At 49.5% G+C, this 115,343-nt stretch carries 84 protein-coding genes; 47 read left to right on the forward strand and 37 right to left on the reverse strand.

What is annotated here, in order from left to right:
• Window positions 1-498 precede the first annotated feature (498 nt).
• From GWG06_RS10890 to GWG06_RS10900, 3 genes are all read right to left on the reverse strand, one after another.
• The gene (locus GWG06_RS10890) at window positions 499-1,323 is read right to left on the reverse strand and encodes a hypothetical protein (protein ID WP_160713249.1); all 825 of its coding nucleotides are present in this window, start codon (window positions 1,321-1,323) and stop codon (window positions 499-501) included.
• Between the two features lie 53 nt (window positions 1,324-1,376).
• Window positions 1,377-2,402 (reverse strand): LacI family DNA-binding transcriptional regulator, encoded by a 1,026-nt coding sequence (locus GWG06_RS10895; RefSeq protein ID WP_127038744.1) that lies wholly within the window; start codon window positions 2,400-2,402, stop codon window positions 1,377-1,379.
• Window positions 2,403-2,545: 143 nt separating this feature from the next.
• Complete coding sequence (locus tag GWG06_RS10900) at window positions 2,546-5,095, reverse strand: zinc-dependent metalloprotease (protein WP_160713251.1); 2,550 nt, start codon at window positions 5,093-5,095, stop codon at window positions 2,546-2,548.
• Between the two features lie 755 nt (window positions 5,096-5,850).
• On the opposite strand from GWG06_RS10900, the gene GWG06_RS10905 reads away from it, so the two are divergent.
• The 5 genes from GWG06_RS10905 to mnmE all read left to right on the forward strand — a co-directional run bounded on the left by GWG06_RS10905 (window position 5,851) and on the right by mnmE (window position 10,465).
• Window positions 5,851-6,705, forward strand: a complete 855-nt coding sequence (locus tag GWG06_RS10905; protein WP_127038750.1) for a MotA/TolQ/ExbB proton channel family protein — start codon at window positions 5,851-5,853, stop codon at window positions 6,703-6,705.
• 58 nt (window positions 6,706-6,763) lie between these two features.
• Entirely contained in the window at window positions 6,764-7,426 is a 663-nt protein-coding gene (locus GWG06_RS10910; RefSeq protein ID WP_127038753.1) for an ExbD/TolR family protein, read from the forward strand.
• A 74-nt stretch (window positions 7,427-7,500) separates the two neighbouring features.
• A complete protein-coding gene (locus tag GWG06_RS10915) occupies window positions 7,501-8,088 on the forward strand; it encodes an ExbD/TolR family protein (protein WP_127038756.1) in 588 nt (195 codons plus the stop codon).
• Between the two features lie 47 nt (window positions 8,089-8,135).
• Window positions 8,136-8,972 carry an energy transducer TonB gene (locus tag GWG06_RS10920; protein WP_127038759.1) on the forward strand — a complete coding sequence of 279 codons (837 nt, stop codon included), beginning with the start codon at window positions 8,136-8,138 and terminating at the stop codon, window positions 8,970-8,972.
• A 110-nt stretch (window positions 8,973-9,082) separates the two neighbouring features.
• Complete coding sequence (mnmE, locus tag GWG06_RS10925) at window positions 9,083-10,465, forward strand: tRNA uridine-5-carboxymethylaminomethyl(34) synthesis GTPase MnmE (protein ID WP_160713253.1); 1,383 nt, start codon at window positions 9,083-9,085, stop codon at window positions 10,463-10,465.
• A 24-nt stretch (window positions 10,466-10,489) separates the two neighbouring features.
• Here mnmE and GWG06_RS10930 read toward each other — a convergent pair whose 3' ends face one another.
• The 4 genes from GWG06_RS10930 to GWG06_RS10945 all read right to left on the reverse strand — a co-directional run bounded on the left by GWG06_RS10930 (window position 10,490) and on the right by GWG06_RS10945 (window position 14,278).
• Window positions 10,490-11,068 (reverse strand): glycine-rich domain-containing protein, encoded by a 579-nt coding sequence (locus tag GWG06_RS10930; protein ID WP_160713255.1) that lies wholly within the window; start codon window positions 11,066-11,068, stop codon window positions 10,490-10,492.
• A 9-nt stretch (window positions 11,069-11,077) separates the two neighbouring features.
• Window positions 11,078-11,458: a hypothetical protein gene (locus GWG06_RS10935; RefSeq protein WP_160713257.1), complete on the reverse strand. Its 381-nt coding sequence runs from the start codon at window positions 11,456-11,458 to the stop codon at window positions 11,078-11,080.
• A gap of 333 nt (window positions 11,459-11,791) precedes the next feature.
• On the reverse strand, window positions 11,792-13,021 hold the full coding sequence (locus tag GWG06_RS10940; protein WP_160713259.1) for a thioredoxin family protein: 1,230 nt from the start codon (window positions 13,019-13,021) through the stop codon (window positions 11,792-11,794).
• 546 nt (window positions 13,022-13,567) lie between these two features.
• On the reverse strand, window positions 13,568-14,278 hold the full coding sequence (locus tag GWG06_RS10945) for a DUF4262 domain-containing protein (RefSeq protein ID WP_160713261.1): 711 nt from the start codon (window positions 14,276-14,278) through the stop codon (window positions 13,568-13,570).
• A gap of 166 nt (window positions 14,279-14,444) precedes the next feature.
• On the opposite strand from GWG06_RS10945, the gene GWG06_RS10950 reads away from it, so the two are divergent.
• A complete protein-coding gene (locus GWG06_RS10950) occupies window positions 14,445-15,899 on the forward strand; it encodes a serine hydrolase (RefSeq protein WP_160713263.1) in 1,455 nt (484 codons plus the stop codon).
• A gap of 162 nt (window positions 15,900-16,061) precedes the next feature.
• Window positions 16,062-17,207 (forward strand): TlpA disulfide reductase family protein, encoded by a 1,146-nt coding sequence (locus GWG06_RS10955; protein ID WP_160713265.1) that lies wholly within the window; start codon window positions 16,062-16,064, stop codon window positions 17,205-17,207.
• 52 nt (window positions 17,208-17,259) lie between these two features.
• Here GWG06_RS10955 and GWG06_RS10960 read toward each other — a convergent pair whose 3' ends face one another.
• The 5 genes from GWG06_RS10960 to GWG06_RS10980 all read right to left on the reverse strand — a co-directional run bounded on the left by GWG06_RS10960 (window position 17,260) and on the right by GWG06_RS10980 (window position 24,647).
• The gene (locus GWG06_RS10960; RefSeq protein WP_160713267.1) at window positions 17,260-17,880 is read right to left on the reverse strand and encodes a Pr6Pr family membrane protein; all 621 of its coding nucleotides are present in this window, start codon (window positions 17,878-17,880) and stop codon (window positions 17,260-17,262) included.
• Between the two features lie 127 nt (window positions 17,881-18,007).
• Window positions 18,008-18,634 (reverse strand): DUF5710 domain-containing protein, encoded by a 627-nt coding sequence (locus tag GWG06_RS10965; RefSeq protein WP_160713269.1) that lies wholly within the window; start codon window positions 18,632-18,634, stop codon window positions 18,008-18,010.
• Between the two features lie 59 nt (window positions 18,635-18,693).
• The gene (locus GWG06_RS10970) at window positions 18,694-21,369 is read right to left on the reverse strand and encodes a CHAT domain-containing protein (protein WP_160713271.1); all 2,676 of its coding nucleotides are present in this window, start codon (window positions 21,367-21,369) and stop codon (window positions 18,694-18,696) included.
• A gap of 22 nt (window positions 21,370-21,391) precedes the next feature.
• The gene (locus tag GWG06_RS10975) at window positions 21,392-23,371 is read right to left on the reverse strand and encodes a PKD domain-containing protein (RefSeq protein ID WP_160713273.1); all 1,980 of its coding nucleotides are present in this window, start codon (window positions 23,369-23,371) and stop codon (window positions 21,392-21,394) included.
• Between the two features lie 190 nt (window positions 23,372-23,561).
• Window positions 23,562-24,647, reverse strand: coding sequence for a hypothetical protein (locus GWG06_RS10980; protein ID WP_160713275.1), 1,086 nt, complete (start codon window positions 24,645-24,647; stop codon window positions 23,562-23,564).
• A 143-nt stretch (window positions 24,648-24,790) separates the two neighbouring features.
• On the opposite strand from GWG06_RS10980, the gene GWG06_RS10985 reads away from it, so the two are divergent.
• Both GWG06_RS10985 and GWG06_RS10990 read left to right on the forward strand, forming a co-directional pair.
• Window positions 24,791-25,348, forward strand: coding sequence for an RNA polymerase sigma factor (locus GWG06_RS10985; RefSeq protein WP_127041217.1), 558 nt, complete (start codon window positions 24,791-24,793; stop codon window positions 25,346-25,348).
• A gap of 3 nt (window positions 25,349-25,351) precedes the next feature.
• A complete protein-coding gene (locus tag GWG06_RS10990) occupies window positions 25,352-26,080 on the forward strand; it encodes an anti-sigma factor family protein (protein WP_160713277.1) in 729 nt (242 codons plus the stop codon).
• A 16-nt stretch (window positions 26,081-26,096) separates the two neighbouring features.
• On the opposite strand, the gene GWG06_RS10995 is transcribed toward GWG06_RS10990, so the two are convergent.
• The 3 genes from GWG06_RS10995 to GWG06_RS11005 form a co-directional block, all read right to left on the reverse strand.
• On the reverse strand, window positions 26,097-26,549 hold the full coding sequence (locus GWG06_RS10995) for a VOC family protein (RefSeq protein WP_160713279.1): 453 nt from the start codon (window positions 26,547-26,549) through the stop codon (window positions 26,097-26,099).
• Window positions 26,550-26,654: 105 nt separating this feature from the next.
• Entirely contained in the window at window positions 26,655-27,755 is a 1,101-nt protein-coding gene (locus GWG06_RS11000) for a hypothetical protein (RefSeq protein WP_160713281.1), read from the reverse strand.
• A gap of 89 nt (window positions 27,756-27,844) precedes the next feature.
• A complete protein-coding gene (locus GWG06_RS11005) occupies window positions 27,845-28,771 on the reverse strand; it encodes a phosphotransferase family protein (protein WP_160713283.1) in 927 nt (308 codons plus the stop codon).
• A gap of 101 nt (window positions 28,772-28,872) precedes the next feature.
• Between GWG06_RS11005 and GWG06_RS11010 the strand changes: the two genes are divergently transcribed.
• Window positions 28,873-30,549 (forward strand): TPM domain-containing protein, encoded by a 1,677-nt coding sequence (locus tag GWG06_RS11010; protein ID WP_160713285.1) that lies wholly within the window; start codon window positions 28,873-28,875, stop codon window positions 30,547-30,549.
• Between the two features lie 38 nt (window positions 30,550-30,587).
• On the opposite strand, the gene GWG06_RS11015 is transcribed toward GWG06_RS11010, so the two are convergent.
• From GWG06_RS11015 to GWG06_RS11025, 3 genes are all read right to left on the reverse strand, one after another.
• The gene (locus GWG06_RS11015; protein WP_160713287.1) at window positions 30,588-31,565 is read right to left on the reverse strand and encodes a phosphatidylinositol-specific phospholipase C; all 978 of its coding nucleotides are present in this window, start codon (window positions 31,563-31,565) and stop codon (window positions 30,588-30,590) included.
• A 90-nt stretch (window positions 31,566-31,655) separates the two neighbouring features.
• Window positions 31,656-32,396: a DUF6515 family protein gene (locus tag GWG06_RS11020; protein WP_160713289.1), complete on the reverse strand. Its 741-nt coding sequence runs from the start codon at window positions 32,394-32,396 to the stop codon at window positions 31,656-31,658.
• Window positions 32,397-32,480: 84 nt separating this feature from the next.
• Window positions 32,481-33,431 (reverse strand): ADP-ribosylglycohydrolase family protein, encoded by a 951-nt coding sequence (locus GWG06_RS11025; RefSeq protein WP_160713291.1) that lies wholly within the window; start codon window positions 33,429-33,431, stop codon window positions 32,481-32,483.
• A 1,321-nt stretch (window positions 33,432-34,752) separates the two neighbouring features.
• Between GWG06_RS11025 and GWG06_RS11030 the strand changes: the two genes are divergently transcribed.
• Entirely contained in the window at window positions 34,753-35,649 is an 897-nt protein-coding gene (locus GWG06_RS11030) for an aldo/keto reductase (RefSeq protein WP_160713293.1), read from the forward strand.
• A 50-nt stretch (window positions 35,650-35,699) separates the two neighbouring features.
• Window positions 35,700-36,404: a DJ-1/PfpI family protein gene (locus GWG06_RS11035; RefSeq protein ID WP_127041192.1), complete on the forward strand. Its 705-nt coding sequence runs from the start codon at window positions 35,700-35,702 to the stop codon at window positions 36,402-36,404.
• On the opposite strand, the gene GWG06_RS11040 is transcribed toward GWG06_RS11035, so the two are convergent.
• Complete coding sequence (locus GWG06_RS11040; protein ID WP_160713295.1) at window positions 36,352-37,383, reverse strand: fatty acid desaturase family protein; 1,032 nt, start codon at window positions 37,381-37,383, stop codon at window positions 36,352-36,354. The two genes, GWG06_RS11035 and GWG06_RS11040, sit on opposite strands and share 53 nt — an antisense overlap.
• A 44-nt stretch (window positions 37,384-37,427) precedes the next feature.
• Entirely contained in the window at window positions 37,428-38,309 is an 882-nt protein-coding gene (locus tag GWG06_RS11045; protein ID WP_160713297.1) for a lysophospholipid acyltransferase family protein, read from the reverse strand.
• Between the two features lie 143 nt (window positions 38,310-38,452).
• Here GWG06_RS11045 and GWG06_RS11050 point away from each other — a divergent pair, with 143 nt between their 5' ends.
• From GWG06_RS11050 to GWG06_RS11070, 5 genes are all read left to right on the forward strand, one after another.
• Window positions 38,453-39,286: an N-acetylmuramoyl-L-alanine amidase gene (locus GWG06_RS11050; RefSeq protein ID WP_235938283.1), complete on the forward strand. Its 834-nt coding sequence runs from the start codon at window positions 38,453-38,455 to the stop codon at window positions 39,284-39,286.
• A gap of 181 nt (window positions 39,287-39,467) precedes the next feature.
• Window positions 39,468-39,863, forward strand: coding sequence for a hypothetical protein (locus GWG06_RS11055; protein WP_160713299.1), 396 nt, complete (start codon window positions 39,468-39,470; stop codon window positions 39,861-39,863).
• Window positions 39,864-40,156: 293 nt separating this feature from the next.
• Window positions 40,157-43,339, forward strand: a complete 3,183-nt coding sequence (locus tag GWG06_RS11060) for a SusC/RagA family TonB-linked outer membrane protein (RefSeq protein WP_160713301.1) — start codon at window positions 40,157-40,159, stop codon at window positions 43,337-43,339.
• A gap of 13 nt (window positions 43,340-43,352) precedes the next feature.
• On the forward strand, window positions 43,353-44,774 hold the full coding sequence (locus GWG06_RS11065; protein WP_160713303.1) for a SusD/RagB family nutrient-binding outer membrane lipoprotein: 1,422 nt from the start codon (window positions 43,353-43,355) through the stop codon (window positions 44,772-44,774).
• 238 nt (window positions 44,775-45,012) lie between these two features.
• Window positions 45,013-45,621 carry a hypothetical protein gene (locus tag GWG06_RS11070; protein ID WP_235938285.1) on the forward strand — a complete coding sequence of 203 codons (609 nt, stop codon included), beginning with the start codon at window positions 45,013-45,015 and terminating at the stop codon, window positions 45,619-45,621.
• Here the strand turns inward: GWG06_RS11070 and GWG06_RS11075 are convergent.
• On the reverse strand, window positions 45,618-46,208 hold the full coding sequence (locus GWG06_RS11075; protein WP_160713307.1) for a LutC/YkgG family protein: 591 nt from the start codon (window positions 46,206-46,208) through the stop codon (window positions 45,618-45,620). The genes GWG06_RS11070 and GWG06_RS11075 overlap by 4 nt on opposite strands.
• Window positions 46,209-46,462: 254 nt before the next feature.
• On the opposite strand from GWG06_RS11075, the gene GWG06_RS11080 reads away from it, so the two are divergent.
• From GWG06_RS11080 to GWG06_RS11095, 4 genes are all read left to right on the forward strand, one after another.
• Entirely contained in the window at window positions 46,463-47,086 is a 624-nt protein-coding gene (locus GWG06_RS11080; protein ID WP_160713309.1) for an RNA polymerase sigma factor, read from the forward strand.
• Window positions 47,087-47,153: 67 nt separating this feature from the next.
• Window positions 47,154-48,194, forward strand: a complete 1,041-nt coding sequence (locus GWG06_RS11085; protein ID WP_160713311.1) for a FecR family protein — start codon at window positions 47,154-47,156, stop codon at window positions 48,192-48,194.
• A gap of 129 nt (window positions 48,195-48,323) precedes the next feature.
• The gene (locus GWG06_RS11090; protein WP_160713313.1) at window positions 48,324-51,902 is read left to right on the forward strand and encodes a SusC/RagA family TonB-linked outer membrane protein; all 3,579 of its coding nucleotides are present in this window, start codon (window positions 48,324-48,326) and stop codon (window positions 51,900-51,902) included.
• Window positions 51,903-51,918: 16 nt separating this feature from the next.
• The gene (locus GWG06_RS11095) at window positions 51,919-53,364 is read left to right on the forward strand and encodes a RagB/SusD family nutrient uptake outer membrane protein (RefSeq protein WP_160713315.1); all 1,446 of its coding nucleotides are present in this window, start codon (window positions 51,919-51,921) and stop codon (window positions 53,362-53,364) included.
• A 140-nt stretch (window positions 53,365-53,504) separates the two neighbouring features.
• Here GWG06_RS11095 and GWG06_RS11100 read toward each other — a convergent pair whose 3' ends face one another.
• Both GWG06_RS11100 and GWG06_RS11105 read right to left on the reverse strand, forming a co-directional pair.
• Window positions 53,505-54,290: an SDR family oxidoreductase gene (locus GWG06_RS11100; protein ID WP_160713317.1), complete on the reverse strand. Its 786-nt coding sequence runs from the start codon at window positions 54,288-54,290 to the stop codon at window positions 53,505-53,507.
• A 158-nt stretch (window positions 54,291-54,448) separates the two neighbouring features.
• Window positions 54,449-55,570: an acyltransferase family protein gene (locus GWG06_RS11105; protein WP_160713319.1), complete on the reverse strand. Its 1,122-nt coding sequence runs from the start codon at window positions 55,568-55,570 to the stop codon at window positions 54,449-54,451.
• Window positions 55,571-55,721: 151 nt separating this feature from the next.
• Here GWG06_RS11105 and GWG06_RS11110 point away from each other — a divergent pair, with 151 nt between their 5' ends.
• Window positions 55,722-56,789: a cellulase family glycosylhydrolase gene (locus GWG06_RS11110; protein WP_160713321.1), complete on the forward strand. Its 1,068-nt coding sequence runs from the start codon at window positions 55,722-55,724 to the stop codon at window positions 56,787-56,789.
• On the opposite strand, the gene GWG06_RS11115 is transcribed toward GWG06_RS11110, so the two are convergent.
• On the reverse strand, window positions 56,790-57,620 hold the full coding sequence (locus GWG06_RS11115; RefSeq protein WP_127043548.1) for a YitT family protein: 831 nt from the start codon (window positions 57,618-57,620) through the stop codon (window positions 56,790-56,792).
• 555 nt (window positions 57,621-58,175) lie between these two features.
• On the opposite strand from GWG06_RS11115, the gene GWG06_RS11120 reads away from it, so the two are divergent.
• The 7 genes from GWG06_RS11120 (at window position 58,176) to GWG06_RS11150 (ending at window position 68,142) form a co-directional block, all read left to right on the forward strand.
• On the forward strand, window positions 58,176-59,048 hold the full coding sequence (locus GWG06_RS11120) for a hypothetical protein (protein WP_160713323.1): 873 nt from the start codon (window positions 58,176-58,178) through the stop codon (window positions 59,046-59,048).
• A gap of 472 nt (window positions 59,049-59,520) precedes the next feature.
• Window positions 59,521-60,366: an energy transducer TonB gene (locus GWG06_RS11125; protein ID WP_160713325.1), complete on the forward strand. Its 846-nt coding sequence runs from the start codon at window positions 59,521-59,523 to the stop codon at window positions 60,364-60,366.
• Between the two features lie 258 nt (window positions 60,367-60,624).
• Window positions 60,625-63,204: a phosphoenolpyruvate carboxylase gene (locus GWG06_RS11130; protein WP_160713327.1), complete on the forward strand. Its 2,580-nt coding sequence runs from the start codon at window positions 60,625-60,627 to the stop codon at window positions 63,202-63,204.
• A gap of 163 nt (window positions 63,205-63,367) precedes the next feature.
• Window positions 63,368-64,786: an NADP-dependent phosphogluconate dehydrogenase gene (gene gndA, locus GWG06_RS11135; protein WP_127043544.1), complete on the forward strand. Its 1,419-nt coding sequence runs from the start codon at window positions 63,368-63,370 to the stop codon at window positions 64,784-64,786.
• A gap of 27 nt (window positions 64,787-64,813) precedes the next feature.
• The gene (gene zwf / locus GWG06_RS11140) at window positions 64,814-66,319 is read left to right on the forward strand and encodes a glucose-6-phosphate dehydrogenase (RefSeq protein ID WP_160713329.1); all 1,506 of its coding nucleotides are present in this window, start codon (window positions 64,814-64,816) and stop codon (window positions 66,317-66,319) included.
• A 150-nt stretch (window positions 66,320-66,469) separates the two neighbouring features.
• The gene (gene pgl, locus GWG06_RS11145) at window positions 66,470-67,195 is read left to right on the forward strand and encodes a 6-phosphogluconolactonase (RefSeq protein WP_160713331.1); all 726 of its coding nucleotides are present in this window, start codon (window positions 66,470-66,472) and stop codon (window positions 67,193-67,195) included.
• A gap of 185 nt (window positions 67,196-67,380) precedes the next feature.
• On the forward strand, window positions 67,381-68,142 hold the full coding sequence (locus GWG06_RS11150; RefSeq protein ID WP_160713333.1) for an amidohydrolase family protein: 762 nt from the start codon (window positions 67,381-67,383) through the stop codon (window positions 68,140-68,142).
• A gap of 153 nt (window positions 68,143-68,295) precedes the next feature.
• Here the strand turns inward: GWG06_RS11150 and GWG06_RS11155 are convergent, their stop codons facing one another.
• Window positions 68,296-69,855, reverse strand: coding sequence for an FMN-binding glutamate synthase family protein (locus tag GWG06_RS11155; protein ID WP_127044059.1), 1,560 nt, complete (start codon window positions 69,853-69,855; stop codon window positions 68,296-68,298).
• 282 nt (window positions 69,856-70,137) lie between these two features.
• Between GWG06_RS11155 and GWG06_RS11160 the strand changes: the two genes are divergently transcribed.
• The 5 genes from GWG06_RS11160 to GWG06_RS11180 all read left to right on the forward strand — a co-directional run bounded on the left by GWG06_RS11160 (window position 70,138) and on the right by GWG06_RS11180 (window position 78,462).
• Window positions 70,138-72,747 (forward strand): family 20 glycosylhydrolase, encoded by a 2,610-nt coding sequence (locus tag GWG06_RS11160; RefSeq protein WP_235938287.1) that lies wholly within the window; start codon window positions 70,138-70,140, stop codon window positions 72,745-72,747.
• A gap of 205 nt (window positions 72,748-72,952) precedes the next feature.
• Window positions 72,953-75,139: a carbohydrate binding family 9 domain-containing protein gene (locus GWG06_RS11165; protein ID WP_235938289.1), complete on the forward strand. Its 2,187-nt coding sequence runs from the start codon at window positions 72,953-72,955 to the stop codon at window positions 75,137-75,139.
• A 280-nt stretch (window positions 75,140-75,419) separates the two neighbouring features.
• The gene (locus GWG06_RS11170; protein ID WP_160713335.1) at window positions 75,420-76,775 is read left to right on the forward strand and encodes a TlpA family protein disulfide reductase; all 1,356 of its coding nucleotides are present in this window, start codon (window positions 75,420-75,422) and stop codon (window positions 76,773-76,775) included.
• Between the two features lie 226 nt (window positions 76,776-77,001).
• On the forward strand, window positions 77,002-77,283 hold the full coding sequence (locus tag GWG06_RS11175) for an HTH domain-containing protein (protein ID WP_127043747.1): 282 nt from the start codon (window positions 77,002-77,004) through the stop codon (window positions 77,281-77,283).
• Window positions 77,284-77,748: 465 nt separating this feature from the next.
• Window positions 77,749-78,462, forward strand: a complete 714-nt coding sequence (locus tag GWG06_RS11180) for a LytR/AlgR family response regulator transcription factor (protein ID WP_127043748.1) — start codon at window positions 77,749-77,751, stop codon at window positions 78,460-78,462.
• A gap of 150 nt (window positions 78,463-78,612) precedes the next feature.
• On the opposite strand, the gene GWG06_RS11185 is transcribed toward GWG06_RS11180, so the two are convergent.
• The 7 genes from GWG06_RS11185 to GWG06_RS11215 all read right to left on the reverse strand — a co-directional run bounded on the left by GWG06_RS11185 (window position 78,613) and on the right by GWG06_RS11215 (window position 87,654).
• Entirely contained in the window at window positions 78,613-79,305 is a 693-nt protein-coding gene (locus GWG06_RS11185; protein WP_160713337.1) for an AcvB/VirJ family lysyl-phosphatidylglycerol hydrolase, read from the reverse strand.
• Between the two features lie 147 nt (window positions 79,306-79,452).
• The gene (locus GWG06_RS11190) at window positions 79,453-82,038 is read right to left on the reverse strand and encodes a phosphatidylglycerol lysyltransferase domain-containing protein (RefSeq protein ID WP_160713339.1); all 2,586 of its coding nucleotides are present in this window, start codon (window positions 82,036-82,038) and stop codon (window positions 79,453-79,455) included.
• A 99-nt stretch (window positions 82,039-82,137) separates the two neighbouring features.
• Window positions 82,138-83,790: a T9SS type A sorting domain-containing protein gene (locus GWG06_RS11195; RefSeq protein ID WP_160713341.1), complete on the reverse strand. Its 1,653-nt coding sequence runs from the start codon at window positions 83,788-83,790 to the stop codon at window positions 82,138-82,140.
• Window positions 83,768-84,679, reverse strand: a complete 912-nt coding sequence (locus GWG06_RS11200; RefSeq protein WP_160713343.1) for a hypothetical protein — start codon at window positions 84,677-84,679, stop codon at window positions 83,768-83,770. Before GWG06_RS11200 ends, GWG06_RS11195 begins: the two co-directional genes overlap by 23 nt.
• Window positions 84,680-84,712: 33 nt before the next feature.
• Window positions 84,713-86,380 carry a hypothetical protein gene (locus GWG06_RS11205; RefSeq protein ID WP_160713345.1) on the reverse strand — a complete coding sequence of 556 codons (1,668 nt, stop codon included), beginning with the start codon at window positions 86,378-86,380 and terminating at the stop codon, window positions 84,713-84,715.
• 224 nt (window positions 86,381-86,604) lie between these two features.
• Entirely contained in the window at window positions 86,605-87,042 is a 438-nt protein-coding gene (locus GWG06_RS11210) for a universal stress protein (RefSeq protein WP_160713347.1), read from the reverse strand.
• 39 nt (window positions 87,043-87,081) lie between these two features.
• On the reverse strand, window positions 87,082-87,654 hold the full coding sequence (locus GWG06_RS11215; protein WP_160713349.1) for a TetR/AcrR family transcriptional regulator: 573 nt from the start codon (window positions 87,652-87,654) through the stop codon (window positions 87,082-87,084).
• An 828-nt stretch (window positions 87,655-88,482) separates the two neighbouring features.
• Here GWG06_RS11215 and GWG06_RS11220 point away from each other — a divergent pair.
• The 12 genes from GWG06_RS11220 to GWG06_RS11275 all read left to right on the forward strand — a co-directional run bounded on the left by GWG06_RS11220 (window position 88,483) and on the right by GWG06_RS11275 (window position 108,411).
• Window positions 88,483-90,273 (forward strand): alpha-L-fucosidase, encoded by a 1,791-nt coding sequence (locus GWG06_RS11220; RefSeq protein ID WP_160713351.1) that lies wholly within the window; start codon window positions 88,483-88,485, stop codon window positions 90,271-90,273.
• 14 nt (window positions 90,274-90,287) lie between these two features.
• Window positions 90,288-92,438, forward strand: a complete 2,151-nt coding sequence (locus GWG06_RS11225; protein WP_160713353.1) for an alpha-galactosidase — start codon at window positions 90,288-90,290, stop codon at window positions 92,436-92,438.
• 28 nt (window positions 92,439-92,466) lie between these two features.
• On the forward strand, window positions 92,467-93,810 hold the full coding sequence (locus GWG06_RS11230; protein ID WP_160713355.1) for an alpha-L-fucosidase: 1,344 nt from the start codon (window positions 92,467-92,469) through the stop codon (window positions 93,808-93,810).
• 181 nt (window positions 93,811-93,991) lie between these two features.
• Complete coding sequence (locus GWG06_RS11235; protein WP_160713357.1) at window positions 93,992-95,449, forward strand: sulfatase family protein; 1,458 nt, start codon at window positions 93,992-93,994, stop codon at window positions 95,447-95,449.
• Between the two features lie 470 nt (window positions 95,450-95,919).
• Window positions 95,920-96,399, forward strand: a complete 480-nt coding sequence (locus GWG06_RS11240) for a response regulator transcription factor (protein WP_158631538.1) — start codon at window positions 95,920-95,922, stop codon at window positions 96,397-96,399.
• A gap of 504 nt (window positions 96,400-96,903) precedes the next feature.
• Window positions 96,904-98,013, forward strand: coding sequence for a glycoside hydrolase family 88/105 protein (locus GWG06_RS11245; protein WP_160713359.1), 1,110 nt, complete (start codon window positions 96,904-96,906; stop codon window positions 98,011-98,013).
• 8 nt (window positions 98,014-98,021) lie between these two features.
• Window positions 98,022-100,502 carry a glycoside hydrolase family 2 protein gene (locus GWG06_RS11250; protein WP_160713361.1) on the forward strand — a complete coding sequence of 827 codons (2,481 nt, stop codon included), beginning with the start codon at window positions 98,022-98,024 and terminating at the stop codon, window positions 100,500-100,502.
• 15 nt (window positions 100,503-100,517) lie between these two features.
• A complete protein-coding gene (locus GWG06_RS11255) occupies window positions 100,518-103,046 on the forward strand; it encodes a glycoside hydrolase family 95 protein (RefSeq protein WP_160713363.1) in 2,529 nt (842 codons plus the stop codon).
• Window positions 103,047-103,048: 2 nt separating this feature from the next.
• Window positions 103,049-104,908 carry an alpha-L-fucosidase gene (locus tag GWG06_RS11260; RefSeq protein WP_160713365.1) on the forward strand — a complete coding sequence of 620 codons (1,860 nt, stop codon included), beginning with the start codon at window positions 103,049-103,051 and terminating at the stop codon, window positions 104,906-104,908.
• 5 nt (window positions 104,909-104,913) lie between these two features.
• A complete protein-coding gene (locus GWG06_RS11265) occupies window positions 104,914-106,704 on the forward strand; it encodes a glycoside hydrolase family 36 protein (RefSeq protein WP_160713367.1) in 1,791 nt (596 codons plus the stop codon).
• A 183-nt stretch (window positions 106,705-106,887) separates the two neighbouring features.
• Window positions 106,888-108,042: an alginate lyase family protein gene (locus GWG06_RS11270; RefSeq protein ID WP_160713369.1), complete on the forward strand. Its 1,155-nt coding sequence runs from the start codon at window positions 106,888-106,890 to the stop codon at window positions 108,040-108,042.
• Between the two features lie 132 nt (window positions 108,043-108,174).
• Entirely contained in the window at window positions 108,175-108,411 is a 237-nt protein-coding gene (locus tag GWG06_RS11275) for a hypothetical protein (protein WP_127040998.1), read from the forward strand.
• On the opposite strand, the gene GWG06_RS11280 is transcribed toward GWG06_RS11275, so the two are convergent.
• Window positions 108,408-109,706 carry a tetratricopeptide repeat protein gene (locus GWG06_RS11280; RefSeq protein WP_127040995.1) on the reverse strand — a complete coding sequence of 433 codons (1,299 nt, stop codon included), beginning with the start codon at window positions 109,704-109,706 and terminating at the stop codon, window positions 108,408-108,410. The genes GWG06_RS11275 and GWG06_RS11280 overlap by 4 nt on opposite strands.
• Before the next feature lie 120 nt (window positions 109,707-109,826).
• On the opposite strand from GWG06_RS11280, the gene GWG06_RS11285 reads away from it, so the two are divergent.
• On the forward strand, window positions 109,827-110,774 hold the full coding sequence (locus GWG06_RS11285; RefSeq protein ID WP_160713371.1) for a FecR family protein: 948 nt from the start codon (window positions 109,827-109,829) through the stop codon (window positions 110,772-110,774).
• Window positions 110,775-110,889: 115 nt separating this feature from the next.
• Here GWG06_RS11285 and GWG06_RS11290 read toward each other — a convergent pair whose 3' ends face one another.
• The 4 genes from GWG06_RS11290 to GWG06_RS11305 all read right to left on the reverse strand — a co-directional run bounded on the left by GWG06_RS11290 (window position 110,890) and on the right by GWG06_RS11305 (window position 115,181).
• Window positions 110,890-111,360 (reverse strand): MarR family winged helix-turn-helix transcriptional regulator, encoded by a 471-nt coding sequence (locus GWG06_RS11290; RefSeq protein WP_127040989.1) that lies wholly within the window; start codon window positions 111,358-111,360, stop codon window positions 110,890-110,892.
• A 48-nt stretch (window positions 111,361-111,408) separates the two neighbouring features.
• The gene (locus tag GWG06_RS11295; protein WP_127040986.1) at window positions 111,409-112,320 is read right to left on the reverse strand and encodes a tail fiber protein; all 912 of its coding nucleotides are present in this window, start codon (window positions 112,318-112,320) and stop codon (window positions 111,409-111,411) included.
• A 286-nt stretch (window positions 112,321-112,606) separates the two neighbouring features.
• On the reverse strand, window positions 112,607-113,782 hold the full coding sequence (uxuA, locus tag GWG06_RS11300) for a mannonate dehydratase (protein ID WP_127040982.1): 1,176 nt from the start codon (window positions 113,780-113,782) through the stop codon (window positions 112,607-112,609).
• Window positions 113,783-113,873: 91 nt separating this feature from the next.
• Complete coding sequence (locus GWG06_RS11305; RefSeq protein ID WP_160713373.1) at window positions 113,874-115,181, reverse strand: glycerate kinase type-2 family protein; 1,308 nt, start codon at window positions 115,179-115,181, stop codon at window positions 113,874-113,876.
• Between the last annotated feature and the right edge of the window lie 162 nt (window positions 115,182-115,343).

Genomic DNA, 115,343 nt, shown 5'->3' on the forward strand with positions numbered 1-115,343 from the left:
AGGCTTTTTTATTTAGTCAATCTTACAGAAAATCATCCTGATAATAATTGTAACTCCTGATATTATTTATCCATAGCTGGAATCACAGCAGATAACAGCAAAGGCAAGATCTTATGGTGGTTATGCCGGTCTTCCCATTCCGGACAGAGAAGTTAAGCCTCTCATGGCCGATGGTACTGCACTATCATGCGTAGCTGCCATATTTATTTAAAAGAGCCTTAGTGTAAAAGCACTAAGGCTTTTTTATTTAATGAATCTTGCAGAAAAATCATCCGGGTGAAAAGTTATAATTCCCGGTATTGATTTATGGGCTGGCTGCATAACACTAGCTGCTGATATTACTTACCAGATACTGAATCCAAGTAAAGGAAGGGTAGTAAGGTTTTCCGTGGGCTATGGAAAGGAATGCTTTATCAGATGATCTTCATCTCCGTGAAATTGCTGAATATATCCACTGATGTTATAAAAAAAATCCGGGTGTTACCCCGGACTTTTTATTTATCGTTTCTTTCTGAAGTTATCATACCAGCGTGCAATATTTACCGAAGCGCCCATTGTAAGGGAAAAGGGCTGCAGGTAATCATTGAATTGATAATCGCCGAAATCATAATTGTTATTGAGTGGTACAGAGCACATCAACTGCATCTGAAACTTTACATACTTATATCCTACGCGGAAAGTAAATGCGGGATCATAGGTAAAGATGGGATTACCGGAAGTTTTGAGAAAATCGGCTTTCGCGCTTTCATTGTTTTCAAAAGCCTTAGGGCCCATATAGGGATTGTAGAAATTCAGCAGCGTGAAACGGCTGCTGAAAGCTGCTTCCACAACGGGATGCGCGAAACCTATGCTGGGCTGAATGAAAAATTTCGAAAACTGATTTTTTAATCTGTAGTTCTCCAGCGGAACAGTACCGTCCCTGTCTGATTTACGGGTAAAGGTTCTGAAGCTGCCTGCACCACCACCGGCATAGACATCAAATACCATTCTTTTCTTCGGGTCCAGGGGTTTGAAGAAACCAACGGCGCCCTCTATTATGCCTCCACGGGTATTATCATCTACAAATATATTATTCCTCGTGCTGGTACGCTCGTCCTCAACCCATCTGACGAGAGGATAAACATACTGTCCGTTAGCCATGATAGCGATATTGTCCGTCAGGGCAAAGGCTGTTTGCAGATTGGTCGGCGATATACTGGCCTTAAACTCATTTCTTTCTTTCAGCAAGGGAACATTCACTGTATTCGGCACATAAATATGGCTGCTACAGGAAGATATGCCGGCTGCCAGTATCAGCAGACTTGCATAGAAACGGTACTTCATAAAGTTGCAGGTTATTGATAAACGTATGTACGATGGCGATTATTACCAGGATTTTATTTCCCGGAAGATTCGCGCTGGATAAGCTCTACCGGGAACACAAAATTTTTGGTCACCTTCACGCCTTCCTCCTGGTTGATAAGTTGAACAATAGTTTCCACCGCTTTCTGACCCATATTATAACCCGATTGTTCAATCGTAGTAAGCGATGGAGAGATAATACGGGAAGACAGGTCATTGGAATAGCCTACCACCTTTATCTGTTCCGGGATGGCTATGTTGCGTTTACGTGCTTCCTGGATGAAGGCTACCGCAGAGCTGTCGTTGGCAGTAAACAGCCCATCCGGCAGATTCCCTTTATCAAACAACTCCCGTGCGGCCTGGCTGGCGGCGTCCATGGTAAGGTTATGGATATACACCAGTTGTTCATCATACGGAATTTTATATTTAGCCAATGCTTCTTTATACCCTGAAAGTCTTTGCTGATAAAGGTTACAGGTGAGTAGTCCGGAAAAATGCGCAATGCGTTTGCAGCCCTGTTTTATCAGGTGTTCCGTTGCCAGGTATCCTCCGCGGAAATCATCTCCCGTAATAGTATATCCGGGAAAATCGACCGGTACGCGGTCATAGAATACGAGCGGAATATTATTCTTGATAAAAGGACTGAAGTGATCGAAGTTGGTGGTGAACATGGAAGCTACTGCCAGCAGGCCATCTACGCGCAGGGAGTAGAAGGTGTGCGCCAGTTCCTTTTCCATGGCCACGGTTTCATCCGACTGGCCGATGACGATGCTGAAGCCATATTTGTGGGCCTCGTGCTGAATACCACTGATAGCGGTACTCTGAAAGTACATGGATGTACGCGGAACAATCAGTCCGATGATATTGGAACGCTTTTTACGCAGGCTGGAAGCTATCCAGTTAGGGACATAGCCCATATCTGCCGCTGTCTGGTGAATTTTCTCCCGGGTTTCCTCATTGATCAGCGGGTTGTTCTGCAACGCCCTTGATACCGTGGAGGCAGACAGGTTCAGTTTTTGCGCAATATCGTAGATCGTTATTTTATTGGTACGCTCTTTCACTTTTGAGGCTGGATTTAAAATTGTGGAGCTATATTAAGCAATTTAATACAATAATGCACAATTCGAAATATTAGCCCCCGGAACAAAAAAATCCCTTCTCCGTTAAGAAGAAGGGATTTATATATTTCGTATATGCTTATCCGTTACTTAGGATCCAGCGCTTTGGAAATACGTGCAATGAGGTCCTGAATATGATTCCGGGTCATCGCATCAGCACTGGCGGCAGTGCGCAGCTCTGTTCTCAGGCTGATCAGCTGGGCACGACCGATACCGGCTGCATCAGATCTGGATGGATCCGGCGCTCCGCCACCCATCATGGAAGGGGCCGCAGGCGGCGTGATCAGACGGATCAGGTTGTCCACGTACTCGCGTTGCAGGTTTCTGCGGTAAGCGTCTACCGGCTGATGTGTCACAATTTCAGAGAAGATGCTCTTCTTCAGGTCATTCAGCAGTTCAAGCGGCTGATACGCTGCATTGCCAATAGCGGCTTCCGCAACGTTTAGCTTATTGATTGTATTTACAGACATGATCCTGCTCAGCGTAGGTAACTGTACGCTGCTGATCAGCGACAGGGCGTTACCACCGATGCGGCTCAGGTAATCCTGGTTAATAAGCCACTTAGGGGTGGAGAACAGCTGCTGGTTCAGGAACTGAACGGCTTCCTTCTGGGTAGCTTTCGGTACATATTCATAGATACCGCCGGCCTGTTCTACGGTTTTAGGTGTTTCATAGACACCACCGATGTTTTTGGCGGCATGTCCCATGTAACGGGAGAACTGACCGGTCAGTTCCTTGTAGAGTTCGGCCAGGTTGGTGTAGCTTTCGTTTTCGGTTTTAGTCCAGTTCAGGAGGTTAGGCATGATGTACTGGAGGTTCTTGATACCGTAAGCGCCTGCTTTCATGGCGTTATCGCCCAGGTCTTCGTTTTGTGAACGGGGATCATCCGGATTGCTTTCTGTACCGAACCAGTATTTTTTATCTTTTGCCTTTTCCAGGGTCCATTTGTTCAGGATGGATTTTTCATCAGCAGCGGTTTTTGCTTCGGGGATGAGTTTGTAACCCCACTGGATAGCCCATTTATCGTAGTAGTTGATACGCGGATAGAGGTCAGCGCCAACGATACCATCGCCTGGCTGCGCCACATAGTTAAAGCGGGCATAGTCCATAATAGAGGCAGCATGACCGTTTTTCTTCACCCATTCCTTATCGCGCAGTTTCTCAACCGGGTAGGCGGAGCTGGAGCCGAAGTTATGGCGGAGGCCAAGGGTATGGCCTACCTCATGGGAGGATACGAAACGGATGAGGTCACCCATGAGTTCATCGTTGAACTGTACGTTACGGGCGCGCGGATCGTTTGGTGATGCCTGAATGAAGTACCAGTTGCGGAGGAGGCGCATTACGTTATGATACCAGTTGATATGGCTTTCGATGATTTCACCGGAGCGGGGATCATGTACGTGCGGGCCGCTTGCATTGGGCACTTCAGATGGTTTGTATACGATAGCGGAGAAGCGTGCGTCTTCAATAGACCAGGTAGAGTCTTCTGCTTTCGTAGGCGCCATTCTGGCGATGACAGCATTTTTGAAGCCTGCTTCTTCGAAGGCTGCCTGCCAGTCGTTTACGCCAAGGATCAGGTATTTACGCCATTTGGCGGGGGTGGCGGGATCTATGTAGAATATGATGGGTTTCGCGGGTTCCACGAGTTCACCGCGCTTATATTTCTCCATATCTTCCGGTTTAGGCTCCAGGCGCCAGCGGGTAATCATCTGGAGTTTTTTCACACCTTGCGGATCTGCGTCGAAGTCGGTCAGACCAGTTGTGAAGAAGCCTACGCGCGGATCATAGTAGCGTGGCTGCATCGGAACAGCAGGGAGCAGTACCATGGAACTGTTAAGTTCAACGGTAGCGAATCCGCCCGGAGCGGGAGGCATGCCTGGCATAGGGGAGCCGCCGCTTTTGGTATATGTTTTAACGGTTTTGATTTCTGTGTTCATCGGATAGGATCTTACATCGGAGATGTAGGATTTATCCGGTTGTGCGCCGCCGAGTTTGAGGGCGCCTTTCATGTTGCCGTCGAAAAACAGGATGTCGTTATCTCCGGAGATATAATCTGTCAGATCGATGACGGAGCCATGGCTGTTTTTGGAGAATGCTTTGATATCGAAGGCTGCCACGATGGGTTGCAGGTTCGAGTTCATCACAGCGGTAAACATGGGCTGTGTAGAATCTTTGGAGATATCTGTATAGGAGATATTTTTCAGGAAGATGCGGTTGTTAGGTCCTTTTTCGAAGCGGATCACATTTTCGTTGATGATATCACCGCTGAAGCCCATCATCTGGAAACGCAGTCCGGCTGCGGATTTAGAGAGGCGGTTTACCACGAGTATATCTCTTCCGAGCAGGGAATCAGCTATTTCGAAGAAGTAGCGGTCATCCTGTTTGTACACGTTGAACATGCCGGAATCAGCCACTGCTTTCTCGGTGATGACTTCTCCGAAGGATTTGACAGCAGGTTTCGGACCTGGTTTAATCATAGGTGGTTTGCCGGTGGAGTCCTTCACTGGAGTAGTTGAAGGAGGAGGAGCTGCATTTTTTTTCTTTCTCTGTGCATTGGCCGGCTGGAATACGGCAGTGCCGAGACATAAGGCTCCGGCAAGCGTGACCAGTAGCTGGCGGTTTAGTGCTTTGTGCATCGTATATGTATGATTGGTTTTTTAGACAGTAGAATTCCGCAAATGGATTGCAATTAAGTACATAAAGTATTAACTTATAGGGAAAATCCATAAGCGTGTGAATGTGAGTAAGAATGGAAAAAAGAGGGGGTACCGGTGGAGTGCAAACGTTTTAACAACTGTTGCAGCACCAACTTTTTTATGTAATCATTTATTGTTATAGTATATAATATTTTTATATAGAAGATGATAAAAGGGGTTTAAGGAATTCCGCTACAGTATTGAATTTGGGGAAACGGGTGGATAAAACATGTGCAGCGGGAGTGCTAAATGCAATTAGCCGGGGTGAAAAGCGTTGACTGGCGCGGGAATAAATTAGTTCTCAGATTTGTAAGATTTCTGTTGGAACATTTGAATTTTTTCTTAAATTGTGCGTCCAACTTTGAAAAATTATCAACGCTTTCAATTTTTGGGACAGTAACAGAGAAAAGTAGACAAAAACGGTATTGGTTATTTGCTTGATGTAAGTGTTTGCTCAATAAAAAACGAGTGGTTAAAAAGCCCTGTGGTGGGGCTTTTGTGTGTGAAGGTTAATTTTTGTGGGTTTTTTTGAGCTGCACTTGTTTTTTTGGGCCAACCTTATAACTTTGCGAATCGCCGATTAAAGAGTAAATTGAAAGAGTAAATTGAGTGCTGAGAGGCATTCCGGTGTGAAATGTAAATCGTAACTTCTAACAAACAATAGTTTAATTTTTAACACTAAAATTTCAATCAACATGGCTGAGACTAAAACAACTGTGACTGCAGCTACAGCTAAGGCTTCTTCTCATCAACCTAAAAAGTCGTCCAACCTGTTTGCGGCGTTGGCTGTGCCTATCTGCTTGGTGATAGGATTCCTGTTTTTCTTTTATGTATTAGGTAACCCAGCCAACTTCCAGGGTAATAACCCAGAAGCACATCCGATTGATTCTGGTATCGGCAAATGGTTTGGTACTGTTTACAAAGGTGGTCTGGTGGTACCGGTACTGATCTCCGTATTACTGATCTGTCTGACTTTCGTAATTGAGCGTTTCCTGTACCTGGCGAAAGCTAAAGGTAAATTCAGCGGTTCTGAACTGGTTCGTAAAGTTCAGTATCACCTGGCAAACAAAAATGTTGACGCAGCACTGGCTGAGTGTGACAAACAGAAAGGTTCAGTAGGTAACGTACTGAAAGCTGGTCTGAAAAAGTACAAAGAAATGGTTACCAACTCTGAACTGGATACAGAACAGAAGATCCTGACCATTAAAAACGAAATTGAAGAAACAACTGCACTCGAACTGCCAATGATGGAAAAGAACCTGGTGTTCCTGTCTACCATTGCTTCCGTAGCAACCCTGCTCGGTCTGTTCGGTACTGTATTAGGTATGATCAAGGCGTTCTCCGCGATGTCTTCCGGTGGTGCACCAGACTCTGCACAGCTGGCATTAGGTATCTCCGAGGCGTTGATCAACACCGCTCTGGGTATCGGTACTTCCGCTATCGCGATCATCATGTACAACTACTTTACTACCAATATCGATAGCATCACTTACGCTATTGACGAATCTGGCTTTACTTTAACACAGAGCTTTGCTGCTAACCACAAATAATTTTGTGGAATCTGAGCGGTTTTGAATCTATATAAAGTAAACCATAAAAAAAGTAAAGATGCCTAAAGTTAAAATGCCCAGGAAAAGCACGCTGATTGACATGACAGCAATGTGTGACGTGGCTTTTCTGCTCTTAACTTTCTTTATGCTGGCAACTAAGTTCAAACCGGATGAACCGGTAACCGTAGTTACCCCATCCTCTATTAACACCACCCTGTTACCTGATTCTGACGTGTTATTATTCACGGTAGATAAGGATGGTAAAGTGTTTTTCAGCATGGATGGCCAGCCAAAAAGAAAAAAGCTGATCGAGGATCTGAACACGCAGTATAAACTCGGCCTGGACGACAAGCAGATGAAGAGCTTTGTAACCGGCGCCAGCATTGGTACGCCGATCAAAGATCTGAAAAGATACTTGTCCATGAGCGAGGACGAGCGTAAGAAGGCAGGCCTGAACACAGGCATCCCTACTGACTCGGCTAACAATGAACTTTCAGCGTGGATAGAATACGGTATGGCAGCGCAGGGCGGTAACTTCAACAAACTGAAGTACTGTATCAAAGCTGACAACGCTACTCCTTATCCTAAGATCAAAGAAATTCTGGATACTTTCAAAAAGAAACATATCCAGAAGCTGAACCTGGTTACCAACCTGAAAGCAGCGCCTGCGGGAACTGCAGCATGGGAAGAGGAAAATGCAGGTGCCAAGAAAGAGCACTAATCAAGAAGCAAACGGTGGTACATACTTCCTGACCTGGAAGGCCACTGATTAAATAACTAAAAAAATTCGCTACTATGGCAGAAATGGATACCAGTAGTAGTGGTGGCGGGAAGAAACACGGTGGGACGAAATCAAAAAAACAGTCGACCCGTGTAGATATGACGCCAATGGTGGATTTAGGTTTTCTTCTGATTACCTTCTTCATGCTCACCACTACCATGTCCAAGCCCAAGACAATGGACTTGATCATGCCAAAAGATACCGAGAATGAGAAAGAGCAGAACAAAGTAAAGGAAAGTACTGCCCTGACTATCTTGCTCGGTAAAGACAACAGGGTATATTATTACGAAGGTTTGGCACAAGACCCGAATGCATCTGCAAATCCGGACTTCTTCAAGGCAACATCTTTTGCCAACAAAGGAGGTATCAGAGATGAGATCATCAAGAAAAGGGACGAAGTGTCCAAACTGAGAAATGCAAAAGGTCTTCCTGAAGACGTGGTGGTTATCATCAAGGCAGACGACGATGCTACTTATGCTAACTTTGTAGACATCCTTGATGAAATGGCCATTAACCGTATCCAGCGTTATGCTACCGTTGATATCAGCGAGCAGGACAAAACCTGGATTAAGCAGACAGAAGCTGCTAACGGTGTGAAATAGTCTTATGGAATTAATTAATTTTTTGCATCCAGTATAAAACTTTAACAATGGATTCAGCTAAAATCTTAAAGTCCGATTTTCTCGACATCCTGTTTGACGGCAGGAATAAGGATTATGGGGCTTATGATCTGAGGAAGCAGTACAACAAGCGTGTGCGTAACGCCATTCTTGGTACAGTATCCTTGTTTCTTGTATTTTTCCTGACGTATATCATTACCAATTACGTTAAAGCTTCTCAGAAGGACACTGATAAGAAGCCTGTAATTCAGGAAATCAAGATGGAGGATGTGAAGTTGCCGGATGATCCGAAAACTCCACCGCCGCCTCCGCCACCGCCGGCGCCACCGCCTCCGGTAAAACCGTCAGTACAGTTTACTCCTCCGGTTATCAAAAAAGATAACGAAGTACCACCGGATGAGGAACCACCGAAACACGAGGACATTAAGGACAAATCTATCAGCACCAAAACTGTAGAAGGTGATCCAAACGGTATCGATGCCGGATTGCTGGAAGACAGTAAAGGTACAGGTGTGGTAGAAGCGCCACCTGCTCCGGCGAAAGAAGAAATCTTCACCTTCGTAGAGCAGCCTCCTACCTTCCCTGGTGGTGAGGAAGCACTGGCAAAATACCTCAGCAAAAACATCCGTTACCCACGCGTTGCGCAGGAAAACGGTATCTCCGGTACTGTATTCGTACAGTTCGTGGTAGATTCTGAAGGTAACATCAAAGACGTTAAAACAGTAGGCGCTGCAAAAGGTGGCGGTCTTGAAGAAGAAGCTGTACGCGTGGTGAGAACCATGCCTAAATGGAAAGCTGGTAAACAAAACGGTCGCCAGGTTTCTGTACAGTTCAACCTCCCGATCCGCTTTACCCTGCAGGAGTAGTACTGATTATAAATTTTTGGTCAACGGCCCCGTCTCAATTTTTCATTGAGACGGGGCTTTTGATTTTCAGTAACTTTGCCTCTCATTTTCATAATCAGAAATAAACCGGTATGCTGGGAAAACTAACAGGATTTGATGATACCATTGTGGCCGTAGCCACCGCACCAGGCATTGGCGCCATCGCCGTTATCAGGCTGAGCGGCCCAAAGGCCTATGACATCAGTAACAGCCTGTTCCCTGCTAAAAACCTGCACCAGCAGGCCAGCCATACCCTGCATTTCGGGGCCCTCACCGCCGGTGGTAAAGTCATCGATGAAGTAGTACTCAGTTTATATAAAGGCCCCCGTTCCTATACCGGAGAAGATGTTATCGAGATTTCCTGCCACGGCTCTCCCTATATCCAGCAACAGATTATAGATGCCACCGTACAGGCCGGAGCCCGGCTCGCCAAACCCGGTGAGTTTACCCAGCGCGCCTTCCTGAACGGAAAACTGGACCTCACCCAGGCAGAATCCGTAGCCGATCTAATAGCCAGCAACTCCGCCGCCTCACATCAGACAGCCATGCAGCAGATGCGCGGTGGATTCTCCCGTGAACTGCATGCCCTGCGCGAGCAGCTGATTACCTTTTCCGCCCTCATAGAGCTGGAACTGGACTTCAGCCAGGAGGATGTGGAATTTGCCGACAGAACGCGTTTATATGCGCTTGTCACCGAAGCAACCACCGTACTGCGCCACCTGATAGAATCCTTCCGCATGGGGAATGTGATCAAGAACGGAGTGAACACTGCCATCGTCGGAAAACCCAACGCCGGAAAGTCTACCCTGCTGAATACCCTGCTGAATGAAAACAGGGCCATCGTCAGCGATATCGCCGGCACCACCCGCGACACCATCGAAGAAGTGCTGAATATAGACGGCATCATGTTCCGGCTCATAGATACCGCCGGGATCCGCGAAAGCAACGATACCATCGAAAGCATCGGCGTACAGAAAACCATGGAGAAGATAAAGGAAGCCGGCGTGGTTGTCTATCTCTTCGATGTTAATGAACTAACTGCTACGGATATACGTAATCAAATAGCCGCCTTTGAAGCAGACGGCATTAATTATCTGCTCGCCGGCAATAAAACAGACATCGCCGGCGAAGCCGCCATCCGCGCAAAATTCGAAGGCATCCCCGATATACTTTTTCTCTCCGCCAAAAAACATGACCACATCCAGGAACTGAAAGATCAACTCGTTCACAAAGTAATCGCCGGAGATATAAACACAGAAGATACCATCATTACCAACGCACGCCACCACGCCGCCCTGCAGGAAGTACTGCAGTCGCTGCAAGAAGTGAAAGCCGGTATGGATAATGGTTTGCCCGGAGATTTGTTATCGCTGGATATCCGGAGGAGCCTGCATTATCTTGGGGAGATTACAGGAGAGGTGACGAATGAGGATAGACTGGATTATATTTTTAGTAAGTTTTGTATCGGGAAGTAAACCTCTTCCCTCAATTATAAAAATCTAGTCTCTGCGCAATAAATTCCATATGCCGGAAAGCCGGTTCAGTACCCGTCTTTTCAACGTATAGCGGTTCGCGAAATTTCTCTTAACTGCCTTATCCGGTAATAGATAGGGCAAAATACCAACCGGTATTCTCCAGCAATCTGAGGGAGGATTTTCTTCAAAAACCAGCAGATAAAGTTTAAGTGTTTCCAGATACCAGTCCTGATGTTTGGTATATTCAGCAATACCTCCAACATTGGGATAATGATGCAGCTCCCGGCCCAGCACATCAGGACAGAATTCTTTCCAGTATTCCACAGTATATAACAGGTGCATGTGCCATACTTTATCCACCACAACAGATGGGGATGCGCCGTTGCGTGAAAGGCAGCATAGATATACAAACCGTTTGTATTCCCGGATGGCCTGCAGGGTAAACCGCCTTGTCCAGCCTTCTGTTACAGCCAGTTTCCGGGAAAAAGGAATGGCATAATTTTCATTGTCAGGAGAATAGGCATCAATCCTCCTCCACAAGGCATTCTCTTTGTAGTGCTGGTATTCTTCCGGTAATAATATAGTGGAAAATGAAGGCTTCATAGTTATCATTTAGCAACCACAGGACTCAGCTTTTTCATACACGTAAATTTTCCCGGAAAAGTAACTCCCCAGCAATTTAGCCAGTTCGTCTACTTTGTATTCATTGGTAGTCTGGCCCAGATTCAATGAAAAGTCAGCAGCAGGTTTTCCTTTGACAGTTACGGATAACTTCTTATCAATGATTTCTATCTCTGATATCTCATCCCAACGCAAAGGTGTAGTATGCTGATAATAATGCAGCCCCTCCTGTGTAATGGACAAGACCTTCACCTTTTCCTTCTTGTTGGCATAGAATTCTGCGGCCTTTATGATCATGAACAGCACAAAGAGACCAGGAGTAAGATACAGGAAGATCTTCAGTACCGGCGGTTCCGGTAAGAAATATGCCACGATCATCATTATGATACAGGTGAATATGAATAGGGAGACAAGGCAGGATGCATTGCCATAATCATGGTCCTTTTTGTATATGGTTAAAGTTTCTTTCATGAGATTTGCCGGTGCTTATGAAGATAACGAAAAATAAAATATGGAATGTCGTGCGCAGCCTGGTATTGGGGAACGAAGCGTTTTTTTATGAAGGAATGAGAGCATAATTTGGATCATCATCTTTATATAAAATTCTCTGCCTCTGTAAATAACAACGGCCCCACCTGCAAAAACTTATAGCTGCAGGTGGGGCCGTGGTTATAATAATCTATGTACTATCGGCAGTTACGATTACTACTCCCAATATTTCTCCCCTTTTTTCATTTTCTCCAGGGTAGACAGATAATTCTTTTTCTCATCACCTTCTGCTTTGTTCATCGCCTTTTCTTCCCATGCAAGGGCATCAGCTTTTTTGCCGGCTTTATACAGCAGGTTAGCGTAGGTATCCATGAATGCAGGGATCTCCTGTTCTTTGAAAGAGCGTTTGCTCCATTCCAGTGCCTGTTCTATGCATTGCTTGTCATTACATTTTTCGAAAATGGTCCAGGCGTATTCGTTGAGTGTCTGCGGATTGGCATTGTGGCCATACTTTTTCATATAGGCGACGATGTTAGCCACTGCGTTGTCACCATCTTTTATATAACTATAATACTGTACTTTGGTTTTCAGGATCACTTCTTCCGCTACAGATGGGTATTTTGCCTTAACATTTTTTTCGATGGCAGCCCAGTCCGGTGCACTTTTATCTTTTTTCATCAATTGAGGGAATATCTCCTCATTAGCGGCTATCTCCATGATTTTGGCTTCCGCTTTACCGGCGCCCAGTACCTTATTCACCTTGTCGGCATGATGCAGGAACATGTCAAAGCCGGGATCTTTGGAACTTTGCGTGAATTGATCAACGAATTGAATATTTACCGGCGTATAGAGGTTGGTTTGCTTGCTGAGATAATCTTTGGCTACCGCTGCTGCATTGTCTTTATCGTATTTATTCAACGCGAGCAATGCCAGCTGGCGCAGGAAAGCTGTGTCTTTCTGACCATTCCTGTATTTATCCAGCTGAGTGTAGTATTGTTGTGCGGGATCCAGTGATGCGGTGCATCTTGCAATGAATTCATCGGCGTCTGCGCCACCCACCTGCCGGTCTACGATACTTCCGTCCGGAGCGAAGATAAGAAAGGTAGGATACGCGCGGATGCTGTATTCTTTCTCAATCTGTTTGGCATCGGCGTACCATTTTTTAACTTCATCATTGTCTTTGGCGGTCTGGTCCATCTGTACCTTTACATTGAGGTACTTTTCATTCATGAAAGCACCTACTTTCTCCTGTGGAAAGATATTGGCAGACATGAACTTACAGGGGCCGCACCAGGTGGTGAAGCAGTCTACAAAAATGTACTTGTTTTCAGCTTTTGCTTTAGCTTTTATTTCGGCCCAGGTAGCTCCGTGCTCGAAATGCATACCTTTTTCCTGTGCTACCGCCAGTAATGGTAGCAGAAAGGCTAATAAGAACAACTTTTTCATAATGGTTTGGTTTGCTGGTTTGATTAGTGCTCCGAATTTAAAGAAGAAAACAGGAGAAACAGGTATTTTGTATTACAAGATAACTTTGTAAGGGGGAAGTATGCAGGGAGCAGGCAGGAAGAGTGGCGTCAAAACATGATAAGTATGCGTAGGCATCAATGTAGCAGCTCACTTACGATTTCAATAAACATTGAACGTTGCAAATGAGCTGCCAATCAAATGAACATCATTAGCAAAGGTCAGTACGATCACAACGAGGACAAGTAGTTTGCTCAAGAGATGTTAAACAAACCTTTTTTTCTCTGGGTTGAGATAAAGCAGCTACTTTGATAACGGAAAGATGCAGTTTCTTTTTAATTACAGGTTTCATGATATTTGTTTTTGAAGGTTAAATGTTGACAGGGCTGATGAATCTTATGATTGGGTCTGCTGGATAAAAGTAGAGCATCTTTCTGCTTTTGTATCTCATGGAGTATAAATATTATTATATGCATGTATTTGAGAGAATAAACTCATTTTTGACTATTTCTATTAACATACAATGAATTACTCCCAGCTCCACGGTGATCCTTCTGACTCCCGCCAGGCCCTCTGACCCAGGGTCAAAAAATAAAACTCATTAACCAGAGGTTCAATTTGGGTGATCGTTTCCAGGCTGACTAGCCTGGCATCCTTGTCTTTAGGTTTCTTTTCACTATGAAATTGCCATACTCCATCTTTATTACAAGAGATATATAAAATAGGCTTGCCATCCAAGACATGAGAGGTCGTCACTACAATCTGATTTCTTTCTTCAAAAAACCTGAAATCCGTATCTCGGTCCAGAAGAGGTTGCAGGAACTTATAATCAGAATTATACTCGGGTTCCCAGGGAAAAAGTCCTTGCTCATCCGGCCATATCAGTTGTATAGCCGGATAATCGCTACTATCGTAAAAGTCTATAGCCTCATTCAGGTAATATGGATAATGCAGTTTATCTACCAGAAGAAATTGAACAGAGACACCTTGTAAAAATTCAGTATAATTGGTTGACAGACATAGCGTCTGTCCTCTCTTTACTAATTCACATGCATTGTTTACCAGTGTTCCCAGGTCATCTTCTTCCAGTCCAATGCAAATGATTTCCGGATGATTAAACTTTTGAAAGAGGCCAATGGAATAAACATAACCAGGCACATGGTTTTCTGGTGGAACCACTATAAAAAAACAACCATCCTTATCTATACCTTTTTGTATTTTCTTATTAGAGACTGCCACGTTTTCGATCAATTTTGTTTTAAGTGATTTTTACGATTTCCCAAACTACTGCAATTATATCCATCCGGAATATTTCCGCTAATGTAATCACTTCCGTAATTTATCCCCCGGAAGCAACTATTCCCCGATCACTGTATCTTTAATTTACCAGATAATGTCGATAGCTATGTGGAAAATATCAATATTCCGGACTTTCATCCTTGCCATCTGTATGATATTCAATATAACTGACCCTGTTATCAGCTACGGGCAGGTTGCCCGCACAGACGACCTTCTGCGTCGTGAAATGAAGGAGCGCCGTATTCCCGGCCTACAGGTAGCCATCGTGCAAAAAGGTAAAATAGTGCTGCTGAGATCCTATGGTATGGCAGATATTGAACAGGCAGTACCGGTAAGCAACCATAGCATGTTTTCCATTAACTCCTGTACCAAGGCTTTTACCGGCGTAGCTATCATGCAGCTGGTGGACGAAGGAAAGGTGGCGTTACAGGCGCCTGTTTCCCGGTATCTGGATAGTCTGCCGGAAAAGTGGCAGGCAGTCACCATCCGCCAGTTGCTGACGCATGTTTCGGGATTACCGGATATACTCCACATCATCAGCAGGCCCGGCTATAATAAAAGTGAACAGGAGGCCTGGGCAGAAACGATGACAGCCCCGATGGAATTTACTACCGGCGAGCAGTTCAGCTATAACCAGACCAACTATGTATTGCTGGGAAGGATTATAGATAAGTTCAGCGGAATGCCCTTTATCAGAGCATTTGAAGAACGGCAGTTTAAACCCGCCGGGATGAAGCATACCTGTTTCGGTGATTCCTACGATGTTATCCCCGACGCAATCCCCACTTATCGCTATATCAGCAGACTTTACGGTGAAACGCTGCCGGAACCGAAGCTGACACGCAATGTGGAAGAATTCCCCCCGTACCGCCGCACTGCCTCCGGCATGAAGAGTACGGCAGAAGACCTGGCCCGGTGGATCATTGCCCTGCAAAAACAGCAACTGTTTCGTACCGCTGCCGCGCTTGATACCCTCTGGAAGGCAGGCGTCTATAACAACGGGCAACCTACTCAATGGGCGCTGGGATGGGTAACCAGACCCCGTCCGCAACATCGCGCTGTTACTGCCACCGGCGGCGGCAGAGCTGCATTCTTTGTCTATCCGGATGATGACCTGGCCATCGTTGTACTGACAAACCTGGCCGGCTCCTACCCGGAAGATTTTATCGATGAGCTGGCAGGATTTTATAATCCGGCTATCGCCGCAGCAGACCCGGTTACGGCGCTGCGTATGCAGCTACGGCAACGGGGCTACGAACATGCATGGGAAGTCTACCAGGAACTGAAAAAAGCGAATGCCGGCTTTCAGCCATCGGAAACGGATCTTAACGATTGGGCTTACAGAGTACAAAGCCGCGGAAAGAAAAAAGAGGCACTCGAAATTTTCAGACTCAATATGCTGCTTTTCCCGGATAGCTGGAATGTGTATGACAGCTATGGAGAAGCACTGTTACAAAACAACCGTAAGGAGGAAGCCATTAAAATGTACCAGAAATCCATTTTACTGAATCCTCAGAATAATAACGGAAAAAGAGTACTGGAAACGCTGCAGCAGCAATAACAGCCGGTATTCATTACATCAAGGCCCACCCATCTGTTTTATAGTAACTGAAAGGCTGACCTGCGGGTCAGCTTTTTCGTTTACAGCTGTCTCAAAAAAAATGATCATTCCGGTAGTAAAAAAGCAATTCGCTCTTCTCTCTAAGAAAAGCGAATTACAACTATGTCAAATTACCATGTTTTTAAAACAGCGATAGCTGTATGCTGTCTGCTGCTGACCAATACCACGCAGGCGCAACAGGCGCCGTTTACCATCACCGGCCAGCTCACTGCCCTGAAACAGGAAACCAAAGTGATGCTGAGCTACCGGATAGGAAAAATGCACATTTCCGATTCTGCTGTTACCAGAAATGGCTTTTTTGAAATCAAAGGGATGATCGAAGGCACTGTGAAAGCAAGCCTGAAACTGAAAGCGCTGGACGATGACGGTACTTTTACCATTGCTAAAATGCTAATGGCAGATGAACAAACCTTCTTCCTGGAGAAAGGTGTTACGAAGGTTAACGGTACGGAAAACCTGACTACTGCAAAAATTACAGGAGGTACTGCGCAGAAAGATTACCTGGAGCTGGTATCCATGTATGCCGGTATTGAGAAAGAAATAGCGCCGCAAATGGCGCAACTGAAGCAGTTCGCCATCGCCGGGCAAATGCCGAAGATGGATTCTGTAAGCCGTCTGCTGGCACCTGCCCATAACAGGATAAGGGATATTAAACTGAACTACCTGAAATCCCATCCTGCTTCCTATGTGAGCTGGGATATGCTGGTGGAAAGAAGTTCCATTATTCACCCGGAAACCTTTGAACCGCTGTTCAACGGGATGGATGCCCGGTTCAGAAATTCTGCGCAGGGCAAAGAGATGGCCGCAAAGCTGGAAACCGCAAAGAAAACCGGGATAGGGCGGCCGGCACTGCCTTTCGCCTTACAGGATACTACCGGTAAGGAAGTGTCGCTGGCATCCCTGAAAGGCAAATATGTGCTGATTGATTTCTGGGCCAGCTGGTGCGGCCCCTGCAGGGCTGAGAACCCACATGTACGTAAAGCCTACGAACAGTTCCGGAATAGGAACTTTGAAATTATTGCCGTTTCCCTGGATGAGAAGCGCGCTCCCTGGATAAAAGCTATCAATGACGATCAGCTGCCCTGGATTCATGTGAGCGATCTGAAAGGCTGGAAGAATACGGTGGCTAAATCATACGGTATTACCGCCGTTCCGCAGAACCTGCTGCTGGATCCCGCCGGAGTAATTATTGCCAAAAACCTGCGGGGAGAAGAGCTGGCGAAGAAGCTGGCTGCTGTTATCAAATAAAAACCGCCATCATAAAACAGGAGAGCCGGCCGTAGTGGCCGGCTTTTATGCATCAGGAAAGGCGTTTCCCGCTTATCCATCTGCCGATGCCAATGAAAGCCAGTGACACAACGGCAAACAATACCCCTATACCCACTGCATTGATGAGCGTTTGCTGCATGCCGAGGGTTCCAACATGTATAAAAGGATAAGGATAAAATCCGGAAAATGCGCCGCGGATCAGCACCCATACTATATAGGCGAGCGGATAAATCAGCCAGGGCCAGCAGCTGTTCCAGGGCAGGGGCGTTTTGGCGGCTGTCAGCCCCCAGTAAAGAATGAACATGGCAGGAATGACGGTATGCAATAATTCATCAACGATATACTGCAAGCCCTGCGGACTCCATAGGGACCGTAGAATAATATTATAGATCAGCCCGACGATGGTGATATAAACGGTAATGGCGGTAAGGGTGGCCGGTTTCGAAAAGAAGCGCCCCCACTGTGTTTCCGGCGCCAGGAATAATACGGTGCTGCATATAGCCACCAGCAGGTTGGTGGTAATCGTGAAATAACTGAAGAACCGGATAATCAGCTCCGGCAAGGGCGCCGCGTTGCCGGTAAACATGATGTATGCCTGTGCTGTCAGGGCAAACCAGCCGCTTACGGCAATAATTCCTGAAAAAATTTTCATGGCTGTTTTGAGTATTATCTGTGCTGTACCTTTCATCCACTATCCGCAACCGGAGGTATAGTTTTACTGCAATAAACCGGGACATCAAATATCTGTCTGCAAAATGAAATTAAAATGAAGATACCGCTCATTTCATATTTCTTGCTGCAAATTCTGTAATCAGCCGGAGATAGGGGCCTGTGGTATAGCCAGCGTCGATGCGCGGTGCATATTTGAACTGGAAAAGTTTAAGGCTGATAGCAGCAGCTGCCTCCTGGCTTTCCGGATGGAAGGCACTACCGGCTTCTTCAAAAAGCAGTCTGTCATCCAGCGGGTTATTGCAATGGGTACAATGGTTACTCCAATACGCTGTGCCGCTGTGTCCGGGTTTATAGTGAGGATAGTTTTCCTGCAGCAGTAACCGCAGGTTATCAGACAGGGTGGCTGTCTGCTCGAAGAGCGTAAAAAAATCCTGTTCCAGCCATACCGCTTCATCCCGTTCATTCATCTCCTTAACAAAGAAATAGTCGCTGCCAATGGCTATCACCGGGCTGGTGTGGTTGCAATGACGGCATAACGTGGTGGTATGCGCTATCATAATTTCATCCGGCAGAATAATGGCATTGTCCTTATCTGCTATCCAGCTATCCACTTCCATTAACCGGTCGTAATTGATATCCGGCAGGTACCAGCTCTTCACATGCGTATCCCACAGCACTCCTCTGGCTTTGGCCGTAGCTTCTTCTGCAACGGGAACATTCAGTAGTAATGACATAAGCGTTGTATGTGGTCACTGAGTATAACGAAAAAAGAGGGCTGCTGGTTGTGTTAAGGTTATTTTTTCAGGAAGATCCTGCCTGCCAGTACTGCCGCGATAAGTATGCCAATCAGCGCCAGCCAGTACAGGCCACGGTATTGCTTTTCGCGGATGCCTTGCTGCAGCGCCAGGGTATCTCCCTGGTATTGCAGGGCTGCCCAGTAGTAAGGGAGTTTATGCATGTCCGTTACATCCAGGTTCTCCAGCCAGTTCAGCTTGGCGCGTTGCAGGGCTATGGCGGCATTGGGCTGCGTGGTCAGCCCGATGTAATACTGCTGCATCAGCTGCGGGGTAGTGGCATCGTTCACATTCCACGAGGCGGCTACTACTGCCGGCGTACCGGCGGCTATAAAGGCATGGGCCATGCTTTGTACTCCTTCGCCGCTCACCAGGCGTCCGTCGCCGGTACCACAGGCACTCAGTACTACCATCGCGGGGTGGGTGGTCAATCCGTTCAGCTCAAACAGGTAAAAGGGCTTGTCATACAATGCTATATGCGGCGCATCCTGCTGCTGTGCTTTCAGAAAGGCATGTGTGCTGATATGTACTACGGCCGACTGCAACAGCGCCTGGCGGAAATTGCCGGTGGTGGCCTGCTCATTGAGATACCAGCTGCCATTGTTGATGGCGGGCGATATGCGTCGTTTTTCTTCTTCCACACCTTGCAGATCGGGCAGGCCGCCGGGCTGCCGGGCAATGAAGAAGCCGCTGAAACCTTTGCTGCTGGCAGCAGAGGTTCGCTGTGCCTGCCAGGTACGCAGGGAATAGGCATAGGAAATGGTGGCCTCTTTCACTACAAACGGCCACCTGTCAATGGCTGCAGGGCATACCGGCTTTGTTACCAATGCTTCTGCAGGCAGGGTATTCAGTACACCGTCGGGCATCAGTATACAGGTAATGCCTGCAGGCAGGGGATGTGCCTGGAATAGCTGCGTATACAGCCGGTATGCGGCGGCATAATAGGCGCCGGGAGCATTGACCATCGCTTTATCGCCTTCTTCAAAATAATACTGCCTGAAATGCCGGATGCTGTCATACCAGCCGGGAACCACTTCCTGGCGGTCCGCATAACGGATACCGTGCTGGCCGGCCTCCACAGTATATAATGCGGTGGCGCCGGTAAAGTAACTCCGGATGATATGCTTGTCTGGTAGGGATTTCAGCAGAAAGGAAAGAGACATGGTGTCTGTCTGCGCTGCCGGTAATTTTTTACGTAAGGTGGCCAGGTCCCAGGCTATGCGCTGCTGCCGTGCCTGCAGCAGGCTATCTGCACCGCCGGTCTGCAGTGCTTCTTTCTGGTAATATACCTGCGCCTGTTCCAGCAGCCGGATGCGGCGGAGCAGGGTATCACCGCTATGCTGCTGCCGGCCGCGCTGCATTTCTTCCCATAACAGCTGCGACCTGCTGCTTTCCATAAATTCCAGGATGGCGTGCCGGTAGCGCTCCTGCCGCGTTTGTATCCATCCCTGGTAAGCGGCGGCAATGGCGGATTCATAACGCTGACGGCTATCTGAAACGGCCAGCTCTTTGGAGGTATGGGATATGTACTGACTATGTAATTTATTTTCGGTGGCAAAACATAAACGGTAGGCGTGCAGGGCTGCATCCCGTTGCTGCAGCTGGTTGCAGGCTGCTGCGCGCATGAAAAGCATATCGAGCAGGGTATATTCCCCGTACATGTCCTGTTCTGTCAGCGTTGCCCATTTTTTTCCCGGCAGCAATATGGCGGCGCAGCTGTCGGCCCAGGCCAGCGCCTGCTGCGGCTGCTGCAGCTGAACATAATAACGCGCCAGGCGCTGGTATAGTCTGGCCTGCTCCCGTTTACGGTTCACCTGCCGCCGGTACAGGCATTGTAATGCCTGCTGATAATATTGCCGGGCGATAACGGAATCGGCTATATGAATATCGCCTGCCTGCTGATAGGCCATAAACAGCCAGTGAGCAGCTTCTTTGTCGCCCGCCGGCTGCCGCTCCAGTATACGGATGCTCCGGCGGATATTATCTGCTGCCGTTGCCTGCTGCTGCAGCCGGAAGGCGGCGTCCGCAGCTTCGGATAGCAGCAGCCCGTAAATTGCGCTGTTGGGCGCTGCGGCTTTAAAACCTTCCCGGCAATAGCGGAGCGCCTGCTCCAGCTGACCCATTGTGCCGGCGGTATTGGCCAGGTTGCTGTAAGTGCCGGCCATCGCTGCCTTGTCGCCCAGACTCACTGCCAGCGCCAGCGCCTTCCGGTGGATGAACAACGCCTGTTCATAATCACCCAGGCGGGTATAATTGTTGCCCAGCGGTTTGAGGATGTATTCCAGTACCAGGCTTTCATCTGTAACGGCGGTATGTGACCGTGCCCACTCAAATGCTTGCTGATAGGCTGCCGTGGACGAAACAATATCGCCGCTCATTAAAAGCGTATAGCCGTGGTTAATCAGCAGATCCTGCCACGCCTGCACCTCTTCATCGGTTTGCGGCTGCCGCCATGCTGCTGTTATAGCTTTGTTCAGAAGAACAGATTTCTCTGCCGCTGATGCTGCCGGTTGCTGCAACTGTGCATAAATCCACGCACTCAGCTGATTGTGGCTGCGGTAATGATGCAGAGAGTCGGTGGGCTGTGCGTTGCCCCGGCCGCTGAACAGGAACAGGAGAACCCATACCGGACACCATTTTTTACATAGGGAGATATATGCACATACTTCAGCCATAGCAGGCTGAAGTTATGATTTATTACAGTTTATACGTAGCATATACAAAGAACCGGTTGGGGGTTTCTCCGCTGAGCTGCCGCAGATAACGTATGCCTATTGCCGGACCTGCTTTTACACGCCCTGCCTGCAGGTCTGCGAAAGGCGCGGCATGGAGGCTGCCAAACCATTGCGCCGGCGCTTCCTGTGCGCTGCTCACCGTTTGTACGATGGTGGCGGGTTGCTGCGGATTACTCAGATAGGCAGTATGGGTAACGGTAGTTTGTGTGGTGATGTTGACCTGTGCCAGCACGCCGACGCCTGCCGCAATCCATCTGTTGATATTATACCTGAAATGCAGGGGCACCAGCTGCAGGCTGTTGCGGGTGATGGTCGTCTGGCTGCCTCGCCCTGCGATGAGGTAAGGCTGCCTGCCGATAACGGTATCCCGCTTATCCCGCGAGGTGGTAATACCACTGGTTTCCTTTTCCAGTATCCCTGCATAGGCCTCTGCCTGAAAGAAGGGCCGGTCGGGCGAGAAAGGCGCCAGCGCTACCCCGAACTGTACAGGGCCCCTCAGCGTGTAGTCATTCCGGTTAGGGGAGAAGTTATACCCGGCAATGATAGCAGGAGAAATACCTTTGATAAAGCGGGCTACGGCACGGTTGGTATAAACAGGCTCGTTCCTGTCAAAGATGATGGCGGCGCTGCTGCTGAAAGGGATCTTCTTCGGCTTCTTTTTGAACAACACGCTGTACCTGACAAAGCCCCTGGTAGAGTCTTCATCGGTAACTCCTTCCTGCTGCAGCCCCGGCAGGTAGATATTCCTGAAAACAAAATACACACTGTCTTTTGTCTGAATCGTATCTATGCAGCTTTGCTGCTGATAGGCGGAATCGCAGTGAACGCAGGCGGGGCTGATTTCTTTCAGGGTAATACTGGCGGTATTCAGCTGGCGGGGCACGGCAATGCCGATGGCTACCCGCCTGGCGGGGCCTTTGCCGGTATTCTGAAACTGTACCTTATAAGTCAGCTCTTTTTTCCTGCCCATCAGCCGGTAGTTGATACGGTGTTTTTTCAGCTGCAGCCGGTTAGGGTCATGAGAGGCTACCACGGCCATTTCCAACTGCCAGGTTTCAGGAGGCAGCTGCGGATTGTCAGGCACCAGCATGGCCGTCATGGTAACGGTGGCATTGGTGTCCTGTATCATTTCAGGCAGGGTATGCATTTCGAGGAAAAGGAATTGTTCGGCGCCGGGGGAAGCATTGCTGTAATGCAGCACGGTATGGGTGCTGTAGGCGGCCTGTAGTGACTGCACCATTGTTCTGGCGGCATCGCTGGCAGCCATCGGCGCCGGGCCACGTGCCAGCAGGGGGGCAGACAGGTTATCAGGCTGCTGCAGGGCTGTCAGCACCGCCTGCAGCGAGCTGCTGTCCTCCTGGTGATAACTTCTTTTTTCTTCCAGCTTAAAACCTTCTCTCGCAAACTGTTTCTCGTTATAAAACAACAGGAGGGATCCGCTGCTGACATCTCCGGTAACATTCCTGTAACCCATCAGCAGCATAAAATTCTCTCCGGGCCTGGGATTCCGGTTGATCTTCATTTCTATATTGCCGGCGCCGCGGAAAAAGTGAGAGGCCCATGCACTGTTCCTGACCGGCTTCTTCACTTTGATGGGACGCGGTTTGGTTGGAGGCGCTTTCCCGTCATCATAGTTGTTGGTAGCGTATAGTCGTACCCGATAGGTACCGGTATCTTTATAGTGCAGCTCTGGATTTTTACTGAAGCTGAAGGTGCCGTCACCCAACTCCCAGAAGTAAGTATAAAAGGCCGCCGGTGCGCCGGCAATCTGTCTCAGCGGACGCAGACCGGCACTGAGCTGCAGGCTGTCTTCCCCGCCACTCACAATGATTTCTGCAGGAACGGTATCCGGCGGAAAAACCGGTTGCGGCCGTGGCGCCTGCGCACGACAGATGAAGTGAAGCGTCAGGAGGAGTACTGCGACAGTTGTGGCTTTATACATAGCTTATAAATATAAAAAAAGTTATAATAAGATAGGGGGATTAATTACGAATTACGAATTGCGAATTACGAATGCAGAAGCGAAGAACTAAACGAAGATTAAAGGTGATAACTTTAATTCTTCGCTTAGTTCTTCATTTAGTTCTTCGCTTCTGCATTCGTAATTCGCAATTCGTAATTCGCAATTAAAATTATTTCCCATCCATGCTGTTAATCAATCCCAGCAGTCCATTCGCGTCAACCGGCTGCAGATTGAAACTAACGGAGCTGTAATTGTCGCCGGCAGCGGGGGCTGCAATGGTTACGTCTTTCTGTTCTGCATAGTATTGGCCGTTAACGGCGCTGATGGCGAGGAAGGTGCCCTGTAATCCTACAGGGATGGAAGTCTGGTAACTGTGGAAGCCTTCTTTGCCCGCAGCAGGCTGCATAATGACATTATAGAATTTGATGAGGGTATTGCGGCCGCGTGGTTTGAAAAACAACATGCTGGGCTGTTCGCCGCCATAGCTGGCGCCGGTTTCGTTGTTGAAATGATTGGTGAAATAAGCCATCACAGTGGTTTTAGGACCGGGGTCGCCGGCCAGCGCATCGCAGTTTACCCATCTGATAAGACTATCCAGCCGGAAATTCATGGTGCCGGTGGAGGGGTTAAAGAGCGCAAAACTGTTGCTGATCTGGTTCCATTGTACACCTTTGAAAGCCGCTACCTGGGAGGTGATGGTCACAGGCTGGTTGATATGATTGTAGCCGTTGCTGGTATAAGTGATGGTGGTATCTCCGCTCCACATGGGCACTTCTCTGGCGCCGTTGGCGGGTTTGGCCGGAACAGCCACTCTTATGCCGTCATTGCTGTCTTTTCTCAGCTGTACGGGTTGATTATTCTGTTGGGCCTGCACAAAAAATTCGCCGTATGAAATCAGTATTTCTCCGTTGCTGGTAGTCGTGGGTTTGTCTGTCAGAATCATGGAGCTGACATCCCGGATTTCCCGGATGCTGATAGTAACGGAACCTGTAACAGGCGCGCCGCCGGAGGTGACAAATATATGGGAGGGGATATTGAATTTTGTTCCTTTGGCGGTAGTCAATACTCCACCGGTGGCGGCATCCACGCTAAAGGTCTCGGTTTTTGCGGCGTGGCTTCCCAGGAGGGCGGCGAGCATTTTCCCGTCTGCGCTGTTATCCGGCGGTGGCAGTTCGAGGTCTGATCTTTTGCAGGAAGAAAAGGTAGCTGCTGCGGCTATTACAAAGGCGATGGTTTTAAAGGAAAGCGTTTTCATACAATCTGTTTTTGATGAATAATTGTTGCTTGTCTGCAGATAGATCAACACACTTTTTATTTTGTTACCCCCTTTTCTTTATTTTTTTTCAGAAAGATGTACTTTCGGTGTATACTACTATCGACCAAGCAAATCCATCCCTGATGACTATTCACCCCGACCAGCGCTACCTTGAAGGCTTACTCTGCAATGATACCCGGCTGGTACAGGAAATTTATGAGCGTTATGCCGGAAAAATCAGGTATTATATTATGCAGAACAGGGGCTCGGAAGATGATGCGGCAGATATTTTCCAGGAATCTCTGATGGATCTGTACAATCAGGCAAAGCATAAACAGCTGCGGCTCACATGCCCGTTTGAACCTTTTTTTCTGCTCATCTGCAAACGTAAATGGCTGAACGAATTAAAGAAAAGAGAGCGGCAGCCGGTAACAAAACCTGCAGATGATTTATCTGATGTAGGGGAAGATGTTTTTGCGGCCGCTGAAGCGGTCATCAGGGAAGAAGAACAGGCGGCGGTATTTCTCGCACAGTTCGGAAGACTGGGGGAGAAGTGCCGGGAGATCCTGCGGCAATGTCTTTCAGGAGAGGCGCAGGAAAAGATTGCTGCCGCTATGGGCGTTACTTACGGTTACCTGCGGAAGAAGAAATCCGAATGTATGGCTACTTTGTTATCCTATATACAGGCTCAGAAAAAATAAGATATGGCTGCTTACAATAATGATGATATCATCCGTTATACAGAAGGGGAGATGTTGCCGGAAGAGCGGTCCCGCTTTGCGGCTGCTATGGCTGCGGATCCATCTCTGGCTGCGGCTGTGGAAGAATATAAACTGCTGAAGATTACACTGGAACAGCGCCTGCCGCCTGATGCCGCAGCTGATGCTTTACGCCGGCAGCTAACGCAGCAACGCGCTATTCACTTCAAAAAGAATAACAGGCTGTCTGCAGTCAGAAAATACCTGACAGGTATTGCTGCTGCCGCCGTTGTGTTGCTGGCAATTGTGCTGACGCGGCAGCATCGTGGAAAAGATCTGCTGGCGCTGTACGGCCAGGTGGAAATGCAGGTGTCTGCAGAGAGAGGCAGTAATCAGGATTCGTTATTACAGGCTGCTGCGCTGTATTTTAACGAACATGACTATACGAAAACATTGCCGTTGCTGCATCAGTATATAGCGGCAGACAGCAGTAACCAGGCGGCCTGGTTTTACCGCGGGGTAGCCTCCCTGCGTAACGGGGATGCGGCGGGTCTCCCAGATCTGGAAAAGGTAAGTAACGGCGGGTCCGTCTTCCGCTATGATGCCGCTTTTCAAATAGCGCTCTGGTATGCTATACAGCAGCAACCTGCCAAAGCGAAGGAATGGTTGCAGAAAATTCCTGCCGACGCAGCAATTGCCGGTAAGGCATCTGCGCTCCGCAAAGAGCTGCCATAGCCGTTGTTACGGCGGCTTAGTATTTATCGTCATTAATCTCAATCCAGTAGCCGTCCGGATCACGGAAATAGATCTGCTGTACGCCGTCTACCCGCTTATTGATAGTATTAGGCTTGCCCGGCCAGTCTTCATAGGTAATATGGTGTTGCTGTAATACGGCAATAAACGCCTGCATGGAAGGCACGCTGAAACACAGGTGGGTGTCTTTCGGATGCTCTGTTGCCCTGGCTGCACCGGAAATAATATGCAGCTGGCTGTGTGCTCCCACTTTAAACCAGCTGTGGCGGCCATCTTTGAACGGCTCATCCATCACTTCCAGCTGAATTACATCCCTGTAGAAATCAGTACTGCGCTGTAAATCCACCACATATAAGGCAATATGGTTCAGCGACGGATATTTTTTCGTTTGTGCATGCATGTTAGTAGCCATCCCGATAACGGCGAGAACAACCAGGAAATATTTTTTCATTTGAGATTTTATTATTTGATTATTTAAAATGCAGCGAGTATTCCCGCGAAGCTCTCCGCTGCATTTTAAATAACAAAATAGTAAAATAATAAAATCTTTATTTGTTTAGTTTCCCTTGAAGGAAACGGTCTGTACAATTACATCGAGTTTTTTCAGGACGGGCATGTCGGAGCGGATAATTTTATCGCCGGTAACCTGGTCGTATTGTTTGGGGTCGCCGGTATTGTTGGCTTTCAGCTGAATGACTACGCTTTTACCGTCCAGCGCACCGCCCTGCCAGTCGCTGACGAGGCCGCCATTGGTCCATTCGAAGGCGTTAATGCGGAAAGGGCGTCCGTTTACTTTGATGAGTTTATCCAGGGGATCGCCGGCTTTGATACCGTAGGGCGATTTCCATTTGGAGGGATAATGGGCAAAGGTGATGATGTTACCATTGTCGCCATCAAATTGTATTTCCAGTTCGTTGTCTGTATCAGGATAGATGACATAGGCTTCTCCTTCTTTATCGCCGGCGAGGTTGATAGCATCGCGCTGGGTCACGTTGTCTTTCCCGAATATTTCCACCAGTTGTTCCGGGGTGCGTACCTGGAACAGCGGGCGTACTTCCCAGTTGCGTGTATCCGTTGGTGTTGCCTCCGTTGCGGCGGCAGGGCTGGCAGTATTGGCGGCGGCAGCTGTAGCGGACGGCTGTTCACCGTTGGCAGCAGCCACCGGAGTGGTGGCGGTGGCAACTACTTCGCCGGCAGCGTTGACGTAACTGGGCGGCGGCGTTTTGCCGGTAACAGGGCCTGTATATGTTTTAAGAAAGTCTGCTTTATCTTCCAGCAGCGCTTTGGTATCGTTTTTATATTTATTGGCGGTGTAGGTAGCCAGCGGAAAAACGCTGTTGCTCTGCAGGTTCATACTGCGCAGGTTGGCAATAAAGCGCTGCCGGTTGCAGTCGCTGTACTGGTACAGGTACTTGAGTGCTGCATCCAGGGCCGCCGGATCTCCCTTCAGGTTAAAGATGGTCGTGTCGATGTCCAGCCCGGCGTTGCCGCTGCGGGTCATCTGTTCTGCAATATATCCGGTGATGGAGTCATTCTTTTGCTGGTAATGATGTGCCACTCTTGCAGAGAAATCGTCTGCAACGGCCTGCGCCAGTTTATTCTGTGCGCTGATAGCCAGGGGAAGAATAAGGGCCATCAATACTAAAAACCTTTTCATGTGTATGATATTATTGAAGTACGGATTCGGGTTTCTGTATCAGAGAAACGGGTTTCAGAAAGATAACGAAAATTTGCATAATAAATTGGCTACAGCAGGCAGCTTTTAGCCCAGGCTGCTACTTCCCGGTAGCTGTCCTCGTCCTGCCGGGTAGTATAAATATGCAGATGCAGTAATGTGTAGTAGATGGAATAGCATGTTACCCGCTCATTTACGTGCGGGGTGGCTATCCCTTTCCGCTGCCTGTCTTCCAGCCACAGTTGCAGATAGTTGACGGATTCCGGCGGATTTATCCATGGTTCATTCATGTGAATGAGATCAAATAATTCATCTCCCAGCTGCATATCTGACCAGTCCAGCACCGCGCTGATTTTCCCGTCAGGAGTGAGCAACACATTGTCGAATCCGTAATCGCCGTGCAATATTTTTTTTTCGCGGGGAAGATAGGGATACAGTGATTCCATGCGGGTTATCAGCTGCCGGAACAGGTCTGCTTCCAGCCAGGTAGCTGCGGCCAGCTCCTGCCAGCTGACCGGCGTTTTATGATTGTAAATGGCGGAGAGCCAGGCTTCCCAGCTGTCAAACATGCCGTTGCCGTTTGCATCAGTGTGGCCCCAGCCGGAAAGATGCTGCGTATCCAGCTGATGTATATGCTGCAGCGTTTCCAGGAGCGACGCGGCTACCGGAAGGGCAGCTGCAGTTGTCAGCGTTTCCATGAAATCGTCGGCAGGAGTACCGGTACAATAGGCGGATATGCAATAGTACAGGCCGTCGCTGAACGGGCCTGTTGCTATTATCCGGGGAATGGGAATAGCGGCCGAACTGAAATGCGTCCGGGCATATTCATCTTTCCTGAAATCAGCTATATGTCTGCTGATGCGGATAACCAGCTGCCGCTGATCTCCGGTAAAGGAAAAGGCCTGCGCCCACCAGCCGTCAGCCATGTGTTTCAGGTGCTGTACCTGTTGGTAGCGGGTTTCCAGATATCGTTGTACGGTAGTCTGATCTATATGCATAAGCGCCGTATCCGTTGAGGACTAAAAAAAATACAGCCGCCAAAATATATTATTTTTAGCTTCAGCGTGGATTTACACCAGATTGTTTTAAAAGCATGTGTATGCGTCGGATTTTATTTTTTGTACTGACATTGTTTTTATTGTCCTGCCAGGGAAAGAAATCTTCTTTTTCCGTAGCAGATGTCCCGGACCCTAAAACTAACGGTGGCGGCTATATCAGTAATCCTGATAACCTGTTGTCTGCCGGCACCGTGAGCCTGCTGAATGAGCAGCTCGCCCGGCTGGATCAGTCAGGCAAGGCACAGGTAGCGGTAGTGGTGCTGCATACCATCGGCAAAAATGAGGCGCGTGATTTTGCGCGCGAACTGCTCCGCCACTGGGGCGTAGGCGATGCGAAAGTGAATAACGGATTGATGATACTGCTGGTGGAAGATGCCCGTCAGCTGGTGTTTGAAACAGGTTACGGTCTGGAAGCCCCGCTGCCGGATGTTATCTGCTTCCGTATCCAGCAGGATTACATGATCCCCTATATCAAAAAAGGTGATTATGATGACGCCTTCAGAGAGGGCATCCGTTCTGTTATCTCCCAGCTGCATAGCGGCAATTATGTTTATGATCAGGCATCGCCGGAACAGGAACCTGCAATAGATGTATCCCTGCTGCCACCGGGAGCCGCTTCCGCGGATCCGCCGGAACCGGTGACTACAGATAATCCCGTGACTACAGATCATCCGGAAGGTGAAATAGTAGCTGCACAGCCATTTGCAGAAACGGCAGATGCAAGGCAGCCGGAAGAAAATTATGTACCTGCTGAAACTACCAGCCAGGCTGACTCTTACCATGAAGAAGGCGTTGATATTGGTTCATTCGTGGCATTTTTCTTCGCTCTTATCCTGTCTGCAGTGCTGATGCACTTTTTTTTCGGCACGAAAAAGAAGCGGGAAACGGAAAAAGACAGTTTACCTGAAACAGCGGGAGCTGCTCCCAACGAATTTCTGCGGCCCGGCTGGAAAGGCTTGATTCTGCTGCATCTGACAGCGATAGCGGTGGTTGTCTATCTTATATTCGTCGAACGCCAGCTGGTAGGTTTCCTGAAGGTGGCATTGATTTACTATATCGTATGGTCGGTGTTTCTGGGCATAGCGGCGTTGATTATCACTGCCCGTACGCGGCCGTTGCTGGCTGGTAAAAGCCGCCAGGAGCAATGGCTGAAGATGATGACCGTACGCCATCGTATGCGCTGGGCGGCTGTTGTTTTCCCATTGCCGCTGCTGTACATCTGGATGAAGGGATGGGAGCGGCGTATCAATAAGCTCCGCAATGAACCGTATGATTGCCCTGCCTGTCTGAAACCCATGCAGCGCCTGGAAGAAGATGAAGACGATCATTACCTGGATAAACCGCAGGTCATAGAAGAAAGTCTGGCTTCCGTAGATTATGATGTCTGGAAATGCGATACCTGTGATTATAAGCTGATATTGGGTTATAACGATCTTTCCAGTAATCAGGCGCTATGTCCTTCCTGTGCGCATCATACCTATAGCTGTAAACGGACGGTAACCAAAAAGGCGGCTACCACCCATGCCAAGGGTTGGGGAATAAAAACCTACGACTGTGCGGCATGTGCCTTTACACACGATTACAGGTTTGAGATTCCGAGAGTAAGTGATTCCTCTTCCTCTTCTTCTTCCTCTTCGTCCTCCTCTTCCTCTTCTTCTTCTTCTTCCAGCTGGGGGGGCGGTTCTTCCGGTGGAGGCGGCGCCAGCAGCAGCTGGTAATAATACAGGCGGGGACGTCCGGCGTCCCCGCCTGTGCATTAGAAGTTAGTGTTGATAATCAGGGAAGCCCTGTCAGATACGGCAAAGTCCATTGGGATAATACCATATCTGCCTTTGAGATTACCGCTGAAATAGGTGTTCAGCTTGGGATTGATGGCATTGGAAACGGTGGTGATGCTGGGAATACCGAATATCAGTGGTTTGTAGCCGCTGCTGTAGTTCAGGTATAACACGTTGCTGTTACCGTTTTTCGCTTCTGTAAACAGGTTGGTGATGTTGTTCCATTTGGTGTTGTTGTCAGGTACCTGGTACTGGTCCTGTACACGCAGACTGGCACTACCATTGTTGATAGAGAAGGTGGTGTTATCCGCCCAGCTGGTAGCGTCAATGCCTTTAGGAGTGCTGGCAGCGCCGAATCTTCTCAGCAGCACTATTTTACCCCTTACCTGTCCTATGTTCGGAACAGCGCTTCCCATGGACCATTTACCGGGATTGAGGGCCACGTAGCTGTCGAACGTCTGTTCAAAAGAGCGGGTGTTGCTGGTAGGGTCATACTCTTCTTTCACGCACATGATAATAGTTTCGGTAGGATGGCTGTTCAGGAAGCCGTAGCAGGCGTTGAGCACATCTGTGAAGTTCATATTCTGATAGATAGAGCCATGATGGATGGCGAAGGCATCGCCGATGTGACGGCAGCGGATATCCAGGAAGCGGATGCCTGCATCGAGTTGTTCTCCGATGGAGAGCGTCTGGCATTTGGCAGTACCGGCAACCGGTTCTACGCGTGCGCCGGAGTCGTGGGTGCCGGGGATAGATAAGGCTGCCAGGGAGGTGGCGTCGGGTACATTGCTCATCCAGGCGTTGAGCGTTACGGATAAGGCAACGGAAGCGGTAACAGCGGAAAGGCTGGTGCCTGTTGCTTCCGGTACGGGTGACAATACATCTTTTTTACAACCGGAAGTAAAGGCGGCCGCCAGGGCCAGGGCGAAATAAAAGGGGAGGGTTTTTCTTTTCATAAATAGTAGTTTATAAAAAGAGAACACCTCCCATGATAAGAATAACTATTTCTTTAAGGGAAATAATAATGCGTTAACATTTGTGCGCTGCTATTCGTCCGCATCCATTTTTCCAACTACCTTATAACCAGTGCCGTTGCTGGTTTTCACCTCCTGGTAATACATTCCGTCGGGGGACAGAAAATATTGCTGGCCATTGAGCTGCACGGAGCGGCTGCCTTCCGGCAGGGAAGTCATCAGCTGCTCGTCCGGAGCACTGTTATTATATGGTTGCGGAGCTACTGTATTATCTCCGATCTTCCCGTTTTTGCCCACTACCTGATATCTTCTGCCATTGTCGGTCATGATTTCCTGGTAATAGGTACCGTTGAATTCATAGTAGGAGTTACCGTTTAATTCAATGGCAGCGGCATCTTTGGGCAGATTGGGAACAATGGCGTTCAGCGGCGGATCTACTACGTTGTAACCCCTGTTATTATCGTTGGAGCGGTAATAGGTGCCCTGGTAATAGAATACCGGGCCGAAAGCCGGACCAAGCGGGAAATAGCCGTAAGGCAGGGTGGAAACATACAATCCTACCGGCGGGAAGAATACACGGGTACGGAAATATGGCCGGTATACGGGACCATACCAGCCGGGCCGGTAATACCCGCCATGAAAAACGGGGCCGCGATAACCGTGGGAGTAATAGCGGCCGGGAGCTGAATAATGACCGCCTGACATAACACGACCGCTGCCGCCGTGAGGCAAACGTTGTGCATAGGCGCCTGTTGCTGTAGATGTGCATAACAGCCCGATCAACACAAACAGCATATAAGATCTGTTTTTCATCTTGCTTCGTTATTAAAGTTAGACGATGAAGGAAGGGAAAAGTTTACTATCTACAGCAGAGTTTGCAATTACTGTACCGGATTATCAGGCAGACGGCGTGCCTACGGCAACCATAAATTCTTCAGACAGCCGCATGATTTCGGCCGACTTTACCACGGCCTGTACCCAGTCTGCCGGAATATTGTCAAAGCCGTAATGCAGGCCGGCAGCGGCGCCAGCTACAGCGGCAGTGGTGTCTGTATCGCCGCCCAGGTTAACGGCTTTCAGTACGCAATCCTGATAATTACCTGTATTCAGGAGGCACCAGAGCGCGCTTTCCAGGGTATGTATCACATAGCCGGAGCTTTGAATATCGTTTTCTTCCAGGTTGGTAATGTTATCGGTCAGGATACGTTTAAAGAGTTTTACTTCCGACGGATTGAATTGTCTGGCCAGAATAAAATCATTGACTTCTGCCCGCGTTACCTGGTAGGCTTCCTGGAGGTCTTTTACGGTAAGGAGTGTACGCAGAAATTCCACATATATAAAGCAGGCCAGTACGGCGCGGAAGTGCAGGTGGGTGATGCCGGAAACTTCTTTTACTATATGATAGCGGAACTGTATGTCTTCTTCTTTCGCCAGGTAGAAGGCGATGGGCATCATGCGCATCAGCGAGCCGTTTCCGTTTTCAAATTCCTCATAACCGCCGGCGTGAAGCGGTGATGTGCCGGCGACGATCCTGGAAAGAGCCTGCCTCGTAGTGTTGCCGATGTCAAACACCTGGTTATGGGCGCCCCAGAAACCATGCTGGAACCATCTGACAAAGTTAATGGCCATATGATGCAGGTTGTATCCGTGAATAAGGCTGTCGGCAGTGCAGAAGGTAAGGGAGGAATCATCGGAAAATGTTCCCGGTGGCTGATTCCAGCAACCATATCCTATGAATGCAGTGATGGGATTTTCTGAGAGGAACCGCCTGGTTTTAAATTCTACCGGCACACCGAGCGCATCGCCGATGGCTGTTCCCAGAAAGGCTCCTGTAATCTGTTGATGCATATACCAGGATTTATGATAAATGGTATAGATGAAAAAACGTGCCAACTGTGAAGGAACGTATGTGGTAAGCATTTATTTTTTCTGATGGCGGTTCATGTATGCGTTACCGTAATGTCATTATATTCATTCTGTTCACAGGTATTAAGGGCATTCAGTTTTATTCATCCTGTTAATGGCGCTGTCAGCTGCTTTTTAACGCTGTTTCAGGACTATCTTTGCATTGTAACGTTCAACGGATGTTATCACCAGAACCCAATTGTTTGTTGCCAGGTACCCGATATGAAGTTAAGATAACCCAGTGAAATTAATCCGGCAGTGAAGCTGCCATAACATTGTTTGTGAAAAATTTAATATCAGAAGAAATGTACACATTTTTATTCAGCCGCGAAAATCAGTCATATATCTTTCTTGGAAAATACCATTACCGGATGTTTGCCACCATATGGGTAAACTAGCGGCGGACAGGCCATACAGCGATTGCCTGCTGCTGAACAATGCAGCTCCGCATCCATTGCCTGTCTGGTTCAGGTATCCTTTTCTGTAATTTATTTTTTTCGAGTATCCCAGTTGAGATTTATGTGGTTAGGGAAAAGGACTGTTTTTTCAGGCGGTCCGACTTTCAACAGCTATTTTCAGAAATAACAATGCAGGTATATAAGATGAATGCTAGACGGGGCGACCTGTCCAGGTAGCCCCCCTGTTTGATGTCCGGCATGCATCTTCCCCGTTATTTCTTCTTCATAAAGTCTTTGGAATGCCATGTAAAAGGGAAGGAAAAAAGGGACCGTCTTTTCAGATGGTCCCCATTCCGGAACTGCAGGCATACCGGGAGTAATAAGGACGCCATATGAAAGCAGACAACCTGCCTGTAATACAGCGCTCGTTGTAGGTGCGATTGATTCAGCTTCAGGGGACGCCTTTCCAGGCAGTCCCTGATAATGAATAACCCGGCTGTATAAAGCAGCCTCTATATAAAAACGTTTTTTTCATAAGTGAAATGGTTGACGAAAACAAATGGGCTTGTTTGTCCAGGCAGGCCCCCATTTTAGGTTTTCAGGGATTTTAAAAGTTACGGATTTAGATTGTAAAACAGTAAAATGAACGGGCTGCTATTCCTGGCAGCCTCTATTAAAGAAGATTTCCGGCAACCCGTTTTCTGGTGAAGAACGGTGCGCCTTGCTCATATAGGTTTACAGCCGGTGGCCTCTGTGCCGCCGGTTGTTTTTTATCTGTTATTTAATGAGCCGGCATTATTAAAAATGCAGCAGAGGTTTTATCTTCGTACCGTTGTGTTACCCGTCCACCAATAAACCCGAAAGCCATGCAATATCATATACTGGGAGCTTCAGATCTGCGTATCAGCGAAATCAGTTTCGGCTGTATGTCGCTGGGCAGCAACGATGCCGATAATGCCCGTCTGCTGCATGCCGCCATCGCAGGAGGCATTAATTTCTTTGATACCGCCGACCTGTACGATCACGGCCGGAATGAACTGTCCGTAGGCAAAGCCCTGAAAGAAAAACGCCAGGAAGTCATTATTGCTACCAAAGCAGGTAATCAGTGGCGGCCGGATGGCAGCGGGTGGGACTGGAACCCTTCGCCTGCACATATACTGGCGTCCGTGGAAGAAAGTCTGCGGCGGCTGCAAACCGATTACATAGACCTGTACCAGCTGCATGGCGGCACCATGGAAGATCCGACAGATGAAACCATCGCGGCTTTTGATGCCCTGCAGCAGCAGGGTAAAATCCGGTATTATGGCATTTCCTCTATACGTCCCAATGTTATCCGGACTTTCGCGGGGCGTTCCCGCATTGTCAGCGTGATGATGCAATACAGCCTGCTGGACCGCCGCCCGGAAGAAGCCTGTTTCCCGCTGTTGCAGGAAAAGGGGATCGGGGTACTGGCGCGGGGCGCCGTGGGTAAAGGGCTGCTGGCAGGCAAAACGCCGGAAGCCTACCTGAATTACTCCGCAGCGGAAGTAGCGAAGGCCGCGGCAGCTATTGCACGTATATCCGTTGACGGTAGAGACGCCGCGCAGACCGCGCTCCGGTTTGTACTGCAGCATCCTGCAGTAACCAGCGCAGTGACCGGAATCCGTACCGAAGCACAGTTGACAGACGCCCTGCAGGCGGTGACAGCCAGGCCCCTGTCTGCGGAAGAAACCGCAGCCCTGCGGGAGGTCCTGCCGGCCAACATATACGAACAGCACCGGTAGTGGCTCCGCAGCCGGATAACTTATATTGTACGCACCTTAAAACTCTATTTATGCGAAAGTTGAAAGTAGGAATGCTCCTGTTCCCGGAGATAACCATCCTGGATTTTACCGGTCCCTACGAAGTATTTAATAAGGCAGCCTGCTTTGAAGTGATTATTCTCGGAGAAACAACAGCGCCGGTGAAAGCGGAAGGAGGACTGATGCTGCAGGCCAGTGTAGCGCTGGCGGATGCTCCACAGCTGGATATTCTGTTTGTGCCGGGCGGAAAAGGTATCAACAACCTGCTTACCAATAACACCGTGCTTTCTTTCCTGGAAGAGCAGGGAAAGCAGGCAAAATATATTACGGCCGTCTGTACCGGCTCGCTGGTACTGGCTGCTGCCGGCCTGCTGCAGGGATATAAGGCTACCACGCACTGGCGCTCCCTGGAGCTGCTGCGGATGTTCCAGGTGGAAACGGTGGAGGAACGGGTAGTGAGGGACCGTAACCGCATTACCGGTGGCGGCGTTACCGCCGGGATTGATTTTGCCCTGACGCTCACCGCTATGATAGGCGGGGAGGAGATGGCAAAAATTATTCAGCTGCAGCTGGAGTATAATCCTGCACCTCCTTTCAGGGCCGGATCTCCGGCTACGGCAGGTACGCCCGTGCTGCTGGCAACACGGGAAGCAACCAAGTTTATGCTGGAAACAAGGCGGAAAATTATCCGGGAATTGCTACAGGCTCAGGCGTCATCTGCAACGCCGCTGCCCTGATGGTTCTGATTTCTTTTTTACAGATCATCCTGTTCAGCTCCGGGTCCCATACCTTCAGCCGGAAGCAGGCACGTATATCGCGGAACCGGAGGGAGGTGGTAGTAGCGGTCTGCAGTTCAGGTATGCGCTGCATCACTTCCGGAAGACGGTAGAAAGGAATGCGCGCATTGAGGTGATGGATATGATGGTGGCCTATGTTAGCAGTAAACCAGGCCATCACAGGGTGCATCAGCATATGGCTGGAGCTGAGCAGCGCTGCTTTGTCATAACACCAGTCTTCATTATCGCTGAATACCACGCCGGGAAAATTATGCTGTGCATAAAACAGGTAAGCCCCTATACTACAGGCGATTGTAAATGGAATACCCACAAACAGCACCCAGCTTTGCCATCCCAGGAAATACCAGAGCATAACGCTGCCGCCTATATGAATAATAAGGGCAATCAGGGAATCTATATGTTTACGCGGGCTGCTGGTAAAGGATTGCAGGCACATGCCGATGAGGAACATGAACAGGTAGCCGGCAGCTATCGTCAGCGGGTGACGGGTGAAAAGATAACTTCTTCTTTCACCGGGCGTCATGGCTTCAAATTTACGGCGCGTTACAATGGGGTAGGAGCCTATGCTGGCGCTGAAAAGTTTTGAGTTGTGTTTATGGTGGTAATCATGCGAACGTTTCCAGATGCTGGAAGGCGCCAGCACGTATATGCCGAAAAAGGTCATAATGATATTGGCCAGGTGCGAATGGTGAAGGATCGCGTGGTGCTGGTGATCGTGGTAGATGACAAACATCCGTACAATCAGCAGTCCTGACAAGACGCTGCATACCAGTCTGGCCACGAGCCAGGGTGCTGTTAATGTACCGGTTAATGCCAGTGTCAGCAGGCATAATGTAGAGATGGTGTACAGCCAGCTAAGTGCTCTCTTTTCACAAGCATATGGCTTGGTGGCCAGGATCAGTTCTTTTCCTTGCAGCATAGTGTAGTTGTAGTATTACCCGAAAATATGTTTTGATATATGTGTTATACAACGCTTGCGCGCCTGTGTTTCCATCGTTTGTGCGACCACAGCCAGGTGGCCGGCTGTGCTATAATATCCGTTTCCAGCTGGCGTGTATGCGCTGCCGTTATATCACCATCCTTTTCTGTAGCCGGCGTGGAAGTAAGCATATGTGCAGATACGCTGTAATAGCCGCGTCTGACGCGGTGTACCGTTACATATACTACCGGATAATTAAGTTTCTGTGCTATTTTTTCTGTGCCTTTGAACACCGGAGTGTCCTGATGCAGGAAAGTAAGCCAGTGTGCTGTTTTAGGTTGTGGCGCCTGATCTGCAATGAAGGCCGTGGCATTTACTTCTCCCCGGTTCTGCACCATATCCCGGAAAGTATCCTGCATGGCAATCAGCCGCGTGCCGAAACGCGTACGCATACGGTACATCAGGCCATTGAACTGCTTGTTGGCCAGCGGATGATAGATGACATATAACTGTTGTCTGCAAAGGATGCTGAAGGTATTGCCTGCCCACTCCCAGTTGCCTTTGTGCCCCATCACCAGTACCACGCTTTTTTTGTCGGCCGCCAGCTGGTCAAATAATGCCAGTGTTTCGTCCGTGAAGCGGCAGTGGTTCACCATTGCCTGTTTGCTGATAGTCAGTGTTTTAAAGGTTTCCAGGAACAGATCGCAGAGATAATGATAAAAATCCTTGCAGATGCGTTGAATCTCGGCTTCGTTTTTGTCAGGGAAGGAGTTACGGAGGTTTTGTAAGACCACTTTCTTACGATAGCCAAGCAGGTGATACAGTAAAACGTATACTATATCACTCAGAAAGTATAATATCCGGAAAGGCAGCAGCGATACCGCATAAATTACCGGTAGTAACAGATAGTAGGCAATTACTGACAAGTGGCACAGGTTTTTGATACTCCTAAAAGCATTATTAATAATGTAAATATATGGGTTACAGTACACTTTTCATAGCACTGCGGAAAAAAATGAGCTTTTAGTACCTTTATACCGGTACGTGTTGTAAATTTTAATCCAGACAAATGAAAACCATGAAGAAAATGCTGAAACTCGCAGGCCTGGCGGCTTTGATCGGAATGTTCGCTTATTGCGCGCGTTCTCCTTACAGTCAGACCAATAAAATTTACCGGCAGAAGGCGAAAGATTATGCCCGTACCATACGCCAGCAGCCGGGTTACCTTGCGGGAGACGGCGGCGTACTGCCCAAATGGTGGGCAGGTACCGTTAATTTCAATCTCCGTAAACCTAATCTTGTTATCATTCATCATACTGCGCAAAATTCGTGTGAACAAACACTGCAGACATTCACCCTGGACAGAACCCAGGTCAGCGCCCATTATGTCATCTGCCGGGATGGAATGATCCATCACATGCTGAATGACTACCTCCGCGCCTGGCACGGCGGTATCGCCAAATGGGGAAATCTTACAGACATCAACTCCTCATCTATCGGTATTGAGCTGGATAATAACGGTACTGAGCCTTTCCAGCCGGCCCAGATCAACAGCCTGCTGATCCTGCTGGATACCCTGCAGCACCGCTATGGTATTCCCGCTGCCAACTTTGTAGGCCATGGTGATATTGCCCCCGGCCGTAAAGTAGATCCCAGCGCCTATTTCCCGTGGCAGCAGCTGGCAGGGAAAGGATTTGGCCTGTGGTACGACGACACGACCAACCTCACCCTCCCCGCTGCGTTTGACAGGTGGCAGGCTCTCCGGATCATAGGCTATGATGTAAAAGATACCACCGCAGCCCTGGCCGCCTTCAAAAGACATTTTATGCCCCAGGATACTATCGCCCCTTCAGCAGAAGGCACCAATAAAGTACTGTTCCTTGTGCTGAAGAAATACCAGTAGCATCTTTGATGACACCTGAAAGCAGTTTTACCCCTACGCCGGTTTAAAATTTTGTGAAGTGCGTTAAATAGAGTATTTTAATAATGAGTTGTACCGATAAAACCAAAATCTGACGATCAGCCTTGCCGGACTTATTATACCAATACTATTTATCTACACCCTTATAATCATTTCTCTTACCATGAAACGCACTTCCAGATTCCCGTTTATGCTGCTGGCAGCAGCTGCCCTGCTATTGGCAGCCTCACAGCAAAAAGCCAATGCAGGAAAACATTCACTCAACCCCGTTGCCGATACGCCCTGCCTGGTTAAATCAGAAACCGCCTACGATTTTGCCGACAGCCTCCGTAAAAAAGTATATGCGCTCATCGAAGACAGAATCGCCGGCGGCATAGAAGAAAAAGGAACCGTGACCTGGGAAAATTCCCCCGATGCCCCTGAATACTACCATATCACCCTCCGCAGAAACAAACTATCCATCCGCTACAAAGGAACCGTCTGCCAGGACGCTGATAAACTGATCGCACAGAATATCGACTCCTGCAAGGCAGACCTGAAGAAGCTGCTTAATAAATGATTTACGGATTTATTGATTTTGGAATTTAGAGATTTTAAATGCAGCAAAGATCTTCGCGGATAGTATTCGCTGCATTTAAAATCTCTAAATTCCAAAATCAATAAATCCGTAAATCTCTATATTGTCTATAAATTTTGTAGATTAATAATTGTGTTATACTTTTGTTATCGAGTGGTACATTTTTTTCCGGTCATACACCAACTATAGAGGAAACCAAAATGAAATCGTGCGTAAGCGGAAGAACTATCGTCGTTCTGCCAAGGACCACCAACAACCAATAAATTAACATTTACATGAAGTACGTCAAAAGGCTTTCGGGCCTGCTGTCCGCATTACTGTGGATACAGCAAAGCTATGCCCAGGAAATCCGGGTAGGCGGGGTAGTGACCTCCCGCCAGGATGCACAGCGTATACCCGGCGCAGTTATACGCATTAAAGGAACCAGCCAGGGAACACAGGCGGACGCTGATGGAAAATACACGATCAGCGCACATACCGGCGATACGCTGCAGATATCCTTTATCGGCTTTCAGACAGCCCTCGTACCGGTATTACAGCACCATATCATTAACATCTCCCTGGAAAATACAGACAGCAAGCTGCAGGAAGTAGTAGTAACGGCACTGGGTATTTCCAAAGAAAAAAAATCACTCGGATACGCCGTACAGGAACTGAAATCTAAAGACATTGCGGAAGCCAGGGAAACCAACCTGGTAAATGCCCTGTCCGGAAAGATTGCAGGGGTACAGGTTACCAACAGCCAGGGTAACCTCGGCTCTTCCCGTATCGTCATCCGCGGGGAAACGTCTATCGCCGGAAACAACCAGCCACTCTTCATCCTCGATGGTATCCCCGTAGATAACAGCCAGCTGGGAATAGGCACCGGCCGCGATTTTGCCAACGCCATCTCCGATGTAAACCCGGACGATATCGCTTCCATCAGCGTACTGAAAGGCCCCAACGCTGCAGCATTGTATGGCTCCAGGGCTGCCAACGGCGTCATCCTCATCAAAACAAAAACCGGGAAAGATACGAAAGGCGGTATAGGCGTTACCGTTAATTCCAATGCCACCTTCGAAAGCCTGCTGGTATTACCCGACTTCCAGAACGTATACGGACAGGGCGCCGGCGGCCAGTTCTCCTATAAAGACGGTAAGGGCGGCGGCCTCAACGACGGCACCGACGAAAGCTGGGGGCCTAAAATGGACGGCAGGCTCATCCCGCAGTTCTTCTCCAACGGAGAAGCCGTGCCATTTGTGCCACATCCCAATAATGTGAAAGATTTCTACGTTACCGGCTACACGCTTAACAACGGCCTCGCCGTAGGCGGCACAACCGATAAAATAGATTACCGCTTCTCCTATAACAACACCCGCCAGTCGGGGATCCTGCCCAATACCGGCATCACCCGCAATACCTTCACCGCCAGCAACACCTTCCGCATCACGCCTAAACTTACCCTCAGCACCTATGCAGATTATATCCGCACTGCGGCAGATAACCTGCCGGGGGTAGACGGCCGCCGCGGAAACAGTGTCACCCTGCAATTCATCTGGTTCGGCCGGCAGGTGGATGTTGCCCGGCTGAAAAACTACAAAAACCCTGATGGCACTGACTATAACTGGAACCATAGCTACTATAGCAACCCCTACTGGATTCAAAATGAAAATACGGTAGGCCAGCTGAGAAACAGGTTCTTCGGAAATGCCCGGTTGTCATACGAAATACTCGACTGGCTCAGCGCCAATCTGCGCATTGGTACCGACTACTACCAGGACAGAAGAAAATATAAAGTAGCCTACTATACCAACGGAACGCCGTTCGGTTCCTATACGGAAGACAACTACGCCGTCGGTGAAACCAACGGAGAATTCACGCTCAATGCCAAAAGGAAGCTGGGCCGCGATTTCAACCTCGATGTGCTGGCCGGCGGAAATATCCGCACCAACCAGTTTGAGCAAAACTATCAGCAGGCCCCCAAACTCGCGGTGAAAGATGTATACACACTCAATAACTCCCGCGATCCGCTGATCTCCACAAGTTATTTCAGCAAGCAGAAAGTATACAGCGCGTTCGGTTCCGCACAGCTTAGCTACCACAACTATGCATTTGTGAATGTAACCGCACGCAATGACTGGTCTTCCACATTGCCGGCCGGCAACAACTCCTATTTCTATCCGTCTGTCAATGCCAGCCTGGTGGTATCAGATGCGCTGCATATACAGAGCAAGGCGCTCTCCCTGCTGAAAGTACGCGGTGGATGGGCGCAGGTAGGTAAGGATACGGACCCTTATCAGCTCATCAGCACCTATCCGTTTAATCAGCCTTTCGGGTCTTACCCGTTGCAGACAGTATCCGATAAATTTCTGAAGAAAGACCTGAAGCCGGAAATCACCACTTCCACAGAAGTAGGACTGGAAGCGGGTTTCCTGGATAACCGCCTCCGGCTGGATGTTACCTGGTATAACTCTAACAGCCGCAACCAGATATTACTGGCAGATGTGAGCCCGACTACCGGCTACCTGAAAAAATTACTCAACGCCGGCGAAATCAATAACCGCGGTATTGAAGTGATGCTGGGGCTAACGCCGGTGACTACACGCTCCGGCTTCCGCTGGGATGTGAATGTGAACTTCGCACGCAACGTCAGCAAAGTGATAGAACTGGATAAGGAAGGGTTCCTGAACGATTATGTGCTGGGCAGTTCCGGTAACATACAGGTGCTGGCCAGCAAAGGTAAACGCTATGGCGCCCTGTATGGTAAAGCATTTGCGCGGGATGCGCAAAACAGGATTATCGTAAATGACGACGGTACCCCGGCTATTGACCCCAATAAAAAAGTACTGGGATACTTTACTCCCAACTGGACCGGCGGCATCAACAACAGCTTTTCTTTCAAAGGTTTCAGTCTGAGCTTCCTGATAGATACCAAACAGGGCGGCTCCATCTGGTCGGGTACCAACTATACCGGTATTTATACCGGCGTGCTGGCAGCCAGCCTACCAGGCAGGGACGCAGATCTCGGCGGATTGCCCTACTATTACGACGGGCAGAAAAATGTACAGCTGCCGGATCATAATACAGCTGCTCCCGGCGGTGCTGCCGTGCATCACGACGGTATGATCTTCGACGGCTATACTGCCGACGGAAAGAAGAATACCCGCATTTTGTCTGCAGAAGATTATTACAAAAGTGTGTACAACAGCAGTGTCAATGAAAGCAGCGTGTATGACGCCTCTTTCATCAAACTGAGAGAAATTAAACTGGGGTATTCATTGCCGCAATCATGGGTACACCGGTTAAAGCTGCAGTCCGTGAATGTTGCGCTGGTAGCCAGAAACCTCGGCTATCTCCAGAAACATGTGCCTAACATCGATCCCGAAACTGCGTTCAACACCGGTAACGGTCAGGGCCTCGAAACCCTGCAGATACCCACCACACGCAGCATCGGCTTTAACCTGAATGTTTCATTCTAATTACCAGGAGAATATGAAAAAGCTACTCATACCTTTCTTTATTATATGGACAATCTGCTTCAGCGCCTGCCAGAAAGAGCTGGAGAAGATAAACCGCAATCCGAACGAACCCAATACCGTGCAGCCGGACTACCTGCTGAGCAATGGTATCAAATCCAATGTAGATACCTATTGGGGACAGGACGCTACCATGGACGGCGCTTTGCTGTATGTACAGTACTGGTCCAAAATTCAGTATACGGATGCAGACCGTTACATTCCTGCTTCTACCAGCATTCAGACTGTATGGAGCAACTTTTATGCACAGGGTATACAGGACTTCACTACACTGGCACAGCTGGGCGACAGTCTGCATAACCCCAATTATAAAGCTATCGCCATCATCATGCGATCCTGGATTTTCCAGCAGCTCACCGATCTTTACGGCGATATACCTTACCGGCAGGCAGCCAGCATTGAGCAATACCTCACGCCGGTATATGACAGCCAACGGGTAGTATACAACGGGTTGCTGGCCGAACTGAAAAATGCGAATACGCTGTTTACCAATAATGCAGATGTACAGGGAGATGTATTACTGAGAGGTGATCCGCTGCGCTGGAAGCAGTTTGCCAACGCCTTGCGCCTGCGTATAGCCCTCCGCATCGCCGATCGCGACTTTGCAGCCGCCAAAGCTGTTTTCGACGATGTAGCTGCTTCCGGGAATATACTACTGCAGAAAGACAGCCTGGTGAAACTGAACTATCTGGCTTCCCCCAACCAGAACCCGGTAGGCAGAAACCGGGAAACCCGCAATGACTACCGCATCAGTAAATCTATTGTAGATAAACTGAAAGCACTCGGTGACCCACGGTTAAGCATATACGCTACCGTACCCAAAGATACCAACGTAATCATCGGAGTAACCAATGGACTACCCAACGATTCCGCAGCCAGGCTGGGTTTCAGCAAAACTTCCGATGCCGGCGCTGTATTCACGGCCACCACAGCGCCTGCCATCCTGTTCAGCTATGCAGAGCAGCAGTTTATCCTGGCAGAGGCGGCGCAACGCGGCCTTATCAGCGGTAATGCAGCTACCCTCTATAACCAGGCCATCACCGCTTCTTTTGCACAATATGGTATCTCCGCCGCTGAAGCAGCTACCTATGTGACAAAACCAGGCGTAGCCTACGACGGTGGCAACTATAAAAAATACATCGGTGAACAGAAATGGCTGGCCCTCTTCGGGCAAGGCCTGGAAGCCTTCGCAGAATGGAGACGACTGGACTACCCGCAACTCAAACCTGCCCTCACCGGCGCCCTCAATGGCAAAATGCCGCAACGCTTCACTTACCCCTCCAGCGAGCAGGCCCTGAACGGCGCCAACTACAAAGCTGCCGTAGCACGGCAGGGTAGCGATCTGCTGACAACCAGGGTGTGGTTTGATGTGAATTGATGAAGGACCCCCTCTTTGAATAATTGCGAATTACAAATTGCGAATTACGAATGTAGAAGCGAAGAATAGAACGAAGATTAAAAGAGATATTTTATAGTTATCTCCTTTAATCTTCGTTCTATTCTTCGCTTCTACATTCGTAATTCGCAATTTGTAATTCGTAATTAAAATTATATATAATTTTTTAATTATCTTTATCAAACAGGGGGACACTACTATGCACCGGATATTCCTATTGATGCTTATCATAAGCGTATTGGCCTGCAATGAGGCCGGAAATAACTCAGATGAAGATTCTACTGTGGCGGTGCCGGCGGCTTCGGAAAGAATAGCTGCACTGACGGAAGAGGAAACAGACACCATTGTACAGACGAAAGAAGATCTTCCCTGGGAAAAGATGGAGGTATTCCATTTCTCAAAGGCGCTGATAGATCATAAGGTGCCGCTGTTTACCAGCGAGCATCGCTTTACCGCAGCGCTGGGGGCGGCAGACAGCATATCCACGCCCGCCTACGACGGAATCTGTGCTTCCCAGTTTGAAGAAGAGTTTCTGTTTTTTTACAAGGATGGCTCCTGCTTTGAAAAGTTCAGTGATTCCCTCGCCTGCGAAGAATTTGTACTTACCACCGGACATACGATCACCTGCAATGGCATAACGTTCTCCCGCAACACCACCTGGGCCGAAGTGAAAAAATATTATCCGAATGCCGTTCAGCAGGCGGAGAATGAAGGCCGTACAGATATGGTAACACTCCGTGATTCCGATAATATGAACAGCGACAGCTCAGTCAGGTTATACTTTGAAAACGGAAAACTGGTACGGATAGAAAATTTTATACCCTGCTAAGAGGCCAGCAGATATACCCGGAGGCTGCCCGCTCCCTGTGCGCCATGTACCAGCACTGCACCGATATCGGTAGTAGCGGACGGTCCCATCATAAAACAGCCGTAAGCCGTATCTTCCAGGTGCACCTTGAGATAGGCATCGTACATATCCGGCACTATCTGGTCGGGCGACAGCAGTATAACCAGGTGCTGTGCTAAAAATCCCAGTGTACTTACCAGCGGATCTTCCTGATTCAGCCATACCATTCCATTTTCCGCAACGCCGAAGCAGGCGCGGATAATGCCTACGTCTACGTCTGCCAGGTCGTGCGGATGGCCCGTACAATAAAAGTCTTTATTGCCGCTGATCTCCGGAGCGGCGGAACAGATAACCCTGGCCTGCGGATATTGTGATACCAGCAAAGCCTGTGCTGCCGCAGCATCAGCAGGACGGAAAATATCACCCCCGGCAGCTTTGAGCCGGGCTTCAAAAACCGGCAGCAAGGCAGCAGGTTTGGAAGAAACAGGTATATCAGAACAGGCGTTCTGCCCGGCCGGTTGCATCCGGGCGTCTGGTGGCTGGTTGCGGGTGGTTGTTTCCATCATCATTAGCGTTTTTTAAGTTGCAGGAATGTTTATCAGATTGTACTCACGGTTACGGCTCAACGTATTTCAGCAGACAGTTGCAGGCAGCGCGCGGCAGATAACTCTCCCTTATTTCCGGGTAACGGGACAGGGCATTAAGGTAATATGGAATGACCCGGCTGGCTTTCATTGTATACTGCTTTCTTATTATTTAACATCTCAGCGGATATTTTGTTGCAGGTTTGGAATCGTAAATCCTTTCCTTATTTTTGGCCCCGATGCTACCAGGTAATAACCATAATAATCAGGCATGGTCCATGCTGCGTGCGGGCGATCAGTCCGCTATGCTGTTGCTGTACGACGAACATTACACCGGACTGCTGAACTATGGTATTAAACTGACGGGTAACAGGGAGCTGTCTGCCGAATGCATCACACAGGTGCTGATAGATTTATGGGATAAGCGGAAAGTGCTGCCGGAGGTGACCAATGTACGCGCCTACCTGCTCACCTGCATCCGCCGTAAGGTAATGGCAGAGCTGAAAGCCGGCAGAATGCGCGAGCAGCGGCATCAGGACTTTGAGGCCGGCCGGGAGCAGAGTGAAGCCGCCTATGAACAGTTTATCATCGCCGCACAATCAGATAAGGTGCTGAAACAGCGACTGGGCAATGCGTTAAAGCAATTGTCGCCCAGACAGCTGGAATTGCTCCGGCTCAGGTATTTTGAAGATAAAGATTATGATGAAATTGCCGCCATCTGCCATATTACGAAGCGTACTGCTTATAACAGCATCCACGACGCCATTAAAATACTACGTACGGAATTATATGCCGGCGGTGACGAAAACCAGTCGCTGTACAGTATTCCGGTTCTTGTAATACTCCTGCTGACCATGCAGTAAAAATTTTTTTCCATTTTGCCGGTAAAAACCAACTACCCGCTGCTCTATATATAAAAGAGCCTTTTTTATGCCTTCTTTCCAGGATTACAGTACGGAGGATTTCCTGCAGGAATCATCATTCTGCCGCTATTGCAGCGGAACAGACCCGTATGCTGTTAACTTCTGGGAGAAATGGCTGAAAGACAACCCTGATAAAAAACAGGAAGCAAAGCAGGCCAGGGAAATGTATTACCTGCTGAACGGAAATATTCATCCCGCTGTCTTTCAGCAGCACAGACGGCAATTTGAAGCAGCCTTTCAGCAGCATCTGCGGCAGCACACAACTACGGTTACGGTACCGGTAAAGGGTATACGTAAATTATCTTTCCTGTTCAGAGCAGCCATCGTTACCGGATTGATTGCCCTCGGCGGCTACGCCGGCTGGCAATGGCTGCAGCCACCGGCCTTTGTTGTATACAGCAGCGCGGCAGGGGAGCGCAGAACTTTCCGGCTGCCGGATGGTACCCGGGTGATGCTGAATGCCGGCAGCCGGCTCACCATTCCGCACGGCTTCTGTACATCCGGCCGGGAGGTGACCCTGAGCGGTGAAGCCTTCTTTGACGTGCAAGTCGCCGCAGGTAAGCCTTTTGTTGTTCATACTACGGGAATGGATATACGTGTGCTCGGTACGGTATTCAACGTACGCGCCTACCCGGAAGATAAAACTGCCGTCACCACCCTGCTGCGCGGTAAAGTAGAAGTACTGGTGAAAGCTGCCGGCAAACGGATGGTGCTCGCCCCTGCCGAAAAGGTAGCCATACAGACAGCACACCCGGCAGAAAAACCGGTGCTCACCAAAGTGACGCTGCAGCAGCAGGACAGCGTTGCTCAGGAAGTACTATGGACCCGCAACCGCCTTATCCTGAACGACCTGCCCCTGCGGGAAGCCGCACTGGAAATGGAAAGATGGTATGGCGTGCGGATAACAGTTGATAATAGCATTTCCGGTAAGTTAAGATATACCGCCACCTTCGAAAAAGAAACAGTAGAACAGGCATTACAGGCACTGCAGCAATCCGTGCCTTTCCATTATAAAATAAGTGACCATGAAATAATTATCAGCCAGTAACAGGAATATACCAACCATTTTTCTGATAAACTAAAAAAGGAGCGCATGAAAGCTCCCTGATGTAAAGTAAAAGGCCACCGGCCTGAGCCGGGTATTGTAGCCGATTTAGGACTTTAACCAACTTAATGTATGAAAAGAATCTGTTTGCGTGGAGCACTGACCGTGCTCCCGGGACGGCGTATTGCAGGTCTTACGCTGTGGTTGTCACTATTTATGCTCATCTGCACGCATAATATCCTTGCAGGTAACGGTATGCAGCAGACGAAATTATCCCTGCACCTGAAAACAGTACCTATCATCAGGGTTTTCAGCGCTATCGAACAGCAATCTCCCTACCGCTTTGTATACAGCAGTACCATCATCCCGGCAGAGAAACGCGTTACCATTGAAGCGGAAGATATAACGGTAACGGATGTACTGAAACAGATACTATCCAATACAGAGCTGGAGTTTCGTAACGGAGACAACAACCTGATCATCATCTCCCGGCAGCAGCCACCCCAGCAGAAAGACCGTATACTGAAGGGAAAGGTGCTGGATGAATCCCGCAACCCTGTGCCCGGTGTGAGTATTATGCTGGAGAACATGCAGGCAGGATGTAATACGGATGGCAACGGAGAATTTACACTTGCTGTTAAGAATGCCAATCCCATACTCATCATCAGCTCTATGGGCTTCATCACGAAGAAAGTGCCCGCCGGGGATCAGCCTTACCTGGAAATTATTCTATCGCCCAATATCTCCGTATTGCAGCAGGTGGTAGTTACAGGTTATCAGACTATCTCACGCGAGCGTAGCGCCGGCTCTTTCTCCCGGGTAGACGGCTCGCAGCTGCAGCAGAAGTCGGGCAGCATGAATGTGCTGGACCGCCTGGAAGGGCTGGCGCCGGGGCTGGCGATGAACAACGGCGACAAGGCCGACAAATTTCTTATCCGTGGCGTATCCAGCGTTAACGCCAGCAGGCAGCCCCTGTTTGTGGTGGATGGCGTGCCGATGGCCTATGACTACGTTGCCAGCTTCGTAAATCCGAATGATGTAGAAAATATTACTTTTCTGAAAGATGCTACCGCAGCATCTATCTGGGGCGCCAATGCCGCCAACGGTGTAGTGGTGGTTACCACTAAAAAAGGGAAAAATACCAACCGTAAAATCTCCGTTAGCTATGATGGCTTTGCTTCTTTCAAAGGGCTACCTGACGACGATTACCAGCATCGCATGAACAGCGCGCAGCTGGTAAAAGCAGCCAGAGAAATTTTCAATCCGGCTGCCTACCCCTGGAAAACAGTGACAGCACCGGGCATCGGTAATACCGATCCGATTGTGTACCCGCATGAACAAATACTGTATGATCTGCAGAACGGCATTATCAGCCAGGCTGCCGCAGATGCCCGCCTGGACTCGCTCGCAGGGCTGGATAATCGCAACCAGTTTAATAAATACCTGCGTCAGCCCGGCTTCCTTACCAACCACAGCTTATCATTCTCCGGTGGCAGCCAGTATCACACCTATTACGGTTCCCTCGCCTATACCGGCAAACAGGGCGGCGATACCGCCAACATGAACCGTTATCTCATGAACCTCCGCCAGGACTTCTTCCTGAGTAAAGCAGTGAAAGCAGACCTGACAATAAATCTCTCGCAGGAGAAATCCAAAGCGCAGGTGATTCCTTTTTTATCTGCCAACTCACTGCCTTCCTTCCTGCCTTATGTTATGCTGGCCGACGATCAGGGGAATCCTTTGTCCCTGGCGGACCTGCAGATATATGCACCTTATCGCCGCGCCGCGGAACAGAAGAGTGGTATTAACCTGGACTACATCCCACTGCTTGAAAAGGAATATACACGTAACAATGCTGCCAAAGTAACTTCCGCCAGAGTGAACACAGGCTTCAGCATCAGGCTGATGAAAGGGTTGACCTATGAAGGCCGCTTCCAGTATCAGCAGGTGAACAGTCATCAATATCTTTTCTACGATCAGCCATCCTACCGGAACCGTTATGAGCTGGTGCATTTCACACAGGCCGCTGCTGCGCCCGGAGGAAAGCCTACCTACTATCTGCCTGAAACAGGTGGGTTCTACAGGTCTGTTAACCGGCAGAACACTGCCTGGACAGCCCGTAACCAGTTCTCCTATGATAATACCTTTCAGCAGCACCACCAGGTAACCCTGCTCGCCGGTACAGAAGTGAGGGGTGATAAAACACGCGGAGAAACTTCCGAACGCCGGGGCTTTGACTTTCAGACGCTCACCTATTATACCTATGACGAAAAACTGCTGGAAGTAACCGGTATCAACAAACCGGTACTGGGCACTTCCAGCAGCACCAAAAGCACGCTGGCCTCCACGCCTTACCGCGCCGAAGAACTGGAGACAAGGTTCTTCTCATTATATGCCAATGCCGCCTATACCTATCAGCAGCGGTATAACCTGAACGGAAGTATACGCATGGATCAGTCTAACCTGTTTGGGACCGAGAAAAGCCAGCAGTACAAGCCCATCTGGTCCGTGGGCGCAGGCTGGCTGCTCAGCAATGAAGCGTTTTTTGATGTAAAAGGTATCAGCAGATTAAACATCCGCCTGACCTATGGCCTGGGAGGAAACTCTCCCAGACCAGGTTCCGGCAGTACCATGGATATTATTCTTGCAGAAAAAAATCCGCTGTTCAGCGATGTGGGTATCGGCTACAAACCGCTGCTGCCGGGTAATAAAGCCCTCAGCTGGGAACGTACCAAAATGCTCAACGCCGGTGTGGTCATCGATCTGTGGAGCGGCCGGCTGACTGCCTCCATAGACGTATACCATAAGAAAACCACGGACCTGCTGGGCTTTCAGCCGCTGGACAGAACCAACGGATGGTACTACGGCTATGCCAACCTCGGAAATATGCTGAACAAGGGTATCGACGTTCAACTCAACAGCAGGAATATCGCAAAGGGCAGCTTCGCCTGGAATACCCTGTTTACGCTGGGTTACAACAAAAACAAGGTGCTGAGCCTGAAGAGAAGTACAGTGCTGACGCCAGGTAACAAGGCCAATGAAGGTTTCCTCGAAGGTTATCCGGCATATTCCATCTATGCGTATGATTGGGCCGGGCTGGACGGCATGGGGGACCCACAGATCATTACGCATGACGGCAAAAAGGTGAAAACATCCGGCAACGTTACCGCCGATGATCTTTCTTTCGCCGGTATTATTCAGCCGCAATGGTACGGCGGTATCACCAATACTTTTCATTACCGCCGGTTTGACCTGTCGTTCCTGGTGGTATATAACCTTGGCTACCAGATGCGCCGCGATGTAAATACATTCTACTCCGGCAGGCTGAAAGGCAATATCCCCGCGTCTTTCGAAGACCGCTGGCAAAAACCGGGCGATGAAGCGTTCACCAATACGCCGTCTTATGTAGCAGTTAATGCCGAAGATATTAACCGCCGCAGCACTACTTTTTACCGGCAGGCAGATATCAATGTAGTCAACGCCGCCTATATGAAACTGCGGGACCTTACCCTTTCCTACACGCTGCCGGAGGGCATTGCCGGGCGGTTGTTCATGGACAACTGCCGCATCTACGGGCAGCTGAATAATGTGATGCTATGGAAAAAGAATAAGGATGATATAGACCCGGAATATTATAACCTGGCCCAGGGTGTACGCACACAGGCGATGAAACCGTTTTTTACAGTAGGCGTTAACGTTAGGTTCAAATAATTAAAACAAGTGCAGCATGAAAAAAAGATTATTGTACATATCATTGATATCCGCTGCCATGGCGGGCAGCAGCTGTAACAAATTTCTGGATGTAGTGCCTAAAGGCAAAGATACTCCCCGTACGCTGGAACATTATAACGGTCTGCTGAACAGTACGGCGCTTGTCAATTATGCCGATGTTGTGCAGGCAGAAAACGGAAGCACCACCACTAAAGGTACGGCGGTGGTGAGTGTGATGATGGGAGATGACCTGATTACAGACCCTTTGTTTCTGCAGGTAATGGGCCCTTCTGTAGCGAATGCCTATACCTGGCAGGCAGATATTTTCCGCCCGGAAGATGATGTAGCCGAATGGGGCGCCTTCTACGGACAAAACTATGTGTATAACCTTATAGCCAACAACGTAATGGCGGTTGCAGGCAATGAGGAGAAGAAAAGGCAGGTGCGCGCAGAAGCCCGTGCAGCGCGTGCGCTCATGCATTTTATGCTGGTGAATTATTTCGGGAAACCGTACAATGCCGCCACCGCTGCCGGCGATCCCGGCATACCGGTTGTAAAGGAAGCAAATGCCAATGGCACCATACCGCCCCGGAGCAGTGTGCAGGAAGTATATGATTTTATCATCAGCGAACTGCAGGCGGCTATTCCGGACCTTCCGGAGATAACGCCTATGCGCCTGCGTATGGGGCAGGCAGCAGGGTATTATCTGCTGGGGCAGACTTACCTGACCATGGGCCGGTACGAAGCGGCACTGAAAGCGCTGGAATCATGCCGTGCGGCGGTAGCTAAAAGCCATGTGCCGGTACGCTTGTATGATTACAATCAGATGATGCCGCAGTGGACATCGCCGGCGCTGCCGCAGTACGGCGTATTTGGCCATCCTACGCAGTTTGATAATGAAGAGAACATCTACCTGAAGCAGATCAACATCCTGGATTTTGTTTTCGGGAATGTGGCGATGCTGAGTCCGGCAGCGGAAGAGAAATTCGATCCGGCAGATCTCCGGCTGAAGTTCTTTTACAACAAGGACTATCTCACCGGTTCTATGACATTGCCGTATAAACTGCGTAATTCACCGATAGCCATCAATATAGGAGCCGGTTTGCCAGGGCTATACCTGATGCTGGCGGAGTGTGAAGCCCGTACCGGTAACCTGGCAGCCGCAGCAGCTGATCTGCTTACCCTGCGTAAATCCCGTATGCCCGCCGATAAGGCGGTTGTCAGCGCCACCACCCGGGAAGAGATGATCCGTTTTGTGATAGATGAACGCATCCGTGAACTGGCCTGTACCGGGCAGCGCTGGTTCGATATGCGCCGTCTCTCCAATGACCCGATTTTTAAAGATATAACGTATACGCATACACTGGGAAGTAAAACCTGGACACTCTCCCCCGAACGCCTCACCCTGCGCATCCCGGCGAAGATCTTGCAGCAGAACCCCGGCATGCCGGACAACCCCTGATTATTTTATTATTTGGTTATTTGAGATGTAAAATGCAGCGGAGATTAACGTATAAGACTACACGTTAATCTCCGCTGCATTTTACATCTCAAATAACCAAATAATAAAATAATAAAATAATCTGGGGCTTTGGGTGGGCCCTACATTACCGGTGTTTTGCCTCCGTCTACGGCGGTGCTGGTACCGGTGATGTAGGCGGCGGCAGGGGAGGCGAGGAAAGCGACCATGGCAGCCAGTTCTGAGGATTTGCCAAAACGCTTCATGGGTATTTCCTGGAGCCATTCCTGTTCAATCACATCCGGAGAAACGTTACGGGCAGCTGCGCTGCTGTTGAAAAGACTTTGCAGGCGGGAGGTGGAAGTAGAGCCCGGCAATACGTTGTTAACCGTAATGTCGTGCGGGGCCAGTTCTCCGGCCAGTACTTTAGACCACCCGGCTACTGCCCAGCGGATGGTGGTAGATACGCCGAGATTTTTCAGCGGAGCCTTTACAGAGGTGGAAATAATATTGATTATACGGCCGTAGCCTGCGCGGATCATACCGGGAACCAGTGCCTGGGTGAGTACCTGGCTGCACAGCAGGTGAGCGGAAAAGGCTTCTGCAAAGGCCTGTGGCGTAGCGTTGAGAATAGGCCCTGCCGCTGGTCCGCCGCTGTTGTTGATTAATATATGAATCGTTTCAGCTGCAGCCAGCTCCTGTGCCATGACAGTTACCCCCTGCAGGTTATTGAAGTCGGATACGATGTAGCGGTGCAATTGCCCGCCGGTTGTGCTGAGGGAGGCTACCGCCGTTTTTAGGCTTTCCTCATTACGCGCAGTGAGTATACAGTTGGCGCCAAGTGCCGCCAGTTCTATAGCTGAAGCAAGCCCTAAGCCCTGAGAGCTGCCGCATACCAGCGCGGTTTTCCCTTTTAAAGAAAGATCCATGCGAATGATTTTTTGATTGTTGATTTTCTGATTTACGGATTGGCAAAGTACAGGAGATAATGATAGAACTATTCGTTAATTATCACTGAAAATATTTGCTGCATTTCAAATCCGTAAATCAGAAAATCCCAGAATTCGTAAATCCTAAATTTACGGATTTACACGCGCACATAAATTCTTTTCTTGTCCAGGATAAACCCGATGGACCAGCATAGCAGCATGTAGGCCAGCGAAAACAGCAGGGAGCCGAATTTTCCGGGGGAGACGGGCTGGAAGATGACATCGTTGATCCACTTATACAGGCTGGACCCGTTGATGTGAATCACATACATGAGGATAACCAGTACTTCCGATAACAGATAGAGGAAGAGCGGGTTTTTACCGAAAACGGTGAAGAAGCCCGTGCCTTTGGTGAATCCCAGCATATCAATGATGATAATCAGCAGGGAGAGCAGCAGCAGATCTATACCTACCGTCAGCAGAACGTAGGAGCTGGTCCATAATTTTTTATTGATAGGGAATACGGTATTCCATACATAGGCGAGTGCAATGAGCAGGGCGCCTGTGAAGATCATGCGCATGATGCCACCCTGCGTTTTGCCCTGGCGCTGTACAAACAGGCCGGCATAGTAACCGGCAATAACGTTGACAATAGCCGGGAAGGTGCTGAGTATACCTTCCGGATCAAAGGGGAATCCTTCTCCGTGGTACAGGTGATTATCTCCCAGGATAAACTTATCCAGCATCAGTCCGGCATTACCATGAATACCATATTGATCGCCGGGAACGCCGGCAAACCAGAGTATAGCCCAGTATCCGAAGAGCAGCAGCGCGCTCACTGCCCATACCCATTTTTTAGGAAGATAATAAATAAGCAAGGAGGCGATGCCGTAGCAGAGTGCGATACGCTGCAGTACGCCCAGTATACGGGTATGGCTGAGCGGCTTGAATACGAGTCCGCTATCAGTATGCTGTACAAACGGGAACCAGTACATCAGGAATCCCAGCAGGAAAATGATAAGGGTACGTTTGAATATTTTGCCCAATACGGCAGCGTTTCCCAGCTGCCCGTATTTTTTCATACTAAAGCTCATAGCATTTCCCACAGCAAAGAGAAAGGAGGGGAAAACCAGGTCGGTAGGCGTCCAGCCATGCCAGGAGGCATGATCCAGCGGCCAGTAAGTGCCGCCGGTTCCGCCGGTATTAACGATAATCATGAAACAAACGGTCATGCCGCGGAAGACATCCAGCGGTAGGAATCGTTGGGAGGCTTGTGTCATTTTTCCCGGAAATTATTGGTTGATAAGATGGTAAGGAATGCAACTCGCGTTTGAGTGTCTACAATATAGACATCTTATTTCAAATTGCAAATATTGAATATAAATCGCGGGAGAAAATTTGTAAATTCAGGATCAACATAAATTCCACGATATGAAACAGATATTACTACTGCTTACACTGGCGGGCGGTTGGCTGCTGACGGGCTGTAACCGGCCACCGGCGGCCGGCAAGGTGTGGTCCGGGGAAAAGGCTGCGCAATGGTATGCCGCACAGGGCTGGCTGCGTGGCTGCGATTTTATTCCAAGCACGGCAGTAAACCAGCTGGAAATGTGGCAGGAAGCTACTTTTGATACCACTACCATCAGCCGGGAGCTGGGATATGCAGCCGCTATCGGTTTCAATTCAGTACGCGTTTACCTGCATCACGTGCCCTGGGTAACAGATGCTGCCGGTTTCCGCAGCAGGATCGGCGCCTACCTGTCTATCGCCCACCGGTATGGTATTTCCACCCTGTTCGTGTTTTTTGACGACTGCTGGAACCGGGAGTACAGCGCAGGTCCGCAGCCGGCTCCGCGTCCCGGCGTACACAACTCCGGCTGGGTACAGGACCCCGGCGATGCCATACACCGGAATATAACGTTAACGGATACACTGGAGAGATATGTGAAGGATATACTGACACATTTCGGGCATGATAAAAGGGTATTACTGTGGGACCTGTATAATGAACCAGGTAATGAAGGACATCGGGAGAAGAGCCTGCCGCTGCTGAAAAAGGTATTCCGCTGGGCCAGGGAGATAAATCCGGATCAGCCCGTGTCTGCAGGATTGTGGAGCTGGAACCTGACGGAGTTCAACAGGTTCCAGGCAGAGAATTCAGATGTAATCACCTATCACAATTATGACAAGCCGGAGCAGCACAGGCAGATTATTGATACACTCCGTAAGCTGGGGCGGCCGCTTATCTGTACAGAATATATGGCCCGTACAAATGGCAGCCGCTTTGATAATATTATGCCGATGCTGAAGGAGGAAAATATTGGCGCTTACAACTGGGGGCTGGTAGCGGGGAAAACCAATACCATTTATGCCTGGAGTACGCCCATGCCCGACGGCAAAGAGCCTCCGTTATGGTTTCACGATATTTTCAGGAAAGACGGTACTCCCTATAAAGAAGAAGAGGTACAGCTTATCCGGGAGCTGACCGGTAAGCGGTAATTACATGGAGAAGCCTTTGCCCAGTACTTCGTGCACTTCATGAATCACTACAAATGCTTCCGGATCGGCTTCCTGTACCAGCGCTTTAAGGCGCATGAGTTCCTGTTTGCCGATTACCACATACAGCACTTCCTTGGGCGTTTGCGTATAGGCGCCATGCCCGTGTAATACGGTGGCGCCGCGCTTCATTTCGCCGGTAATCTTCAGGGCAATGTCGGCAGTATGCCGGGAAATAATGGTGATGGCGCGTTTGGTATTCAGACCGTCTACAATATAATCTACCGTTCTGGCGCCTATATACACGGCTATAAAGGTATACATGGTTTTTTCCAGGCCGATGATAAAGACGGATGCGGAAACAACCAGAATGTCAAGAATAAGCATGGATGTTCCCAGGCTCCAGCCCAGGTATTTGTTGCACAGGCGGGCCAAAATAGCAGAGCCTCCGGTGGTTCCTCCGGAAAGAAATACCAGCCCGATACCTATACCTACCAGCAATCCTGCAAAGATGGCCGCCAGCAATGTACTGCTGGTGACGGAAGGCAGCTTGTTTTCTGTCAGATACAGGAAAAGGGAGCAGAAGACAATGCCGAGTATAGTATATAGCATCACCCGCCTGTCCAGCAGCTTATAACCTATCACAATCAGGAAGGCGTTGATGATGATGTTGACCAGTCCGGGAGACCAGCCCAGGTAATAGTAGGTGATAATGGTGATACCAATGACACCGCCTTCAGACAGTTTATTGGGGATAGCAAGATAGTTGATGCCTGCTGCAAAGATGAAGGTGCCTAAGATCAGCAGGAGTATATTTTTCACATGAGACTTCATACTGCAAAAATAATGGGGATTTACGGATTTACGGATTTTTTGATTTACGGATTTATAGTAAAATCCCCCCGCTGCAGTAATAAATCCGTCACAACGAAAATCAAAAAAATAAAAAAATTTATTTGGTATTATTAAAACTCGATGTATATTTGTCTACCAATTCAGTAGACTAATAGCGTCTGCTACACCAGGGAGTATAAAGCTCCCGGCATCCTTTGATCCACCAGCAAAGAGTTGCTGCCATTAATTAATCAACTGTGTAAATAATATACACTATGAACCGGCACACTTTCAACTGTGGACTGCGCACTCCGGCGCTCAATATAAAGATGCATCTTACCTGTTCCCGTTACATATCTGCGGCCCGTTACTGTTGTAGCGGCTGTTGATGGAAAGTCTTGCGTTCTGTAAGCTGTAAATAGAATGCCTGGTCCGGCTTGCGGGGATGGTATGCTGCGAATTTATTGGTGGTAAATTTTTCAGTAACATACCTACCCGCATCCTCCCGGCATTATTCAAGGAACAAATTTAATACTTCTCCCGAAAAGCATTGCCATGAAAGCTATTGCCAGCATTATCCTCATATATGCCCTGCTGTGGACAGTTCCCGCGCTGGCGCAGAAAGATACTATAACGGTTACGGGTACACGCTTTGTTTTCCCCCTTGTACAGCAATGGATAAACAGCTATACCAGGCAACATCCGGAGGTGATATTCCGGCTTGTTTCCCCACGTGATCCGGCCGCCAGGGAAGCCCTGGTACATATTTCCGCACAAAAAACAAACGAGGCACAGCGCAGCGAAGACAACTACTATATTGAAGTTGCGCGCTATGCGCTGTTGCCCGTTGCCAACATAAAAAGCAGCTATGCCGGCAAACCGCTTCCGGAAAAGGAACTGCGTGCACTCTATTTCGACAGGGAGCCGGCCAGCCAGCCATTGACTGTATATAACAGGAAAGAGAAATCCTGCGCACCGGTTACCTTTGCTGCCTTCTACGGCGCCGCCTTTGAAGATATTAAAGGAAAACAGGTGCCGGGAGATGACCAGCAACTGCTGAAAGCAGTACAGGAAGACCCTTCCGCCGTATCGTTCAATAATCCCGGTTTTATCTACGATCTCAGCAGCCGCCTCCCGGTGCGCGACATCGCGGTAATACCCCTGGACCTGAACAATAACGGCCGCCTCGATACAGATGAAAATTTCTACGGCAACCTGGACCAGCTGATTCAAAGACTGGAAACCGCACCCCCGGCAGGTATCCCGCTGGAGAATGTAACGCTGTCCTATAAACGCCGGCTGGATACCAACCACCCCGCCCTGAAAGACTGGGTACATTATATTCAGTCCGCCGGCCGCCAACAGCTGCATGACTTCGGATTTCTGCAGCTGCCCTCCCGTCAGACAGTACTTAACAAAGTATTATAAATAACGGTTGTGGACACACTTCACGAATGCAAACGGAAACTATAATCTTCGGTGCACAGGGGCGATGATTCCGGCAATACTGGTGGGTGTTAAAGGATACCGCCCCGGCTACCGGGGGTACTAACAATAACGACTATACGTAAAAAATATAAAAGGTATTAACTGGTTATAAAACGTTAACACCCGTACGATTTTCGGAAAGCCTAATTTATCAAAGGAACCACCTGCTTTCAGGTAAGGCTCCCAGTGCCAGCAAGTCCCGACGCTCCGTCGGGGCTTCTTTTTTTAATTATGAATTACGAATTATGAATGATGAGTTACCGGGAAGATATAAGCGAATGATGTGATTATTACTCGCTTAAATCTTCCCGGTAACTCATCATTCATAATTCGTAATTCATAATTAAAAAAAAATTCCTTCTTTCTTATGGAAAACCATTTTCCTCTTCATCTGAATATAAAACACATTACTATGGACTCAACTAAAATCTCCAACAGCAACTTCCTCGACATTCTGTTCGATGGTCGTAACAAAGATTATGGTGCCTATGAGTTACGTAACCGCTATGACAGGCGTGTCCGCAATGCCGTGATGGGTACTGCTTCTATTGTATTGGTTATGATCGGCGGCTATGTGGTCAGTAATCAGCTGCATGCGGCAGACCGGAATGACCACCCCGTATTAATTACCAAAGCAGTGGAGCTGGAGAACCTGCAGCCGCCTGCAGAAGAGCCGGTATTGCCTCCTCCGCCACCGGTAGAAAGCGCACCGCCGCCAGTTACTGCCAGCATTGATTTTGTGAAGCCTAAGATCGAACGGGACGCAGATGTGTCAGAAGAAGAAATGCCGCCGCGCATAGAAGAAACAGTAAACAAAGCCATCGGATTTGAGAACAGGGAAGGAGAACCTGGTGACGCTGACGAAGCACTGGTGGATCTTAAAGGATCAGGCAATGGTACCGTGGTGGAACCGCCTGTAACATCTCCGGATGACAAGGGCCCGTTGACATTCGTGGAAATGATGCCCGAATTCCCCGGCGGAGAAGCTGGGCTGATAAAGTACCTGAAAAACAGGTTACGCTATCCTTCCATGGCGCAGGAAAATGGTATTGAAGGTGCTGTATACGTGCAGTTTGTGGTGAACAGGGACGGCAGTATCAGCGATGTGAAAACTACCGGCGGAGCAAAAGGAGGAGGGCTGGAAGATGAAGCCAGACGTGTAGTGTCTGTGATGCCTAAGTGGAAACCAGGCAAACAAAACGGACAGGCCGTTGCCGTATTATACAGTCTCCCCATCAGGTTCGCCCTGGAACATTAAGCCGGCCTTTATCCATTTAACCGGAAAACACCTCGCATCAAAAAATAATTATTTCGCGCCCTTCTTATCCTGATACAATGATCCCGGTCTGCTTTTGCGGCCGGGATTTTCTTATTAGAAAATATTCAAACATTTTATTTTTCTGCGGGAAAATAATCAAAAATTAATGAGTTTGCTATATAAACAACTAAACAAAATAATTATTAATTTAACAGCCGCTTAGTTCTCTTCTTCAGCATTATAAACGGATGTATAAGTATGGAAGCGCCGGTAAATAACTCATTACAGCAGTTCAAAAACCTTGTTGGTACAAAGTTTCAGCTGTATAATAGCCTCTTCACCAACCTCCCTTTCCACCGGGTGGAAAAGACGGGTATCTTTCTTTCCCTGTTCCTCCTCCATTGCGAGGAAGGGTATACCAAAGGAAACAGCCCTCAGGAAATCATGGATTCCTTCTTTGAACAATATACCACCTACCGGGAAGAGCAGCAGAAAACCGATCTGCTGTTCAGGTTTGTGCAATACGCTGAGAGGCAGGTAGTACTATTCGATGCCCTGGAAGATGCCGCATTCCGCTATATCCGTGACCTGCAGGGCGCGGGCACCCTGCGCCACCTGCAATCGGAAGTACTGCAGGAGCAGGCGCAGGAGCAGCTGAAGAAAAAGCTGGAGAACTTCTCCGTGCGGCTCGTGCTCACTGCGCACCCTACGCAGTTCTACCCCAGCGAAGTATTGGGTATCATTAACGATCTGGCAAAAGCCCTTGTGGAAGAGAACACCTCTGAGGTGAATATGTACCTGCAACAGCTGGGCAAAACGCCTTTCTTCAAAAAGGAAAAGCCCACCCCGTACGATGAAGCCATCAGCCTGGTCTGGTTCCTGGAGAATATTTTTTACCGCGCCGGCGGCCGTATCCTCTCATTCCTGAGAGCACAGTTCCCCGGAGCTGTCAGCACTAACAATCCGGTACTGCGTATGGGCTTCTGGCCAGGGGGCGACCGCGACGGTAACCCCTTTGTCAATGCCGCCACCTCCGTAGAGGTAGCCGCCGCCCTGCGCGCCGCCATATTGAAATGTTACTTCCGCGAAGTACGTAACCTCAAACGCAGACTCACCTTCAAAGGTGTGGAAAACGTGGTGGCTGCGCTGGAAGCGAAATTATCACGCAACCTCTTTACACCCGGCCATAAGGCCGATATCAGCCGCCAGGAAATCCTGGATACGCTGGCGGCTATACGAAATACAATTATGGAGCGTCATAATGGGCTGTTTGCCCACCTGGTAGATAATCTCATCAGCAAGGTGGAGATTTTCGGATTGTATTTCGCCTCCCTGGACATCCGCCAGGACAGCTCCATACATGAAGCCCTGCTGGCGGAAGTCGCGCAGAAAACAGACGCCCTTCCCCGTAACTACCCGGAACTGGACGATGCCGACCGGATAGCGGCCCTGCTTCATATCAAAACGCCTGTCAGCCCTGAACAACTGGAAGTGCCCCTGCACCAGGACACCCTGAGAACGGTATCTGCCATCCGCCAGATACAGGATGCCAGCGGGGAAGAAGGCTGTAACCGGTATATTATCAGTCACAGTACCAGCGTACTGAATGTAATGGAAGTATACGGGCTGTTCCTGCTCAGCGGCTGGAAGCCGGAAGAGATAACGGTAGATATTGTCCCGCTTTTCGAAACCATCGACGACCTGCGTCATGCCGGGCAAGTCATGAAAGCACTGTATGAAAATACGGCCTACCGTGAACATCTGCGCCGCCGCAGCTGTAAACAGACCATCATGCTGGGTTTCTCAGATGGTACTAAAGATGGCGGCTACCTCATGGCCAACTGGAGTATCTATAAAGCCAAGGAAGAACTGACGGCCATCTCCAAGCAATATGAGGTAGATGTGGTGTTCTTCGACGGCCGTGGCGGCCCACCTGCGCGTGGCGGTGGAAAAACGCACCAGTTCTACGCCTCCATGGGAAAGAATATCGCTAATCAGGAAATACAGCAAACCATACAGGGACAAACCATCAGCTCCAACTTCGGAACGGTGGATGCCGCCCAGTTCAATATGGAACAGCTGGTACATGCGGGTATCAGCAATGCCTTATTCTCCTCCAGGGAGGTAACGCTTACCAGCGAGGAGGAAAATCTGCTGCAATCCCTTGCTGATGCAGGATATGAGGCTTACAATAAATTAAAGAACCATCCTTATTTCCTGGAATACCTGGATCATGCCAGTCCGCTCCGCTATTACGCGGAAGCCAATATCGGCAGCCGGCCCAGCAAGCGGAACGCTTCTGCCAAACTGAACCTCAATGATCTGCGCGCAGTGCCCTATGTTGGCGCCTGGAGCCAGCTGAAACAGAATGTGCCCGGCTACTACGGCGTAGGCAGCGCCCTGCAGCAGATGGATCAGCAGGGCAAATGGGAAGCGCTCGTTCACCTTTACCAGCATTCCCTTTTCTTCAGAACCCTGCTGGATAATTGCGAAATGGCTATGAAAAAGAGCTATTTCCCGCTCACGGCCTACCTGGCAAAGCATCCGCAATATGGCGCCGTATGGCAGATGATCTATGACGAATTTGAACTCTCCAGAAAATACCTCCTGCGCCTTACCGGCGAATCAGACCTGATGGAAGCCAGCCCTATCGATCAGCTGTCCATCCAGATGCGCGAAAGAATAGTACTGCCGCTGCTGACGACCCAACAATACGCACTTACCCGCATCCGCGAACTGGATGCAGATCCCAATAATGGCCATGGCCGCGAAACCTACGAGAAACTGATCATGCGCTGCTCATTCGGGATTATCAATGCGGGCAGAAACTCAGCATAATAAACCAATTACGAATTACGAATTACGAATGAAAGCGAAGATCAGAGCGGATTTCAATAGCATATTTACGCTTCGGTCCTCGCTTTCATTCGTAATTCGCCATTCGTAATTCGTAATTTCCTACTTTTACATCTCCTTTTAGTAAGTATAACTACACTACAATATGGCAAACAGCTTATATGACTTTGGAATGATTGGTCTGGGAGTGATGGGTAGAAACCTGTTACTCAATATGGCGGATCATGGCTTTTCCGTTATCGGCTTTGATAAAGACGCTGCCAAGAATGCTGCGCTGGAATCTGCGGCCACCCCGGGAACTACCGTGAAAGGGGTTGCAGAGCTGGCTGCAATGGTACAATTGCTGGAACGTCCGCGTAAGCTGATGATGCTGGTACCTGCCGGTCAGCCCGTGGACGACGTTATCGCGTCCCTGGTGCCGCTGCTGGAGAAAGGAGATGTGGTGATTGACGGTGGTAACTCCCATTATACGGACACGCTGCGCCGTGTGCAGTACCTGCGCGAAAAAGGCATCCATTTCATGGGAATGGGTGTTTCCGGCGGCGAACAAGGCGCCCGTACTGGCCCCAGTATTATGCCCGGCGGGGATCTCGACGCCTATGCGAAGGTAAAACCTATGCTGGAGGCTATCGCGGCAAAAGTAAAAGATACGCCCTGTGTGGCCTACCTGGGTAAGGAAGGCGCAGGCCATTACGTGAAAATGGTGCACAACGGTATCGAATACGCCATTATGCAACTGATCAGCGAAAGCTATGCCCTGTTGCAGAAAGGCGCCGGACTGAACAATGACCAGCTGCACGAAATATTTAAAAACTGGAATAACGGCGTTTTACAATCTTTCCTGGTAGAAATTACCGCAGATATTTTCACGCAGAAAGATGATAAAACACCTGCACACCTGATAGATGTGATTTCCGATAAAGCCGGCTCCAAAGGTACCGGTAAATGGACTTCCCAGGATGCCATGGAACTGCCGGTAGCAGTACCCGTTATTGATACGGCTGTAGCCATGCGCACGATCTCCGGCTATAAAGAGCAGCGCCTGGAAGCAGAAAAATTATATACTGCTCCGGATGCGACCATTCATGCGGATACGGAAATGTGGATCAAACAGGTGCACGATGCGCTGTATTTCGCCACCATCCTGAGTTATGCGCAGGGGCTGGCAATGCTCCACGAAGCATCCCACGACCTGAAAATGGAAATTCCGCTGCCGGAAGTGGTAAAAGTATGGAGAGGCGGTTGTATCATCCGCTCTTCCCTCCTGGAAGTATTCATGCAGGCCTACCAGCAAAATGCAGACCTGGCCAATATCCTGCTGGATAAAGGCGTCGCATACCTGGTACAGTCAGTGGAAGCCAACACCCGCAGCGTGGTAGCCCAGGCTGCCCAGGCAGGTATACAGGCTGCCGGATTTATGTCAGCATTATCCTATTTCGATGCATTCCGCACCGGAAGAATGGCCACCAACCTGATACAGGCACAGCGCGACTACTTCGGTGCGCACACCTATCAGCGTACTGACATCCCCGGCACTTTCCATACTGAGTGGCAGCAACAATAAAATCAAGTTCATTCTATAATTTAATATATGCAGATCCATAAACGCCCTCCTGCTTCCATACTCTTTATTTTCGGAGGCAGCGGCGATTTAAATTACCGGAAACTGACACCTGCGTTATACAATCTTTTTTTGGATGATTGGATGCCTGAGCAATTTGCTATTGCAGGCCTGGGTCGCAGCCCATACAGCAACGAAGATTATCATAAGCACCTGCTGGATGGTATCAGTAAGTTCTCACGCCGTAAGGGTGAACAAAATGGCCACTGGAAGGATTTCAGCCAACATGTTTCTTACCTGCAGCTCGATGCGGAAGATGCCGCCGCCTACGCCAAAATTACCGACCTGGTAAAAGAAAAGGAAGCAGAGTGGGGCGTACATCCCAACGTCATCTTCTATCTGGCCGTAGCGCCGCAGCTGGTACCCAATATCGCTACCCGGCTGGGTAACCTGAACCTGTGCAGCGATAAGCATTGTACCCGCATCGTGATCGAAAAACCATTCGGCCACGACCTGCAAAGCGCTCATGAACTGAATGAACTGCTCGCTGCCAAATTCACGGAAGAACAGATTTACCGTATAGACCACTACCTCGGTAAGGAAACGATTCAGAACATCCTGGCTTTCCGCTTCGCTAACGCACTGTTTGAGCCGGTATGGAACCGTAACTTCATTGAGAATATCCAGATCACCGCCGCCGAGAGCGTAGGCCTGGAAGGCCGTGGCGGCTATTACGAAAGAGCCGGCGCCCTGCGCGATATGGTGCAGAACCACATCCTGCAGATCCTCTGTATGATAGGCATGGAAGCCCCCGTTTCTTTCGACGCCAACGAAATCCGTAATAAAAAAGTGGATGTGCTCAACGCTATCCGCCGTATTACACCTGACAAAGTACACGAATACGCAGTACGCGGCCAATACGGCTCCGGCTGGAAGAAAGGTGAAAAAGTGGTAGGCTACCGCGAAGAAAAAGGAGTAGATCCCCATTCCAATGTGGAAACCTATGCCGCTGTTAAATTCTATATCGATAACTGGCGCTGGCAGGGCGTTCCCATCTACGTTCGTACCGGGAAATACCTGAACCAGAAAGCTACCAATATCATCATCCAGTTCAAAGAAGCGCCACATTATGCCTTCCCGCAGGAAGCCGCACAAACCTGGCGCCCGAACAGACTGACCATCAGCATCCAGCCGGAAATGGACATCCGTCTCCGCTTCCAGGCCAAACGCCCCGGTCAGACCATGACGCTGGACCCGGTAGATATGACCTTCAGCTACGACGCCGCCAACGGCGAACACGCCCCGGAAGCCTACGAAACACTGCTCCTGGACGTAATGGAAGGCGATGCTACCCTCTTCATGCGTGGCGACCAGGTAGACGCTGCCTGGAAAGTTATCATGCCCATCCTCGAAACCTGGGAAAACCGCACACCGCAGGACTTCCCGAATTATGCCCCCGACTCATGGGGCCCGGATGATGCGGATGCACTCATCGCGAGAGATGGTCATACATGGATTAATTTACCTTCTAAATAATTACGAATTACGAATTACGAATTACGAATGTTGAGCGAAGATCAAAGCGGAAATAACATTATAATGCTATTGTTATGCGGTTTTATCTCCGCTTTGTTCTTCGCTCAACATTCGTAATTCGCAATTCGTAATTCGTAATTCCCGACAATTATGGAATTACATATCGCCAAAGACCCGGTTCAGCTCAGTGAAAACGTAGCTGCCTGGATCAGTAACTATATCCTGGAAGTATTGCAGGAACAGGAACGCTTCTCCCTGGTGCTTTCCGGTGGCAGCACGCCTAAACAGCTGTTTGCCCTGCTGGCTAAAGCGCCTTATCAGCAGGTGATTCCCTGGGAAAAAATAGATTTCTTCTGGGGCGATGAAAGAGCCGTTCCGTTTGAAGATGAACGCAACAACGCCCGCATGGCCTTCGACGTACTACTCGATAAAGTACCCGTCAACCCGGAAAATATCCATGTCATGCGTACGGACATCCCACCGGAAGAAGCTGCCGCTGCATACGAAAAATTGCTGAAATCATATTTTAAGGAAGAAGAAAATACCTTTGACCTGGTATTGTTAGGCATGGGAGATGACGGACATACCCTGTCCCTGTTTCCCGGCCTGCCTATCGTACACGAACAGAAAGCCTGGGTGAAAGCCTTCTTCCTGAAAGCGCAGGATATGTACCGCATTACACTCACCGCACCGGTAGTTAATCAGGCATCCTGCGTACTTTTCCTGGCTACCGGCGCCAACAAATCCCTCACCCTGAAAAGCGTTATCGAAGGCACCTTCGATGCAGAGAAATACCCGTCTCAGCTTATCAGACCACAGGATGGTGAATTACACTGGTTTGTGGATGAAGCGGCTGCAAGCGCCATGGAAATATAACTGAAGTAATTACGAATTACGAATTGCGAATTACGAATGTAGAAGCGAAGAGCTAAACGTAGATTTAAGCGGATATTTTTAGTTATCCCCTTTAATCTACGTTTAGCTCTTCGCTTCTACATTCGTAATTCGCAATTCGTAATTCGTAATTTTTTCTGTAGCTTGTGCGTCATAAGCCATAGCATATGTTTGATAAGCCCATATTCGACGCGCATCTTCACATTATTGATCCTCAGTATCCTTTACAGCCAAATGAGGGATATCTGCCTCCTGCCTTTTCTGTTGCTGATTACAAGGAAAAAACAGCCGGACTGCACATTACCGGCGGTGCTGTTGTATCCGGATCTTTCCAGGGATTTGACCAGCAATACCTTATTGCTGCACTGGCCGCGCTGGGCCCCGGTTTTGCCGGTGTTACCCAGATACCTGCCAGCACTACCGACGAAGAAATTATAGCACTGCATCATGCCGGCATCCGCGCGGTACGCTTTAACGTACAACGGGGAGGCTCCGAAAGTATTAACCACCTCGAACAGCTGGCAGTGCGTGTTTATGATCTCGTGAAATGGCATGTGGAGCTTTATATCGATTCCAGGCAGCTGCCTGGCGTATCCACCACCCTGCAGCGGTTGCCGCGTGTGGTCATCGATCACCTCGGACTGTCAAAGGCCGGATTTAAACATTTATTACAACTGGTAGAAAAAGGCGCTACGGTAAAAGCTACCGGCTTCAGTCGCTGCGATTTTAATGTGCTGACCGCCATGCGGCAGATCACCGCCATCAATCCGGGCGCACTCATCTTCGGCACTGACCTCCCTTCCACCAGAGCCCCCAAACCCTTTACCGACAAAGATCTTAAACTTATCCTGCAGAACTTCCCTACCTCCCTTGCGGAAAAAATATGTTATCTGAATGCAAAGGAACTTTATGGGATAAATAATAATTAATTACGAATTACAAATTGCGAATTACGAATGTAAGCGCGAAGATTAAATCGAAGATTAAAGCTGATAACTATTAAGTATCCTCTTTTAATCTTCTTTTTGATCTTCGCGCTTACATTCGTAATTCGCAATTTGTAATTCGTAATTATTTCAGATCTACCAGTTTTCTATCGAAATCTCTTCCAGATGCTGCGCATCCAGCAGCTGCCCCTTTTTAGTGCTTGGATAGATGTCTTCGAAGGTGCGGACCTGATTCATGAAAACACGGCGGAAGATGTGTTTGCGGGTAATATGATGCGGATCTGCCAGTCCGATGGCGGCAGTGAGTTCTATGGCGCTTTCTATGGTGTCGCGGTGGTAGTTGGCGACCCGGTGTTTTTTATCGTCTACCACGAGGCCGGCGGCGAGCCATTTGTCCTGGGTAGCTACGCCGGTAGGACAGCGGTTGGTATTGCACAGCAGTGCCTGTATACAGCCGATGGCCATCATCATGGCGCGGGCGCTGTTGCAGGTATCGGCGCCGAGAGCCAGCGCACGCAGGATGTGGTAGCCGGTAAGTACCTTCCCGGAGGCAATGATTTTGATCCGGTTTCGTATATCGAAGCCCGTTAGGGTGTCATGCACAAATGCCAGGGCGTCCATCAGCGGCATGCCTACTGAGTTGGAGAATTCCGGAGGCGCCGCGCCGGTACCACCTTCTCCGCCATCGACCGTAATAAAGTCAGGGTAGATGTTGGTGGCCTGCATCGCCTTGCAGATAGCGTAGAATTCCCGCTGCTGACCGATACACAGTTTAAAACCTACTGGCTTGCCCTTGCTCAGATCGCGGAGCCGCTTGATAAACAGCATCATTTCACGTGGACTGCCAAACGCTTTATGATACGGAGGAGAGAAAACGGTTGTATGCGGCTTCACATGCCGGATGGCCGCTATCTCAGGCGTATTTTTAGCTGCCGGCAGAATACCGCCGTGACCGGGCTTCGCGCCTTGCGATAATTTCAACTCAATCATTTTTATCTGCGGCAGCGCACATTTCTCAGCAAAAAGACTGTCGGAAAAATTACCATTATCATCACGGCAGCCAAAATAACCGGTGCCGATCTGCCAGATAATATCGCCGCCCTGCTTCAGATGAAAATCGCTGATACCTCCCTCGCCGGTGTTGTGAGCGAAATTACCGATCCTGGCGCCTCCGTTCAATGCTTCCACCGCATTGGAGCTGAGAGAGCCGTAACTCATGGCGCTCACATTGAAGATGCTGGCAGAATAGGGCTGCAGGCAATCGCTGCCCCCGATGGTAACACGCGGATTTTTATTCATCGATTCAAAATCGCGCGGCTGTATGGAATGCGCCATCCACTCATACCCCTCCGCATATACGTTAAACTGCGTTCCGAAAGGCTGTGTGTCCAGCTCCCGCTTGGCGCGCTGGTAAATAGTGGAACGGTCCACACGGTTCACCGGGCTGCCGTCTATATCACTCTCCACAAAATACTGGTATATTTTAGGACGCAGGGCCTCCATCCAGTAACGCATTCGCCCCACTACCGGATAGTTGCGGATGATAGCGTGTTTGGTCTGCATCATGTCCAGCAAACCCATAATAATCACCGGCAGCAATAGTATCAGCAGCCAGTATACCCACGGGAAATAGTATCCCAGTGCAATTATCAGCAATAAGCTCACACAGGAAAATATGATGAATCCTTTGGCCATAAAACAATCGTTATTTGATTAAATATAAGTAAATAATCAGCAGTATCTGACCGGAAGGCCCACCGGGCACATACAGGCAGGTCAGCTGTTCCGGCACATTATATACACATGACGGATGCAGATTGTTGCCTGTCATCCCACTAATTTGCATATTTGCTTTATACGCTTTATTTTACAGGGCATCACAAATATTAGGGGGAGACACAACCGGGGTATTTGCCATTTATCAACCACCTCTTAACCATTATTGTAGCATCTAATTATTATTAATCTATATAAACCATGATGAGGCAAAAGTTTCTGGGAAAACTCGTGGCAACCGGATTATTGCTGACAGGCGCTGTACAAATACAGGCCCAGCAACCGGCACCATTCGACGCTTCCAGGTTAAAGTCCAGCTGGGAGGTGGTAGAAAACCACCACCAGGGAAAAGCTAAATTCCTGTCTGCTTTTACATTCGTAAATACCGGTAACAAGCCATTCCCGGCGAAAGGCTGGGCATTGTATTTCAACTTTGTACGAAGCGTAACGCCAGGCGTATTACCCGGAAATGTGAAGGTGGAAAATGTAAACGGCGACCTGTACAAATTTTCACCGGCAGACAACTTCACCGGAATCAATCCGGGCGACTCTATCAAACTGAATGTGGAAGGTGATGCCTGGGCAGTGAATTTTACGGATGCTCCCGCAGGATTTTATCTTGTCTGGGATAATCAGCCGGAGAAAGGCTTTCCGCTGAAAGATATTACAGTAAGGCCCTCCACTACTGCCAGACAACTGATGAGATACCCCGGCGATAAAACCGCAGTGGTAACGCCAACGGATATATTCAAACAGAATGCCGCCGTGAAAGATATTCCGGCTGCACAATTACCCCTCGTTTTCCCCACACCGGTTTCGTATACTGCTACCGGCGGAAATCTGGTGCTGGACGGCGTTCCCGCTGTTACCACCGATCCCGGCCTTGAGGCTACCGGCGAATTCCTGAAAAAAGAACTGGTAACGTTACTGGGTAAACGAAATGCTACGGGTAACAGCAGCATCGCTTTCAAAAATGACGCCTCCCTGGCTGCCAATGCCTATAAACTGCAGGTAACGCCCGCGGGTATTACCATTGCAGCCGGCAGCAGCGAAGGCGCCTTTTATGGTATACAGTCCCTGAAATCCCTTATAACACCTGCGGCATGGTCCGGTGTGCAGAAATCTGTCAGCATACCGGCAGTGCAGGTGACAGACTATCCGCGCTTCAACTACCGCGCCTTCATGATCGATGTGGCCCGCAACTACCACAACAAACGTGATCTGCTCCGCATCCTCGACATTATGGCGCTGTATAAACTGAATGTGCTGCACTACCACTTCAGCGATGATGAAGGATGGCGTCTGGAAATTCCTTCCCTGCCTGAACTCACGGAAATTGGCGGTAAACGCGGACATAGCAGCAACTGGAGAAATATGCTGCCGCCGTCCTACGGCTCCGGTCCTGATACCGCCAATGCTGCCGGCAGTGGCTTCCTCACCCGCAGTGAATTTATCGATGTGCTGCGCTATGCAACAGAAAGGCATATACGCGTTCTGCCGGAGATAGAAACGCCGGGGCATGCCCGCGCTGCGGTGAAATCTATGGAAACCCGCTACTACCGCCTGAAAGAACAGGGTAAACAAAAGGAAGCAGAAGAATACCTGCTGACAGATCTGCAGGATAAATCACAATACCGCTCCGTACAGAACTGGAACGATAACGTGATGAACGTAGCCCTGCCTTCTACCTACCGCTTCCTGGAAAAGGTAGTAGAGGAATTACAGGCTATGTATAGAGAAGCCGGCGCTCCGCTGCCGTCTATCCACATGGGCGGTGACGAAGTACCCAACGGCGTGTTCGAAAAATCTCCGGCCTGCCTGGCGCTGATGCAGCAAGACAGCTCCGTGAAAGATGTTAACGATCTCTGGTACTATTACTATAAGAAAGTCAATAACATCCTGCGCACCCGTGGCCTGGAGCTGGCCGGCTGGGAAGAAGCCGGTATGCGTAAAACCACGATCGACGGAGAAGCACAGAGCATTCCGAATCCTGACTTCGTCAACGATAATTTCCAGCTGAACGTATGGAACAACGTGATCGGCGGCGGACAGGAAGATCTGTCCTATCGCCTTGCCAATGCCGGTTATAAGGTAATTCTTTCCGGCGTAAGCAACTTCTACTTCGACATGGCCGCCATGAAATCCTTCGATGAACCAGGATTCTACTGGGGTGGATTTGTAGATGTGGATAAGCCTTTCTACTTCATTCCGTTCGACTACTACAAAAACTCGAAGGTAGACGGCCGCGGTAATCCGGTGACTCCTGCCATGTTTGTGGGTAAAGACCGCCTGACAGGTTTTGGACAGTCCAATATCCGTGGTATACAAGGTCTGCTGTGGAGTGAAACTGTTACCAGCTCCGACCGCATGGAATATATGATGCTGCCTAAGTTACTGGGGCTGGCTGAACGTGCGTGGGCACAGGATCCTGCGTGGGCGAGAGAAAAGGATACGGCAAAAGCTGACGCCATGTACGCACAGGCCTGGAGCGTATTCTCCAACGTACTCGGCAAACGTGAAATGCCCCGCCTCGATAACTATAACGGTGGCTACAACTGGCGTATCCCTACCGCAGGCACTTCCATCGAAGATGGTGTTGTCAGCGCCAACGTACAGCTTCCCGGACTCGTTATCCGCTACACTACTAACGGTGACGAGCCTACGATAAAAAGCCCTGTTTACACCAGCCCTGTCAAAGCCGCCGGAAAGGTGGTGAAACTGAAAGTCTTTAATACCCGTGGCCGCAGCAGCCGTACCACAACGGTAAAGGTTCCGCAGGTAGAGACGCAGTTGAAGAATAACAAGCTTTAATTACGAATTACGAATTGCGAATTACGAATTACGAATGAGGAGCGAAGACATAAGCAAAGAAGTAAATTCTTTATCCGCTTATGTCTTCGCTCCTCATTCGTAATTCGTAATTCGCAATTCGTAATTAACATTTCCATTCATCCTTTTTCTTCCTCCCTGCTTTTCTCTTTTTGTATTTTGTTTGCTGAACCCATAACTACTGACTGTGCGTATTATTCCACGTATATTATGCTGTTGTATGTTGTTGCCGCTGGCGGCGGTATCGCAGCAGCAACAGAAGAAAAACGGCAATTTTCACCTGCAGATGCGCAGGGCTTCTTCTCCGGTAAAGATTGATGGCGTTATTGATGAACAGGCATGGAAGGATGCCGGCATCACGACGGGATTTCATATGGTGCTGCCGATGGATACCAGTGCTGCGCGACTGCGTACGGATGTGCGGATGACATATGACCAGCAGTATATTTACCTGCTGGTGGAAAATTATACAGAAGGCGACGGGCCATATATGGTGGAATCGTTGCGGCGTGATTTTGCCTTTCTGAAGAATGATAACTTTTTGCTGTTCATGGATCCGTTCGATGATCAGACCAACGGTTTCTCCTTTGGTGCAAATGCTGCAGGGGCGCAATGGGACGGGCTGATGTACGATGGCGGAAAAGTAGATCTCAGCTGGGATAACAAATGGACATCGGTAGTTAAGAACTATCCCGATAAATGGGTGTTTGAGGCAGCCATACCTTTTAAAACCATCCGTTACAAAAAAGGGATTACTACCTGGGGAATCAATTTCAGCCGCAATGATCTGAAGTCAACGGAGAAATCGGCCTGGGCGCCGGTACCACGGCAGTTTGCCACCGCTTCGCTGGCATATACCGGTAATCTCGACTGGGACGCACCTCCGCCGGATGCCGGCCCTAATATATCCCTGATTCCCTACCTGCTGGGAGGTATTTCCAAAGATTATGAGAAGGGCGCTCCCGCCAAGTATCGCCGGGATGCCGGACTGGATGCAAAGGTGGCGGTTACATCTTCCTTAAACCTGGACCTGACAGTGAATCCCGATTTCTCGCAGGTAGATGTAGATAAGCAGGTGACCAACCTGGACAGGTTCGAATTATTTTTTCCGGAGAGAAGACAGTTTTTTCTGGAGAATGGAGATCAGATGTCCAACTTCGGATACGCGAATATCCGGCCGTTCTTTTCGCGGCGTATAGGTCTTGGCGTTCCCATTCATTTTGGCGCACGCCTCAGCGGAAAACTGAATAAAAACTGGCGGCTGGGTGTGATGAATATGCAAACCGGACGGCAGGAAGAGAGTGGTTTGCCGGCGCAGAACTTTACCGTGGCGGCATTGCAGCGCCGCGTGTTTTCCCGTTCCAACCTGGGCTTTATTTTTATTAATAAGGAGTCGTTGAATTATGATCCGTCCAGGGTAACAGACAAGACGGTCTATTCCCGCTATAACCGTAATATGGGACTGGAGTACAATCTGGCTTCCTCCAATAACTTCTGGACCGGTAAAGCCTTGCTGCTGAAGTCTTACAGCCCCGGAAAGAGCGGTCATGATTTTGTGCATGCAGCCAATCTGCAGTATACCAGTAAAGTATGGAACATCAGCTGGCAGCATGAATATGTAGGCCGTAACTATAACGCAGAAGTAGGGTATGTGCCCCGGCAGGGATACATCAAGCTGATGCCCCAGGTGACAAGGCTGTTCTTTCCGTTGTCGGGAGCCGTGCTGAGTCATGGTCCGCAGGTGACCGCCACCTACATTACAGACGAAAAGTTCAGCCGTACGGATAATGAAACGATGCTGAACTATGGTATCGTTTTCCGAAAGCGTAATACATTGAATATCTGGGCGTCTGATACTTATATCAGGCTGCTGCAGCCGTTTGATCCTACAAATACGCGGAAAGACAGTATGCTGACAGGCTCAGAACATAGCTGGCGTACGGTGGGAGCGGATTATGTTTCCAGGCCGCAGAGTTTATTCACCTATTCCTTGTCTGCCCGCTATGGCGGCTATTATGGCGGTGGCAAGCGGCTGATGACCAATGCGGAGCTGGGCTACCGTTTCCAGCCATATGTGAGTATTGCGCTGAGCGCCAACTACAATCATATACAGCTGCCGCAACCCTGGGGTACCAATTCTTTCTGGCTGGTGGGGCCGCGTCTGGATGTAACGATGACGAATACACTGTTTTTCACCGGGTTTATGCAGTATAACGAACAGCAGAAAAATATCAATTTAAATACCAGGTTCCAGTGGCGTTATCGTCCGGCCTCGGATCTGTTTATTGTTTATACGGATAACTACCTCCCGGAACCATTTTACGTCAGGAACCGGGCGCTGGTGTTGAAGCTGGTTTACTGGTTTAATATCTAGTTGCAACACCTTTTTGAGTCTATAAAACGCAATGCCGGCGGGCCTTTCAGGTTCGCCGGTTTTTTTATGCATTATTTATTCCTGTTAATGTAAGCGCGTTAAGAACTCATTAACATTTCAGTATTTTATTCCTGTTATCATTGTAATCCATAATACAATGGCCGCATCCTAAAACAGCTCAAAACATCAAAGTTTTCATTTACTATCGTTGTGAATACATCTCCCTGCGGTTTTTACCATGGGGATTTTTTTTGTTTATCAACTATCTAAATCGTGAATTATGTTCCTGAGCCTTGAAAAATTGTCACTCCTGTTAGCGGGCAGCATACTGGCCGCTATCTCTTTATCAGCTCAGCCCGGTACGGTTATCGGCGGAAAGTTTGCCGGCAGGGGAGGAGCGAAGGTATCGCTTTCTTATTGGGAAGAGCCGGGTATATCGCCGGCCGTCACAAGGGATACGCTGCTGCAGCGGGATACGTTTTGTTTTCGTTTGCCGCGGTATAGCAGGCCGCTGGTATTTTTTTATGCAGATGCCGGTGCTGGTAATCATTTCTATGGCACTGTCAGGATGGGCGACAGTGTATTCATCCGGTTTGAAGAAGATACTGTTATATTCAGCGGTGGTGGTGCAGTGGCCTGCAGGGCACAGTATCTCGCGGGGCGTGCGCAGCAGCATATATTGCCGGGAGGAACTGCTCCGGAAGCCATGGCCGCCTGTTACAGGCTGCGGCTGACGGCCGCGGAGAAGGTATTGCAGTTTTATCGTGACAGTCTTTCTGCCAGCCAGTTTCAGGTGATCCGTGCCAATGTGCTGGGAGAAACCGCGGGGCTGTTGCTGAGTTGTTTATGGAAGTATCCGCCGGACAGTACGCGGCCAGACCGGCAGGCGGCATGTTACCGTCAGCAGATAGCGCCTGCATTACCGGTCATTGCGGCAACGGATACTACGGTAATGGCTATACGTTATTTGCATTTTCTGCTTCAACGGGCAGAGGCCGATTGTTTCCTGCAGCAAGGCGCCCAGTTCAGCGACCAGGGTGTTTATGAATGGATCAAGGCCCGCTACAACGGTGTACTGCGCGATAAGCTGCTGGCGCATCAGTTACTACAGGGACTTGCAGCAGGAGGCCAACAGGATGAACTGGCGCTGTGTGCCCGCGATTATCTCTCGTTTGTGCAACATCCAGGATGCAGGCAGTTGATAGCCTCCCGCTACGGTATCATCAGGAAGGGCGTCCGTAAAGGAATGCCCGCGCCGGTGTTTAGTCTGCCTGATAATAACGGCCGCTCCTGGGATCTCCGCACACTCAGCGGAAAGGTAGTACTCCTGCATTTCTGTGATGCTGGTGATCCGTTACTGAATACCCTGACGGAAATTAAACCCTGTTTTAGTAAAGAGGAGGTAGTCTTTTTTCATATAGGCCGCGATGTGCATTCCCTTGTAAAGTACCCTGGTATTCCATTGCAGGCGGATGGACGCTTACAGGAATTATCAGAGCAATATAGTATTAGTCAGTATCCCGCACTGATTATTATCGGTAAAAACGGACAGATTTATGCGACCAGACCGCCGGATCCCGCTGCAGATCACGGTACAGCACTAACCAATATTATTTATGCCGCACTCCTGCAGTAATTTTTTTGTTGCCTGTTACTCAATATTTAGTCACTGCGGGCGTTAGTAAAATGGTACGCAGACGGACCGCATCAGCGCCATTGACCCGCAGCCGATTTTTGAGAAACCTGTTTAAATCAAGGCAATAATATTTACATTTAAATATATATATAGGAATCTTGGTTTAATCCTGCACATTATCGTATATTCAGTAATACATCATAACCGTTAAGCCCCTCTATGCCACATGCCAAAGCGTTATTTTGACCGACTTCAGACCATTGATTACCTGATCAGGATCAAAGGGACCGGTAAGCCAGCTCAGTTAGCCAAGCGGCTTCGTATTTCCGAAAGAACACTCTATGAATTCCTCAAAATGATGAAGGAGTTAGGTGCTCCCATTGAGTACGACCGGTACAAAGAAAGTTACTATTACTCTGAAAAAGGCGGATTCAACATCCGGTTCACCAAGAACCTGGTTACCGTGAGTATGGTAATGCTTCTCTTCCTGACCACAAATCTATGGTAGCAAGTTAGCGCACTGACCGAGTTAACCGGCCTGCCTGTTACCTCCCACTGCGCCTCAGCCGCCCTTTCGGGCCTAAGATCCTGGGAACCGGCCGCCGCCGGCAGAATCTTTTGTTAAATTCATTGAAAAATGGATAGGGTAAAGTGTTGTAACCGCAACGCTCGCCTTGTCCATTTTTCATATGCACTGAACCTTAACACGCCATTAACCAATGCCATAATTTTTTAACCCATATTTATCAGGCAAAATAACCTGACTGTATAAGCCATTTCCAGAACACAACGCCGGCATTATCATCCAGGTAAAGGAATCAATATTTATATTATCTTTTTTTATAACGCGGTTTAGATTAGATTTTAGATAATACGCAGGTCTCTCTCCAGTCACCTGCTCTATTTCAATGTCTATGCTAACTGAAACCGCCGGCAATAAATTATTGTATTCGCATTATTCAATTATGGTCCCATGATGTTGAATTGTATGATGCTGGGTACCACCCCGCATGGTTTTGAAGCATTGGAAAACTACCTGGAAGATGTTCCGTTCGCTGCACTTTCCCATCGATGCAACTCCCTGAAAGAAGCCAATACCCTGCTGCAATCCGCTCAGGTGCAGGTGGTCTTCCTCGGACGGCACCTCGATGAAATGAAAAGTCCCCCCTTTGCCGCGCTGGAACCGGTAAACAAGCTCCCCCTCCTGGTATTGTCCTATCCCGGCGATGCAGCCTTCCCCTTCGTTATCCATGCGATAGAAGTGCTGTCATTACCCTTTACCTTTAATAGCCTGTACGAATCACTCCAGAAAATATTCAACCTGATCAACATGGAAGATCATACAATTACCCAACCAGAACAATCCGGCGCTCACTTCATTTTAAGATGCGATAACCGCCACGAGAAAATTGCCTATAACGACCTCCGGTATGTAGAAGTAATGGATGACCATATTCTCCTGCACCTCCACGACCAGCACATCGCCACCACCGAAACCCTCGAATGGATCATGTCCCGGTTACCCGTTTCCGAATTCATGCGGGTACACCGCTGGTTCGTTGTTGCCCTCCGGCACGTTACGCATATAGGTGAAGATCATATTCAGGTAGGACCAGCGAGGATTCCGGTAACGCCGCAGGCAGGAATGGTACTGGCTGCAAGACTTAGAGAACAAGGGGAGTTTTAATTACGAATTACGAATTGCGAATTACGAATGTAGAAGCGAAGATTAGAACGAAGATTAAAGGTGATAAGGTATTAAGCATCACGTTCAATCTTCGTTTTAATCTTCGCTTCTACATTCGTAATTCGCAATTCGCAATTCGTAATTTAAAATCTAATGGTTACGCATTGCCTCCACTATCTTCCCCGCTACTCCATTCGCGTCTTCATCATAAGTATGGCCGCCGGGAAGTACCAGCTTGCGGTAGTGCGGGAGTGTAATATCTTTCAGCAGAAGATCTTTTTCTGATTCCCCGAAAATAAGCAGTACGGGTTTGGTGGTTATTTTGTTTATCTCAGCAGGCACATTCATGCCTTTCTTACCTGATTTTCCCAGCATATCAGACAAATGTACTTCCATATCTGTCACCTTTGAAGGAGACAGAAATACCAGCTGCTGCACCTTGCCGGCTATTGCATCAGGCAGATGATTGAAAATGAAAGGTAATACATCAGCCCCCATGGAATAAGCGATCAGGATGATGCCGTTATTGCTGTTCCAGGCTGCCTGATAATGCTGAATCAGTGCCGTTACGTCTGCAGCTGCCTGCTGCGGCGATTTCTTATTCCAGAAATATTTCAATGCATTCAATGCCACCACCGGGTAATGCTGCTGACTGAATGCTGCTATCATATTCACGGAAAACTTTTTCATCCCGCCATCACCGGTAATGTATAATATCAGTGGCAATGTACTGCCCGCCGGCGGCGGCTTCACCTGCACCGGCAAACTGCTGACCGGGCTCTGGGCCCGCATTCCCAATGTCATCACCATGAACAGGAGCATCCCCGCTAAATGTTTCTTCATATTGTAAATGTATCGCCTTCGGAAAGAATTTAGAGATTTACGGATTTTGGAATTTTGAGATTTAAAATGCAGCAAATGTTATCCGCGAAGATCTTTGCTGCATTTTAAATCTCAAAATTCCAAAATCTCAAAATTCCAAAATCTTTTCTACGGTTGCATCACCTTGCTCAGCGCTACCGGCAGCTGCAGCAGGTCAAAATCATGTTCGTAAATAAGGTATTTGTTGGTCCAGTGGGTGGCGTATTTGTCCTTGAACTCGCGCAGCCCCTGATAGTGGCGGAAGAACCGCAGCTTTTCGTAGGCGTATTTGACCATTCTTTCAGCGGTAGTCTGCGGCTGACTGATACCGGACATGGGTACCATACCGAGGTTGAGGAACTGTAATTCTTTCTGCTGCGCATCCTGAATCAGGGCGATGATCAGCGCGTCCATGACGCCGCCGGGTGCATCGGAACGCTTGCGGATAAGATCATAGGTACAGCCGCCGGGTGTGTAGTCCGGAATGATGTTCAGAAAGGCGGCAATACAGCCGCTGGCATCTGTAACGGTGATGATGTCCTGCTCCCGGATGGAGGCGGCATCGAACAGACCCTGCGAAAAAGTCATCTCCTTCACTTCATATTGCTGCAGCCACTCGTCGCTGACCGCTTTCAGGGAGGCTATCATTTCAGGCGACTGCGGCGCAGCGTGGAAGGCTGTAGTGAAGCCTTTGTTAGCCAGGCTGTTAAGTCCGTTGCGCAAGGATTTTTTATCTTTTCCGCTCAATGTGAAATTGCGTATATCCATGATGGCCTCCTGGCCTATCAGCATCTTCTTCTTCTTCAGCTGACTGAAATAATAGGTGCTGTCTTCATCCACCCGGTAGAAGGCCGGCCGCAGGCCCATCTGCCTGCATTGCTGTTCAAACTCTTCCAGCATCAGCAGCTTGTTATCTTCGCTGCAGACAGGTTCTTCCAGCACAATAGCAAAACTGCTCGCTACACGGTAGGCGATAAACCCTTCATATTGCTGCGATACAAATAATAATTTGTCCTGACCCACTTTGAAATAATCCATCGGCGAATCGCCATACTGGCTGAGATAGAAACGTGCCTTCTCCAGTGCAGTATTGGTTTGCTGGGTAACATGCAGGTAAGGGCGGATGATGGTATAAAACAGGAATGCCCACGAACTCACGCCCAGCACACGTATGGCAGACATGAACTCCTTGCCGAAACGGGTAATGGGTTTCAGCCCGTCGTCTTCCAGCAGCATAAAGCAATGGAACGCATGGCGTAAAGACTGCTGCCAGGTGAATTCCATCCCGAAATGCCGCACCTTCAGAAAATAGAACCCGATAGTGCCGAAAAACAACACCAGCCAGAAAGTGGCTACTGCCGTGACTACGCCTATGTTCACCAGCTGCGGATTACTTTTTACACGGTACTGCCGTGCCGTAATCAGCAAGATAATGCTGGTAATCATGGCCAGGCTTGCTTCTTCATAATCCAGGGCTTTGCCTATATGTCCCAGTACAGACAACAGCGATACTGATAACGCTACTATCCATGCACTGCGCAATCCCCTGAACAAAAAGGTGGCGGTAACCAGCAATACCAGTCCGGAGAATACCACCAGCAGGTTAGACGCATGGATGGAAGTACCCGGAATGTAGGCCCGGAGCAGGTGTACGCGGTTGTATAACGGTGGCGTCAGTACGGAGAATATGTTTACCATCCCCAGCAGAAAAATCAGGATCGGCGGCAGCAGGCGCAGAACCAGGTCGCGGCCTTTCAGGGCAAATGCTATCATACCGGCGGCCAGCGGCAGCCAGAACTCGAACAGCCTGAACAACAGCGTTATTTCCAGCGCCTGCAAGGTGCTGAAGCCATAATTGCTGAGCAGGTAGGCCAGCGATAGTTCGATGGCGCCCAGCCCTCTCAGGAAGGGAGAAATAATCAGGAAGATGGTGGCTACAATGTACCCAACGCAGGCAGCTTCCAGCGAAGGCGTAGCGCCTACGGCCACCATACTGATATAGAGATGCGCTACTCCTGCCACTTCTATCAGCACGGAAGCCAGTACTGTATTGGTAAAGGCAATGCCCGAAAGCTGAAAGGAGAATAATTCATCCAGTGTATGGGTGGCTGACGGAAAATATTGAATGAGCAGCCGGTAAGCCTTTCCTTTCCGCTGCACAGACCGCACGAGCCATACTACAGCCGCCAGCAGCAGGCTGATAATGCCCAGCCCTCCGGCAGCGCCCTTCATACTGGCCGTATGCAGCATGGCATAAAGTACTACCGGAATACCCACCAGAAATACAGATAATATCCCTACGTATCCGTAGATCCCTGATGCCTGATGAATCTGTTGTTTGTGTAACTGTGTACGGCGCAGGTTTTGTGGCACATACGCCAGGGAACTGATGCCGCCGGCCGGCAGGAATACTGAGAGCAGGTTACGCTTCAGAAATAATTCGGCGCCGTGAAAAGTATTCAGCCGTGCGCCTACAGCCCTGAAGCTGCATACGTACATCAGCGCCTGGAGCAGTATGTAAATGCCTGTCAGCGCTACTCCGCCCAGGACCCAGTTACGGTCGGCCCGCTGAATGGCAGGCATCAGCGAAGAAAGTTCATGACGCTGTGAACGAAAAAAATAAATGGCCAATAATATGAATAGTACAGCAAGCAGTTCTTTCCAATGGAGTTTGCGTAGAAAAGATGCTGACAGTATTTGTTTTCCGGAAGGCATGGTAATGGTGTACTTACAGGTTTAACAAGCAAAGTTAAACCTGCACTCCCAGGAAACCCGTCGGCAGCGCATACTTTAATGGTATTTTAATCTGCTGCGCTACTCTGCCAGTACAATTTTTACAACATACAGTATCTGGTTATCCTCTCCGATGAATTGCAGGAAATACGTACCGGAGGCGAGTCCTGCCGGAATGTTCATTTCATAGTAGTTCCTGGTTTGCATGGGTTGGAGATATTGTTGCGACTGTATCCGTCTGCCTGGCACATCTATCAGTGAGATAGCCTTCACGTGCATGGCAGCGCCGTAATAGATGTGTATCACGCGTCCCTGCACAGGGTTGGGCCATACAGTGATGATGTCTTCAGAATATTTACCCCGCACCAGCCGTATCGGGCTATAGAAGAAGGTGCCGTCTGTCATCTGTACTTTCAGCCGGTAGAAAATAAATCTGTCCTGTGGCTGATAATCGGTAATACGGTAGCCGGTAGGGAAGAAGCTGATACCGCCGGGAGCGCTGCTTCTCACAAATCCGATGGAATCGAAATTGCTGCTGCCGGCATATTTGCGTTCAATAGTGAAACCGGCGCAGAAGTATTCCCTGCCGGTGATCCATTGTAATACAACGGAATCGTTGCCGACAGCCTTGCGGAATGCCTCAAAGAATTGCAGGGTTGTTTTACCCGGACTGTTCACGGTTTCTGCTACCAGGCTGGTGAAATAGTTGGAGGTATGGAGATGTTGAAAAAGACGGGTACCGTAGGCCGCCTGGTTGTCCGGCACGCCGGTGGTAAAGATACTGGGAGAAACCGGTGCGCTGCGCCGTGCTGCCACATCCCAGCCGGTGTCAATAAACCGGGCGAGGTAGCTGGTGTTGCGGTTGGCTTCAAATACAGGACCTTCGTCTGACAGGCCATGGACCAGCGACAGCGCTATGGTGGCATCAGGCTGGGAAACATCCATCTGCCATGTTTTATTGACGCTGGTGAGATAGAGGTTAGGGCCGGTGGTAAGCTGCTGGTATACACTATCCTTAACGCCTATACGAATACTGGCGGTAGCGCCGCGATTCTCTGCGGCTGCCGGCGTAAAGCTCTCCGGCTTTGTTCCCACAGGGAAAACGACTTTCTGGTCATTGATGGAAATATTATTTCTGTAGAGAAATCCGCCGCCGGTAACAATGAAATTCCGGGGAGAATAATTTCGTATATCCCCTGGCGTATGTTGTCCCATGATCAGATTCCAGCCATGCAGAAATACATGTCCCCGCCGGAGATCCAGCATATTCACCACTTTCAGGTCGCTGAAATCTTCCAGTGCTATACCTGGTATATTTTCTACGCTGAGGTTGGGAAAGCTGGGCCCCGTATTCATGGCGGCGCTGAAGCCGCCGCTGATGTATTGCAGGGAAGAGGAGCGTGTCTGCATAAAGCGGAATAGTCCGCCGGCAGCACTGAACCCGTCTGTGCTTTCATCGCGTATAATGGCCTGTGCGCCGTTCTTCCAGCGTAATCCGTAGAAGTTGATTACCGTGCCGGTGGGAGAGAGGATGTTCCCTTCGTTAATCATGTCGCCGAAAATGGAAATGGTATCTGCGGCAAACAGCCCTATCTGCGTGTTGGGGTGCAGCCATGTGGCCGACTGCCCCCGCAGCTGAAGGGAAACGATCAGGAAGATCAGTAAGGATAATATGTATTTTTTATGCCGGATAGATGAATATGTTTGATGGTTAATAGCCGGTAACGACGACAAAAATCTTAAAGCTCGACGTGGCCTGTACCAGTGAGTTGATTGCCCCGAGCAGAAGTCCTGTGCCCGTATAGGTAGTTATGTTTACGGTAGTGAGTGAATAGCTGAGTACAAAAGGAAGAGGCGTATCAAGGGAACTGGCGCCTCCTCTTCCCTGCAGCTGTATACTCAGTATTTTGGTGAAGCCTGCCGAGCTGATATTGGCAACTCCTACGCCACTGGTATTGGTAGTGATAGAGTCTGCCCATATTTTTACCTGATTGCTGACAGCGCCTGCACCATTATAGAATAGCGGCTGCGGCGCAGCGCGTACCACATTGCCGGAGGCATCCACGCCTAACGCACCTGCACCCGTTGTTACAGGAGATGCGCTGGTGAGATTTTCTATCCGTATGCCGGATTGATTGGCGGCCACTGATTTTACATGTAAGGTTGTTCCCGGTGTATTGGTGCCTACACCCACATTTCCGGTGGAGGAAACAGTGATGCGTTGCGTATTGCCGGTACGGATCACAAGACCTTTTGCATCTGTGGTGCCCAGAAATTTAGTGATGGTATCTGTGCCCGCGTTGCCTGTCTGCAACCAGTTGTTGCCGCTGAGAGACGCACTGTCCTTAACGGGCGCCCATGCACCGTTTCTTCGTATCAGCAGGCTTTTGGAAGGAACGTGATAAATCAGCATCCCATCCGGCGACGTATTCAGCGGAGCTACAGCCGTATCCTGTATTCTTGGCAGCAGCAGCCCCTGCTTACTGGCTTTCACTTCCAGCAGCGCCGCTTTTGTAGTGGTGGCAATGGTATCTGTCAGTAGTAACTGTTGCGCCTGTACGAAATTATACAGCAAGGATAACAGCCCAATGAAGACACTGTACCGTAGGATTTTTTTAAGCATGTAGAACAGATTAACACCTGAGATAAGTACCATTTATTTTCTGATGACCCACCAGTTGGTGCCGTCTGTCTGAATGGTAACAAAGGTGTAACTGTTGTAGATGATATAGGAGCTGCCGCCTTCTATCTGTCCTCCGGTAGGCTGGATCGTAACGCCGTTGTCAATGCTGCCGGCCGTTTTTTTGATGGTGTATACGCGGCCGCTGATATTGGTCGCCGGCGGCAGCGTAATGGTAACGGCACTGCCGGAAGCATCTACCAGTACGGTATTATCTGTTTCGGTCAATGAGCCGGAGCTGTTCACAGATCTGATGTTAAGGGACATGGAGCCGCTTACCTGCAGGGTGGAATTAGCGCGTGTAACCGCTCCGATATTCGCGGTCTTACCAACGGACATGGAGTCGCGCAGTGTTTTATTACCGGCAAATGTCTGGGTGGAATCGTTTACCACACCGCGTGCGGTTGTGCTGGCGTCGGGTATGTTGATGGTTATTTTATTGGTGGTGGAAGTGCTGTCAATACCGATATCTGTACCGTTTTTGCCGGTGGCAAATGATATAGCCGGACCTGTTTGTCCGTTGATGGAGCGGATGCCGGCAGAGAAGGCAGAAGAGTCTACCAGCCTGTTTTCCAGTGCGCCGGTGGCAGGGTTCCTGAAGAGAACGCTGGTAACGGCAGTGCTGACGTTAGGCGGGGCGGTAGCGAGGGTAACGGGGCCGGTGATGTTAGCGCCGCCGGCAGTTACTTTTAATCCGTTTCCGGCAGTAACCGCTCCGGTAACACCCAGACCTGCGCCGATGTGGGCGCTGTCGCGGAATGATTTAACGCCGGCAAAAGTCTGGTCGGCGGTAGACACGGCGCCGGGGTTGTTAACATCAGCGGCGACCAGGTGCAGCACACCGGTAGCGCTGTCCAGTGTGAGCCCGTTTGCATTGGTGGGCGTGGTGATAAAAGCACCGATGGTGAGGGCTCTCTGTTTATTGCTGAATGCAGCCCAGTCTGCATAGGTAAGCAAACCTGTTTTCTGTGTAGTGCCGTTTACGATAGGTACGTTCATGGTGATGGTACTGTCGGCCGCATTGGTAGCAACACCGTAGGCCGCATTGGCGGTATCTGCCCGGATGGTAAATCCTTGTCTGGCTACGCCGTTGAGGGTGCGGATCGCATCGAGGAAGGCGGCGGCAGAGAGGTCCCGTTTATTGACAGTGCCGTTGGCCGGATCGATAACGAGTACGCTGACCAGGGAGGTGCTGGCGGGCACCTGTTTCAGGGCTACCGTCTGGGTGGCGCTGATATTGATGGCTTCCACCCCGTTGGTACGGATGGACAGGGGCTGCCCGTCGGATGTTCCGAGATAATTGGCGCTGGTGGTACCGGCGTTGCCTTTCAGCTGCCAGCTGCTGCCGGAGATGGTGAGGCTGTCAGCCAGTTTTGCCCAGTAGCCGGCACGGCGTACCAGCAGGCTCTGGTTGCCGGTAAAATAGATAATCATCCCATCCGGGGCGGTGGTGAGCGGGGCCAGGGTTGTATCAGGAATACGGGGCAGCAGCAGACCTTGCCGCAGGCTTTCCAGTTCGAGGATAGATGCCTTGTTGATAGTAGCCGGATTATCACCGATTTTCAGCTGCGCAAATGTGGCCGGGGCAACGAGTAACAGCAGCAACGCCAATAGCAGGCGCGGTAAGGAGTAGTGTTTTTTCATGGATAATTATTTTGAGCGTTTGGGGAATTGATGTTACAGACAATAAACACCTGATACCAGAAGAAGTTTGCTGGAGGGGGAAATGCCGGCGACGGCGGGAGCATTAATTAATTCATTATAAATATAATGAAATCGGGCACAAAAAAAAATCCCGGCATATTGCCGGGATATGGCAACAGCCACGGCCGTTACCGGATGTTATTGATTGTTGAGTGTTATTGTTGTTAGTGTGCTTCCTTGTTATAGGGCACAACGAGAACGGGTATACGTGCATGGCGGATGATGTATTCCGCGGTGCTGCCCACCAGCATATGATTCAGTCCGGTACGGCCATGGGTGCCTACTACAAGAATAGAGGTGCTGCCATTGTGTGCCCGGTCCAGCGTTTCATTTTTCGGGTTGCCGGTAGTCACGGTAATGCCGATGCTGGCGTCCGGGTACTTGCGCTTATACGTCTGCAGCATTTCTTCTGCCTCCCGCACTCTTGCCGGAATATCATCTGTAAATACCGGTCCTGCTTCCGGCAGTCCCAGTCCCATACCTATTTCCACCACGGTGAACAGGGTCACTACGGCATTCATTTGACCGGCCAGCTCAACACCGGTGCTGATCACGCTTTCAGAGAAAGGGCTCAGGTCAACTGCGATCATTATTTCTGACATATAAGACGTATTTATTGTGAATAAATATTCATTTATAGACTATGCTTTCAAGGCATCCCAGCAGAGTTCGAAAGAGGTATTTATTTTCGGTCTGGTGAGGGCAATACCGCTGTAATGGATCTGTTTTACCAGTTCGTTCATGGCGCCGATGATAAAGGTAATCAACATGGCGGAATCGATGTTTTTCAACAGCTGTTCTGCCTGTCCGCGTGCAATGAGTGCGTAGAAGGGGGCGGCCAGCTGTTGTGCCTTTTCACGGGTTTCTGCGGTGATGTACGGAGAGTGGTAGCATTGTTCCAGGAAGATCACTTCTTCGAAGTGCTGCAGCCGGTATTTGAGGATGTTGAGCCAGACGTTCTTAAATGCCGGCTTGAAAGGCTGTTGCGGATTATATCCCTTGAATGATACGGCTACCGACCTTTCCCGGCAGGCGGCAAACAGCGCGTTGATCAGTTCATCCTTTCCGGAGAAATAAACATATAAGGTTCCCGTGGCAATGCCCGCTTCTTTGGAAATATCGCCCATAGTAATGCCGGAAAGCCCTTTCTTAGCTACCAGCTTGAGTGCTGCCCTGAATATCAGGGCATATTTCCTGTCATCTTTCAGTTTCACCTTACAAATATAAGCGAATAATTATTCACTAAAAAGAAGAAATACAGCAGCATGGAAGTTATCATGAGGGAAAAGAAATGCTATATACGCTTTACAATAAACCCCCGTAGTGGAAACCACAGGGGCATTGAGTAGCTAGATGATGATTAAATCAAATCCTTTATCACCCAAGGACTTGATCTAAGCACTTTCGAAAAATTAGTCAACCATTGATGAAAAATACCCCATCGGCCTGGACAAGCCCGTGGGGGCATAGCTGAGATATTTGTTAGATGTATGCATTAACTACGTTTTGTTTTTTTCGTAACGCGGTGAATAAACAGCGTAATATTAAAGGCAATCTGCCCGGAATTGGTTAATTAAATCTTAAAGAGACGGGATTAACAGAATATGTTTAGCAGAAAAATCAGGAAAGATAGTACAGTAGGGATTTCTGGAGGAGTCTTCCTGTCAGCTGTTTTAGCAGAAAGCGAACACGGCAGGACACAAAAAAGCCCTTGCTGTGACAAGCAGCAAGGGCGGAAAAAACATTCACATGCCATCTGCAATCAGGAGATTAAAATCCGCAGATGCTATATTAAAAGCCTAATAGTTATCTTAAAGAACGAAATAAGTTGAATTACGCTTGTCACTTGTACAATTATAATCTCACATCTAAATTAGAAATAACAATCGGTATAATTGGTTAATTGTTCGTTAATGACGGAAGGAGTTTGCCGGCAGCCCCTTTCTTGTATCATTTTCCCTTTCCCTGATACCATTTTCCAGCTGCTTGCAGATACCACCGCTTATGCATAATTTTTATCGCTGCTTTTAAAATACCAGCCTATGTTTAACAGATCCGCGTTATTACTTTTACTCCTGTTCGGCAGCCTGTGCGTACAGGCACAGGATATGCCCGATATGTGGACCAAAGCAGCCGGCAACAATACCACACACCCCGGTCTTAAATGGTTCAGAGACGCTAAATTCGGCCTCTTCATACACTGGGGCCTCTACTCAAAACTGGGTGGCCGCTGGAAAGACAGCAGCTACTACGGCAGCGGCGAATGGCTCATGAACCGCGCCAAAGCCCCCGCCGGCGAATACGCCGCAGTCGCCAAAACATTCAATCCACAAGGCTTCAACGCGGAAGAATGGGCGCAGACAGCCAGAGATGCCGGTGTCAGGTACCTCGTCATCACCGCCAAACATCACGAAGGATTCAGTATGTACGACTCCAAAGTAACAGACTTTGATATCGTAGATGCTTCACCGTATGGAAAAGATCCCATGAAAGCCCTCTCCCGCGCCTGCCGCGAAAAAGGTATACCATTCGGATTCTATTACTCCCAGTTCCTGGACTGGCACGAACCGGACGGCGGTGGTAATACCTGGGACTTTCCCAAAGACAAAAAAGACTACCAGCAATACTATCGCAGCAAGTCGGTTCCGCAGCTGAAAGAACTCCTTACCAACTACGGTCCGCTTGGTCTGGTATGGTTTGATATGCCCGGCGGACTTACACCGGAACAAACCCGGCAGATGATAGACAGCCTGCGCATACTGCAGCCTTCCTGCCTCTTCAGCAGCAGGGTAGGGCACAACCTCGGCGACTACCGCGATTTCGGCGACTCGGAAGTGCCGCCGGTACCCATTCCCGGCGCATGGGAATCTATCTATACCCATAACGATTCCTGGGGGTATATTGAACATGACCTCAATTTTAAATCTCCCGGAGAAATTATACGCCTGCTCTCCAATGTAGCTTCCAAAGGCGGCAACCTCATGCTCAACGTGGGCCCCGACGGTAACGGCAAATGGCCGGCCTACAGCATCGCCTATCTGAAGGCCACCGGCCGCTGGCTGGATATCTACGGAGAAAGCATTTACGGTACCACCTACGGCCTCATTCCCGCGCAACCCTGGGGTGTCACCACCAGCAAACCCGGAAAATTGTATCTCCATGTATGGGAAATGCCCGCCGGCAGACAGCTGCGCGTGCCCGGCATCAATGCCCGCGTAAAATCCGTGAAGATACTGGGCAGCCGCCAGCCACTCACCTGGAAGCAATCTACGGCAGCCACCACCATACAGCTGCCGGTAACGTTACCGGATACACGCAATACAGTCCTTGTAATGGAATACAGCGGCACGCAGCAGGATCTTTCTCAGCTGCGTACACAGACCGTCAGCAGTGATTACCCACGCGCGGAAGTACCTGCAGTATGGGCCATCTACAACGGCGCTGCTACCAATAAACTGTTTACCTACTCCCATTATTTCGGCGACTGGAAGCACGACAACTGCGCGGCCGGTATGATACAACCTGCGGATGCGCTGGTATTTCCACTCGACATACAGGATGCCGGCGACTATAAAGTTGTCCTGGACTATGCCTGCGAGCCCGGTAACGCCTCCCAGCAGGGCGTAGTAACGTTGGCCGGCCAGCAGCTGCCCTTCCTGTCGCTCGCCACCGGCACAAACAACAGCCATCAGCCAATGATGTTTATTGAACATGCAGTGGGCATACTGCATATCAGCGAACCGGGCAAACATAACCTGACCATCAGACCCGTAGCCGGGAACAGGAAAGAATTATTCTGCCTGCGGAAAATAATATTACAACCAGTGAAATAAACTGTTAGTGACCAATGAAAAAAAACAGCATACTGCTGCTTCCCGCAGCCTTTATTTATTCCACGATGGCGGTTGCTCAGCAACCGGACTGGCTGATCAGCAACAAGCCGTACAAGGCGGCTGTAACAGAAAAAAACAAGGAAATTGTATTGTCCAACGGGCTGGCCAGCCGTAGCTTTCGTATATCCCCCAACGTGATATGCACGGATTTCCGCAACCTCACCAGCGGAGAACAACTGTTGAGAGCCGTGAAGCCGGAGGCGCGGCTGACTATTAACGGTCATGACTACACGGTAGGCGGCGCCGAAGGACAGCCGCAGCAGGCTTACCTGTTGCCTGGCTGGCTTGACGGGCTGTCGGCCGCAAAATCAGCTTTCGTATACGCAGGGCATCAGCAAACTCCGCTTGAAGCGCCTCTGGCATGGCGTCCCAGAGGCTGGCATGGCAATACACAGCAGGCGGGCGGGAAGTCCCTCGTATTCAGCTACCGCGCACAGGCAGCGGAGCTGACAGGCATCGACGTGAAAATACATTATGAGTTGTATGACGGTATTCCCTTGCTGTGCAAATGGCTGGAGATAGATAACCACAGCGGAAAAGCCATCGCTTTGCAGCAGGTAGTCAACGAAATACTGGCCACACCGGAAGAAGAATCTGCCGTGGTAGGCAGTACCCGACAGATGAAAACACCTCATGGTCTTTACATTGAAAGTAACTATGCCTTCAATAACGCCATGAAAGCAGATCTCAGCGATCAGACCACCCACTGGAAAGCAGACAGCAGCTATACCTCCCAGGTGAACTATAACCTGCAGACACCCTGCCTGCTGGAAGTACACCCGCATGTTCCGATAGGCATTACCCTGCAGGCAGGTGAACATTTCACCTCTATCCGCACCTATGAGTTGCTGCTGGACAGCTATGACCGTGAACGAAACGGGCTGGCCAAACGCCGCATGTATCGTACCATAGCGCCGTGGACCACGCAGAACCCCATCTTCATGCACCTCATCAGCACAGATCCAGTAAAGGTGAAGAATATCATTGATCAATGCGCCGCCACCGGCTACGAAGGCGTTATTCTCAGCTTCGGCAGCGGCCTCAATATGGAAGATACCAGCGCTGCCAATATCGCAAAATACAAGGCGCTGGCAGATTATGCGCATAGCAGAAAGGTATGGCTGGGTGGATATTCCCTGTTTTCCAGCAGGCGTATCAGTGATGAAGACGATGTCATTAACCCCGCTACCGGCAAGCCCGGCGGCGCTTTCTTTGAAAATGCGCCCTGCCTCGGCAGCAAATGGGGCCTCAGCTACCTGGCTAAAATCAAATACTTCATCACCGGCACCGGCTTCGATATTTTCGAGAACGACGGTCCGTATCCCGGCGATGTATGCGCCTCCGTCACACATCCCGGTCATACCGGCAAAGACGATTCCCAGTGGAAACAGATGCTGCTGCAAAAAGAACTGTATCACTACCTGAATGCAAAAGGCGTTTACATCAATGCTCCTGACTGGTACTTTCTCGACGGCACCCATAAAATAGGACTCGGCTACCGGGAAGTGAACTTCTCCCTCCCCAGGGCAGAACAGCTGATCCTGAACCGGCAGAATATCTTTGATGGCCTCTGGGAAAAAACACCTGCCATGAGCTGGGGATTTGTGCCGCTCAGTCAGTACCAGGGCGGTGGCGCCGCAGCCACACTGGAGCCGCTGAAAGACCACCTGGACGCATATGAACAACTGATGATGCAGTATTACGGTGCAGGCGTACAGGCCTGTTACCGGGGACCACGTTTATACGACACCGTTAGTACGCAGCAGACCGTGAGCAAAGTGATCTCCTGGTACAAAAAATACCGTGAAATCCTGAATACAGACATCATCCACCTGCGCCGCGCCGATGGCCGGGACTGGGATGGTATTATGCACGTAAGCGCCACACTGCCGCAACGCGGACTGGTAATGCTGTATAACCCCACGCAACAGGAGGTGACCAGAGAAATTGACCTGCCCCTCTATTACAGTGGTCTTACTGCCACCGCCCGCATCCGGGAAAAAGAAGGCCCTTTAAAATCGTATAGCCTTGACCGTTCCTTCCAGGCGCATGTGAAAGTAAATATACCCGCAGCAGGATATACCTGGCTTGTTATTGAACCGTAAATCAAACCGATATAAATACGCAGATGCTATGAAGAGAATTACACTTTGCACGCTTACCCTGCTGCTATTCCTGCTGAATACGCAGGCGCAGGAAAAGAAGATTTTTAATGAAACCGCCGCGCAGAAGGAACAACGTCTTGCCTGGTGGGTAAACGACCGCTTCGGGATGTTCATTCACTGGGGACTCTATTCCCTGCCTGCCCGCCACGAATGGGTGAAGCATAATGAACGGCTGACAAACAACGATTATCAGAAGTACTTCGATAATTTCAATCCGGACCTCTACAACCCCAAAGAGTGGGCGCGTATGGCCAAAGCTGCCGGTATGAAATACGCCGTTATCACTACCAAACACCACGAAGGTTTTTGTCTGTTTGACTCAAAATATACCGACTATAAAGCGACTAATACCGCCATTAAAAAGGACCTGATTAAAGAATGGGTAGATGCCTTCCGTGCAGAAGGACTGAAGATAGGGTTCTATTATTCCCTGATTGACTGGCATCATCCTGATTTCACGATCGACAGGGTACATCCGCAGCGTGTCAGCGATCCGAAGGAATATGAAAAGCTCAACAAAGGCCGCGATATGGCAAAATACCGTACCTACCTGCAGAATCAGCTGAAAGAGCTGATGACCAACTACGGTAAAATCGATATTCTCTGGACAGACTTTTCCTATCCCGGCGAGAACGGAAAGGGGCATGAAGACTGGAACTCCCTGGAAGTCATTAAACTGGTGCGTAAGCTGCAGCCCGGCATCATTATCAACGACCGCCTGGACCTGAACGAGTATGAAGATGGCGGAGATTTTGTTACGCCGGAACAGTATAAAGTAGCAGAATGGCCTACCCGTAACGGCAAACGTATCAATTGGGAAACCTGCCAGACCTTCTCTGGCTCCTGGGGCTACTATCGTGATGAAACCAGCTGGAAAGATAACAAACAACTGCTGGTATTACTGATAGAATCTGTCAGCAAGGGCGGTAACCTGCTGCTGAACGTAGGCCCTACTTCAAGGGGTTTGTTTGATACACGTGCACAGGACAGGCTGCAGGGCATGGGTGACTGGATGAAAGTAAACGGCCGTTCCATTTATGGCTGCACCGAAGCGCCTGCCGGCATCCAACGTCCTGATAATACGCTGCTGACCTATAATCCGGCCACCAGACGGCTTTATGTACACCTCCTGGACTATCCGCTGCAACGTATTGACCTGCCAGGTCTGAAAGGAAAGGTGAAATACGCACAATTCCTCCACGATGGCTCCGAAATTAAAATGAGAGACGGCGAAAAAAATGCGCTGACCCTGGATGTGCCAGTGCGTAAGCCGGATGTGGAAATTCCGGTGGTAGAACTTGTGCTGGAATAATTACGGGTCATTTTATTATTTTATTATTTGAGATTTACCTAAAAGCGAAGACCTGAGCAGATTATTCCGCTCAGGTCTTCGCTTTTAGGTAAATCTCAAATAATAAAATAATAAAATGATTCACAATTCGTAATTCGCAATTTTTTAATAAAAAATTCAGGAAGATGTATATTTTTATACTATGTGGTATTTACAGCGTTTAGCACTGGTATTATGCTTACAGGCGGGATTTATGGTGGCAGCTGCTGCGCCGCCGGAGGAGCGGCCTAATGTCATCATTATTTTCATGGATGATATGGGATATGGGGATTTGTCGTGTTATGCGGGATCTCCGTGGCAGACGCCTAATATTGACCGGCTGGCAACACAGGGGATGCGCTTTACTTATTTTTATGTGGCGCAGCCGGTGTGTTCTGCGTCAAGAGCGGCGTTGCTGACAGGCTGTTACCCGAACCGTGTGGGTATTCATGGGGCATTGTGGCCTTCAGCACCGATAGCGCTGGATACCACTGAGCAGACGATTGCAGGTATTCTGAAACAGGAGGGATATGCAACCGGGATGGTAGGTAAGTGGCATCTTGGAAGTAAAGCGCCCTGGCTGCCGTTGCAGCATGGGTTTGATGAATACCTGGGGCTGCCTTATTCCAATGATATGTGGCCGGTACATTACGATGGGGCGCCTTATGCCGATACCTCCAGGCATCCGCGGGCTAAGTATCCGCTGTTGCCTTTGATAGAAGGGGATAAGCCGGTGAAATTTATCAGGACGCTGGATGATCAGGCGCAGCTGACTACTTTGTACACATCGCGTGCCTGTCGTTTTATCAGAAAGCATAAAAAAGAGCCTTTCTTCTTATATATGGCGCATAGTATGCCGCACGTGCCTATTGCTGTTTCCGGAAAGTTCGAAGGAAAGAGCGGTGATGGCCTGTTCGGGGATATGATCAGTGAAGTGGACTGGTCAGTGGGAGAGGTAATGAGGACGCTGGAAGAAAACGGGCTGACAGACAATACGCTGGTGATATTTACCAGTGACAATGGTCCGTGGCTTTCTTACGGTAATCATGCCGGTAATACCGGCGGATTGCGGGAAGGCAAAGGATCTACGTGGGAGGGTGGTATCCGGGTGCCCTGTATTATCCGGTGGCCGGGGAAGGTGCCTGCCGGCGCTGTGTGTAATAAGATGGCGGCTACGATAGATCTGTTGCCTACGGTGGCGGGTATATGCGGCGCGAAGCTGCCACAACGGAAAATAGACGGGGTGGATGTAAAGAGCTTGTTATTCAATCAGCCGGACGCAAACCCGCGGGACGAACTGGCCGTATATTATGGAGTAAATAGCCTGGAGGCGATCCGTAAAGGGCCGTGGAAGCTGGTACTGCCACACAAGGGGCGTACCTATAAGCTGAATCTGCCGGGGTACGATGGTTTTCCGGGTGCTACGCCGGATGTGCCGGTGGGGATGGCATTGTATGATCTGCGCCGGGATCCGGGTGAAACCCTGGATGTACAGCAACAGTTTCCGGAGGAGATGAAAGCGTTGTTATTGATAGCGGAAAAGTACCGTCAGGATTTGGGAGATGATTTAACCGGAGTGAAAGGAAACGGTCGTAGAAATGCCGGTAAGGTACAATTATGACATATATAATTAAATATAATTTGATAGAAATTAGAGAAGTGCCGACTTTCAACTAGTTGATATTTAGCGTATTGCATTTTTGTTAATCCCCGAAGTATATAGAGATCATGCCATTATGATATAACCATAACTTTAATATAAAACAAATTGTATATTAGTATTTATTGAAAAACCATATAGTTATCCGATTGACTGCTGCTTGTAATTGTTTCAAATTTGTTTGGGGTATGGAAACCGTGTGAACATTCCATTATACAATTATTCAGCCATACCAGCTTCCTGACTTGCGGTTAAAAATGGAAGATTTTCATGCGAAATATACATAACCCAAAAAGAATAATATGAAAAAATTGCGGCCTATAAATGCTGGTCATTTGGGAGAAGGGGATGTTTATGAGGTTGCGGCATTGCATAGCGAATCATCAAAAGAGTTACAACAATTAGCTAAAGATATCTGTAACCTGGTTTTTATGGATATAGAGATACCTGGATTGACTGCGATTGAAGCTGCGAGCATCGTTAAAGCTGCCTATCCTGACATCAACGTGATTCTGCTGACCCTGAATGAGAAAGGCGAATCACTGAAAGAGTTGCCGGTGCAGGATGAAGGCTATGAGGTGGAACGTATACCACCCGTTTCCTTGTCGGAATTTATTTCGCAGGTGTATGAAACAGCACTGCAATCAAATATGGTGGCAGTGAACAAAGTATTGGCCTTTTTCCGCAGAGAGCAGAAGGTGACCACGGCTGGTGACCCTTACGGACTCTCTCCGCGCGAAAAAGAAATACTGCGATGCCTCGTGAATGGAGACACGTACAAACAGATTGCTGAGCACTGCCACATCAGTGTAGGTACTGTACGCTCCCATATCATGAATATTTATCGCAAACTGGATGTGAATTCCCGTTCCAATGCCATTGTAAAAGCAATGAAAGAGCAGCTGGTTTAATCCCGGAAAGCCCTTGCTCTGCCTGTTCGAAATGCTGAAATAAATTTTTGCGGAAAGATTGCCAACGGTCCTGACTGCCAATTGCCAGTATGAAAACTGATAGTAACATTGTCAGCCTCACAGCTTAGAAACTAACAGCCAACAGCCAAACAATTAGCAGCAATCATTAAACAGTCATATAGTCAAAAATGTATTGACCGCCACTCCTGAGCGGCCCGGCCACCTGCGTCCGCCGCCGCAAAAAAACACCGATAAAAGGCAAAATAATAGCGATGCTTATGCAACCGTTTGCATAACTTTCACTGTCGATAATGATACCTTCCGCCAGCAACACGTTATGAAACAGGTGTCATCATCAGATATACTTTGTGGATAAGGGTTACAGCCAAATGCAGCATAGCCGCTCCGCAATAAACGTTATGAACAGACATGCGCAGGACCCGCCGCAGCAAAGGCCCCCTGCCCGCAATTACTAAACAACATCTAACCGGCAACCAAAACACTATGCAACTGTACATAAAATATCTGCTCACTTTCTGCCTGTTTTATGCAATCCATTGCATGGTGCCGGAAACAGCCCTGGCACAACTTCCTGAGAAACAAGCCATCCTCTCCGTTATGCGCACTGTATGCGACCAGGAACTACGCGCACCTCATTACGCAGATAACTGGCAACGCAACCGCCTCAACAGCTGGATACCATCTTCCTTTTACCCCGGACTGATCGCCTGCTATCACGCAACCGGCGATAAAAAATACCTGAACGCCGCCGTAGCATGGTCAGCACAAAATGAATGGAAACCCGCTTCCCGCTTCCGGCATGCCGACGACCTCCTCTGTACGCAAACATATTTCGACCTGTACGCGATCCTGCAGCAACCAGAAATGCTGGCGCCCGCAAAAGCACGCCTGGACTCTATCCTGGCAGCTGATACCATCTCCGGGCGTGATGACTGGCACTGGTGCGATGCGCTATACATGGCGCCTCCGGCCTGGATACGCCTCAGCGCCATCACCGGGGATAAAAAATACAGCCGCTTCATGTACAGGCAATACCTGGATGCTGTATCTTTTTTACAGGATAAAAAAGATACCCTGTTCTTCCGGGATAAAAATTTCTTTGAAAAGAAAGCCGGCAACGGTCAGCCGATATACTGGAGCCGAGGCAACGGATGGGTCATCAGCGGCATTGCCCGCATGATAGATTATCTTCCGGCGAAAGGAACAGCTACCAGCACTTTTAAATCACTTTTCCGCGCCCTCGCCGCGAAAATTACGCCGCTGCAACTACAAGACGGCCTGTGGCCCATGAGTCTCCTTGCACCGGAAGATTTCCCGCAGCAGGAAACCAGCGGCTCTGCCATGTTCTGCTATGCCTTATTAAAGGGTATCAACAGCGGCTGGCTGCCGGAAAAGGAATACCTGCCCGCTGCCCTCCGCGCCTGGCAAGCATTGGTGCAAACCGTGAATACACAAGGTATCCTGGAACATGTGCAGCCGGGTGGCGCAGCACCCTATGCCTTCCCGCCGGAAGCATCACAGGCATACGCTGTCGGTGCTTTCCTGCTGGCAGGCAACGAATTACAGATATTAACAGCCAGAAAAAAATCGTAAACGGATATATGAAAAGAACTGGATTTTTGTGGATGCTGCTCTGCGGAGTGCTGGCCTGCTATCATGCCGGAGCTCAGCAATCTGTGCGCATTACGCAGCAATGGGAGTTTCTGAGAAGCGACCTCGGAGGTATATGGGAGGCTGTAAGGCCCGCGGCTGAAGGCAGCCCCGAATCAGTGCCGTTGTGGACAACCATTACCCTTCCGCATTGCTTCAATGCCCGCGATGCGGCAGAGCCCTCCGAAAACTACTACCAGGGCCCCGGATGGTACAGAACCCTGCTCGATATTAAAAATCCTTATCAGCAGGGCCGTACACTCCTGCATTTTGAAGGAGCCGGACAGAAAACTACCGTCTACGTATACACGACGAAAATAACTACTCACACCGGTGGCTATGATGAATGGACTGCCGATATTACAGATGCCGTGCAGGCATTCCTTAAAAGCCCGGAAGCAAAGCGTTTCAAAGGAAAGGTGCCGGTGTCTGTGCGCTGTGATAACAGCCGCGACCTGGAAATGATTCCTTCCAGCATGTCGGACTTTAACGTATACGGCGGCTTATACCGCTACGTTAATCTCGTTTATGCGCCACTGTTATCTTTCGATAATATACAGCTGCAGGCGGTAACAGATGCTGCGGGAAAGAACGGCGCCCTCGCTGTCAGCGCTTCCTTCCGCAATCCTGCACAGGTTACAACGGCCACGCTGGAACTACGCCTGCTGGATCCGAAGCAGCAGGTCATAAAGGAAATACGCCAGGATATACAGATCCGTTCCGGTGAACAGCATCTGACAGACATCTCCATAAAAAAGCCTGCATTATGGTCGCCGGAAATGCCACAGCTCTATACTGTACAGGCCAGGCTTACCTCTTCAGCCGGCGTCGCTGAATGGAGCGGTCATACCGGATTCCGCCATTTTGAATTTGTGGAACACGGCCCTTTCCTGCTCAACGGCAAACGCCTCCTGCTGCAGGGCACGCACCGCCATGAAGATCATGCGGCAGTAGCTGCTGCCATGACGGAAGATATGATCCGCCGGGAAATGACGCTTATCAAAAACATGGGTGCGAACTTCATTCGCCTGGGACATTACCAGCAATCACGCATCGTATTGCAGCTGTGCGACAGTCTCGGTATACTGGTATGGGAAGAAATACCCTGGTGCAGGGGCGGCCTCGGCGGCGAAACCTACAGGCAACAGGCCCGTAATATGCTGACCAGCATGATTAGCCAGCACCGGAATCATCCCGCTGTTATCCTCTGGGGGCTGGGAAATGAAAATGACTGGCCTGGTGATTTTCCTGAATTTGATAAACAACAGATCCGCACATTTATGTCGGAGCTCAATACCATGGCACACCAGCAGGATAGTACCCGGAAAACTACCATCCGCAGATGCGATTTCTGTAAAGATATTGTAGACGTTTATTCTCCTTCTATATGGGCCGGCTGGTACCGCGGCCGTTATACAGAATACAAACAGGAAAGCATAAACGAAATTGCGAAAGTACCGCACTTCTTTCATGCAGAATGGGGAGCGGACAGCCATCAGGGCCGGTTTGCAGAAGCCCCGGAGCAATTTATCAGGCAGGTGGCCACCGGAAAAGGTGCGGATGAACGCAGCGGGGATTTTGCCCTCACTGGCGGAAACGCCCGTGCATCCAAAGATGGCGACTGGTCCGAGTCGTACGCTGTGAACCTGGTAGACTGGCATCTGAAGGAACAGGAAACCATGCCGCAACTCACAGGCTCCGCCTATTGGGTATTCAAGGATTTTTCCACACCGCTGCGCCCCGAAAACCCGGTGCCTTATGTAAACCAGAAAGGTATTGTGGCGCGTGATCTTACCCCGAAGGAAATCTATTACGTGTTTCAGTCGTACTGGCTGAAAACGCCGGTAGCACATATTTACGGCCACAACTGGCCGGTGCGTTGGGGTAGTGCCGGAGAAGCAAAGGAAATACGCGTATACTCCAATTGCCCGGAAGCAGAACTGTTTGTGAACGGCAAAAGCCAGGGCGTGAAGAAACGTAACAGCCAGGACTTTCCGGCAGCTGGTCTTCGTTGGCAGGCGTCGCTGAATGAAGGTGCAAATCATATCAGGGTAGTAGCGCGTAACGGTAAGCAGACCGTTACCGATGAACTCACCTGGCAATACCAGACCGCTTCATGGTCGGCCCCGCGAAAGCTGCTGCTGACGCTGGATACCAGCTGGCATGAAGCAGGTACGTTACGTATCCTTGTAAAGGCTGTGGATGAAAAAGGGGTGTTATGCCTGGATGCCGCCAACCGCATCGAATTTTCTCTCGCCGGCGATGGCCGGCTGCTGGACAATCTGGGTACTGCCGGTGGTTCCCGCGTGGTGCAACTGGCAAACGGACAGGCATCTATACTGGTGCGGCCGGACAGAGAAAACCCGAACAGCGTAGTAGGCGCTGCCGGCAAAGGATTGGAAACAGGCGCGCTCATGATCTCTCATCAATAATAAAATAAATGCCCGATGATAAAATATGTTTTAGGTTTTGGATTGGTGCTAATGTCCTGGCAGGCAAATGCCGCAGCACCGGAAGATTCGCTGTTGCGGCTCTGGTACCGTCAGCCTGCGAAACAGTGGGTGGAAGCGCTTCCCGTGGGTAACGGCCGTATCGGAGCCATGGTTTTCGGCGGCGTACAGAAAGAAGAACTGCAGCTGAATGAAGGCTTCCTGTGGTCCGGCACACCGCGCGACGGCGATAACCCGCTGGCAAAGACGACACTGCCACAGATGCGGCAGCTGCTGTTTGAAGAAAAATATATGGAGGCCGACAAGCTGGCGAAAAAGATGATGGGTACTTACAGTGCCCGCTATCTCACGCTGGGAAGCCTTTTTATTGAAAACGATATTCCGCAGGAGGCCACCGGTTACACACGGGAATTGAATCTGACGAAAGGTGTCAGCAGCGTGAAATACACGGCTAACGGTATCGACTATACGCGCGAGGTATTTGCCAGCTATCCCGCACAGCTGCTGGTGATTCGTTATACGGCCAGCAAGCCCGGCGCACTACACTTCCGTACCAGCTTTGCCAATCCCATGCCGCATGTGAATAAAGCGGTGAATAATCACTATATCGTGATGAAGGGCCGCTGTCCGGAATATGTGGCCAACCGGCCCTATGAGCCGAAACAAATCGTATACGGCGAAAAAGGTATCAATTACGAAGTACATGTGGATGCACGTACCACCGGCGGAAAAATCACCGCGGATACAGCCGGTATCCGTATCTCCGGCGCTTCTACCGCTATACTGCTGGTATCAGCAGGTACCAGCTATAAAAGTCCGGATGACTGGGCTGGTAACCCGGCAACCGCTGCCACAGCTCCTTTGAAGAAAGTACAGGCCGCCAGCTACGAAACATTATTACAGGCGCACCTGGCGGATCACCGGCAACTGTTCAGCAGAGTACAACTGAACCTGGGAACAGACGGCGGTGAACAGCTGCCTACAGATGAACGGTTGAAAGCATATACCAGGGCCGGCGGCAACCGCGATCCGCAGCTGACAACCCTGCTCTTTCAGTACGGACGGTACCTGATGATTGCCGGCTCCCGCAAAGGTGGCCCCGCGCTGACGCTGCAAGGCTTATGGAACAAGGAAATGCAGCCGCCATGGGGCTCTAACTATACCATTAACATCAACACTGAAATGAACTACTGGCCGTCCGAAACCGCTAACCTGTCGGAATGCGGACAGCCCCTGTTCGACTTTATCCGCAAAATGGCTAAACGCGGACGTGTAACCGCTGCCGTTAATTACGGCGCTAACGGCTGGACAGCCCATCATAATACAGACATCTGGGCCATGACCAACCCCGTTGGCGGCTTTGACTACGGCGATCCCAACGGTAATCCCAAATGGGCCATATGGCCAATGGGCGGAGCATGGCTGACGCGTCACCTGTGGGAACACTATCTTTTTACCGGAGATAAAGCCATGCTCGCAGCCAGTTATCCCGACCTGAAAGGCGCCGCCGAATTTATGCTGGACTGGCTGATAAAAGATGCAAACGGTCAGTGGGTAACCAATCCTTCCACTTCTCCCGAAAATAACTTTCTTATCAACGGTAAGCGGGAAGGCTCTGTGAGCATAGCTTCCACCATGGACTTGTCTATCATTCATGACCTGTTTACCAATACCATCCGTGCCGCTGAAACACTGGGACAGGATGCTGCACTGGTGACACGTATCCGGGAGAAGATGAAAGATATGTATCCTTTCCATGCCGGACAATACGGACAATTGCAGGAGTGGTATAAGGACTGGGACGATCCTAAAGATACACACCGTCACGTATCTCACGTGTATGGCCTGTTTCCGGGTAACTTCATTAATCCCAGAAGAGACAGCATTCTATCGGGAGCGGCTAAACGTAGTTTGCTGCTGCGTGGCGATGGCGGTACCGGCTGGTCCAAATCATGGAAGATCAACTGGTGGGCACGCCTGGAAGACGGTAACCATGCCTGGACCATGCTGAATAAGCAGCTGTTCCTGGCCGGCGGGCAGGAGGTAAGTGTGGCCGATAACAGCGGAGGTTCTTACCCCAATCTCTTCGATGCACATCCGCCTTTCCAGATAGACGGAAACTTTGGCGTTACCTCCGGGATTGCTGAAATGCTGCTGCAGAGCCACGACGGCGTATTGCACCTGTTGCCGGCACTGCCTGATATATGGCCTTCCGGCAGCGTAAAAGGTCTGAAGGCGCGCGGTGGATTTGAAGTAGATATTGTATGGAAAAACGGACAGCTCACACACGCCCGGATAACGTCTTCACTGGGAGGTAACTGCCGTATTCGTACAGCCCGCACCGTTATGGTAAACAGTGAAGCGCCGGCGGCAGCTTCCGGAAAAAATACCAATGCATTTTATCCTTTGCCGCTGCCGGTAAAAACGGTAGTGAAGGATCAGGGCAAACTGGCTTCCGTAGCGCTGAAAGCAGTATATGAATACGATGTGCCGACTACTGCCGGGAAAACCTACGATATAAAATAAATATGAAGAAACTGATTCTGAGTATAGCCGTCAGCGTTATGTACTTCTCGGCATCTGCACAGGTGAAGGGGGATGACGATGGCGTTCAGGCACAAAAAGCCGCTGACCGTGATAAAACGGCCATCGATAATGCCGTGCATGGCTGGTGGGATGCTTCCATGAAGGATCATGATGCCCGCATCGCCTGGTGGCGGGAAGCCCGTTTCGGCTGCTTCATTCACTGGGGCGTATACTCCGTACCCGGCGGGGAATGGAATGGTAAAAAGGTAGAAGGCTATGCTGAACATCTCATGCGTAAAGAGAAAATCAGCCGCAGTGAGTATGCATCCCGCCTGATTAAAGGATTCAACCCGGAGCATTTTGATGCAGACGCATGGGTACGTATGATAAAAGCCGCCGGTATGCGCTACCTCATCATCACCGCCAAACATCACGATGGTGTAGCCATGTATCCTACCAACATAGGTGATTACAGTATAGCGGCCGCGCCTTTCCACCAGGACCCTATGGCTGCATTATCTGCCGCGTGTAAAAAATATGGTATCCGTTTCGGCTTCTATTATTCCCATGCCTTCGACTGGGAGCATCCCGATGCACCAGGCAACGACTGGGATTATGATAATCCGGGCGGCGATAGAAACCTGCATGGTGGCGCAACCTGGTACAATGTCCATCCGGAGCTGCTTCCCAAAGCAGTGAGGTATGTGAACGAAAAGGCCATCCCACAGATACGGGAGTTATTAATGCGTTATCATCCTGATATATTATGGTTTGATACGCCGCATAAGCTACCCCTGAGCGAGAACATACGTATCCTGCAGGCAATACGGGAAACAGATAAAAAGGTGGTGGTAAACGGCCGGCTGGCACGCTCCGGCAACATTTCCTTCGGGGACTATAAGAATACTGCCGACAGACCGGCGGAGTTCTATCCTGTTACCGGCGACTGGGAAGCGATTCCTACTACCAATGAAAGTTATGGGTATTCAAAGACAGACAGCAGTCACAAGCCAGCTTCCTTTTTTATCCGCCTGATGGCAAAAGCGGCTGCCAGAGGTGGCAATTTGCTGATGAATATAGGGCCTGAAGGCGATGGCTCCATTGATCCGCGGGATACGGTGATCCTTCACGGAATCGGCGCCTGGATGCAGCGTAATGGGGAAAGCATTTATGGTACCACCGCATCGCCGCTGCCACCGCAACCCTGGGGCGAAAGTACCCGCAAGGGAAATAAGCTCTATCTGCATGTTTTCCAATGGGCATCCCCGTTATACATAGGCGGCCTGAAAAGTAAAGTGAACAAGGCTTATCTGCTGGCTGGCAAAAAAGTACTGCCGGTTACACGCGTGAACGATAGGGATATTACGGTTACCCTGCCCAAAGCAGCGCCTGATAGCAGTAACAGCGTGATTGTACTGGAGATGGATGATATACAGGCAGACAGCGTACGTGTACTTTCCTCCGGCGGTGGCGGCAACCGGCTGCTGGCTTTTGACGGCACCCTGCACGGGAAAGGACTTCAGTACGGCGACGGAAAGCAACCTGCATATTATGTTTTCGGGTGGAAGAATACCGGTCAGTATATCAGCTGGAAGGTACGTACCACGGCTGCTGCCACTTATCAGATTGGTATTAAGTATGCCGTGGACGCCAACTCCGGCGGTACTTACAAAATTCGTATAGGCGATAACGTAATAACCGGTACCGTAAATCCGGCTGCCGGCAAACAACAGATAATTACCGGCACTTTGCAGCAGGTTTCGCTGCCCGCAGGGGAATATGACATTACGATTCAGCCGGAAGCAATAAAAGGCGCAGAACTGATGCGGCTATTTGAGATAACAATCCAACCAAATTCATAACCACGATGAAAAAGAACAAGCTGCTGTTACTGGGCTGTTTGCTGCTGGGGCATACCATTGTCCGGGCAGGAGAAACAGACCGGTTTGTAAAAGCCCTGAAAGCCAGCCAGGCTACCGTAATTCAGGCCAATGGCACTGTAGCGCCTGCCAGTATTAAGATTATACGCAACTGGAATAATAACTTATGTCAGGTACGTATAGCCAACACCGGTAGTGTTCCGGTCAGACTCAAAGAAGTTATTCTCTGTACTGCCGGAAAGATATTACCAGCTTCAACGCCTTTTTATGCAGAAGGCTTCCAGATGCTGACCCAGACTGCCGGTACGCTGGAAAAACCGGTGACATTAGGCAATTATACAGATGCCGGTCACTATAAAATACCACAGCCGCAGGGATATCTGGCGGTATATAACCTGTTGCGCCTGTATCCGGCCGGCGATGCGCAGCTATTGCTGGGATATACTTCCAGTAACCGTTTTGCAGGCAGATTCTATATTTCAGCCGATACCATCAAGGCAGCTATGGACCTGGAGAATATGGAACTGGCGCCAGGTAAGGAATTCAGGCTGGAAGAGCTGATGGTAACAAGTGGAAAGGATGGTAATGAGCTGCTGGAGAAATTTGCAGCACGCATTCAGCATTTTCATCCCAGACTGGAGTTTAAGGCGCCGCCTGCGGGCTGGTGCTCCTGGTATTGCTTTGGCCCAAGAGTTACAGCACAGAATATTTACGATAACCTCGACTACATCAAAACCAATATCCCTTCACTGAAATATATTCAGCTGGATGATGGTTATCAACCGCATATGGGCGACTGGCTGGAAGTAGGCAGTTCCTTCGGCGGTAATGTGCAGCAGGTGCTGCGCACCATCCATGATAAAGGGTTTGAGCCTGCAATATGGGTGGCTCCCTTTATCTGTGACAGCAATTCTGTTATATTTAAAACGCATAAAGACTGGCTGGTAAAAGACAGCAGCGGCCAGCCCCTGCGCAGTGACCTGGTTAGCTTTGGTGGCTGGCGTATGAAACCCTGGTATGTACTGGATGGTACGCATCCGGAAGTACAGCAGCATTTTCAACGTGTATTCTCCACGATGCGGAACGATTGGGGCGTCACTTATTTCAAGCTGGATGCCAATTTCTGGGGCGCTATTCATGGTGGTGTGTATCACGACCGGCAGGCAACCAGGATAGAGGCTTACCGCCGTGGTATGAAGGCTATTCTCAAAGGAACGCGCGATGCGTTTATTCTGGGCTGTAATCAGCCGATGTGGCCTTCTCTGGGGTTGGTGCACGGTTCCCGCACCAGTATGGACATTAAACGAACCTGGACGGTATTTGAACGTTCCGGCCGTGAAAATCTGTATCGCTCCTGGCAGAACGGCCGCCTCTGGTGGAATGATCCGGACTGCCTGGTGCTTACCGGCAATATGCCCGACAACGAATATAACTTCCACGCAGCGCTGATATACGCCACCGGCGGCATGCTGCTCAGCGGCGATGACCTGACGAAGATCAGTCCGGAGCGCCTCAATATGCTGCGTAAAACCGTTCCGCCGGCCGCCCATGCAGCCGCTTTCACAGATACCAATTTCGAAACCGGCATCCTGAAAACAACACAGGGCACCAGCATCATTCTCCTGAACTGGCAGGATCAGCCCAAAAAAATATCAGTGAAACTGGACAAACCCTGCGAACTCCTTGACTACTGGACAGGGAAAAGCCTGGGTACCTTCAGCGGCAGCTACACCGCAGAACTGGCCGGACACGACGGAAGAGTTATCTCTGTAAAATAATAACGGAAGATGTTAGCGGAAATATCCCCGCTAACATCTCCCTAAAAATTTCCCGGAAAATCTCCGCTAAAAACTCCGCTAAGTTCTCTGCATAAAACATCGCTGATCAACAAAAAATTTTCGCTAAAATCTCCGCTCATCATTCGCAATTCGTAATTCGCAATTCGTAATTAAAAAAATCATATGCGTTCCTTCCTCACTCTCCTTCTTTTCTTCATACTCGATCCTGTCCATGCTCAGCAACCTTTACTGCAGCAGGTTTTAAAGGATACCCGTCCGGCGGTGCTGCAGCGGGCGAAATGGGCCATGCAACAAACACCGGAAACCATCACTGCGTATAGGTGTGACCGTAGTGCTGGTGGAAAGCATGATTTTTTTTCAGAGGGAGACTACTGGTGGCCGGATCCTGTGAGTAAAGACAGTCCGTATATTCAGCGGGACGGACAATCCAATCCGGATAATTTTGTGAAGCACCGGGAGGTGATGATCCGGTTCAGCCGGGTGATGGGAGCGCTGGCTGCCGGCTATGTTGTCAGCCGGGATAAGACGTATCTGCATCAGGCATTGCTGCATGCGCGGGCCTGGTTCCGGGATAGCGATACGCGGATGAATCCTCATCTGTTATATGCACAGGCCATTAAGGGGCGGGCAACCGGCAGGGGTATCGGTATCATAGATACGATTCAGCTGCTGGAAGTAGTGCAGGCGTTGCGTATTATGGAGAAGGCAGGAATGATACCTGCGGCGGATCTGGTGGTATTCAGACAGTGGTTCCGGGATTACCTGCAGTGGTTAACAACGCATCCTTACGGGAAAGATGAGATGAATGCAAAGAATAATCATGGCACCTGCTGGGTGATGCAGGTAGCTGCTTTTGCGTTGTTTGTACAGGACCGGCAGCTGATGGATTTCTGTGCAGACAGGTATAAGAATGTGTTGTTGCCATCTCAGATGGCGGAAGATGGCAGTTTCCCGCTGGAGTTGAAAAGAACTAAACCTTACGGCTACTCGTTGTTTAACCTCGATGCCATGAGTACCGTATGTCAGCTGCTGGGCAGTGCGGGATATGATTTGTGGCAGTATACGGCAGCAGGAAAAAATATGGCAGCAGGAGCGGCTTTTATGTATCCTTTTGTAAAGGATAAACGTAGCTGGCCTTATGCAAAAGATGTGATGTACTGGGAGGAGTGGCCGGTAGCGCATCCGTTTCTGCTGTTTAATGCAGCAGCATCCGGAAACCGTGATTACTACCGGTTATGGTTATCGTTACCGCATGATCCGCAGGTAGAAGAAGTACTGCGGAATCTGCCGGTACGCAATCCGGTGATATTTCTCTAGTTTCTCCCTTTGTTATTGATAAATTTCTGAAGAAAGCAGTTCAAAATGTTCATATTTTGATAAAAATCTAATTGCCGGAAATGTCAGAATAATTGAATAAATTGAGGGTCCTATGAAATAAACTTTAGAGGTATGAGTTGGATGAACGACCTGTATGTTATTTACCAGAAACTGGATGCCAACAGTTGTGAAGAGGTAAAGCATGACATTCTCAAAGCCCAGATAGATGGGTGTAACCGGGGAGAAATATATTTCCTTGTATTACAGCAGTTAGTGCATATAAAGCAGGAGAAGGCGCCTGTTTATGAATTGATTAAAGGAGAGGTAGATAGTATTATTCACTATAGCAGCATGCAATACCGGCATTAGCCCTGCAGTTCATTAATAAGTTTCTGTACTTTAAGATAGTTGGATGCTTCCGGTGGAATTTTCAACAGCCAGTCCAGGCATTGCTGTTTACGCCCTTCTTTCAGGTAACTTAACGCCATATAGAAAGCTGCTTCGTTGCGAAGGAGTGCGCTTTGCCCGAAAACGGTGAGGAGGTCTTCGCGGGCGGGGTTGAGCTGATTGAGATCTACCCGGCATACGCCGCGGTAGTAGCGTGCGTAGAGGTTACCAGGATATTGGGCCAGTGTCTGGTTTAATATCCGGATGGCGTCGCTGTAATGGCCGCGGTCAAATTGCCGGATGGCTTCTTCCGGCAGGCGGAGGCTATCGGTATCAGGAGACTGCATTTCCGTGGAGGCATATTGCCGGTAAATATTTTTTCGCCAGGGGCTTACATATAGCAGTACTGCGATGCCTGCGGCAATGAGCGCCACCAGTATGATCAGATTTCGTATAGGCGCAGGCGTAGCTTCGCGCAGGGTAAACCAGGCGTTGCGGTGAGAGAACAGCTGATGTTTTAATTCTTCCCGGTCATCATCAGGGCATATTTTCTGTGCCAGCAGTTGTCTGAAAAAGTCAAAGCGTTTAACCTGCTGGCTGAAGGTAGCATCTGCCTGGATGCGGGTCATAAACTCTCTTCTTTCCGGTTCTGTCATGTGGCCGGAGAGGAAGCGGTCGCTGGCGAGCAGGTCATCTTCCGACATGCTGCCGGATTTCAGGGTGGTATTTAATTCTCTGAAGAGGGTGATGTAGCAGTCACGTCTTCTGGCGGGTAAATCTTCCACCGGGATTTTTGTTTCCACAGCGATATCTTCCTGCAGGCAGTTGGTCAGGGACCAGCGCAGTAATTCCTGGCAGTTGTCTGTCAGCTGGAGATAGTAGCGGTAGGCCAGTCTTCTTTTCTCTCCTTCTTTCAGTACGTCTTCAATGTCCTGCATATCATCGCGGGAGAGGGCAGCGCTTTCTTCCATTTCCATGCCGGCGATGCGTTGTCCGCGCCGTTCCAGTTCTTTTTCCCATATACGTTTGCAGAGCAGGGTGAAGAAGGGTTCGAAGGAGCTGACCTGTAACGGATGGCGCCGGGCATAGTAGTAGATATCCATCAGGGCTTCTTCAAAGATATGAGCTGCGTCTTTAATGGTGCCGCTTTTTTGCAGGATGAAACGTTGTTCTTTGGACGCAAACCGTATGTATATATTTTCAATGATTTCCGGTTTGTGGTGCAGTAACCCGTCAATGTACTCCTGGTCGTTAGTGAATAATGGTTCAGGTGACATATCAATCGTTTTTGCCTTATTCGTCTGTAATAAAAATATTAAACCTTACCGAGGTGGCCTAATTATTTATTAGGCGTATCTTGCCAAACATCTCACAGGATAGAGACAGGACCCATAATTATGTATCAACCCATACCAGAAATTGATGAGCTGATTACGCGCTTTATTCATTCGCCGCATGATCCTCTGTTACAGGAACGGATTGCCATGCTCCGGGAGAAAGGTTCCGATCAGTCGCGCTATGTGGAGCAGCGGCTGGAGGCCTGGCTCCGGAATGGTGCAGATAGCAGGGTAGCGCCGGTTGTTCGCCGAATGGGTGGCGTAAGGCATACTGGTTTACACGGGTTGCTGAAGCGTTGGTGGTGGGTTGTTGCTGCCGTACCGGTTTTCATGGTGATACTGTTTTTTTTATGCTATACGCCGCGTCATATGGTAACACATACCAATCGCAGCGGCCACCTGGATTCACTGTTGCTGGCAAACGGCAGCAGTATTATTGTTAACAACAATGCTGCCATTTCCTATGACAGCTCCGGGAATAACAGCGGACTCGTGGAGGTATTATCCGGGAAGGTATTTATTTCGCTGTCATCCGATGCCAGCTGTAAGGTAAGGCTACCCTCGCTTGCCTGTCTGCAGGCCGGTGAAGGCGCAGTTTTCAGCATATGCAGCGCCGGCGCCACCACGCACGTATTTGTGGTGCAGGGAAAAGTAAAGGTAATACATCCGCAGGAAGGGGATGCCGCACTCACGCCCGCTATGCTCGCCACCATTAAAGCAGACAAGCCGCTGAAAACCACCACCCTTAAAAGTGATGGCCCGCTTGCCTGGAAAACAGGCCGGCTCTGCTTCGATAATGTTCCGGCAGAAGAAGTGCTGGATATCGTTTGCTCTCACTATAATATCATTATTCACGTACCCCCGTCGGCCCGGATACTCTACAACGTACCCATCAGTGTAGACTTCACCAATAAGTCAGATGAAGAAATGATTAACCTGCTCCAGGCAGCGCTGGATACGCATATAGTGAAGGATAGTAATGATGAATACTATATTTCCCTGAAATAAGAATCATTTTTTTATTTGGTTATTTGAGATTTAAATAACAGGAAGATCTGAGCAGATGTTATTCCGCTTATATCTTCCTGTTATTTAAATCTCAAATAACCAAATAAAAAAATGTTTAAAGGTTTTCCAGGCCCTCCAGTAACCTGCCCAATATTTGTTTCAGCTGCTGCATGTCATCCTGCCCAATAACGGCAGTGTAGAAAGCGGTGAGTTCTTCTACGGCTTCGGAGGCGTTGATCATTAGTTCTTTACCTTTTTCGGTGATGAAAATGATGCTGGCTCTGTTATCGGTGTCATGTTTGCGGGTGCCGATGAAACCTTCGGCGATGAGGCTTTTCACGATTTTGCTCATAGCCTGTTTGCTGATGCGGGCTTTTTTGGCGAGTTCATTGTTGATGGTGCCGTATGGGTCAATATTGACCAACAGTACCATATCACTGAGCCGGAAGTTTACGTAGCCGCGTTCCTGTAATTTATCGGTCAGCCGGCTGTCTGCATCTTTCTTGATGAGGCTTAAATAGCGGGCCAGACTGTTTGGTCTGAGGGCGAGGGATGCCTCATACCGTGCGTCGGTAGTACTACTCATTTTGGTTGTAGGTTTATAATAATCGTCCTGTAAAAATTATGTGACAGTTTATTTTTCTTTTGCTTCCATTTTAGATAATCTGGTTTCCAGCTCTTTATTTTTTTTATCCAGCTGGATAATATATAAGCTCAGTTCTTCAATTTTTTGTAAAAGACGTTTGTTGATATCTCCCAGATCCTGTCCGTTGGCGGCTACTTCGCTGGCGGACGGTATTTCAGCCAGGTGCCGGTGCTGCAGGATGTAGGATTCCATTTCCGGAATTGACGGCAATTTATAATCTTTTGAGAAAACATAATCAGGCCAGCTGGCGGCTGCGGTGGTAACTTTGACTTTTTTAGCAGAAATTTCACCGTTGACAGCCAGTTTAGTCTGAGGATTTACGGTACCGATGCCTACATTTCCGTTGGCATAGGAGGCAAATAAGGTGTTGGCAAGATAGGTATCATTCTGCGTTTTGTATTCAAACGGTACCTCAAATGCTCCTGCCGGTGGTGTGGCGATTACTTCAGCCTTTGTAAATTGCCCGTCTACCGTGGTGATCTGATAAATACTCATTCCTACATAACCAACCATATAAATATAAATATCGTAGGTAGTGGCAGCTACCCCTGCCTGATTGGGCATAATACGGATAGCAGTTATAAAGGAACCGGTACCGGTTCTGGAGGCAAAGGCCGAAAAGCCAAAGCCATTGACTACAGAAGCGCCGTTACTGGTACGTATTGTCATTTCGGTATAGCCCATTTGCGCGAGTTCGGCATTATATCCGGCGCCGCCATAAAACTGTATATGGGCTTCTGCGCCACCCTGCGGCAGCGTGAGGGTACCCACTTTAGCCCAGTTAAGTCCTGGTTTGTTAACAGCATAAAGTGAACCTTTAATCTGCGCTGATAATTGTTTACTGCTGACAAACAGGGTTAGCAGCAAACACGATAAATAAAATACGGATTTTTTTCTCATAAAAAAAGTTGAAAGTACGGGACGGTTAAAAACAATGTCAGTCATAGTTCTACAGGACGATTGGGGCGGGAAATTAGCGGAATATGGTGAAAAAAAAGGGCAGACTTGCGTCAACCCTTCTTGTAGAAATTATTTTTTTATCAACAGTGCGATCTGTACACGTAATCAGCCATTACGGTATGGTTTCAAATACGCTTTCTGCTCTGGCGTAGCATCTCAGTCCGACGATGGTATTGCTTATCCCCACCTTTACTCTTTGTACGGACCTGATACTGGTAGATGTCAGTCAATCAGAGCCTAAAGCCCCGGCTATGCCCATTTCCAGGCCACGTAACTCTGCCAGTCCGCGGAGGCGGCCGATGGCGCTGTAACCCGGATTGGTTTTTTTCTGCAGGTCATCCAGCATCTGGTGGCCATGATCCGGGCGCATTGGAATGGAGACGTTGCGGCGTTTCATGGTGAGCAGGATGTTTTTCACTACGGCGAACATATCCACATCGCCTTCCAGGTGGTTAGCTTCGTGGAAGTTGCCCTGTGCATCACGCTGGGTGCTGCGGAGGTGAATGAAATGGATATGATCTCCGAGGCGTTCTATCATGCCGGGGAGGTCGTTGTCCGCGCGTACGCCATAGGATCCGGTACAGAAGCACAGGCCGTTGGCGGCGTAGGGGGCGGCTATCAGCAGTTCGCGGGCATCCTGTTCGGTGCTGACGATACGTGGCAGGCCGAAGATCGGGAATGGAGGATCGTCCGGATGGATAGCCAGTTTCACGCCGGCTTCTTCCGCTACCGGTGCTATCTGCTGCAGGAAATAGAACAGGTGCAGTTTCAGCTGGGTGGCATCGATGCCTTTATATTTATCCAGGGCGGCCTGGAACAGTTGCAGGGTAAAGCTCTCCTCAGATCCCGGCAAACCTGCTATGATATTACGTTGCAGGAGTTGCTTGTCTTCTTCGGTCATGCTGTCGAAGTGTTCTTTTGCGCGGGAGATTTCTTCTTCCGTATAATCTTTTTCTGCATCAGGGCGTTGCAGCATGAAGATGTCGAAAGCCATGAAGGCGGCTTTTTCGAAGCGCAGGGCTTTGGAGCCGTCGGCTACGGAGTAACTCAGGTCAGTACGGGTCCAGTCGAGTACGGGCATGAAATTGTACGTAACGATATAGATACCGCAGGCTGCCAGGTTGCGTATAGATTCCTGATAGTTGGTGATATATTCCCTGAAATTCCCGCTCTGGGTTTTGATGTCTTCATGAACGGGGATGCTCTCTACTACGGACCAGGTCAGGCCTGCCGCTTCGATCACTTCTTTGCGTTGTAAAATCTCCTCTTTCGTCCACACCATTCCATTGGGGATATGGTGCAATGCTGTAACGATGCCGGTGGCTCCTGCCTGTTTTATATCAGACAGGCTAACCGGGTCTTTAGGCCCGAACCATCGCCATGTCTGTTCCATTCTCAGCATAATGCATATGGGTTTAGTAAATCCAAAACTTATGAATCCAAACCCCAAAAATAAAATCTATCCACACATTATCAAACTTAAAATAGCGGGGTTATACTTTGAGTACGATAATGAGGTCCATGACATTTGTCTGCGTAGGGCCTGTAATCATTTGCCCGCCTGCTTTTGAGAAGAATGTGGCGGAGTCGTGGCGTTGTAAAAAAGTATTTGCCTGCAGGGATAATTTTTCTGCATTTATCACCGTATATCCGTCAACGATGGCGCCGGCGGCATCGGTAGGCCCGTCGGTGCCGTCGGTACCGGCACTCAGGAGGGTGATATTTTCCTGTCCGGCTAACGCAATAGCTGCCGCCAGGGCGAGGTGCTGATTACGTCCGCCGGTACCGTCGCCGCTTACCTGTACGGTGGTTTCGCCGCCCCAGAGGAGACAGGCAGGCAGCGGTCCGCTCCAGCTGATAGCTTCCTGTACCACCATTTCCGCGACCGTAGGTGCGTTGCCGGTAGTCTGCGAAGAAAATATATGCGGGTGGTAGCCCAGCTCCCTGGCTTTGCCGGCAGCGGCTTCCAGGGCAATCCGGTTGGTGCCGGCCAGGCAGTTGACAACCCGGCTGAAATCCGGATCACCGGGTTTGGGTGTTTCCGGAAACAGCCCTTCCTGAGCTTCCTGCAGATAATTCCGGATAGGGAGCGGTATCTTTTCTGTCAGCTGATATTGCTGTAAGACCGCCATTGTATCCGCAAAGGTGGACGGATCCGGTACGGTTGGCCCGGAGCCGATAATACTGAGATCATCGCCGGGAACATCACTGAGAATAATTGTATATAACGGCGCCGGATATATGCTTTTCGCCAGCCAGCCGCCCTTGATCATTGAGATATGTTTACGCACGGTATTCATCTCGTGAATATCGGCGCCACTGGCCAGCAGCAGGCCAAACAGCTCCTGCACTTCTTCCAGGCTGCTGTTCACCGGAAAATCAGCCATCAGCGAAGAAGCGCCGCCAGACAGCAAAAAGATAACCATATCGGCGGCAGTAGCCGTATGAGCAATCTCCAGTATTTTAACAGAAGCCGCTACACTATTTGCATCCGGTACCGGATGCCCCGCTTCCAGCCATGCCAGGTGCTGTAACGGCAGCGCATGCCCGTATTTGGTAACAATAAAGCCCTGCAGCGGAAAATGCCCACCCAGCAAATGCTCCAGCTCCTGCGCCATAGCTGCCGACGCCTTCCCGGCGCCAATCACCCATATCCGTCCGCCCGCATCCAGTGTATGGCTGCTACCACAAACCGTAATCGTCCGACCACTTACCTGCACGCTGTTACGCATCAGCTGCACCGGGTGCACAGCAGATACGGCGTGGTGGAAAATGGCAGATAATGTTTGATGGGGATGCAAGGTGACCGGTTTTTAGGTGAAATTACGAATTACGAATTACGAATTGCGAATGAAAAGCGAAGACCAGTTTATTTTATTATTTTATTATTTGAGATTTATATAAAAGCGAAGACCAACGCGATTATACTTTAAGTATCCGCGTTGGTCTTCGCTTTTATATAA

Source organism: Chitinophaga solisilvae, from assembly GCF_009928525.1.
GTDB lineage: Bacteria > Bacteroidota > Bacteroidia > Chitinophagales > Chitinophagaceae > Chitinophaga > Chitinophaga solisilvae.

Bases quoted from the DNA above. Each gene is read 5' to 3' on its own strand.
- GWG06_RS10890 (WP_160713249.1), bottom strand. From the start codon at position 1,323: ATGAAGTACCGTTTCTATGCAAGTCTGCTGATACTGGCAGCCGGCATA.
- GWG06_RS10900 (WP_160713251.1), bottom strand. From the start codon at position 5,095: ATGCACAAAGCACTAAACCGCCAGCTACTGGTCACGCTTGCCGGAGCC.
- GWG06_RS10905 (WP_127038750.1), top strand. From the start codon at position 5,851: ATGGCTGAGACTAAAACAACTGTGACTGCAGCTACAGCTAAGGCTTCT.
- GWG06_RS10910 (WP_127038753.1), top strand. From the start codon at position 6,764: ATGCCTAAAGTTAAAATGCCCAGGAAAAGCACGCTGATTGACATGACA.
- GWG06_RS10915 (WP_127038756.1), top strand. From the start codon at position 7,501: ATGGCAGAAATGGATACCAGTAGTAGTGGTGGCGGGAAGAAACACGGT.
- GWG06_RS10920 (WP_127038759.1), top strand. From the start codon at position 8,136: ATGGATTCAGCTAAAATCTTAAAGTCCGATTTTCTCGACATCCTGTTT.
- mnmE (WP_160713253.1), top strand. From the start codon at position 9,083: ATGCTGGGAAAACTAACAGGATTTGATGATACCATTGTGGCCGTAGCC.
- GWG06_RS10930 (WP_160713255.1), bottom strand. From the start codon at position 11,068: ATGAAGCCTTCATTTTCCACTATATTATTACCGGAAGAATACCAGCAC.
- GWG06_RS10940 (WP_160713259.1), bottom strand. From the start codon at position 13,021: ATGAAAAAGTTGTTCTTATTAGCCTTTCTGCTACCATTACTGGCGGTA.
- GWG06_RS10950 (WP_160713263.1), top strand. From the start codon at position 14,445: ATGTGGAAAATATCAATATTCCGGACTTTCATCCTTGCCATCTGTATG.
- GWG06_RS10955 (WP_160713265.1), top strand. From the start codon at position 16,062: ATGTCAAATTACCATGTTTTTAAAACAGCGATAGCTGTATGCTGTCTG.
- GWG06_RS10960 (WP_160713267.1), bottom strand. From the start codon at position 17,880: ATGAAAATTTTTTCAGGAATTATTGCCGTAAGCGGCTGGTTTGCCCTG.
- GWG06_RS10965 (WP_160713269.1), bottom strand. From the start codon at position 18,634: ATGTCATTACTACTGAATGTTCCCGTTGCAGAAGAAGCTACGGCCAAA.
- GWG06_RS10970 (WP_160713271.1), bottom strand. From the start codon at position 21,369: ATGGCTGAAGTATGTGCATATATCTCCCTATGTAAAAAATGGTGTCCG.
- GWG06_RS10975 (WP_160713273.1), bottom strand. From the start codon at position 23,371: ATGTATAAAGCCACAACTGTCGCAGTACTCCTCCTGACGCTTCACTTC.
- GWG06_RS10980 (WP_160713275.1), bottom strand. From the start codon at position 24,647: ATGAAAACGCTTTCCTTTAAAACCATCGCCTTTGTAATAGCCGCAGCA.
- GWG06_RS10985 (WP_127041217.1), top strand. From the start codon at position 24,791: ATGACTATTCACCCCGACCAGCGCTACCTTGAAGGCTTACTCTGCAAT.
- GWG06_RS10990 (WP_160713277.1), top strand. From the start codon at position 25,352: ATGGCTGCTTACAATAATGATGATATCATCCGTTATACAGAAGGGGAG.
- GWG06_RS10995 (WP_160713279.1), bottom strand. From the start codon at position 26,549: ATGAAAAAATATTTCCTGGTTGTTCTCGCCGTTATCGGGATGGCTACT.
- GWG06_RS11000 (WP_160713281.1), bottom strand. From the start codon at position 27,755: ATGAAAAGGTTTTTAGTATTGATGGCCCTTATTCTTCCCCTGGCTATC.
- GWG06_RS11005 (WP_160713283.1), bottom strand. From the start codon at position 28,771: ATGCATATAGATCAGACTACCGTACAACGATATCTGGAAACCCGCTAC.
- GWG06_RS11010 (WP_160713285.1), top strand. From the start codon at position 28,873: ATGCGTCGGATTTTATTTTTTGTACTGACATTGTTTTTATTGTCCTGC.
- GWG06_RS11015 (WP_160713287.1), bottom strand. From the start codon at position 31,565: ATGAAAAGAAAAACCCTCCCCTTTTATTTCGCCCTGGCCCTGGCGGCC.
- GWG06_RS11020 (WP_160713289.1), bottom strand. From the start codon at position 32,396: ATGAAAAACAGATCTTATATGCTGTTTGTGTTGATCGGGCTGTTATGC.
- GWG06_RS11025 (WP_160713291.1), bottom strand. From the start codon at position 33,431: ATGCATCAACAGATTACAGGAGCCTTTCTGGGAACAGCCATCGGCGAT.
- GWG06_RS11030 (WP_160713293.1), top strand. From the start codon at position 34,753: ATGCAATATCATATACTGGGAGCTTCAGATCTGCGTATCAGCGAAATC.
- GWG06_RS11035 (WP_127041192.1), top strand. From the start codon at position 35,700: ATGCGAAAGTTGAAAGTAGGAATGCTCCTGTTCCCGGAGATAACCATC.
- GWG06_RS11040 (WP_160713295.1), bottom strand. From the start codon at position 37,383: ATGCTGCAAGGAAAAGAACTGATCCTGGCCACCAAGCCATATGCTTGT.
- GWG06_RS11050 (WP_235938283.1), top strand. From the start codon at position 38,453: ATGAAAACCATGAAGAAAATGCTGAAACTCGCAGGCCTGGCGGCTTTG.
- GWG06_RS11055 (WP_160713299.1), top strand. From the start codon at position 39,468: ATGAAACGCACTTCCAGATTCCCGTTTATGCTGCTGGCAGCAGCTGCC.
- GWG06_RS11060 (WP_160713301.1), top strand. From the start codon at position 40,157: ATGAAGTACGTCAAAAGGCTTTCGGGCCTGCTGTCCGCATTACTGTGG.
- GWG06_RS11065 (WP_160713303.1), top strand. From the start codon at position 43,353: ATGAAAAAGCTACTCATACCTTTCTTTATTATATGGACAATCTGCTTC.
- GWG06_RS11070 (WP_235938285.1), top strand. From the start codon at position 45,013: ATGCTTATCATAAGCGTATTGGCCTGCAATGAGGCCGGAAATAACTCA.
- GWG06_RS11075 (WP_160713307.1), bottom strand. From the start codon at position 46,208: ATGATGATGGAAACAACCACCCGCAACCAGCCACCAGACGCCCGGATG.
- GWG06_RS11080 (WP_160713309.1), top strand. From the start codon at position 46,463: ATGCTACCAGGTAATAACCATAATAATCAGGCATGGTCCATGCTGCGT.
- GWG06_RS11085 (WP_160713311.1), top strand. From the start codon at position 47,154: ATGCCTTCTTTCCAGGATTACAGTACGGAGGATTTCCTGCAGGAATCA.
- GWG06_RS11090 (WP_160713313.1), top strand. From the start codon at position 48,324: ATGAAAAGAATCTGTTTGCGTGGAGCACTGACCGTGCTCCCGGGACGG.
- GWG06_RS11095 (WP_160713315.1), top strand. From the start codon at position 51,919: ATGAAAAAAAGATTATTGTACATATCATTGATATCCGCTGCCATGGCG.
- GWG06_RS11100 (WP_160713317.1), bottom strand. From the start codon at position 54,290: ATGGATCTTTCTTTAAAAGGGAAAACCGCGCTGGTATGCGGCAGCTCT.
- GWG06_RS11105 (WP_160713319.1), bottom strand. From the start codon at position 55,570: ATGACACAAGCCTCCCAACGATTCCTACCGCTGGATGTCTTCCGCGGC.
- GWG06_RS11110 (WP_160713321.1), top strand. From the start codon at position 55,722: ATGAAACAGATATTACTACTGCTTACACTGGCGGGCGGTTGGCTGCTG.
- GWG06_RS11115 (WP_127043548.1), bottom strand. From the start codon at position 57,620: ATGAAGTCTCATGTGAAAAATATACTCCTGCTGATCTTAGGCACCTTC.
- GWG06_RS11120 (WP_160713323.1), top strand. From the start codon at position 58,176: ATGAAAGCTATTGCCAGCATTATCCTCATATATGCCCTGCTGTGGACA.
- GWG06_RS11125 (WP_160713325.1), top strand. From the start codon at position 59,521: ATGGACTCAACTAAAATCTCCAACAGCAACTTCCTCGACATTCTGTTC.
- GWG06_RS11130 (WP_160713327.1), top strand. From the start codon at position 60,625: ATGGAAGCGCCGGTAAATAACTCATTACAGCAGTTCAAAAACCTTGTT.
- gndA (WP_127043544.1), top strand. From the start codon at position 63,368: ATGGCAAACAGCTTATATGACTTTGGAATGATTGGTCTGGGAGTGATG.
- zwf (WP_160713329.1), top strand. From the start codon at position 64,814: ATGCAGATCCATAAACGCCCTCCTGCTTCCATACTCTTTATTTTCGGA.
- pgl (WP_160713331.1), top strand. From the start codon at position 66,470: ATGGAATTACATATCGCCAAAGACCCGGTTCAGCTCAGTGAAAACGTA.
- GWG06_RS11150 (WP_160713333.1), top strand. From the start codon at position 67,381: ATGTTTGATAAGCCCATATTCGACGCGCATCTTCACATTATTGATCCT.
- GWG06_RS11155 (WP_127044059.1), bottom strand. From the start codon at position 69,855: ATGGCCAAAGGATTCATCATATTTTCCTGTGTGAGCTTATTGCTGATA.
- GWG06_RS11160 (WP_235938287.1), top strand. From the start codon at position 70,138: ATGATGAGGCAAAAGTTTCTGGGAAAACTCGTGGCAACCGGATTATTG.
- GWG06_RS11170 (WP_160713335.1), top strand. From the start codon at position 75,420: ATGTTCCTGAGCCTTGAAAAATTGTCACTCCTGTTAGCGGGCAGCATA.
- GWG06_RS11175 (WP_127043747.1), top strand. From the start codon at position 77,002: ATGCCAAAGCGTTATTTTGACCGACTTCAGACCATTGATTACCTGATC.
- GWG06_RS11180 (WP_127043748.1), top strand. From the start codon at position 77,749: ATGATGTTGAATTGTATGATGCTGGGTACCACCCCGCATGGTTTTGAA.
- GWG06_RS11185 (WP_160713337.1), bottom strand. From the start codon at position 79,305: ATGAAGAAACATTTAGCGGGGATGCTCCTGTTCATGGTGATGACATTG.
- GWG06_RS11190 (WP_160713339.1), bottom strand. From the start codon at position 82,038: ATGCCTTCCGGAAAACAAATACTGTCAGCATCTTTTCTACGCAAACTC.
- GWG06_RS11200 (WP_160713343.1), bottom strand. From the start codon at position 84,679: ATGCTTAAAAAAATCCTACGGTACAGTGTCTTCATTGGGCTGTTATCC.
- GWG06_RS11205 (WP_160713345.1), bottom strand. From the start codon at position 86,380: ATGAAAAAACACTACTCCTTACCGCGCCTGCTATTGGCGTTGCTGCTG.
- GWG06_RS11210 (WP_160713347.1), bottom strand. From the start codon at position 87,042: ATGTCAGAAATAATGATCGCAGTTGACCTGAGCCCTTTCTCTGAAAGC.
- GWG06_RS11220 (WP_160713351.1), top strand. From the start codon at position 88,483: ATGTTTAACAGATCCGCGTTATTACTTTTACTCCTGTTCGGCAGCCTG.
- GWG06_RS11225 (WP_160713353.1), top strand. From the start codon at position 90,288: ATGAAAAAAAACAGCATACTGCTGCTTCCCGCAGCCTTTATTTATTCC.
- GWG06_RS11230 (WP_160713355.1), top strand. From the start codon at position 92,467: ATGAAGAGAATTACACTTTGCACGCTTACCCTGCTGCTATTCCTGCTG.
- GWG06_RS11235 (WP_160713357.1), top strand. From the start codon at position 93,992: ATGTGGTATTTACAGCGTTTAGCACTGGTATTATGCTTACAGGCGGGA.
- GWG06_RS11240 (WP_158631538.1), top strand. From the start codon at position 95,920: ATGGATATAGAGATACCTGGATTGACTGCGATTGAAGCTGCGAGCATC.
- GWG06_RS11245 (WP_160713359.1), top strand. From the start codon at position 96,904: ATGCAACTGTACATAAAATATCTGCTCACTTTCTGCCTGTTTTATGCA.
- GWG06_RS11250 (WP_160713361.1), top strand. From the start codon at position 98,022: ATGAAAAGAACTGGATTTTTGTGGATGCTGCTCTGCGGAGTGCTGGCC.
- GWG06_RS11255 (WP_160713363.1), top strand. From the start codon at position 100,518: ATGATAAAATATGTTTTAGGTTTTGGATTGGTGCTAATGTCCTGGCAG.
- GWG06_RS11260 (WP_160713365.1), top strand. From the start codon at position 103,049: ATGAAGAAACTGATTCTGAGTATAGCCGTCAGCGTTATGTACTTCTCG.
- GWG06_RS11265 (WP_160713367.1), top strand. From the start codon at position 104,914: ATGAAAAAGAACAAGCTGCTGTTACTGGGCTGTTTGCTGCTGGGGCAT.
- GWG06_RS11270 (WP_160713369.1), top strand. From the start codon at position 106,888: ATGCGTTCCTTCCTCACTCTCCTTCTTTTCTTCATACTCGATCCTGTC.
- GWG06_RS11275 (WP_127040998.1), top strand. From the start codon at position 108,175: ATGAGTTGGATGAACGACCTGTATGTTATTTACCAGAAACTGGATGCC.
- GWG06_RS11280 (WP_127040995.1), bottom strand. From the start codon at position 109,706: ATGTCACCTGAACCATTATTCACTAACGACCAGGAGTACATTGACGGG.
- GWG06_RS11285 (WP_160713371.1), top strand. From the start codon at position 109,827: ATGTATCAACCCATACCAGAAATTGATGAGCTGATTACGCGCTTTATT.
- GWG06_RS11290 (WP_127040989.1), bottom strand. From the start codon at position 111,360: ATGAGTAGTACTACCGACGCACGGTATGAGGCATCCCTCGCCCTCAGA.
- GWG06_RS11295 (WP_127040986.1), bottom strand. From the start codon at position 112,320: ATGAGAAAAAAATCCGTATTTTATTTATCGTGTTTGCTGCTAACCCTG.
- uxuA (WP_127040982.1), bottom strand. From the start codon at position 113,782: ATGCTGAGAATGGAACAGACATGGCGATGGTTCGGGCCTAAAGACCCG.